The sequence below is a fragment of the Pseudomonas sp. LH1G9 genome (genome assembly GCF_002949975.1).
In the GTDB taxonomy this organism is placed as follows: Bacteria; Pseudomonadota; Gammaproteobacteria; order Pseudomonadales; family Pseudomonadaceae; genus Aquipseudomonas; species Aquipseudomonas veronii.
Genome location: NZ_CP026880.1, coordinates 6,227,055 through 6,342,397, shown reverse-complemented (window position 1 = coordinate 6,342,397; position 115,343 = coordinate 6,227,055). Strand labels below are relative to the sequence as shown.

91 protein-coding genes, 4 tRNA genes, 3 rRNA genes, 1 other RNA gene and 1 pseudogene (2 of these 100 cut by a window edge) are annotated in these 115,343 nt (G+C 58.5%); 39 read left to right on the top strand and 61 right to left on the bottom strand.

All coding sequences use genetic code 11. From position 1 onward, the window contains the following. The 15 genes from recC to mrcB all read right to left on the bottom strand — a co-directional run. Positions 1 to 2,628 carry the 5' portion of an exodeoxyribonuclease V subunit gamma gene (gene recC / locus C5F70_RS29415; protein ID WP_104904451.1) on the bottom strand. 825 nt of this gene lie to the left of the window's left edge, so the window shows 2,628 of its 3,453 coding nt (coding positions 1–2,628); its start codon is at positions 2,626 to 2,628; the stop codon falls past the left edge of the window. 136 nt (positions 2,629 to 2,764) lie between these two features. Then, a 5S ribosomal RNA gene (gene rrf / locus C5F70_RS29410) occupies positions 2,765 to 2,880 on the bottom strand. Between the two features lie 156 nt (positions 2,881 to 3,036). Next, positions 3,037 to 5,927, bottom strand: a 23S ribosomal RNA gene (locus C5F70_RS29405). A gap of 247 nt (positions 5,928 to 6,174) precedes the next feature. Continuing rightward, a tRNA-Ala gene (locus C5F70_RS29400) sits at positions 6,175 to 6,250 on the bottom strand. Positions 6,251 to 6,277: 27 nt separating this feature from the next. After that, a tRNA-Ile gene (locus C5F70_RS29395) sits at positions 6,278 to 6,354 on the bottom strand. An 83-nt stretch (positions 6,355 to 6,437) separates the two neighbouring features. After that, positions 6,438 to 7,974 (bottom strand): 16S ribosomal RNA (locus C5F70_RS29390). Together the 16S, 23S and 5S rRNA genes with 2 tRNA genes alongside form the textbook arrangement of a ribosomal RNA operon. Before the next feature lie 544 nt (positions 7,975 to 8,518). Next, the gene (gene msrQ, locus C5F70_RS29380) at positions 8,519 to 9,139 is read right to left on the bottom strand and encodes a protein-methionine-sulfoxide reductase heme-binding subunit MsrQ (protein WP_017847456.1); all 621 of its coding nucleotides are present in this window, start codon (positions 9,137 to 9,139) and stop codon (positions 8,519 to 8,521) included. Further along, complete coding sequence (gene msrP, locus C5F70_RS29375; RefSeq protein ID WP_104904450.1) at positions 9,139 to 10,152, bottom strand: protein-methionine-sulfoxide reductase catalytic subunit MsrP; 1,014 nt, start codon at positions 10,150 to 10,152, stop codon at positions 9,139 to 9,141. Before msrP ends, msrQ begins: the two co-directional genes overlap by 1 nt. Before the next feature lie 63 nt (positions 10,153 to 10,215). Next, positions 10,216 to 11,073 (bottom strand): CDP-diacylglycerol--serine O-phosphatidyltransferase, encoded by an 858-nt coding sequence (pssA, locus tag C5F70_RS29370; protein ID WP_017847454.1) that lies wholly within the window; start codon positions 11,071 to 11,073, stop codon positions 10,216 to 10,218. Between the two features lie 144 nt (positions 11,074 to 11,217). Beyond that, on the bottom strand, positions 11,218 to 12,234 hold the full coding sequence (gene ilvC, locus C5F70_RS29365; protein WP_003212125.1) for a ketol-acid reductoisomerase: 1,017 nt from the start codon (positions 12,232 to 12,234) through the stop codon (positions 11,218 to 11,220). Positions 12,235 to 12,281: 47 nt separating this feature from the next. Further along, complete coding sequence (gene ilvN / locus C5F70_RS29360) at positions 12,282 to 12,773, bottom strand: acetolactate synthase small subunit (protein ID WP_003176102.1); 492 nt, start codon at positions 12,771 to 12,773, stop codon at positions 12,282 to 12,284. A 2-nt stretch (positions 12,774 to 12,775) separates the two neighbouring features. Continuing rightward, positions 12,776 to 14,500 (bottom strand): acetolactate synthase 3 large subunit, encoded by a 1,725-nt coding sequence (locus C5F70_RS29355; protein WP_026140092.1) that lies wholly within the window; start codon positions 14,498 to 14,500, stop codon positions 12,776 to 12,778. 431 nt (positions 14,501 to 14,931) lie between these two features. Next, a complete protein-coding gene (locus C5F70_RS29350) occupies positions 14,932 to 15,261 on the bottom strand; it encodes a YqcC family protein (RefSeq protein ID WP_017847451.1) in 330 nt (109 codons plus the stop codon). Then, positions 15,261 to 15,995, bottom strand: coding sequence for a M48 family metallopeptidase (locus C5F70_RS29345; protein ID WP_104904449.1), 735 nt, complete (start codon positions 15,993 to 15,995; stop codon positions 15,261 to 15,263). Before C5F70_RS29345 ends, C5F70_RS29350 begins: the two co-directional genes overlap by 1 nt. Positions 15,996 to 16,011: 16 nt before the next feature. Continuing rightward, a complete protein-coding gene (gene mrcB, locus C5F70_RS29340; protein ID WP_104904448.1) occupies positions 16,012 to 18,336 on the bottom strand; it encodes a penicillin-binding protein 1B in 2,325 nt (774 codons plus the stop codon). A gap of 117 nt (positions 18,337 to 18,453) precedes the next feature. Here mrcB and C5F70_RS29335 point away from each other — a divergent pair, with 117 nt between their 5' ends. From C5F70_RS29335 to C5F70_RS29325, 3 genes are all read left to right on the top strand, one after another. Then, positions 18,454 to 20,010 carry a bifunctional aminoglycoside phosphotransferase/ATP-binding protein gene (locus tag C5F70_RS29335; RefSeq protein ID WP_017847448.1) on the top strand — a complete coding sequence of 519 codons (1,557 nt, stop codon included), beginning with the start codon at positions 18,454 to 18,456 and terminating at the stop codon, positions 20,008 to 20,010. Between the two features lie 92 nt (positions 20,011 to 20,102). Continuing rightward, the gene (locus C5F70_RS29330; RefSeq protein ID WP_104904447.1) at positions 20,103 to 20,447 is read left to right on the top strand and encodes a pentapeptide repeat-containing protein; all 345 of its coding nucleotides are present in this window, start codon (positions 20,103 to 20,105) and stop codon (positions 20,445 to 20,447) included. 204 nt (positions 20,448 to 20,651) lie between these two features. Then, the gene (locus C5F70_RS29325; protein ID WP_017847446.1) at positions 20,652 to 20,924 is read left to right on the top strand and encodes a TfoX/Sxy family protein; all 273 of its coding nucleotides are present in this window, start codon (positions 20,652 to 20,654) and stop codon (positions 20,922 to 20,924) included. A 220-nt stretch (positions 20,925 to 21,144) separates the two neighbouring features. On the opposite strand, the gene C5F70_RS29320 is transcribed toward C5F70_RS29325, so the two are convergent. The 3 genes from C5F70_RS29320 to C5F70_RS29310 are packed head-to-tail and all read right to left on the bottom strand — an operon-like array spanning position 21,145 to position 23,824. Further along, positions 21,145 to 21,912, bottom strand: a complete 768-nt coding sequence (locus C5F70_RS29320) for a heme ABC transporter ATP-binding protein (RefSeq protein WP_104904446.1) — start codon at positions 21,910 to 21,912, stop codon at positions 21,145 to 21,147. Then, positions 21,912 to 22,895, bottom strand: coding sequence for an iron ABC transporter permease (locus C5F70_RS29315; protein WP_164887008.1), 984 nt, complete (start codon positions 22,893 to 22,895; stop codon positions 21,912 to 21,914). Before C5F70_RS29315 ends, C5F70_RS29320 begins: the two co-directional genes overlap by 1 nt. Positions 22,896 to 22,945: 50 nt before the next feature. Next, positions 22,946 to 23,824 carry a hemin ABC transporter substrate-binding protein gene (locus tag C5F70_RS29310; protein WP_104904445.1) on the bottom strand — a complete coding sequence of 293 codons (879 nt, stop codon included), beginning with the start codon at positions 23,822 to 23,824 and terminating at the stop codon, positions 22,946 to 22,948. Between the two features lie 156 nt (positions 23,825 to 23,980). On the opposite strand from C5F70_RS29310, the gene C5F70_RS29305 reads away from it, so the two are divergent. Further along, a complete protein-coding gene (locus C5F70_RS29305) occupies positions 23,981 to 24,298 on the top strand; it encodes a Rieske 2Fe-2S domain-containing protein (RefSeq protein WP_046382054.1) in 318 nt (105 codons plus the stop codon). Here the strand turns inward: C5F70_RS29305 and sfsA are convergent. Further along, complete coding sequence (gene sfsA, locus C5F70_RS29300; RefSeq protein ID WP_017847441.1) at positions 24,295 to 25,008, bottom strand: DNA/RNA nuclease SfsA; 714 nt, start codon at positions 25,006 to 25,008, stop codon at positions 24,295 to 24,297. The two genes, C5F70_RS29305 and sfsA, sit on opposite strands and share 4 nt — an antisense overlap. Beyond that, positions 25,008 to 26,180 carry a pyridoxal phosphate-dependent aminotransferase gene (locus C5F70_RS29295; RefSeq protein ID WP_046487535.1) on the bottom strand — a complete coding sequence of 391 codons (1,173 nt, stop codon included), beginning with the start codon at positions 26,178 to 26,180 and terminating at the stop codon, positions 25,008 to 25,010. The genes sfsA and C5F70_RS29295 overlap by 1 nt, the downstream gene beginning before the upstream one ends. A gap of 321 nt (positions 26,181 to 26,501) precedes the next feature. On the opposite strand from C5F70_RS29295, the gene dksA reads away from it, so the two are divergent. From dksA to C5F70_RS29225, 14 genes are all read left to right on the top strand, one after another. Continuing rightward, positions 26,502 to 26,945 carry an RNA polymerase-binding protein DksA gene (gene dksA / locus C5F70_RS29290; RefSeq protein WP_017847439.1) on the top strand — a complete coding sequence of 148 codons (444 nt, stop codon included), beginning with the start codon at positions 26,502 to 26,504 and terminating at the stop codon, positions 26,943 to 26,945. An 84-nt stretch (positions 26,946 to 27,029) separates the two neighbouring features. Next, positions 27,030 to 27,917: a tRNA glutamyl-Q(34) synthetase GluQRS gene (gene gluQRS, locus C5F70_RS29285; protein WP_017847438.1), complete on the top strand. Its 888-nt coding sequence runs from the start codon at positions 27,030 to 27,032 to the stop codon at positions 27,915 to 27,917. A gap of 62 nt (positions 27,918 to 27,979) precedes the next feature. Then, positions 27,980 to 28,156, top strand: a complete 177-nt coding sequence (locus tag C5F70_RS29280) for a hypothetical protein (protein ID WP_003176118.1) — start codon at positions 27,980 to 27,982, stop codon at positions 28,154 to 28,156. After that, entirely contained in the window at positions 28,140 to 31,094 is a 2,955-nt protein-coding gene (locus C5F70_RS29275) for a sensor histidine kinase (protein WP_164887002.1), read from the top strand. Before C5F70_RS29280 ends, C5F70_RS29275 begins: the two co-directional genes overlap by 17 nt. A gap of 22 nt (positions 31,095 to 31,116) precedes the next feature. Next, positions 31,117 to 32,556, top strand: coding sequence for a sigma-54 dependent transcriptional regulator (locus C5F70_RS29270; RefSeq protein ID WP_017847436.1), 1,440 nt, complete (start codon positions 31,117 to 31,119; stop codon positions 32,554 to 32,556). A gap of 697 nt (positions 32,557 to 33,253) precedes the next feature. Continuing rightward, positions 33,254 to 34,657, top strand: coding sequence for a polynucleotide adenylyltransferase PcnB (locus C5F70_RS29265; protein ID WP_017847435.1), 1,404 nt, complete (start codon positions 33,254 to 33,256; stop codon positions 34,655 to 34,657). Positions 34,658 to 34,659: 2 nt separating this feature from the next. Further along, complete coding sequence (gene folK, locus C5F70_RS29260) at positions 34,660 to 35,157, top strand: 2-amino-4-hydroxy-6-hydroxymethyldihydropteridine diphosphokinase (protein WP_017847434.1); 498 nt, start codon at positions 34,660 to 34,662, stop codon at positions 35,155 to 35,157. A gap of 240 nt (positions 35,158 to 35,397) precedes the next feature. Beyond that, on the top strand, positions 35,398 to 36,198 hold the full coding sequence (panB, locus tag C5F70_RS29255; protein ID WP_046487560.1) for a 3-methyl-2-oxobutanoate hydroxymethyltransferase: 801 nt from the start codon (positions 35,398 to 35,400) through the stop codon (positions 36,196 to 36,198). Further along, positions 36,195 to 37,070: a pantoate--beta-alanine ligase gene (panC, locus tag C5F70_RS29250; RefSeq protein ID WP_104904444.1), complete on the top strand. Its 876-nt coding sequence runs from the start codon at positions 36,195 to 36,197 to the stop codon at positions 37,068 to 37,070. Before panB ends, panC begins: the two co-directional genes overlap by 4 nt. Positions 37,071 to 37,259: 189 nt before the next feature. Beyond that, positions 37,260 to 38,924: a glucose-6-phosphate isomerase gene (gene pgi, locus C5F70_RS29245; protein WP_017847431.1), complete on the top strand. Its 1,665-nt coding sequence runs from the start codon at positions 37,260 to 37,262 to the stop codon at positions 38,922 to 38,924. A 105-nt stretch (positions 38,925 to 39,029) separates the two neighbouring features. Next, positions 39,030 to 40,967 (top strand): acetate--CoA ligase, encoded by a 1,938-nt coding sequence (acs, locus tag C5F70_RS29240; RefSeq protein ID WP_104904443.1) that lies wholly within the window; start codon positions 39,030 to 39,032, stop codon positions 40,965 to 40,967. A 16-nt stretch (positions 40,968 to 40,983) separates the two neighbouring features. Next, positions 40,984 to 41,853 (top strand): oxygenase MpaB family protein, encoded by an 870-nt coding sequence (locus C5F70_RS29235; RefSeq protein ID WP_046382047.1) that lies wholly within the window; start codon positions 40,984 to 40,986, stop codon positions 41,851 to 41,853. 57 nt (positions 41,854 to 41,910) lie between these two features. Beyond that, complete coding sequence (locus C5F70_RS29230; protein WP_046487567.1) at positions 41,911 to 42,927, top strand: class I SAM-dependent rRNA methyltransferase; 1,017 nt, start codon at positions 41,911 to 41,913, stop codon at positions 42,925 to 42,927. 88 nt (positions 42,928 to 43,015) lie between these two features. Continuing rightward, entirely contained in the window at positions 43,016 to 45,949 is a 2,934-nt protein-coding gene (locus tag C5F70_RS29225) for a DUF748 domain-containing protein (protein ID WP_104904442.1), read from the top strand. A 192-nt stretch (positions 45,950 to 46,141) separates the two neighbouring features. Here the strand turns inward: C5F70_RS29225 and C5F70_RS29220 are convergent, their stop codons facing one another. The 17 genes from C5F70_RS29220 to rlmE form a co-directional block, all read right to left on the bottom strand. Next, the gene (locus C5F70_RS29220; RefSeq protein WP_017847426.1) at positions 46,142 to 46,744 is read right to left on the bottom strand and encodes a BON domain-containing protein; all 603 of its coding nucleotides are present in this window, start codon (positions 46,742 to 46,744) and stop codon (positions 46,142 to 46,144) included. A 257-nt stretch (positions 46,745 to 47,001) separates the two neighbouring features. Next, the gene (locus C5F70_RS29215) at positions 47,002 to 48,207 is read right to left on the bottom strand and encodes an ISL3 family transposase (RefSeq protein WP_026139890.1); all 1,206 of its coding nucleotides are present in this window, start codon (positions 48,205 to 48,207) and stop codon (positions 47,002 to 47,004) included. Positions 48,208 to 48,354: 147 nt separating this feature from the next. Continuing rightward, positions 48,355 to 50,460, bottom strand: coding sequence for a polyribonucleotide nucleotidyltransferase (gene pnp, locus C5F70_RS29210; protein WP_017847425.1), 2,106 nt, complete (start codon positions 50,458 to 50,460; stop codon positions 48,355 to 48,357). Between the two features lie 195 nt (positions 50,461 to 50,655). Next, positions 50,656 to 50,925 (bottom strand): 30S ribosomal protein S15, encoded by a 270-nt coding sequence (gene rpsO / locus C5F70_RS29205; RefSeq protein WP_003176135.1) that lies wholly within the window; start codon positions 50,923 to 50,925, stop codon positions 50,656 to 50,658. Positions 50,926 to 51,084: 159 nt separating this feature from the next. Then, positions 51,085 to 52,002: a tRNA pseudouridine(55) synthase TruB gene (truB, locus tag C5F70_RS29200; RefSeq protein WP_014719950.1), complete on the bottom strand. Its 918-nt coding sequence runs from the start codon at positions 52,000 to 52,002 to the stop codon at positions 51,085 to 51,087. Positions 52,003 to 52,005: 3 nt separating this feature from the next. Beyond that, positions 52,006 to 52,401, bottom strand: coding sequence for a 30S ribosome-binding factor RbfA (rbfA, locus tag C5F70_RS29195; RefSeq protein ID WP_017847424.1), 396 nt, complete (start codon positions 52,399 to 52,401; stop codon positions 52,006 to 52,008). 159 nt (positions 52,402 to 52,560) lie between these two features. After that, positions 52,561 to 55,089: a translation initiation factor IF-2 gene (gene infB, locus C5F70_RS29190; protein WP_017847423.1), complete on the bottom strand. Its 2,529-nt coding sequence runs from the start codon at positions 55,087 to 55,089 to the stop codon at positions 52,561 to 52,563. A 27-nt stretch (positions 55,090 to 55,116) separates the two neighbouring features. After that, positions 55,117 to 56,598 (bottom strand): transcription termination factor NusA, encoded by a 1,482-nt coding sequence (gene nusA, locus C5F70_RS29185; RefSeq protein ID WP_008057419.1) that lies wholly within the window; start codon positions 56,596 to 56,598, stop codon positions 55,117 to 55,119. Positions 56,599 to 56,645: 47 nt separating this feature from the next. After that, a complete protein-coding gene (gene rimP / locus C5F70_RS29180; RefSeq protein WP_026140087.1) occupies positions 56,646 to 57,104 on the bottom strand; it encodes a ribosome maturation factor RimP in 459 nt (152 codons plus the stop codon). A 141-nt stretch (positions 57,105 to 57,245) separates the two neighbouring features. Beyond that, positions 57,246 to 57,322: transfer RNA gene (locus C5F70_RS29175), tRNA-Met, on the bottom strand. A 96-nt stretch (positions 57,323 to 57,418) separates the two neighbouring features. After that, positions 57,419 to 57,504 (bottom strand) — tRNA-Leu (locus tag C5F70_RS29170). 22 nt (positions 57,505 to 57,526) lie between these two features. Continuing rightward, a complete protein-coding gene (gene secG / locus C5F70_RS29165; protein ID WP_010206600.1) occupies positions 57,527 to 57,910 on the bottom strand; it encodes a preprotein translocase subunit SecG in 384 nt (127 codons plus the stop codon). A gap of 4 nt (positions 57,911 to 57,914) precedes the next feature. Continuing rightward, the gene (tpiA, locus tag C5F70_RS29160) at positions 57,915 to 58,670 is read right to left on the bottom strand and encodes a triose-phosphate isomerase (protein WP_104904441.1); all 756 of its coding nucleotides are present in this window, start codon (positions 58,668 to 58,670) and stop codon (positions 57,915 to 57,917) included. Positions 58,671 to 58,736: 66 nt separating this feature from the next. Further along, the gene (glmM, locus tag C5F70_RS29155; protein ID WP_017847420.1) at positions 58,737 to 60,074 is read right to left on the bottom strand and encodes a phosphoglucosamine mutase; all 1,338 of its coding nucleotides are present in this window, start codon (positions 60,072 to 60,074) and stop codon (positions 58,737 to 58,739) included. Positions 60,075 to 60,090: 16 nt separating this feature from the next. Then, positions 60,091 to 60,942 (bottom strand): dihydropteroate synthase, encoded by an 852-nt coding sequence (gene folP, locus C5F70_RS29150; protein WP_026140085.1) that lies wholly within the window; start codon positions 60,940 to 60,942, stop codon positions 60,091 to 60,093. 8 nt (positions 60,943 to 60,950) lie between these two features. Continuing rightward, positions 60,951 to 62,861 carry an ATP-dependent zinc metalloprotease FtsH gene (gene ftsH / locus C5F70_RS29145; protein ID WP_017847418.1) on the bottom strand — a complete coding sequence of 637 codons (1,911 nt, stop codon included), beginning with the start codon at positions 62,859 to 62,861 and terminating at the stop codon, positions 60,951 to 60,953. 200 nt (positions 62,862 to 63,061) lie between these two features. Then, the gene (rlmE, locus tag C5F70_RS29140) at positions 63,062 to 63,712 is read right to left on the bottom strand and encodes a 23S rRNA (uridine(2552)-2'-O)-methyltransferase RlmE (RefSeq protein WP_017847417.1); all 651 of its coding nucleotides are present in this window, start codon (positions 63,710 to 63,712) and stop codon (positions 63,062 to 63,064) included. 105 nt (positions 63,713 to 63,817) lie between these two features. Here rlmE and C5F70_RS29135 point away from each other — a divergent pair, with 105 nt between their 5' ends. After that, complete coding sequence (locus tag C5F70_RS29135; protein WP_017139256.1) at positions 63,818 to 64,126, top strand: YhbY family RNA-binding protein; 309 nt, start codon at positions 63,818 to 63,820, stop codon at positions 64,124 to 64,126. Between the two features lie 9 nt (positions 64,127 to 64,135). Here the strand turns inward: C5F70_RS29135 and C5F70_RS29130 are convergent, their stop codons facing one another. The 8 genes from C5F70_RS29130 to grpE all read right to left on the bottom strand — a co-directional run bounded on the left by C5F70_RS29130 (position 64,136) and on the right by grpE (position 74,602). Further along, on the bottom strand, positions 64,136 to 64,540 hold the full coding sequence (locus C5F70_RS29130) for a hypothetical protein (protein WP_017847416.1): 405 nt from the start codon (positions 64,538 to 64,540) through the stop codon (positions 64,136 to 64,138). A 28-nt stretch (positions 64,541 to 64,568) separates the two neighbouring features. Then, positions 64,569 to 65,045 (bottom strand): transcription elongation factor GreA, encoded by a 477-nt coding sequence (greA, locus tag C5F70_RS29125; protein WP_017847415.1) that lies wholly within the window; start codon positions 65,043 to 65,045, stop codon positions 64,569 to 64,571. Further along, positions 65,042 to 68,263: a carbamoyl-phosphate synthase large subunit gene (carB, locus tag C5F70_RS29120; protein ID WP_017847414.1), complete on the bottom strand. Its 3,222-nt coding sequence runs from the start codon at positions 68,261 to 68,263 to the stop codon at positions 65,042 to 65,044. The genes greA and carB overlap by 4 nt, the downstream gene beginning before the upstream one ends. Before the next feature lie 105 nt (positions 68,264 to 68,368). Continuing rightward, positions 68,369 to 69,505 carry a glutamine-hydrolyzing carbamoyl-phosphate synthase small subunit gene (gene carA, locus C5F70_RS29115; RefSeq protein ID WP_026140083.1) on the bottom strand — a complete coding sequence of 379 codons (1,137 nt, stop codon included), beginning with the start codon at positions 69,503 to 69,505 and terminating at the stop codon, positions 68,369 to 68,371. Positions 69,506 to 69,764: 259 nt separating this feature from the next. Continuing rightward, positions 69,765 to 70,571: a 4-hydroxy-tetrahydrodipicolinate reductase gene (dapB, locus tag C5F70_RS29110; RefSeq protein WP_026140082.1), complete on the bottom strand. Its 807-nt coding sequence runs from the start codon at positions 70,569 to 70,571 to the stop codon at positions 69,765 to 69,767. Positions 70,572 to 70,581: 10 nt separating this feature from the next. Continuing rightward, positions 70,582 to 71,706 carry a molecular chaperone DnaJ gene (gene dnaJ / locus C5F70_RS29105; RefSeq protein WP_057005459.1) on the bottom strand — a complete coding sequence of 375 codons (1,125 nt, stop codon included), beginning with the start codon at positions 71,704 to 71,706 and terminating at the stop codon, positions 70,582 to 70,584. Between the two features lie 316 nt (positions 71,707 to 72,022). Further along, complete coding sequence (gene dnaK, locus C5F70_RS29100; protein WP_017847410.1) at positions 72,023 to 73,939, bottom strand: molecular chaperone DnaK; 1,917 nt, start codon at positions 73,937 to 73,939, stop codon at positions 72,023 to 72,025. A gap of 102 nt (positions 73,940 to 74,041) precedes the next feature. Next, the gene (gene grpE / locus C5F70_RS29095; RefSeq protein ID WP_017847409.1) at positions 74,042 to 74,602 is read right to left on the bottom strand and encodes a nucleotide exchange factor GrpE; all 561 of its coding nucleotides are present in this window, start codon (positions 74,600 to 74,602) and stop codon (positions 74,042 to 74,044) included. A gap of 254 nt (positions 74,603 to 74,856) precedes the next feature. Here grpE and recN point away from each other — a divergent pair, with 254 nt between their 5' ends. After that, a complete protein-coding gene (gene recN, locus C5F70_RS29090; RefSeq protein WP_017847408.1) occupies positions 74,857 to 76,530 on the top strand; it encodes a DNA repair protein RecN in 1,674 nt (557 codons plus the stop codon). Between the two features lie 89 nt (positions 76,531 to 76,619). On the opposite strand, the gene fur is transcribed toward recN, so the two are convergent. Beyond that, positions 76,620 to 77,024 carry a ferric iron uptake transcriptional regulator gene (gene fur, locus C5F70_RS29085; protein ID WP_026140081.1) on the bottom strand — a complete coding sequence of 135 codons (405 nt, stop codon included), beginning with the start codon at positions 77,022 to 77,024 and terminating at the stop codon, positions 76,620 to 76,622. A 98-nt stretch (positions 77,025 to 77,122) separates the two neighbouring features. Between fur and C5F70_RS29080 the strand changes: the two genes are divergently transcribed. Then, positions 77,123 to 77,650: an outer membrane protein assembly factor BamE gene (locus tag C5F70_RS29080; protein ID WP_046382038.1), complete on the top strand. Its 528-nt coding sequence runs from the start codon at positions 77,123 to 77,125 to the stop codon at positions 77,648 to 77,650. 63 nt (positions 77,651 to 77,713) lie between these two features. On the opposite strand, the gene C5F70_RS29075 is transcribed toward C5F70_RS29080, so the two are convergent. After that, complete coding sequence (locus tag C5F70_RS29075) at positions 77,714 to 78,016, bottom strand: RnfH family protein (protein WP_104904440.1); 303 nt, start codon at positions 78,014 to 78,016, stop codon at positions 77,714 to 77,716. Further along, positions 78,009 to 78,443, bottom strand: a complete 435-nt coding sequence (locus C5F70_RS29070; RefSeq protein WP_017847404.1) for a type II toxin-antitoxin system RatA family toxin — start codon at positions 78,441 to 78,443, stop codon at positions 78,009 to 78,011. The genes C5F70_RS29075 and C5F70_RS29070 overlap by 8 nt, the downstream gene beginning before the upstream one ends. A gap of 168 nt (positions 78,444 to 78,611) precedes the next feature. Between C5F70_RS29070 and smpB the strand changes: the two genes are divergently transcribed. Continuing rightward, complete coding sequence (smpB, locus tag C5F70_RS29065) at positions 78,612 to 79,094, top strand: SsrA-binding protein SmpB (protein WP_017847403.1); 483 nt, start codon at positions 78,612 to 78,614, stop codon at positions 79,092 to 79,094. A 38-nt stretch (positions 79,095 to 79,132) separates the two neighbouring features. Here smpB and C5F70_RS29060 read toward each other — a convergent pair whose 3' ends face one another. After that, entirely contained in the window at positions 79,133 to 79,900 is a 768-nt protein-coding gene (locus C5F70_RS29060) for an FCD domain-containing protein (RefSeq protein ID WP_017847402.1), read from the bottom strand. A gap of 261 nt (positions 79,901 to 80,161) precedes the next feature. On the opposite strand from C5F70_RS29060, the gene C5F70_RS29055 reads away from it, so the two are divergent. The 13 genes from C5F70_RS29055 (at position 80,162) to C5F70_RS29000 (ending at position 95,745) form a co-directional block, all read left to right on the top strand. Next, on the top strand, positions 80,162 to 81,856 hold the full coding sequence (locus C5F70_RS29055) for a lactate permease LctP family transporter (RefSeq protein ID WP_017847401.1): 1,695 nt from the start codon (positions 80,162 to 80,164) through the stop codon (positions 81,854 to 81,856). A 136-nt stretch (positions 81,857 to 81,992) separates the two neighbouring features. Next, a complete protein-coding gene (locus C5F70_RS29050; RefSeq protein WP_017847400.1) occupies positions 81,993 to 82,817 on the top strand; it encodes a (Fe-S)-binding protein in 825 nt (274 codons plus the stop codon). Beyond that, positions 82,814 to 84,265 (top strand): LutB/LldF family L-lactate oxidation iron-sulfur protein, encoded by a 1,452-nt coding sequence (locus C5F70_RS29045; RefSeq protein ID WP_104904439.1) that lies wholly within the window; start codon positions 82,814 to 82,816, stop codon positions 84,263 to 84,265. The genes C5F70_RS29050 and C5F70_RS29045 overlap by 4 nt, the downstream gene beginning before the upstream one ends. Then, on the top strand, positions 84,265 to 84,936 hold the full coding sequence (locus C5F70_RS29040; protein WP_046487594.1) for a lactate utilization protein: 672 nt from the start codon (positions 84,265 to 84,267) through the stop codon (positions 84,934 to 84,936). Before C5F70_RS29045 ends, C5F70_RS29040 begins: the two co-directional genes overlap by 1 nt. Continuing rightward, positions 84,933 to 87,743, top strand: coding sequence for an FAD-binding and (Fe-S)-binding domain-containing protein (locus tag C5F70_RS29035; RefSeq protein WP_046382032.1), 2,811 nt, complete (start codon positions 84,933 to 84,935; stop codon positions 87,741 to 87,743). The genes C5F70_RS29040 and C5F70_RS29035 overlap by 4 nt, the downstream gene beginning before the upstream one ends. Before the next feature lie 137 nt (positions 87,744 to 87,880). After that, entirely contained in the window at positions 87,881 to 88,165 is a 285-nt protein-coding gene (locus C5F70_RS29030) for a hypothetical protein (protein ID WP_017847396.1), read from the top strand. Positions 88,166 to 88,267: 102 nt separating this feature from the next. Then, positions 88,268 to 88,661, top strand: a transfer-messenger RNA (tmRNA) gene (gene ssrA / locus C5F70_RS29025). Positions 88,662 to 88,847: 186 nt separating this feature from the next. Next, entirely contained in the window at positions 88,848 to 90,104 is a 1,257-nt protein-coding gene (locus C5F70_RS29020; RefSeq protein ID WP_104904438.1) for an integrase domain-containing protein, read from the top strand. Positions 90,105 to 91,011: 907 nt separating this feature from the next. After that, the gene (locus C5F70_RS29015; RefSeq protein WP_104904437.1) at positions 91,012 to 92,379 is read left to right on the top strand and encodes a YfjI family protein; all 1,368 of its coding nucleotides are present in this window, start codon (positions 91,012 to 91,014) and stop codon (positions 92,377 to 92,379) included. Then, the gene (locus C5F70_RS30725) at positions 92,363 to 92,725 is read left to right on the top strand and encodes a hypothetical protein (RefSeq protein ID WP_158683898.1); all 363 of its coding nucleotides are present in this window, start codon (positions 92,363 to 92,365) and stop codon (positions 92,723 to 92,725) included. Before C5F70_RS29015 ends, C5F70_RS30725 begins: the two co-directional genes overlap by 17 nt. Next, the gene (locus C5F70_RS29010; RefSeq protein ID WP_104904601.1) at positions 92,703 to 93,683 is read left to right on the top strand and encodes an integrase domain-containing protein; all 981 of its coding nucleotides are present in this window, start codon (positions 92,703 to 92,705) and stop codon (positions 93,681 to 93,683) included. The genes C5F70_RS30725 and C5F70_RS29010 overlap by 23 nt, the downstream gene beginning before the upstream one ends. Further along, complete coding sequence (locus C5F70_RS29005) at positions 93,680 to 93,985, top strand: hypothetical protein (RefSeq protein ID WP_096001723.1); 306 nt, start codon at positions 93,680 to 93,682, stop codon at positions 93,983 to 93,985. Before C5F70_RS29010 ends, C5F70_RS29005 begins: the two co-directional genes overlap by 4 nt. 197 nt (positions 93,986 to 94,182) lie before the next feature. Continuing rightward, the gene (locus tag C5F70_RS29000) at positions 94,183 to 95,745 is read left to right on the top strand and encodes an anti-phage dCTP deaminase (protein WP_104904436.1); all 1,563 of its coding nucleotides are present in this window, start codon (positions 94,183 to 94,185) and stop codon (positions 95,743 to 95,745) included. Between the two features lie 364 nt (positions 95,746 to 96,109). Here the strand turns inward: C5F70_RS29000 and C5F70_RS28995 are convergent, their stop codons facing one another. The 6 genes from C5F70_RS28995 to C5F70_RS28970 all read right to left on the bottom strand — a co-directional run bounded on the left by C5F70_RS28995 (position 96,110) and on the right by C5F70_RS28970 (position 105,536). Further along, positions 96,110 to 99,232, bottom strand: coding sequence for a type I restriction endonuclease subunit R (locus C5F70_RS28995; protein ID WP_104904435.1), 3,123 nt, complete (start codon positions 99,230 to 99,232; stop codon positions 96,110 to 96,112). Next, positions 99,229 to 100,281, bottom strand: a complete 1,053-nt coding sequence (locus C5F70_RS28990) for a YhcG family protein (RefSeq protein ID WP_104904434.1) — start codon at positions 100,279 to 100,281, stop codon at positions 99,229 to 99,231. The genes C5F70_RS28995 and C5F70_RS28990 overlap by 4 nt, the downstream gene beginning before the upstream one ends. Further along, a complete protein-coding gene (locus C5F70_RS28985; protein WP_057005084.1) occupies positions 100,278 to 101,216 on the bottom strand; it encodes a COG2958 family protein in 939 nt (312 codons plus the stop codon). Before C5F70_RS28985 ends, C5F70_RS28990 begins: the two co-directional genes overlap by 4 nt. A 1-nt stretch (position 101,217) precedes the next feature. Further along, a complete protein-coding gene (locus C5F70_RS28980) occupies positions 101,218 to 102,573 on the bottom strand; it encodes a restriction endonuclease subunit S (RefSeq protein WP_082643862.1) in 1,356 nt (451 codons plus the stop codon). Next, positions 102,563 to 104,296, bottom strand: a complete 1,734-nt coding sequence (locus tag C5F70_RS28975) for a class I SAM-dependent DNA methyltransferase (RefSeq protein WP_057005086.1) — start codon at positions 104,294 to 104,296, stop codon at positions 102,563 to 102,565. The genes C5F70_RS28980 and C5F70_RS28975 overlap by 11 nt, the downstream gene beginning before the upstream one ends. A gap of 481 nt (positions 104,297 to 104,777) precedes the next feature. Continuing rightward, positions 104,778 to 105,536, bottom strand: coding sequence for an SDR family NAD(P)-dependent oxidoreductase (locus C5F70_RS28970; RefSeq protein WP_104904433.1), 759 nt, complete (start codon positions 105,534 to 105,536; stop codon positions 104,778 to 104,780). Between the two features lie 168 nt (positions 105,537 to 105,704). Here C5F70_RS28970 and C5F70_RS28965 point away from each other — a divergent pair, with 168 nt between their 5' ends. Continuing rightward, positions 105,705 to 106,637 carry a helix-turn-helix domain-containing protein gene (locus C5F70_RS28965; RefSeq protein ID WP_256588312.1) on the top strand — a complete coding sequence of 311 codons (933 nt, stop codon included), beginning with the start codon at positions 105,705 to 105,707 and terminating at the stop codon, positions 106,635 to 106,637. A gap of 97 nt (positions 106,638 to 106,734) precedes the next feature. On the opposite strand, the pseudogene C5F70_RS28960 reads toward C5F70_RS28965, so the two are convergent. The 5 genes and pseudogenes from C5F70_RS28960 to C5F70_RS28940 form a co-directional block, all read right to left on the bottom strand. Continuing rightward, positions 106,735 to 107,331, bottom strand: a pseudogene (locus C5F70_RS28960) (transposase); the annotation flags it as partial. Between the two features lie 149 nt (positions 107,332 to 107,480). After that, positions 107,481 to 108,128 carry an amino acid ABC transporter permease gene (locus C5F70_RS28955; RefSeq protein ID WP_017847364.1) on the bottom strand — a complete coding sequence of 216 codons (648 nt, stop codon included), beginning with the start codon at positions 108,126 to 108,128 and terminating at the stop codon, positions 107,481 to 107,483. 1 nt (position 108,129) lies between these two features. After that, positions 108,130 to 108,810 (bottom strand): amino acid ABC transporter permease, encoded by a 681-nt coding sequence (locus tag C5F70_RS28950; RefSeq protein WP_104904431.1) that lies wholly within the window; start codon positions 108,808 to 108,810, stop codon positions 108,130 to 108,132. A 2-nt stretch (positions 108,811 to 108,812) separates the two neighbouring features. Further along, complete coding sequence (locus tag C5F70_RS28945; RefSeq protein WP_017847362.1) at positions 108,813 to 109,589, bottom strand: amino acid ABC transporter ATP-binding protein; 777 nt, start codon at positions 109,587 to 109,589, stop codon at positions 108,813 to 108,815. A 45-nt stretch (positions 109,590 to 109,634) separates the two neighbouring features. Then, positions 109,635 to 110,600, bottom strand: a complete 966-nt coding sequence (locus C5F70_RS28940) for an ABC transporter substrate-binding protein (RefSeq protein WP_104904430.1) — start codon at positions 110,598 to 110,600, stop codon at positions 109,635 to 109,637. A gap of 239 nt (positions 110,601 to 110,839) precedes the next feature. On the opposite strand from C5F70_RS28940, the gene C5F70_RS28935 reads away from it, so the two are divergent. The 3 genes from C5F70_RS28935 to C5F70_RS28925 are packed head-to-tail and all read left to right on the top strand — an operon-like array spanning position 110,840 to position 113,883. Continuing rightward, on the top strand, positions 110,840 to 112,258 hold the full coding sequence (locus C5F70_RS28935; protein ID WP_104904429.1) for a PLP-dependent aminotransferase family protein: 1,419 nt from the start codon (positions 110,840 to 110,842) through the stop codon (positions 112,256 to 112,258). A gap of 4 nt (positions 112,259 to 112,262) precedes the next feature. Continuing rightward, positions 112,263 to 113,507, top strand: a complete 1,245-nt coding sequence (locus C5F70_RS28930; RefSeq protein WP_104904428.1) for an FAD-binding oxidoreductase — start codon at positions 112,263 to 112,265, stop codon at positions 113,505 to 113,507. A gap of 25 nt (positions 113,508 to 113,532) precedes the next feature. Continuing rightward, positions 113,533 to 113,883, top strand: a complete 351-nt coding sequence (locus C5F70_RS28925; RefSeq protein ID WP_104904427.1) for a RidA family protein — start codon at positions 113,533 to 113,535, stop codon at positions 113,881 to 113,883. A 719-nt stretch (positions 113,884 to 114,602) separates the two neighbouring features. On the opposite strand, the gene C5F70_RS28915 is transcribed toward C5F70_RS28925, so the two are convergent. Continuing rightward, positions 114,603 to 115,343 carry the final stretch of a sigma-54-dependent Fis family transcriptional regulator gene (locus C5F70_RS28915; protein ID WP_017847356.1) on the bottom strand. The gene runs 1,227 nt beyond the window's last position, so 741 of the gene's 1,968 nt are visible here — the last part of the coding sequence; its start codon lies beyond the right edge, outside the window; the stop codon is at positions 114,603 to 114,605.

Here is a 115,343-nt window from a genome sequence, read left to right as displayed (position 1 = left end):
CTCATCGGCCAGCGGCACTTCGGCAGCCTCGAAGAATACTTTCAGACGCTGGCTGAAGAAGTGTTTGACCGGGTTGCGCAGGAAGTCCTGCAACTGGCCGAGGCTCAGGGGTTCTTCCTGTCGATGGGCCGCCAGTTCGGTGTTGTCTGGCGGCGCATCCGTGACTTCGTGCAGCAACTGCCATTCGCGGGCGTAGCTGAACAGTGGGTCGCCGGCGTGGAAATAGCGCGCGCTGAAGGGTTGGAGCGGGTGTTCCTGGGTCATCGCGTCAAGCAGCGGTGCGTCGCTTTGGCTTGACTGCCAGCCGCTGGCGAGATGATCGCGCAGTTGACCGATCAATACCGACGCCGGGCGCTCGCTGTTGTCGCGAATGCTGCGGCCGACCCAACTGATGTAGAGCTGGTCGCGGGCTGACAACAGGGCTTCGAGCAGCAGATAGCGGTCGTCTTCGCGGCGTGAGCGGTCGCCGGGGCGGTAGTCGCTGCCCATCAGGTCGAAATCCAGCGGTGGTTGGGCGCGTGGGTAGTCGCCGTCATTCATGCCGAGCAGGCAGACCAGCTTGAACGGGATCGCGCGCATCGGCATCAGGGTGCAGAAATTGACAGCTCCGGCGAGGAAGCGCTGGGACAGGCGCCCTTGGTCCAGACCGGCTAGCCACGCTTCGCGGACTACGGTGAGCGGTAACTCGTCCTGCAGGCCGACGGATTCGCAGGTTTCCAGCCAGGTTTCGCGGAGCTGTTCGAGCTGGCCCAACAGGTAGTCGTCGTGTTCGCTGCTGGGCAGGAAAAACAGCTGCATCAAGCGTTGCAGGCGCTCGCCCCATTCTTGCGGAGCCGCAGGTTGCGACAAGGCTTGGTGAGCGTCGCTGAGTGCGTCGAGCAACGCGACCAGCGGGCCGATCAAGGCCGCGTCGAGGCCGCCAATTTCGTCGTAGGGCTCGATGCCGTCACAGGCGACACCCGTGCCCACGGCATAACCGAGCAGCATACGGCGCAAACCAAATCGCCAGCTGTTTTGCTCCAGCTCGTGGGGCAGGCCAAGACCGGCGCGCTGTTCGGCATTGAGGCCCCAGCGGATGCCGGCGCCTTCGATCCAGCGATGCAGCGTCGGCAGGTCGCGCTCCTTGATGGCGAAGCGTTCGCGCAGGGCCGGGACGTCGAGCAGGTCGAGGATTTCACTGACCGGGAAGCGGCTGTCGGGGAGCTTGAGCAGGTGTTCGACGGCGATCAACAGCGGGTCGCGGCCGCGTTGGCCCTGGTCGGTGAGGGTGAAGGGGATGAAGCGCGGATCATTGCGGTCCAACTGGCCGAACACCGCGCGAATGTGCGGCGCGTAACTGTCGACGTCGGGGACCATGACGATGATGTCGCGAGGACGCAACGCAGGATCGGCGCTGAAGCGTTGGAGCAATTGGTCGTGGAGGATTTCCACTTCGCGTTGGGCGCTGTGGGCGATGTGAAAGCGGATTGAGGTATCGCGCTGCAGATCGACGGCGGGCCAGAGGTCGCGGGTTTCGTTAAGCGGGCGCAGTTCGAGGATATCGTCCTGGAGCTGGTTGAGCAGTGTGGTCGGTTCGCCGTCGCTGAACAGGTCGATGCGGCCGTCGCGGAAGGCAGCGCGGTAGCTGTTGGGATCGTCGTAGCTGTCGAGCAGGCTGATGTAGTCGCGACCTTGTTTGCCCCAGGCGGCGAGCAACGGGTGAGCATGCTGGTGCAGGGTTTGCGGGTCGATGGTGACCGGCATGCCGGCTTTGCGTGCCTGGCGTTTGTATTCGTTACGCAGCAAGTCCTTGTCGGCCACGATGTCGGACCAATGGTGGCGACAGGGGTTGTGGACGCAGAGCAGGACCTGACTGAAGCGCGCCAGGCCGGCGAGCGCTTCGAGTGCTTGGGCGGGCAATGAGGAAATGCCGAAAACAATCACTCGGGAAGGCAGCCCTGGCGGTGCTTGCTCAAGGCTATTGATCCGTTCGATAAAGCGCTGATGCACACCGGCACGGCTTTGCGCCATGCCGGCTTCGCCCACATCCAGCAGCAGGGCGCGCCATAACTCGGCTTGCCAGCAGTTGGCGGGGTCGAGGGGTTTGGATTCGCCGCGGCCGTTACGCAACTGATGGCGGCCGGCGGCCCAATCTTCCAGCCAGTCGGCGCGGTAGACCTGGTATTGGTCGAACAGGTCGGCCAATCGCTCGGCGAGTTGGTAGCGTTTGCGCAGGTCGGAGTCGTCCGTGAGGAAGCGCTGCAGCGGCTCGAAGTGCGGTTGATTGATCAGCTCGGGGAGCAGGCGCATCAGGCGCCAGGTCAGCGGGGCTTTATCGAGCAGGGATTTGGGCGGGATCTCGTCGCGCCCCAGGACCATGCGATAGAGCTGCCACATGAAGCTGCCGGGCAGTTGCACGTCGATCGCCGCAGCAATGCCGCAGCCGCCCATGTCGTCATCTTCCGGATCTTCGGCCAGGGCCAGCTTGAGCCATTGGGCGATGCCGTTGCTCTGGACTAGGGCGATTTCATTTTCCAGAGGGGCCAGGGGATAACGGCGCATCCAACTGACCACCAGGCTGCGCAGTTCGTCCAGGCGGTTACCGTGAACCACCATGAATCCTGCGCTGAGAGGCATCGCATCCGGCATAACGGCTTCCTTGGCAAAAGCAAAATCGAGGCATGGACTTTAGCACTGAAGGCCGTCCGATGAGCCACTTGACCCTTTCCGACCGCCCAAAACAAAACCCCTGTCTGCATAAGCAAACAGGGGTTCTGGAATTTAATCTTGACGATGACCTACTCTCACATGGGGAAACCCCACACTACCATCGGCGATGCATCGTTTCACTGCTGAGTTCGGGATGGGATCAGGTGGTTCCAATGCTCTATGGTCGTCAAGAAATTCGGGTACTGAGTCGTGACCTGTTGGCCTCGCTTCAGCAAATTGGGTATGTGATAGTTTTCGGTGTTTTGTAAGAGTCGAACTTTCGGTTCGTTTCGTCTTCACACACCGCAATCTGGTCTCTTTCGAGTTCGCAAATTGCTTGGGTGTTATATGGTCAAGCCTCACGGGCAATTAGTATTGGTTAGCTCAACGCCTCACAGCGCTTACACACCCAACCTATCAACGTCGTAGTCTTCGACGGCCCTTCAGGGGACTCAAGGTCCCAGTGAGATCTCATCTTGAGGCTAGTTTCCCGCTTAGATGCTTTCAGCGGTTATCTATTCCGAACATAGCTACCCGGCAATGCCACTGGCGTGACAACCGGAACACCAGAGGTTCGTCCACTCCGGTCCTCTCGTACTAGGAGCAGCCCCTCTCAAATCTCAAACGTCCACGGCAGATAGGGACCGAACTGTCTCACGACGTTCTAAACCCAGCTCGCGTACCACTTTAAATGGCGAACAGCCATACCCTTGGGACCGGCTTCAGCCCCAGGATGTGATGAGCCGACATCGAGGTGCCAAACACCGCCGTCGATATGAACTCTTGGGCGGTATCAGCCTGTTATCCCCGGAGTACCTTTTATCCGTTGAGCGATGGCCCTTCCATACAGAACCACCGGATCACTAAGACCTACTTTCGTACCTGCTCGACGTGTCTGTCTCGCAGTCAAGCGCGCTTTTGCCTTTATACTCTACGACCGATTTCCGACCGGTCTGAGCGCACCTTCGTACTCCTCCGTTACTCTTTAGGAGGAGACCGCCCCAGTCAAACTACCCACCATACACTGTCCTCGATCCGGATAACGGACCTGAGTTAGAACCTCAAAGTTGCCAGGGTGGTATTTCAAGGTTGGCTCCACGCGAACTGGCGTCCACGCTTCAAAGCCTCCCACCTATCCTACACAAGCAAATTCAAAGTCCAGTGCAAAGCTATAGTAAAGGTTCACGGGGTCTTTCCGTCTAGCCGCGGATACACTGCATCTTCACAGCGATTTCAATTTCACTGAGTCTCGGGTGGAGACAGCGCCGCCATCGTTACGCCATTCGTGCAGGTCGGAACTTACCCGACAAGGAATTTCGCTACCTTAGGACCGTTATAGTTACGGCCGCCGTTTACCGGGGCTTCGATCAAGAGCTTCGCGTTAGCTAACCCCATCAATTAACCTTCCGGCACCGGGCAGGCGTCACACCCTATACGTCCACTTTCGTGTTTGCAGAGTGCTGTGTTTTTAATAAACAGTCGCAGCGGCCTGGTATCTTCGACCGGCATGAGCTTACGGAGCAAGTCCTTCACCCTCACCGGCGCACCTTCTCCCGAAGTTACGGTGCCATTTTGCCTAGTTCCTTCACCCGAGTTCTCTCAAGCGCCTTGGTATTCTCTACCCAACCACCTGTGTCGGTTTGGGGTACGGTTCCTGGTTACCTGAAGCTTAGAAGCTTTTCTTGGAAGCATGGCATCAACCACTTCGTCATCTAAAAGATGACTCGTCATCAGCTCTCGGCCTTAGAATCCCGGATTTACCTAAGATTCCAGCCTACCACCTTAAACTTGGACAACCAACGCCAAGCTGGCCTAGCCTTCTCCGTCCCTCCATCGCAATAACCAGAAGTACAGGAATATTAACCTGTTTTCCATCGACTACGCTTTTCAGCCTCGCCTTAGGGACCGACTAACCCTGCGTCGATTAACGTTGCGCAGGAAACCTTGGTCTTTCGGCGTGGGTGTTTTTCACACCCATTATCGTTACTCATGTCAGCATTCGCACTTCTGATACCTCCAGCAAGCTTCTCAACTCACCTTCACAGGCTTACAGAACGCTCCTCTACCGCATCACTTACGTGATACCCGTAGCTTCGGTGTATGGTTTGAGCCCCGTTACATCTTCCGCGCAGGCCGACTCGACTAGTGAGCTATTACGCTTTCTTTAAAGGGTGGCTGCTTCTAAGCCAACCTCCTAGCTGTCTAAGCCTTCCCACATCGTTTCCCACTTAACCATAACTTTGGGACCTTAGCTGACGGTCTGGGTTGTTTCCCTTTTCACGACGGACGTTAGCACCCGCCGTGTGTCTCCCATGCTCGGCACTTGTAGGTATTCGGAGTTTGCATCGGTTTGGTAAGTCGGGATGACCCCCTAGCCGAAACAGTGCTCTACCCCCTACAGTGATACATGAGGCGCTACCTAAATAGCTTTCGAGGAGAACCAGCTATCTCCGAGCTTGATTAGCCTTTCACTCCGATCCACAGGTCATCCGCTAACTTTTCAACGGTAGTCGGTTCGGTCCTCCAGTTAGTGTTACCCAACCTTCAACCTGCCCATGGATAGATCGCCCGGTTTCGGGTCTATTCCCAGCGACTAGACGCCCTATTAAGACTCGCTTTCGCTACGCCTCCCCTATTCGGTTAAGCTCGCCACTGAAAATAAGTCGCTGACCCATTATACAAAAGGTACGCAGTCACCTAACAAGTAGGCTCCCACTGCTTGTACGCATACGGTTTCAGGATCTATTTCACTCCCCTCTCCGGGGTTCTTTTCGCCTTTCCCTCACGGTACTAGTTCACTATCGGTCAGTCAGTAGTATTTAGCCTTGGAGGATGGTCCCCCCATATTCAGACAAAGTTTCTCGTGCTCCGTCCTACTCGATTTCATGACTAAGAGATTTTCGCGTACAGGGCTATCACCCACTATGGCCGCACTTTCCAGAGCGTTCCGCTAATCTCAAAGCCACTTAAGGGCTAGTCCCCGTTCGCTCGCCACTACTAAGGGAATCTCGGTTGATTTCTTTTCCTCAGGGTACTTAGATGTTTCAGTTCCCCTGGTTCGCCCCTTACACCTATGTATTCAGTGTAAGGTAACCATCTTATGATGGCTGGGTTCCCCCATTCAGACATCTCCGGATCAAAGTCTGTTTGCCGACTCCCCGAAGCTTTTCGCAGGCTACCACGTCTTTCATCGCCTCTGACTGCCAAGGCATCCACCGTATGCGCTTCTTCACTTGACCATATAACCCCAAGCAATCTGGTTATACTGTGAAGACGACATTCGCCGAAAATTCGAATTTCTCAATTAAGAGAACTCACAAATTTTACCTTAGCCTGATCCGTTACCAGTGAAAGTAACGTTCAGTCTATCTTTCTATCACATACCCAAATTTTTAAAGAACGATCTAATCAAAGACTAGAAATCAACATTCACCATCATCACGATGGAATGCTCATTTCTAAGCTTTCAAACTTCAGAAGCAGTAGTGGTGGAGCCAAACGGGATCGAACCGTTGACCTCCTGCGTGCAAGGCAGGCGCTCTCCCAGCTGAGCTATGGCCCCGTATTTCTACAGGTTCCCACACAAAATTGGTGGGTCTGGGCAGATTCGAACTGCCGACCTCACCCTTATCAGGGGTGCGCTCTAACCAACTGAGCTACAGACCCAATTTCGGGCTGCTTCTTTATCGTCTTCTTCAATGAATCAAGCAATTCGTGTGGGAACTTATGGAGCAGCTGATGTCGTCGATTAAGGAGGTGATCCAGCCGCAGGTTCCCCTACGGCTACCTTGTTACGACTTCACCCCAGTCATGAATCACACCGTGGTAACCGTCCCCCCGAAGGTTAGACTAGCTACTTCTGGTGCAACCCACTCCCATGGTGTGACGGGCGGTGTGTACAAGGCCCGGGAACGTATTCACCGCGACATTCTGATTCGCGATTACTAGCGATTCCGACTTCACGCAGTCGAGTTGCAGACTGCGATCCGGACTACGATCGGTTTTCTGGGATTAGCTCCACCTCGCGGCTTGGCAACCCTCTGTACCGACCATTGTAGCACGTGTGTAGCCCAGGCCGTAAGGGCCATGATGACTTGACGTCATCCCCACCTTCCTCCGGTTTGTCACCGGCAGTCTCCTTAGAGTGCCCACCATAACGTGCTGGTAACTAAGGACAAGGGTTGCGCTCGTTACGGGACTTAACCCAACATCTCACGACACGAGCTGACGACAGCCATGCAGCACCTGTCTCAATGTTCCCGAAGGCACCAATCTATCTCTAGAAAGTTCATTGGATGTCAAGGCCTGGTAAGGTTCTTCGCGTTGCTTCGAATTAAACCACATGCTCCACCGCTTGTGCGGGCCCCCGTCAATTCATTTGAGTTTTAACCTTGCGGCCGTACTCCCCAGGCGGTCAACTTAATGCGTTAGCTGCGCCACTAAGAGCTCAAGGCTCCCAACGGCTAGTTGACATCGTTTACGGCGTGGACTACCAGGGTATCTAATCCTGTTTGCTCCCCACGCTTTCGCACCTCAGTGTCAGTATCAGTCCAGGTGGTCGCCTTCGCCACTGGTGTTCCTTCCTATATCTACGCATTTCACCGCTACACAGGAAATTCCACCACCCTCTACCATACTCTAGTCAGTCAGTTTTGAATGCAGTTCCCAGGTTGAGCCCGGGGATTTCACATCCAACTTAACTAACCACCTACGCGCGCTTTACGCCCAGTAATTCCGATTAACGCTTGCACCCTCTGTATTACCGCGGCTGCTGGCACAGAGTTAGCCGGTGCTTATTCTGTCGGTAACGTCAAAACAATCACGTATTAGGTAACTGCCCTTCCTCCCAACTTAAAGTGCTTTACAATCCGAAGACCTTCTTCACACACGCGGCATGGCTGGATCAGGCTTTCGCCCATTGTCCAATATTCCCCACTGCTGCCTCCCGTAGGAGTCTGGACCGTGTCTCAGTTCCAGTGTGACTGATCATCCTCTCAGACCAGTTACGGATCGTCGCCTTGGTGAGCCATTACCTCACCAACTAGCTAATCCGACCTAGGCTCATCTGATAGCGCAAGGCCCGAAGGTCCCCTGCTTTCTCCCGTAGGACGTATGCGGTATTAGCGTCCGTTTCCGAACGTTATCCCCCACTACCAGGCAGATTCCTAGGCATTACTCACCCGTCCGCCGCTCTCAAGAGAAGCAAGCTTCTCTCTACCGCTCGACTTGCATGTGTTAGGCCTGCCGCCAGCGTTCAATCTGAGCCATGATCAAACTCTTCAGTTCAAACATCTTTGGGTTTTTAAGAAACCCTAAACTTGGCTCAGCAATCGTTGGTTACATCTTTGATTTCTCGCGGAGCAACTTGTGATGCTGATAATCTTGTTGACTATCAGTCTGACTCCACAAGCACCCACACGAATTGCTTGATTCAGTTGTTAAAGAGCGGTTGGTTAAGATCTTTCGTCTCAACCGAGGCGCGCATTCTACAGCAGCCTCATTTGCTGTCAAGTGATTATTTTCAGAAGTTTTCAAAGTTTCCTTTGTAACTTCAACCACTTGCGCTTCCGATCTCTCGTTAGCGGGAGGCGAATTCTACAGCGTTACACGCTGCTGTCAACACCTCTTTTTCTCCGCTTTCGACCGAGAAGATCGAAACGTTAATAGAGCCAAACAACACTGCTCTACCAACTCCTTCCAGGCTTCGATGAACTGAAGCAGGTCGCTGTCGAATCTTGCGTAACTCTTTGTTTACCAAGGAGTTTTCCGTTTCGACTGCGCCGGAAGTGGGGCGAATTATAGACGTCCAGGATTTGCCGTCAAGGGTTAATTACGCTTTTGTTGCAGAAGGTGCTTTTTTCGCAATAAGGCGGGGAATTCGCCGCATCACCGGCGGTATCCGCAGGACAAGAAGCAGCGCACCTATAGAAGCATAGATAGCCCACTCCTTCAGATCCGCCCGCACGATCCACAACATATGCAACAAGCCAAGCCCAAGCACGCCATACACCAGGCGATGCAACTTCTTCCAACGGCTGCCCAACCGACGCTGACTGTAGCGATTCGACGTCAGCGCCAGCACCAACAAAGACAGGAAACCCAGGGCCCCCACAATAATGTAGGGGCGCTTACTCAATTCCACCCCCAACTGCGACCAATCCAGCCCCAGGACAAACACACAATATGCCGCCAGGTGCAGCACCACATAAGCAAAGCACCACAACCCCAACTGACGCCGCACCGCGATCCACCCTGCCCAACCGCTCAACTTCTGCAACGGTGTCATCGCCAGGGTAATCAGCAGCAGGATCAACGTGCCCAAGCCCAGCCGGTCAACCAGCACCTTGCCTGGGTCCGGCCCCAAGGCAGAACGCCACGCTTCGTACAGCCAGAGCAACGGCCATACCGCGGTGGCGATAAACACGCTGATGCGCCAGATCGGGAAACGCATCAGTAGTTCTTCCGCAGGTCGAGGCCGGTATAAAGCGCCGCCACCTCATCCGAGTAACCGTTGAACATCTGCGTCTCGCGCACATTCGGGCTGAACAGGCCACTCGGCAAGCGCCGCTCACGCGCCTGGGTCCAACGAGGGTGGTCGACCGTCGGGTTCACGTTCGCATAAAACCCGTACTCATTCGCCGCAATACTTTGCCAGGTGGTTTTCGGCTGCTCGCTCACCAAGCTGATACGCACGATGGACTTCACGCTCTTGAAGCCATACTTCCATGGCACCACCAAACGCAACGGCGCGCCATTCTGGTTAGGCAACTCGCGCCCATACATCCCCACCGCCAGAATCGCCAGGGGATTCATCGCCTCATCCAGACGCAGCCCTTCTACATAGGGCCAATCGATCAAGCCGAAACTCGAGCGCTGGCCCGGCATGCTTTTGGGGTCCTGGAGGGTTTCGAAGCGGATGTACTTGGCTTTGGAAGTCGGCTCAACCTGCTTGAGCAACGCCGAAATGGGAAAACCCATCCACGGAATGACCATCGACCACGCCTCCACACAGCGCAGACGGTAGATTCGCTCTTCCAATTGATACGGCTTCATGAAGTCTTCCAGGGCGTAACGCCCCGGCTTTGCGACCTCGCCATCGATCACCACACTCCAGGGCTCGGTCTTGAGCGAACCTGCATTCGCCGCTGGATCGCCCTTGTCCGTGCCGAACTCATAGAAGTTGTTGTAGTGGGTCGCGTCCTTGAACGGGGTGATGGCTTCGTCCTTGACGGTTACCGCCTGCCATTTCGTACCTGGCAGTTTTTCGGCAAACCAGCCTGGCGCCTTGCCTGGTTCGACATCCGCATAGCGCGCGGCATCGTCAGCGCTGGCCCAGCGCGGCAAGCTGCTGGCGGCAACACCGGCCAGCGCACCACCGAGCAAGCTACGGCGAGACAGGCAGAAGGATTCAGGAGTGACGTCCGATTCATGACAATCGGACGCTTTGGGCAATTTGATTAACATGGCAACTCCGCAGCATTGGAGAACTGATGCACCAATAGACTGCGGAGTATGGGGGAAATTACATTAAGGCAATGTTTTGTCCCGACGCAGTTGCAGCAGATACTGAACCGGCCCGGAAGCGGCATACACCAGGAACACCAGCAGCAGAATACGCGGCGGATCGCTGAAGACCACGGCGAACACCAGCACCACCGCAAGGATGGCCACGAAAGGCACGCGCCCCTTGAGGTCGAGCTCCTTGAAGCTGTTGTACTTGATGTTACTGACCATCAGCATGCCGGCGGCCGCAACCATCAAGGCCACCAGGAACGACATCTTCGATCCCTGGATGCCGTAGTCACTGAACGCCCAGACGATCCCCGCCACCACGCCCGCAGCAGCCGGACTGGCCAGGCCGATGAAGTAACGCTTGTCGGCGGTCCCCACCTGGGTGTTGAAGCGCGCCAGGCGCAACGCGGCGCCCGCGACATAGATGAAGGCCACCATCCAGCCGACCTTGCCCATGTCACCCAGGGCCCAGGCAAACGCCAGCAACGCAGGCGCGACACCAAAGGCAACCATGTCCGACAGCGAGTCATACTCGGCACCGAAGGCGCTTTGGGTATTGGTCATGCGCGCCACGCGCCCATCGAGACCGTCGAGCACCATGGCGACGAAGATGGCGATCGCCGCAAAACCGAAGTACTTGCTGGCACTCACCGCATCACCCGCCGCCAGCGCGCTCTGGGCGCTCATGGAGTTGATGATGGAGTAGAACCCGGCAAACAGGTTCGCCGTAGTGAACAGATTGGGCAGGAGATAGATGCCACGATGCCGGACCTTGCGGCCTTCCGCGTCATGCCCTTCTTCAACATGTTCATCGATCGGTAGCAGGCTATCGGCGTCAGAAGCCTGGTTTGGCTCTTCGGGACGTTCGCTCATGGACTTTACCTTGCAACGGTGTGAAAAAATTCGACAGATACTTGCGGCGAGTGTTCGCCCGCAAACGATGCAGCTTTATACCAGAACCAGCCACCCAAACGAAAAAACGCGGCCTAAGCCGCGTTTTTTCTAGATGCATCCGACTTAGTTTTTGGCTTTGTCGACGATCTTGTTGGCACCGATCCACGGCATCATGGAGCGCAGTTGCTCGCCGATGATTTCGATACCGTGAGCGGCGTTGTTACGACGCTTGGCGGTCATCGAAGGGTAGCCGGTAGCGCCTTCGCTGATGAACATTTTGGCGTATTCACCGTCCTGAATGCGTTTCAGGGCGTTGCGCATGGCCTGACGGGACTCGGCGTTGATCACTTCCGGGCCAGTCACGTACTCGCCGTATTCGGCGTTGTTGGAGATCGAGTAGTTCATGTTGGCGATACCGCCTTCGTACATGAGGTCCACGATCAACTTCAGTTCGTGCAGGCATTCGAAGTAGGCCATTTCCGGCGCGTAGCCGGCTTCAACCAGGGTTTCGAAACCGGCTTTGACCAGTTCAACGGTACCACCGCACAGAACAGCTTGTTCGCCGAACAGGTCGGTTTCAGTCTCGTCCTTGAAAGTGGTTTCGATGATGCCGGTACGACCGCCACCAACGCCGGCAGCGTAGGACAGCGCAACGTTCTTGGCGTTGCCCGACGCGTCCTGGTAGATCGCGATCAGGTCAGGGATACCGCCGCCTTTGACGAACTCGGAACGCACGGTGTGGCCCGGGGCTTTCGGCGCGATCATGATCACGTCGAGGTCAGCGCGTGGCACGACTTGGTTGTAGTGAATCGCGAAGCCGTGGGAGAAGGCCAGGGTGGCGCCCTTCTTGATGTTCGGCTCGATTTCGTTCTTGTACAGCGCGGACTGGAACTCATCCGGGGTCAGGATCATGACCAGGTCGGCAGCGGCAACGGCGGAAGCAACGTCAGTCACTTTCAGGCCGTGGGCTTCAGCCTTGGCAACAGTGGCCGAGCCTTTGCGCAGGCCAACAGTCACGTCAACGCCGGAATCTTTCAGGTTGCAAGCTTGCGCGTGGCCCTGGGAACCGTAGCCGATGATGGCGACTTTCTTGCCCTGGATGATCGACAGGTCACAATCTTTATCGTAATAAACTTTCATGAGGTTCCTCTATATATCCAGGCCTTAAGGCCATTCACTAATTTGGGTTAGATGCTGAGTACTTTGTCGCCACGGGCAATCCCGGTGACACCACTGCGTACAGTTTCCAGAATCGAGGCCGTCCCGATCGACTGGATGAAGCTGTCCAGCTTGTCGCTTGTACCGGTCAATTGCACGGTATAAACGCTGGCGCTCACATCGACGATCTGCCCGCGATAAATGTCGGTAGTACGCTTGATCTCGGCACGTTGGGCGCCCGTGGCCTTGACTTTAACCAGCATCAGCTCGCGCTCGATGTGGGCACTTTCCGACAGGTCGACCAGCTTGACCACTTCGATCAGCTTGTTGAGGTTTTTGGTGATCTGCTCGATCACCTCATCGTGGCCCACGGTGGTCAACGTCAGGCGCGACAGGGTCGGGTCTTCGGTCGGTGCCACGGTCAGGCTTTCGATGTTGTAGTTGCGTTGCGAAAACAAGCCGACAACACGAGACAGAGCGCCGGGTTCGTTCTCCAGAAGCAGGGAGATTATGTGCCGCATGATTAGGTACGCTCCGTCTTGTTCAGCCACATGTCACGCATAGAGCCGTCTTTGATCTGCATCGGGTAGACGTGCTCGCTGGTATCCACCTGAATATCGATGAACACCAGGCGGTCCTTCATGGCGAACGCTTCTTCCATCTTCGGCTTCAGATCTTTCAGATCGTTGATGCGAATACCGACGTGGCCGTAAGCCTCGACCAATTTGACGAAGTCGGGCAGCGATTCCATGTAGGAATGGGAGTGACGACTACCGTAGCTCATGTCCTGCCATTGACGAACCATGCCCAACACGCCGTTGTTCAGGCACACGATCTTCACCGGAAGGCCGTACTGCAGGCACGTCGACAGTTCCTGGATGTTCATCTGGATGCTGCCTTCGCCGGTGACGCATGCAACGTCGCTGTCCGGGAAGCTCAGTTTGACACCCATGGCCGCAGGGAAACCAAAGCCCATCGTGCCCAGGCCACCGGAGTTGATCCAGCGGTTAGGCTTGTCGAACTTGTAGTACTGCGCAGCGAACATCTGGTGCTGGCCCACGTCGGAGGTCACAAAGGCATCGCCCTTGGTCACTTCGCACAGAGTCTCGATCACGGTTTGTGGCTTGATGATGCTGCCGTCGCCCTTGTCATAAGGGAACAGACCGCGGTCACCGCGCCATTCGTCGATCTGCTTCCACCAGCTGGCGACAGCTTCTTTGTTCGGCGTCTCGCCGATTTCCTTCAGCGCAGCGACCATTTCGGTCAACACGCTTTCCACCGGACCTACGATCGGCACGTCGGCCTTGATGGTCTTGGAGATGGACGCCGGGTCGATGTCGATATGGATGATCTTGGCATTCGGGCAGAACTTGCTCGCGCCGTTGATCACCCGATCATCGAACCGCGCGCCCACGGCCAGGATCACGTCGGCGTGGTGCATGGTCAGGTTGGCGGTGTAGCTGCCGTGCATGCCGAGCATGCCGACGAACTGACGGTCCGTACCCGGGAATGCGCCGAGGCCCATCAGGGTGTTGGTCACCGGCAGGTTGAGCAGCTTGGCCAGTTCGGTCAACGGTGCGGAACCGCCGCCCAGAATCACGCCGCCGCCCGAGTACAGCACCGGGCGCTTGGCCGCCAGGAGCATTTCTGCCGCCTTGCGGATCTGCCCCGAGTGCCCACGAACGGCCGGGCTGTAGGAACGCAGCTTGGCTTTCTTCGGGAAGACGTATTCGAATTTCTCGGCCGGGTTGGTCATGTCTTTCGGGATATCGACCACTACAGGGCCCGGGCGACCGGACTGTGCGAGGTAGAACGCCTTTTTCATGATTTCCGGGATTTCCGAGGCATGCTTGATCATGAAACTGTGTTTCACGATCGGCCGGGAGATACCGATCATGTCGGTTTCCTGGAATGCATCGGTACCGACCATGGTGCTAGCGACCTGGCCGGAAATGATCACCATCGGGATGGAGTCCATATAAGCAGTCGCGATGCCGGTAATGGCATTGGTTGCGCCTGGACCGGACGTTACCAGTACCACGCCGGCTTTACCGGTGGCACGGGCATAACCGTCAGCCATATGGGTTGCAGCCTGTTCGTGGCGAACCAGGATGTGGGTAACAGCCGGTTCCTTGAACAGTGCGTCATAGACGTGCAGCAGAGCACCACCAGGGTACCCGTAGATATAGTCAACGCCTTCGTCACGCAAAAAGCGGACGAGCATCTCACCGCCAGATAAAAGCTCCACGTTGTTCACCTCTAAAACGCCAGAATACCGTCCGTTAAAAACCGACGGGTCTTAATAGGTTTACTTCTCAACAGAGCATGAGCGACGGTGGTCGCCGACTACGTCAGCACTGACTGAGCAAGTATTGGGATCGTCCCAAGTGTTGCGGGCTCTTCCCACCCAGCGCGAGGTAACGCGTTGCGGGTGTAACAGGTCGGCGCGGATGTGCGCCTCATGATCTGCTGAGCGGGCCTGCTTCTGGCAGTCCCGATACAGCGGACTTTGGATTCTTCTGTTTCAGGCCCTTCAAGTCAAGCAATAATTGCGCTTTTTTCCAACTAAGCGCATGAGAACGTAGAAGAAAGGGCTTTGAGGAGGGATAAAACTCGCCTGAATGTCGTCAAGCGGTAGAAATGTGCGCAAGACTGCCGGAAAAACCGGCAGCCAGGCAATTAACGAGCGTCGACGATCAATTGGTCGAACTTTTTCAGCGCATTGCGCAAACCCTGGCTTTCCAGCGGCCGGTCGGTGTAGACCATCTCGGCCATCTCCATGATCCCGGAGGCATTTGGCAACGGCAGGTTCTGTTCGAGGATCTGCTTCATTCGCACCAGGAAGATCCACTGCAGCCACTGGTGGAAGTCCAGGGTGTCGACCGAAAAGGGCTCGACGCTGCTGAGCGCCTCGGCGCTGGGGGACACCTCGTCCCACCAGCCCTGCAGGCGCAATTCGCGCTCAATCAGCAACAGCTGTTCGGCAATCGCTGGAAAACGCACATCCATCAGAGGCTGACCTTGGCTTTCTGCCGAGCCTGGGCGGCACCAGCAGCGTCGCCTTGTGCAGCACGCGCATCACCGATCAAGGCCCACAGGCTGGCCTGCAGGTCAGGACGGCCGCTGGCCAGGGTCAGGCCACGACGGGCAAACTGTTCGGCTTGCGGCGCATCGCCCTGGGCCATCCGCACCTGGGCCAGGCGATACAGCACCTGCGGTTCACGCGGCGCAACGCGCTGGGCGCGCTCGAGGCTCGACGATGCACCGTTCAAGTCGCCACCGGCCTGCTGTTGCTGGGCAGTGGTGAGCAAGGCCAGTACCGGGCCGTCCAGTTGCTCATCAGCCGACAGGCCGCCCGCGCTGGAGGACGACGGAATGCCGCTTGGCGTCGACGGCATGGTGTAGGTGTTCTGGTTGATCGGCGCGGCCTGGACCGGCGCGGAGTCAATCGGCCCCGACGTGCTAGGCCCTGGCGTCCACGGCTCGGCGCTGATCGGCGCCGATGTCGCGGCACCGGCGCCCGGCACCATCACCACCACACCCGAATCCTGCGGTACGGCGCGGGTCGCGGCCTGGGCAGGACGCTTGGTCACGGTCTGACGGAAACCGCCATTGGCCGAGATCCGATCGTTATTGGAGACGGTTGTGCTCGAGTCCACCACGGGAATGGAGCCGCGCTGAACGCTGGAGCAACCGCCGAGCAAAGCCAGAGCTGTAATAGCTGGAATCCACCACTTGTTCACTTGAAACCCTCTTTGCTTAATTCATCCAGCCCTTGACCCAATCCATCACCGATTCCGCGCTTGCAGGGGCACTGCCACCGCACGCGGCACCGGGAGGTGGTTCGCTGCCGCGAATATACGGCATCTGCACCGCGCCCGGACAGTTGGCATCGGAGCCCTGGCCGGTGTGCGGATCAATCCAGGCCTGCACGATGTTGTCCGGCTGCGGCATGCTCAGCGGCAACGGATCGGCCTTGCGCATGAAACTGGTCCAGACCTGCAACGCACCGGTCGCGCCGGTGAACGGCGTCTTGCCGTTGTCATCACGCCCCAGCCAGACCACGGCCAGCACATCCTGACCGAAGCCGGCGAACCAACTGTCACGCGAATCGTTACTGGTACCGGTCTTGCCCGCCAGTGTCAGGTTGGAAGGCAGGACCTTGTACACCGAGCTACCGGTACCTTCGCGCATCACACGCTGCATGGCGTTCTGGATCAGGTAGATGGAGCCCGCGTCGAAACGCTGCTGAATCTGGAACGGATAGCGCTTGAGCGGCTCGCCTTCGGCCGTCAGCACGCTGCGAATGCCGCGCATCGGCGTGTTGAAACCACCGTTGGCGAGGGTCTGGTACATGGTCGCCACTTCCATCGGCGTCATGGCACCGGCGCCCAGAAGCATCGATGGGAAGGCCGGGAATTCGCGGGTGATGCCCAGGCGCGCGAGGGTCTTGAGGACGTTCGGCACGCCCACTTCGAGCCCCAGGCGCGAGGTCGAGATGTTGTAGGAATGCGCCAGCCCCTGGTACAGGAACACCGTACCGTGAGAACGACGATCGAAGTTCTGCGGGGTCCAGACCTGGCCGTCAGCACCTTTGACCGACAGCGGGTCGTCCGACAGCCAGCTGGTCAGGGTGTATTTGCTCGGTTTTTCCAACGCCGTCAGGTACACCGCCGGCTTGACCAGCGAGCCGATCGGCCGCACCGCGTCCAGCGCACGGTTGAAGCCGGCGAAACTGGCCTGGCGGCTGCCGATCATGGCCTGGACTTCACCGGTTTCCGGGTTGGTCACCACCATGGCTGCTTCGACTTCGTCGGAGCCTTTACGCCCCGCCAGACGCTTGAAGGTGTCGTTGACCGACGCTTCGGCTTTCATCTGCAGGATCGGGTCGAAACTGGTGAAGATGCGCAGGCCTTCCTCGGTCAAGTCTTCGTCGCGGTAGTCTTCACGCAACTGGCGTTTGACCAGGTCGATAAAGCCCGGGAAGGAGCTGTCCGCCAGCTTGCCGCGGGTGGTCACGCCCAGTGGCATTTTCTTCGCCGCGGCAACCTGTTCCGCCGTGGCCACGCCCTGCTGCTCCAGCACGTCGAGCACCAGGTTACGCCGCTCAAGCGCGCGCTCAGGATTGCGCCGCGGGTTGTAGTAGGACGGCCCCTTGACCATGCCCACCAGCAACGCGACCTGATGCAACTTCAGCTCGGACAGCGGCTGGCCGAAGAAGAACTGGCTGGCCAGCCCGAAACCGTGGACCGCGCGCTGGCCGTCCTGGCCGACGAACACCTCGTTGAGGTAGGCCTCAAGGATTTCCTGCTTGCTGTAATGCAGCTCCAGCAGCATCGCCATCATGGCTTCGGTGAGTTTACGGGTCAGGCTGCGCTCGTTGGTGAGGTAGAAGTTCTTCACCAATTGCTGGGTCAGCGTACTGCCGCCCTGGGTCATTTTGCCGCCGGAGGTGTTGACCCAGATCGCACGGGCAATGGACTTCGGCGACACGCCCCAGTGGCTGTAGAAATCGCGGTCTTCCACGGCAACCAGGGTTTCAAGCAAGTACGGCGGCACCTGATCGAGCTTGATCAGGATGCGATCTTCCAGGTTCTTCGGGTAAATCCCGCCGATCATCAACGGTTCCAGGCGCACCACGGGCAGCTTCGAGCCATTCAGCGACGACAGCTCGGCCACATAGTCGCCGGAGAAGCGCACGCGCACCGGCTGGGGTTTTTCCAGGCCTTCATAGAACTGGAAGCCGCGGGTGTTCAAGTCCACGGTATTGCCGCTGACGGCCGCAGCGCCGGGGCCGTTGCTCACAGGTTCGCGGCGGTAGCCCAAGGCGTCGAGTTCGGTGAGGAAGTCATCCTTGCTCAGCTTCTGGCCGGTGAACAGCTCCAGCGGACGGGCGTACACCTTGGCCGGAATGGTCCAGCGCTTGCCGGAGAATTTTTCCTGGACCACGGCATCGAGGTACACCGCAAAGCCGGCGAGCACCACAAGACCCACCAGGCTGAGCTTGAGCGCCCAGCCCAGCCACGGGCGCAGGCCGCGGGAAGGAGATTTTTTACGGGAACGGGGAGATCGGGTTCGAGTCATGGCGGCGGATTATACGCACTTTATCGATGATCAACATGAGCCGAACAGCGGTTTGCACAGCAGGCGTCAGCAGCCATAATGCCCGCCATGATTTCCCCTGACTTTGAAGGATCGCCCGTGAGCCAGCCCCTGATTGCCGCCCTGCAGAACCCGGCTTTATACCCCCATCCGGTTGAAGCGTTCCAAGTCATCGAGACCCATATTTCCTGGGTCATACTGACCGGCCCTTACGCTTATAAACTGAAGAAGCCGGTGAACTTCGGCTTCCTGGACTTCACCAAACTGGAAGATCGCGGGCATTTCTGCAACGAAGAGCTGCGCCTGAACCAGCGCCTGACCAAAGATTTGTATCTTGAAGTGTTGCCGATCACCGGCACGGCCGAAGCGCCGCAATTGGGCGGTGACGGCCCGGTCATCGAATACGCGCTGAAAATGCGTCAATTCCCGCAAAGCCAGTTGCTCAGCACCTTGCAAGCCAACGGTGAGCTGACCAGCGCGCACATCGACGAGATGGCCAAACAGATCGCGCACTTCCACCTCACCGCACCGAAAGTGCCGCAAGAGCACCCGGCCGGCACCCCCGACGAGGTGATGGCACCGGTACGCCAGAACTTCGATCAGATCCGCCCGTTCCTCAGCGACAAAGCCGACCTGCTGCAACTCGAAGCCCTGCAAGCCTGGGCCGAAAGCAGCTTCGAACGCCTCAAGCCGCTGCTGGCACAGCGCAAGCACGATGGTTTCACCCGCGAGTGCCACGGCGATATCCACCTGGGCAATGCCACCTTGATTGATGGCCACGTGGTGATCTTCGACTGCATCGAGTTCAACGAACCGTTTCGCTTCACCGACGTGTACGCCGACACCGGCTTCCTGGCCATGGACCTGGAAGACCGCGGCCTCAAATCCCTGGCACGCCGGTTCATCAGCCAGTACCTCGAACTGACCGGCGACTACCAGGGCCTGGAAGTGCTGAACTTCTATAAAGCCTACCGCGCACTGGTCAGGGCCAAAGTCGCGCTGTTCAGCATGCCCAGCGAAGCGAGCCCGGTGCAGCGCGCCACCACCCTGCGCCAGTACCGCAACTACGCCAACCTGGCGGAGAGCTACAGCATTATTCCGTCGCGCTTCCTGGCGATTACCCACGGCGTTTCCGCTGTAGGCAAAAGCCACGTGGCCATGCGTCTGGTGGAAGCCTTGGGCGCCGTTCGCCTGCGTTCGGACGTGGAGCGCAAGCGCCTGTTTGGTGAACAACAAGTGGAAAACACGCCCCAGGCCGGCATCTATGCTGCCGACGCCAGCGCGAAAACCTACGCCCGCCTGAACGAGATCGCCGAGACCGTGCTGCGCGCCGGGTTCCCGGTGGTACTGGATGCGACCTTCCTGAAACGCGCACAACGCGATGCCGCCGCCAAAGTCGCCGAAGCGACGGGCGCGCCGTTCCTGATCCTGGACTGCAATGCGCCGCAGGCCGTTATCGCCAGTTGGCTGGCACAACGTCAGGCAGACAAGAACGATCCGTCTGACGCTACATTGACGATCATTGAAGAGCAGCAAGCCCAACGCGAACCGCTGACAGCCGAAGAGCTGTTGCTGAGCAAGCGCGTCGAGACCAATCAAAGCGGAACCCTCGATGCACTGGTCGAGCAAATTCGCCAGCGCATGCCTGGTCTGTAAGAAAAACTTCTTGGTCGCGTCGTCACCTTAGACGAGCGGCCAAGCAATAGTGGCACTATAATGGCGCCATAAATCCAACAGGTGTCGCTATCATGAGTCAGCCCAAGCTTCTTGATACCCCGCTCTATTCGCTTCTGCATAAAGACGATATCCGCGGTTTCAACCAGGAACGCCCCAAAGACGGCGCCATCGACATGCGCGGTGGCGACTTCCGCGGGCTGGATCTGCGCGATCTGAACGCCAGCGGCGTGGATTTCACCGATGCGTATTTCCGCTCCGCCGATTTGCGCGGGCTGGACTTGCGCGACTGCTCACTGGAAGGCGCGAGCCTGGCCCATGCGCAGATATCGGGCACCTACTTCCCGCCGGAACTGACGGCCGACGAGATCCTCATGTCGGTCAATTTCGGCACGCGCCTGCGCTACCGCACCAAGTAACACGCCCTCCCAAGCCCCCGGTCTCGTGCAATACGGACCGGGGACTTCGCGCCTGCCCGCAATAAAACGTCGACGCCATCCTTATAAGCTTTTGCGCCATTCCTGACCAAAGAACTACGCTTTTCCTACTGAGCGCTACACTCCTTTTCAGGCTTGCCTGGTCACGACACCCACCGCACCATTCGGCCGTCGCAAGGAGGCTCGATGAACGATGAGCTGCAACACCTGAGAAACCTTGGCAAGACCTCGGCGCAATGGCTGCATGCGGCGGGCATCCACAGTGCGTCAGACCTGCGGCGCCTGGGCGCGGTCGATGCTTATCGAGCCGTTCGCACGCGTGGCTTCCGTGCCTCGAAAGTCTTGCTGTATGCAATCGAAGGGGCATTGATGGATGTGCATTGGAACGACATCCCAGCCGAACGCAAGGAGGCGCTGAACCGCCAATTGGATGCTATCTCGGCGCGCCAGAAGAATTAGATCGACGACCCCACCCGCCGCTGACAAAGATTCCGGACAAGGGCCTGTGAAAACAAATCTTGACTCTCAAATGAGAATCGTTATGATTATCACAACTGGTCGCGAGATCAGCCGATAACTGAAAGACCATTGGTTCGGACTCTCAGATTATCTCCTCATCAGGCTAATCACGGTTATTTGACCCGGCTCTTGCCGGGTCTTTTTTTGCCGGTAAAAAGCCTCAGCGCGCAATGATCAACGGATGCCCGCGCTCCGGATGCGGCTGCACCAGCACATCCAGCCCGAAGACTGCTTTGAGCGGCTCAGGCCGCAGAACCTGTGCCGGGGTATCCAGCGCATGGGGGCGGCCCGCGTCGAGCAACAGAATCCGGTCGCAGTAACGCGCCGCCAGGTTCAGGTCATGCAGAATCACCAGTACTGCTGCGCCACGGTCAGCAAAGTGGCGTATCGCCTGCAAGGTCGTGTGTTGATGCAAAGGGTCAAGCATCGAGGTCGGCTCATCCAGCAGCAACGTCTGCCCCGCCTGCCCGGGCCATAACTGCGCCAGCACCCGCGCCAGGTGAACGCGCTGCCGCTCGCCGCCCGACAAGGCCAGGTAACTGCGACCGCTCAAGTGCCCAACATCTGCGGCCTGCAACGCGGCATCGATAATCTCGTCATCCCGCACGCGCCCGGTCTGATGGGGCAAGCGGCCCATGCCAACCACCTCTTCGACACGAAAGGCGAAATCCAGGGTTGAAGCCTGCGGCAACACGGCCAGGCGTTGCGCGCGTTGCGACCCGCTCCAGTCTTTCAGTTCGTGCTGATCCAGCCACACCTGGCCTTGATCCGGGTGCAGTTCCCCGCACAACGCGCCCAGCAACGTGCTCTTGCCCGCGCCATTCGGGCCCAGCACGCCAAGCACCTGGCCGGGCAACAGGTCCAACGTGACATCCGCCAGTACGGTTTTGCGACCGCGACGAATCCTCAGCCCTTCCACTCGCAGCATCAGGCGCGCCCTCGCAACAACAGGTAAAGAAAAAATGGCGCACCAATCAACGCGGTGACGATACCGATCGGCAACTCCGCCGGCGCCAAGGCCAGGCGCGCGACCAGATCCGCCAACAGCAGCAAGCTCGCCCCCGCCAGCACCGAGGCGGGTAACAGCACGCGATGATCCGGCCCGGCCAACAATCGCACCAGGTGCGGCACCACCAGGCCGACGAAGCCGATCATCCCCGCTGCCGCCACCGCCGCGCCCACGCCCAATGCGGTGCAGAACACCAATTCGCGCTTGAGCCGCTCGACATCGACCCCGAGATGAGCGGCCTCGGATTCGCCGAGCAACAGTGCATTCAATGCCTTCGCCCGCCGCGGCAGCCACAGCGCCACGCCAGCGCTCACCAGCAGCAACGGCCACAGGCGCGAATAGCTGGCGCCATTGAGGCTGCCCAGGTTCCAGAAAGTCAGTGTGCGCAGGGTGGCGTCATCGGCCAGGTAGGTAAACAAGCCCACCGCCGAACTGGCGAGCGCCGTGAGGGCGATGCCGGCGAGCAGCATGGTCGCGACATGGGTCTGGCCGTTGCGCCGCCCCAGCCGGTAGACCAGCGCCGTCACCCCCAACCCACCGAGAAACGCGCACAACGACAACAGATACGGGCCGAACACCTCCGGCAACCCACCCAGAAACGAGCCACCGACAATGGCGAAGGCCGCACCGAGTGCCGCGCCGCTGGATACCCCGACCAACCCCGGATCCGCCAGCGGGTTGCGAAACAACCCCTGCATCGCTACGCCCGACAAGGCCAATACACCGCCCACCGCCAGCCCCAGCAAGGTCCGCGGCAAACGGATCTGCCCGAGAATCAGCTCCGCCTGCTCCAGGCCACTGGCCTCGATTGGCACGCCCATCAGGCGCAAGGCCGCCCTGAGCGTATCCAGCAATGGCAGGCTGACCGGCCCCAGCGCCAATGAAAGCCAGATTGCCAGCACACACAACAGCGTCAGGCCGATAAACAGCGTTCGGGGTTTCACCAGCGTACTCATGGGGCAGACGTGGCCTGGGACGGATAGAAGCCGGCCGACAACTGCACCAGGCTTTGCGGCAGACGCGGCCCGAGCCCGCCGACCAGCAGCGTCGGGTCCACCTCAAACACCCGTGCCTGTTTAGCCGCCGGCGTGGACGCCAGGATCGGGTTCTCCTTGAACAAGGCCGCACGCGCCGCCTCGCCGGTCAGCGCACGGTCGGCAAACACCAGCACCTCGGGGCTCAACCCGGCCAACGCCTCCATGGAAAACGGCTTATAACCGCTGTGGGTCGCCAGGTTGCGCCCGCCCGCCTGCTGTAGCATCCAGTCAGCCGCCGTGTCTTTGCCAGCGATCAGCGGTTTGCCGCCGGCATTGCCGAGCAGCATCAACACCCCCGGAGCCTTGTGTGCGGACTGGGCTGTGGCAACCCAACGTTTCTGCCGGTCAAGCGCCTGTTCATACGCGGTAAACAATGCATGGGCCTTGGCCTCACTGCCCAACAACCTCCCCAGGTGTTCGAGGTTGCCTTTCAACGTCGGCAAATCCGGCTGCGCCGAGAACATTTCCACCTGCACCCCGGCGTTGCGAATCTGCGCCAGCACCGGCGGCGGCCCCATTTCCTCGGTGCCCACCAGGACCTGCGGGCGCAGACTGAGAATGCCCTCGGCCGACAACTGCCGCTGATAACCGACGCTCGGCAATGCCTTGAGCGAAGCCGGATGCTGGCTGGTGGTGTCGACGCCCACCAACTTCGACTCACCGCCCAGGGCCGTCACCCACTCCGATAACGCGCCGCCAGCACTCACCCAGCGTTGCGGCAGTTCCGAGGCGTGCGCCCCAGGGTTGAGCATCAGTCCGACAACAAGCGCGATAGCGCTGGCACTCAAGCGCATAACAGGGTTTCCTTCCAGGGGCGGGGCTGCTGAAACACTCATGGATGTGACAGATGCCCCTTGCCGGGCATCGTACTGAGCGCCCAGTCAGCTAACGGGCGAAGCCTGCATTTGATAATTGTTTGCATTTGAACGTCAAGGCACTTAAGGATTGGAATGAAGTTTCTCTGCCCCTCCGACACCCTCGCCCCCAACAGCAGCCGTGGTTTTGATATCGACGGGCACAAACTGCTGGCCGTGCGCCGGGATGGCATCGCCTACTTCTATCGCAATCGCTGCCCCCATCGCGGCGTCCCCCTGGAATGGCAACCCGATCACTTCCTCGACGCCAGCGCCAGCCTGATCCAATGCGCCACCCACGGCGCGTTGTTCCTGATCGAGAGCGGCGAATGCATCGCCGGCCCCTGCGCGGGTCAAAGCCTCACTGCCCTGCCCGGCCGCGAAGACGAACAGGGCCTGTGGGTAGAACTCTAGTCGCCGAGCAGCACGTCCAAGCGGCGTTCGACGTATATTTCCTCGGCCGTGACGCGCACACCATACGCCAGCACTTCCACGCCCGCGGCCTTGGCCTCGCGCAGGGCGGCAGCATAGGCCGCGTCGATTTCCACGGCCGGGCGCACGGCCTCGATCCCGGACAGGTTGACGCAATACAGCTGCACCGCCCGCACACCATCCCGGGCCAGGTGCGCCAGCTCGCGTAGATGCTTGGCACCGCGCTGGGTCACGGCGTCCGGAAACGCCGCAATCGAGGTGCCATCGAACCCCAGCGTCACACTTTTGACTTCGACATAGGCCGCCCCCTCGGGGTAATCCAGGCGAAAATCAATGCGGCTGTTCTCCTGACCGTAAGGCACTTCACGCTTCAACGCGCTAAAGCCGTTGAGTTCGGTGATGACCCCGGCATGCAACGCCTCCTCAACCAGTTGATTGGCACGCGCCGTATTGACGCACGCGAGGCGGCCTTGAGGCGTCTCGGCAATTTCCCAGGTGCCGGGCAACTTGCGCTTGGGGTCAGTGGAGCGACTGAACCAGACCTGCCCGCCCTCGACCATGCAATTGAGCATCGAGCCGGTATTGGGGCAGTGAATGGTCAACAACTCGCCGGTAACGGTTTCGATATCGGTGAGAAAACGCTTGTAGCGGCGAATCAGCCGCGCCTCTTCGAGGGGAGGATGAAAGCGCATCAGCCCTGCCAGCTCCGCAGCCCACGGGCGATGCGCTCTACCGCCTCTTGTAGCCGATCAAGGTTTTGCGTGTAGGCAAAGCGCACATGGTGGCCGGCTTGATAACGACCGAAATCCAGCCCGGGGGTGAACGCCACATGTTCGGTCTCAAGGAAATGACGGCAAAACGCGAAGGCATCACCGCCGAACGCGCTGATATCGGCGTACAAATAGAACGCCCCTTCCGGTTCGACGGCAATACCGAAGCCCAACTCGCGCAGGGCCGGCAGCAGGAAGTCGCGACGGCGCCCGAACTCGGCACGACGCGCTTCCAGGATGCTCAGGGTTTGCGGGGTGAAGCAGGCCAACGCCGCGTACTGCGCCATGCTCGGAGCGCTGATGTAGAGGTTTTGCGCGAGCTTCTCCAACTCACCGACCGCATCGGGCGGTGCCACCAGCCAACCCAGGCGCCAGCCGGTCATGCCGAAATACTTTGAAAAACTATTCAGGACAAACGCATCATCGTCGACTTCCAGCACGCTGGCCGCCTCGGTGCCGTAAGTGAGGCCGTGGTAGATCTCGTCCACCACCAAATGGCCGTTACGCGCCTTGATGGCGCTCGACAACCCGGCCAGTTCGTCCCGCGTCAGGATGGTGCCGGTGGGGTTGGCCGGCGATGCGACCAGCGCGCCCACGCTGTCCTGGTTCCAGTGCTTGGCCACCAGGTCGGCGGTCAATTGATAACGCACGTCCGGACCCACGGGCACCAACTGCGCCGCGCCTTCCACCAGGCGCAGGAAGTGGCGGTTACATGGGTAACCCGGGTCGGCCAACAGCCAGTGTTTACCGGGGTCCACCAGCAGGCTGCTGGCCAACAGCAACGCGCCGGAGCCGCCCGGGGTGATCAGGATGCGCTCGGGGTCCACGCTCAGGCCGTAGCGTTGCTGGTAGAAACCGCTGATGGCATGGCGCAGTTCCGGCAGGCCGCGGGCTGCGGTATAGCGGGTCTTGCCATTGGCCAGCGCGGCCTGGCCGGCCTGGATGATCGGCTCGGCGGTGGTGAAATCCGGTTCGCCGATTTCCAGATGGATGACATCATGGCCTGCCGCTTGCAGCTCATTGGCTCGCGCCAGCAACGCCATGACATGAAAAGGTTCGATGGCGCGACTGCGCGCACTGTAGGGCTGAGCCATTAGCCTTCCTTAACGGTGAGGACAAAAACAGCGATTCTACCGAACCCTCGCGGTAAAACATGCTCTATTGCCTGCCAGGCCGTCCACGATGAACCCGGCAAGCGCTTGCAAAACGACTAAAATCAACCTTCGAGACGATTCATACCCAGCCACAGCGGGTTGCTGCTGTTTGCAACCCCTGCGTGATGGGCCTCGACAACCGGGAGTGGCGCACCCTGAATCTATCTGGTAAGTTCGCCCGCTTGCAGCCGCAGGGCCGGCAGGTGTCGGTGACGTTGCAATCCTGCGCAATGGATTAGAAGAGTGAGAGGCGGTCTATTCATGTCCACCCAAGCAAAGCAACAGCAATCCCCAGGCCTCAGCGGCTTCGAACCTTACGTCACGAAGGAAGGTGAGGAGTACATGGGCGAGCCCATGCGCGAGCACTTCACCAAGATCCTTAACAAGTGGAAACAAGACTTGATGCAGGAGGTCGACCGCACCGTTGACCATATGAAGGACGAAGCAGCCAACTTCCCTGATCCGGCCGACCGTGCGAGCCAGGAAGAAGAGTTCGCCCTTGAACTGCGTGCCCGTGATCGCGAACGCAAGCTGATCAAGAAGATCGACAAGACACTGCAGTTGATCAAGGACGAAGAATACGGCTGGTGCGAATGCTGCGGCATCGAAATCGGTATTCGCCGCCTGGAAGCACGTCCTACCGCCGACATGTGCGTGGACTGCAAGAACCTGGCAGAAATCAAGGAAAAACAGGTCGGCAAGTAACCCCTGCCGAGCTGAACGAATGGGGCGTACAAACGCCCCATTTTTGTTTCTGGCGTTTAGCGATTTTCCAGTAGTATCCGGCCCATGACAGCCTCTCCCTATATCGGGCGTTTCGCCCCCACGCCCAGCGGCCACCTGCACTTCGGCTCGCTGGTCGCCGCCCTCGCCTCTTACCTTGACGCCCGCGCCAACCATGGCCGCTGGCTGATGCGTATGGAAGACCTCGACCCTCCCCGCGAAGAACCCGGCGCCCAGGCGGCAATCCTGCATGCCCTGGAAAGCTATGGCTTCGAGTGGGACGGTGAACTGGTCCGACAAAGCGACCGGCACGATGCCTACGCCAAGGTGCTGAACGACCTGTTCAACCACGGCCTGGCCTATGCCTGTACCTGCTCGCGCAAACAGCTGGAGCCCTACCACGGGATCTACCCGGGCTTGTGCCGTAATGCCGGTCATGAGCAGCACGATGCGGCCATCCGCCTGCGCGTCCCGGAGCTGGAGTACCACTTTACCGACCGCGTACAGGGCGAATTCCGACAACACCTGGGCCGCGAAGTGGGTGACTTCATCATCCGTCGCCGTGACGGCCTCTACGCCTACCAACTGGCCGTGGTGCTCGATGACGCCTGGCAAGGTGTTACCGACATCGTGCGCGGCGCCGACCTGCTCGACTCCACGCCGCGCCAGCTGTATCTGCAAGAATTATTGGGGCTGCGCCAACCGCGTTACCTGCACGTGCCGCTGATCGTCCAGCCGGACGGTAACAAGTTGGGCAAATCCTATCGTTCCCCGCCCTTGACCACAGACCAGGCCACGCCTTTGCTGTTGAGAGCCCTGCGCGCCCTCGGCCAGCAACCCGGCGACGAACTGCTGCACGCCAGCCCACGGGAACTGCTGGATTGGGGCATTGCCCACTGGGATGCGCAGCTGATCCCGCGCACACTCACGCTGGCCGAAGCGCAGTTGCGCTGAAGGCGCTTGCAGCCGGCCAGGCATCCGTTACCATCGCCGCAGTTATTCAATCAGAGGCCAACATGTACATCTATCGCTTGGTCCTGCTGCTGGTCGTCGGGATCTACCTGTTTTCCCCCGCCATCATGGATTGGTGGATCGACGCCACGGGCGCCTGGTATCGCCCCTATCTGCTGTGGCTGATCCTGATCGTCGTGACTTTCATCCTGCAGAGCCAAAAAGATGCCGATGAGCTTTAGCCTCACCCAGATGCTGCTGATCAGCGCCGCCTACCTGGCCGCGCTGTTCGGTGTCGCCTGGATCAGTGAGCGCGGAATGATTCCGCGGGCGATCATTCGCCATCCGTTGACCTACACCTTGTCCTTGGGCGTCTACGCCAGCGCCTGGGCGTTCTATGGCACGGTGGGCCTGGCCTATCAGTATGGGTATGGCTTTCTGTCCAGTTACCTCGGGGTGTCCGGGGCCTTCTTGCTGGCGCCGGTGCTGCTGTACCCGATCCTGAAGATCACCCGCACCTATCAGTTGTCGTCCCTGGCCGACCTGTTCGCCTTCCGCTTTCGCAGCACCTGGGCGGGCGCGCTGACCACGATTTTCATGCTGATCGGCGTGCTGCCCTTGCTGGCCCTGCAGATCCAGGCAGTGGCCGACTCCATCAGCATCCTGACCCGTGAGCCGGTGCAGTATCGCGTGGCCCTGGCCTTCTGCGCGCTGATCAGCCTGTTCACGATTTTCTTCGGTTCACGCCACATCGCCACCCGTGAGAAACACGAAGGCCTGGTCTTTGCGATTGCTTTCGAGTCGGTGATCAAGCTGATCGCCATCGGTGGCGTCGGCCTGTATGCGCTCTACGGCGTATTCGACGGCCCGCAACAGCTGGAGTTGTGGCTGCTGCAAAACCAGACCGCCCTCGCCGCGCTGCACACCCCGCTGCAGGAAGGCCCGTGGCGCACGCTGCTGCTGGTGTTCTTCGCCTCGGCCATCGTGATGCCGCACATGTACCACATGACGTTCACCGAGAACCTCAACCCGCGCTCGCTGGTCAGCGCCAGTTGGGGCCTGCCGCTGTTCCTGCTGTTGATGAGCCTGGCGGTGCCGCTGATCCTCTGGGCCGGCCTGAAGTTGGGCGCCACCACCAACCCCGAATATTTCACCCTCGGCGTCGGCATCGCCGCCAACAGCCCGGCCCTGGCGCTGCTGGCCTATGTCGGCGGGTTGTCGGCGGCCAGTGGCCTGATCATCGTCACCACGCTGGCGCTCTCGGGCATGGCGCTCAATCACCTGGTGCTGCCGCTGTACCAGCCGCCGGCCGAAGGCAATATCTACCGCTGGCTGAAATGGACCCGCCGCGCGCTGATCGTCGCGATCATCATGGCCGGCTACGGTTTCTACCTGCTGCTGGGCGCCGGGCAAGACCTGGCCAACCTGGGGATCGTCGCGTTTGTCGCCACCTTGCAGTTCCTGCCGGGGGTGTTGTCGGTGCTGTACTGGCCGACGGCCAATCGGCGCGGCTTTATCGCCGGGTTGCTCGCCGGGATTCTGGTGTGGCTGGTGACCATGTTGCTGCCGTTGGTCGGCAACCTGCAGGGTTTCTACATCCCGCTGCTGAACATGATCTACGTGCTCGACGACACCAGTTGGCACATGGCGGCGATCGCCTCGCTGGCCGCCAACGTGCTGATGTTCACCCTGATCTCGCTGTTCACCAACGCCAGCCCGGAAGAAACCAGCGCCGCCGAAGCCTGCGCGGTGGACAACGTGCGCCGCCCGCAACGCCGCGAGCTGCATGCCGCCTCGCCCCAGGAGTTCGCCACGCAACTGGCCAAGCCCCTGGGCGCCAAGGCCGCGCAAAAGGAAGTCGAACAAGCGCTGCGCGACCTCTATCTGCCGTTCGACGAGCGCCGCCCCTACGCCCTGCGCCGCCTGCGCGACCGAATCGAAGCCAACCTGTCCGGGCTGATGGGCCCCAGCGTGTCGCAGGACATGGTGGAAACGTTCCTGCCCTACAAGGCGAGCGGCGAAAACTACGTCACTGAAGACATCCACTTCATCGAAAGCCGGCTTGAGGATTACCACTCACGCCTCACTGGCCTGGCCGCCGAACTCGATGCCCTGCGCCGCTACCACCGCCAGACCTTGCAGGAACTGCCGATGGGGGTCTGCTCCCTGGCCAAGGACCAGGAGATTCTGATGTGGAACAAGGCCATGGAAGAACTCACCGGCATTGCCGCGCAACGGGTCGTGGGCTCACGCCTCAATACCCTGGGCGACCCGTGGAAGGAACTGCTGCAAGGCTTTATCAACCTGCCCGACGAACACTTGCACAAGCAGCACCTGGCCCTCGACGGCCAGACCCGCTGGCTCAACCTGCACAAGGCGGCGATCGACGAGCCCCTGGCCCCCGGTAACAGCGGCCTGGTGTTGCTCGTCGAAGACCTGACCGAAACCCAGATGCTCGAAGACAAGCTGGTGCATTCCGAGCGCCTGGCCAGTATCGGTCGCCTGGCGGCGGGCGTGGCCCATGAAATCGGCAACCCGATCACCGGTATCGCCTGCCTGGCGCAGAACCTGCGCGAAGAGCGCGAGGAAGACGGCGAAATCACCGAGATCAGCGGGCAGATCCTCGAACAGACCAAGCGCGTGTCGCGCATCGTGCAGTCGCTGATGAGCTTCGCCCACGCCGGTGCCCATCAGAACCACGACGAAGCGGTGTGCCTGGCCGAAGTGGCACAGGATGCCATTGGGCTGCTGGCCTTGAATCGGCGCAATTTCGAAGTACAGTTCTTCAACCTGTGCGATCCGGACCACTGGGTCGACGGTGACTCCCAGCGCTTGGCGCAGGTGTTGATCAACCTGTTGTCGAACGCCCGCGACGCGTCCCCCGCCGGCAGTGCGGTACGCGTCAAGAGCGAGGCTTTCGAGCACACGGTCGACCTGATCGTGGAGGACGAAGGCAGCGGCATTCCACAGAACATCAAGGACCGCTTGTTCGAACCCTTCTTCACCACCAAGGACCCCGGTGAAGGCACCGGTCTGGGCCTTGCACTGGTCTATTCCATCGTTGAAGAGCATTATGGACAAATCACCATCGACAGCCCGGCTGACACAGAAAGCCAACGCGGCACCCGTATTCGGGTGACCTTGCCGCGTCATGTCGAAGCGACGTCCGCTGTGAACTGAGACCGTCGAGAGAATTGAATCAATGCCGCACATTTTGATCGTCGAAGACGAAACCATTATCCGCTCTGCCTTGCGTCGCCTGCTTGAACGTAATCAGTACCAGGTCAGCGAAGCCGGCTCGGTGCAGGAAGCCCAAGAGCGGTTCAGTATTCCCACGTTCGACCTGATTGTCAGCGACCTGCGCCTGCCCGGCGCGCCGGGCACCGAGTTGATCAAGCTCGGCCAGGGCACCCCGGTGCTGATCATGACCAGCTACGCCAGCCTGCGCTCGGCGGTGGACTCCATGAAGATGGGCGCGGTGGACTACATCGCCAAGCCGTTCGACCACGATGAGATGCTCCAGGCCGTGGCCCGCATCCTGCGTGACCGCCAGTCGGCCAGCAGCGCTACGGCCGAACAGCGTCCCGCTGGCAAGGCGGCCAACGGCGCCGACAAGCCGGGCGTCGACAACAGCAATGGCGAGATCGGCATCATCGGCTCCTGCCCACCGATGCAGGACCTGTACAGCAAGATCCGCAAAGTGGCGCCGACGGACTCGAATGTGCTGATCCAGGGCGAGTCGGGGACCGGTAAGGAACTGGTGGCCCGCGCCCTGCACAACCTGTCCAAGCGCGCCAAGGCACCGATGATCTCGGTGAACTGCGCGGCGATCCCCGAATCCCTGATCGAGTCCGAACTGTTCGGCCACGAGAAAGGCGCGTTTACCGGCGCCAGCGCCGGGCGCGCGGGCCTGGTGGAAGCGGCGGACGGCGGCACGCTGTTCCTCGACGAAATCGGCGAGTTGCCCCTGGAAGCCCAGGCGCGCCTGCTGCGTGTACTGCAAGAAGGCGAAATCCGCCGGGTGGGTTCGGTGCAATCGCAGAAGGTCGATGTGCGCCTGATCGCGGCCACTCACCGCGACCTCAAGAGCCTGGCCAAGATCGGCCAGTTCCGTGAAGACTTGTATTACCGCCTGCATGTGATCGCACTCAAGCTGCCGGCCCTGCGGGAACGGGGTGCCGACGTCAACGAGATCGCCAATGCGTTCCTGTTGCGCCAGAGCGCGCGCATCAACCGTACCGACCTGCGGTTCGCCGCAGACGCCGAGCAGGCGATTCGGCACTACTCGTGGCCGGGTAACGTGCGGGAATTGGAGAATGCGGTCGAGCGTGCGGTGATTCTGTCGGAGAGCCCGGAAATTTCCGCCGAACTGCTGGGTATCGATATAGAGCTCAGTGACCTGGAAGACGACGACTTCATCGGCCTGGCCCCGCAACAGGGCGCCGCCGGCAATACCAGCCATGAACCGACGGAAGATTTGTCACTGGAAGACTACTTCCAGCATTTCGTCCTCGAGCACCAGGACCACATGACCGAGACCGAACTGGCGCGCAAGCTGGGCGTAAGCCGCAAGTGCCTGTGGGAACGGCGCCAACGCCTGGGTATTCCACGACGCAAGACCGGAGTGGCCAGCGAAAGCTGAGGGCGCGCGCCCACAGGTAACACCCGCCAATGTGAAAAAACTGTTACCGCGGATATTTCGCGTAACAAAAGCCGGGGCTTACGGTAACGAAGCCCCGGCTTTTTTTTCGCCGCCAAACAGCCAAAAACCCCTCAACCCCCTGATTTTGCTGGTCGGCGCAAAAGTTGGCACGCACCCTGCTATATGCTTAGTACAAAAACAATAACAAGCTTTGTACAAGACAATAAAAATAAGACGAATCGACTCACGCACAATAAAAACAACACGGCGGAGGCGCAGCTAACTGATTCTTTTGGAGAGGCGTTGCATTTGGGGCTTGCCCCGCAACCAGGCCGAGAACAACAAAAACTGCCCTAAGGCAGAGCCTGAACTGGTTGGATCGTAGATCAGCAACACAGCGACCAAAGCAATCCGTTTGCTCTTGACTCCCGATTGGGAGTGTCATGAAGGTCACACTTCATGGCGAGGGCGATCAACAAAAACAAAAAGCCCGAAACCAATAATAAAAATAGAGCACGCAACTACTTCTGGGGGAGCTTCGGCTCCCCTTGTAGTTTCCGGTATTTGACGTTTTTAGGCTTATGGCGCAAGGCCTGTAGCTTGTTCCTACACCATCCCCCGACTAAATGCTAGAATCCCGGCCCATCATGCGGTCATTCTTCGTTATGGCCGAACATTCCTTCAAACAGTGCATCCCATGCTGAAGAAGTTGTTCCAGTCATTCCGTTCTCCCTTGCGTCGAACGCAACACAAACGCAGCACGCCTGAAGTGCTCAACAGCAGCCAACATTCGCTGCAACGCGCTCAGTTCAGCCGTTATGCAGTGAACATCGTCGAACGTTTGCAGAACGCCGGTTACCAGGCTTATCTGGTGGGCGGCTGTGTACGCGACATGTTGCTCAATATCACGCCCAAGGACTTCGACGTCGCCACCAGCGCCACGCCCGAGCAAGTGCGCGCCGAGTTTCGCAATGCGCGCATCATCGGCCGCCGCTTCAAGCTGGTGCATATTCACTTTGGCCGCGAAATCATCGAGGTCGCGACCTTCCGTGCCGGTCATCCGCAAAACGATGAGGAAGAAGACACCAATCAGTCTTCCCGCAACGAAAGCGGACGCATCCTGCGCGACAACGTCTACGGCACCCTGGAAGAAGACGCGCAGCGCCGCGACTTCACCATCAACGCCTTGTATTACGACCCGGTCAGCGAGCGCATCCTCGATTACGCCAACGGCGTACACGATATTCGCAACAACCTGATCCGCCTGATCGGCGACCCGACGCAGCGTTACCAGGAAGACCCGGTACGCATGCTGCGGGCGGTGCGTTTCGCCGCGAAGCTGAACTTCGGTATCGAGCGCCACACGGCTGCACCGATTCGCGAACTGGCGCCGATGCTGCGGGAAATCCCCTCGGCGCGCCTGTTCGAAGAAGTGCTCAAGCTGTTCCTCTCGGGCTACGCCGCCGATACCTTCGAAATGCTCGTCGACCTGCAGTTGTTCGATCCCTTGTTCCCGGCGAGCGCCGAAGCACTGGAATACAACCCGACGTATACCCACACCCTGATCAGCGAAGCGTTGATCAACACCGACCTGCGCATCAAACAGAACAAACCGGTCACCCCGGCGTTCCTGTTTGCCGCCCTGTTGTGGCCGGCCTTGCCCAAACGCGTACTGCGTCTGCAGGACCGCGGCATGCCGCCGATCCCGGCCATGCAGGAAGCCGCCCACGAGTTGATCGCCGAGCAGTGCCAGCGCATCGCCATCCCGAAACGCTTCACCCTGCCGATCCGCGAGATCTGGGACATGCAGGAACGCCTGCCGCGTCGCAGCGGCAAGCGCGCCGACCTGTTGCTGGAGAACCCGCGCTTCCGTGCCGGCTACGACTTCCTGCTGCTGCGTGAAAGCGCCGGCGAGCAGACCGACGGCCTGGGCGAATGGTGGACCGACTACCAGGACGCCAATGACAGCGAGCGCCGCGAGATGATTCGTGAGCTCGGCAGCAAAGGCGATGGCGTCGGCGAAGGGCCCAAGAAGCGTCGTCGCAGCGGGAGCAAACGCAAGCGCAGTGCCGCCGATGCCTCGGGCGCCGCAGGCGAATAAACGTGGAACGCATCTACATCGGCATGGGCAGCAACCTGGCGGCCCCGGAGCAACAATTGCGCAATGCTATCGAGGCGTTGGCGCAATTGCCGGGCACTACCGTCGCCGGGGTGTCGGCCTTCTATCAAAGCGACTCCCTGCTCCCCGGCCAACCGCGCTACACCAATGCGGTCGCGGCCCTGGACAGCTGCCTGGCGCCACTGGAACTGCTCGATGCGCTGCAAGCCATCGAGAACGACCAGGGCCGCGAACGCCTTGAACGTTGGGGCCCACGCACGCTCGACCTGGATATCCTGCTGTTCGGCGACCGCCTGATCGACGAACCACGCCTGCAAGTGCCGCACTATCAGATGCACCTGCGCGCCTTCGTGCTGTACCCACTGGCCGAACTGGCCCCAGCCACCCTGCAATTGCCCGATGGCCGGCGCCTCAGCGACCTGCTCGCAGCCTGCCCGTTTGTCGGCCTGGAACGCATGCCTGCGCTCAGCACCCAGCGTTGATCCGCCACTGCTGAATCGCATCAGTAACAGCGGTAACACCACCGTCGTAACAATGCGGTAACACATGCAATTGACTTCCCGTGTCCTCCTCACGACTATAGGCGTCCCGCTGCCGCCAACCGGCGCTAAAGGGCGCAATCCAGGCCTTATAAGCACTGCTCTCAAGAAAGTGCGCCTGTATAAACGAAGACTCATGCGCGTTACTCGCTGTTTCCAAGCGCCTGAACGAGGACCCTTTTCATGCCAGACGTTACCCTGACCACCTTGCAGAGCCTCAAGCTCAAAGGTGAAAAAATCGCTATGCTGACCTGCTATGACGCCACCTTCGCCCATGCCTGCTGCCAAGCCGGTGTCGAGGTGTTACTGGTGGGCGACTCCCTCGGCATGGTGCTTCAAGGGCATGACAGCACCCTGCCCGTCACCACGGATGAACTTGCGTACCACACCGCCAGCGTCAAGCGCGGTAACGACGGTGCCTTTATCATCGCCGACCTGCCGTTCATGGGTTACGCCACCGTCGAACAGACCTTCCACAACGCCGGCAAATTGATGCAAGCCGGCGCGCACATGGTCAAGGTCGAAGGGGCCGCCTGGCTCGCCGAGTCGATCCGCATGCTGGCTGAACGCGGTGTACCGGTGTGCGCGCACATGGGCCTGACGCCGCAGTCCGTGAACATCCTCGGCGGCTATAAAGTCCAGGGTCGCAACGAAGCCCAGGCGCGCCAGATGCGTGCCGATGCCATCGCCCTGGAACAAGCCGGCGCCGCGATGATCCTGCTCGAATGCGTGCCCAGCGAACTGGCCGCGGAAATCACCCATGCGGTCAAAGTGCCGGTGATCGGCATTGGCGCCGGGTCGGCCACCGACGGCCAGGTCCTGGTGCTGCACGACATGCTCGGCCTGTCGATAACCGGCCGGGTACCGAAGTTCGTGAAGAACTTCATGACCGGCCAGGACAGCATCCACGCCGCGTTGAGCGCATACGTCGCCGAAGTCAAAGGCGTGACCTTCCCAGGCGCCGAACACGGATTCTCTGCATGAACACCGTAAAAACCCTACGTGAACTGCGGGCCGCCGTTACCCATGCCCGCAGCGCCGGCAAACGCATCGGCTTTGTGCCCACCATGGGCAACCTGCACAGCGGCCACGCGGCCCTCGTGGCCAAGGCGGCCCAACAGGCGGATTTCGTGGTCGCGAGCATCTTCGTCAACCCGCTGCAATTTGGCGCCGGCGAAGACCTGGACAAGTACCCGCGCACCCTCGCCGCCGACCAGGAAAAACTCCTGCAAGCCGGCTGCAACCTGTTGTTCGCGCCAAGCGTCGAGGAAATGTACCCCAGCGGCATGACCGGCCAGACCCGCGTCAGCGTGCCGCAATTGTCCGAAGGTCTGTGCGGCGCCAGCCGTCCTGGGCACTTTGAAGGTGTGGCCACGGTGGTCAACAAGCTGTTCAACATGGTCCAGCCGGATATGGCCGTGTTTGGCCAGAAGGACTACCAGCAACTGGCCGTGATTCGCGCCATGGTCCATGACCTGAACATGCCGATCCAGATCATCGGTGAACCGACCGTGCGCGCCGAGGATGGCCTTGCGCTGTCATCGCGCAACGGTTACCTCACCGCCGAGCAGCGGGCCGTCGCGCCGGCGTTGTACCGCAGCCTGAGTCAGATTGCCGCCGCCATCAAAGGCGGCGACCGCGACTTCGCCAAACTGCGTGCCGAACAGATCCAGCAGATCGAAGCCGCCGGCATGCGCGTGGACTACCTCGAAGTGCGCCAAGGTGTCCACCTGCGCCCGGCCACGGCCGAGGATCGCGATGTAGTGATTCTGGTCGCGGCCTACCTGGGCGCGACGCGCCTGATCGACAACCTGCATCTGCCCCTCGACTGCCCCCCCGCCCGCTGCCCAGCCTGATGCGCCGGTATAAAAAAGTACCGGCCACAGCGCAGACAAAGCCAAGACATATCGACACGCTAGGTTTAATGTATTCGCCCTGCGCTATGGTTAGCGCTGTCCGGAACCCAACGCTTGATGAAAGACTGGATGTTTCGGGCTTTGAAGTGTCCTAAAGGCAGTCCCCGTAATAAAAGGAAACCCGCAGCGATGGCGTACTACCGCACCCCTCATGACGTTACCGCTCTGCCCGCCTGGCGAGCGCTCAATCAACATCGCCAAGCCATGCAGGATTTCAGCATGCGCGACGCGTTCAACGCCGATCCTCAGCGTTTTTCCCAATTCACCTTGAGCAGCTGCGGGCTTTTCCTCGATTACTCGAAAAACCTGATCACCAGCGAAACCCGCAACCTGCTCGTGGACCTGGCCAAGGAAGTCGATCTTAAAGCCGCGATCGACGCGCTGTATGCCGGCGAGCCGGTGAACTCGTCCGAGGGTCGCCCTGCCCTGCACACCGCCCTGCGCCGCCCAGTGGGCGACAAGTTGTCGGTCAACGGCGTGAACATCATGCCGGACGTACACAAGGTGTTGAACCAGATCACCGACCTCGTGGGCCGCATCCACGACGGCCTGTGGCGCGGCTACACCGAGAAGCCGATCACCGACGTGGTGAACATCGGCATCGGTGGCTCGTTCCTCGGCCCGGAGCTGGTCTCCGAAGCGTTGCTGTCCTACGCCCACAAAGGCGTGCGCTGCCACTACCTGGCGAACATCGACGGCAGCGAGTTCCACGAGCTGACCATGAAGCTGCGCGCCGAGACCACGCTGTTCATCGTCTCGTCGAAATCCTTCAACACCCTCGAAACCCTGAAAAACGCCCAGGCCGCCCGCGCCTGGTACCTGGCCCAGGGCGGCTCGGAAGCCGAGCTGTATCGCCACTTCATCGCCGTATCGAGCAACAACGCGGCCGCCGTGGCCTTCGGTATCCGCGAAGAAAACATCTTCCCGATGTGGGACTGGGTCGGCGGCCGTTACTCGCTGTGGTCGGCCATCGGCCTGCCCATCGCCCTGGCCATCGGTATGTCGAACTTCAAGGAACTGCTGTCCGGTGCCTACACCATGGACCAGCATTTCCAGAACGCGCCGTTCGAACAGAACATGCCGGTGCTGCTCGGCCTGCTGGGTGTATGGTACGGCAACTTCTGGGGCGCGCAGAGCCATGCGATCCTGCCCTACGACCACTACCTGCGTAACATCACCAAACACTTGCAACAGCTGGACATGGAATCCAACGGCAAGAGCGTGCGCCAGGACGGTACACCCGTGTCCACCGATACCGGCCCGGTGATCTGGGGCGGCGTGGGCTGCAACGGTCAGCACGCGTACCACCAGTTGCTGCACCAGGGCACCCAACTGATCCCGGCCGACTTTATCGTGCCGATCGTCAGCTTCAACCCGGTCTCCGACCACCATCAGTGGCTGTACGCCAACTGCCTGTCCCAGAGCCAGGCGCTGATGCTCGGCAAGACCCGCAGCGAAGCCGAAGCCGAGCTGCGCGACAAGGGCCTGCCGGAAGCCGACGTGCAGAAGCTGGCCCCGCACAAGGTGATCCCGGGCAACCGTCCGAGCAACACCCTGGTGGTCGAGCGCATCAGCCCGCGGCGCCTGGGCGCACTGGTCGCGATGTATGAACACAAAGTGTTCGTGCAAAGCGTGATCTGGGGCATCAACGCCTTCGACCAATGGGGCGTGGAGCTGGGCAAGGAACTGGGCAAGGGCGTCTACAACCGCCTGACCGGCGCCGAAGAAAGCCTGGCCGACGATGCGTCGACCCAGGGCCTGATCAACTACTTCCGCGGTCGTCACCGCGGCTGAAGTCGGTCACACAGGGCCGGCGTCCATTCGGACGTCGGCCTTGAACCCGCCCCCGACTGGGTGCATCTTTATGACTTGTCGCAAAAACAAGAATAAGGATCGCTCATGTTCGATATCAGCATGTTTCCCATCGCCGATGCCGTCCGCCGGGCTGCGCAACTGAGTCAAGAGGACTATCAGCGCCTCTATCGCCAATCCATCGAACAGCCGGACACGTTCTGGGCCGAACAGGCCAGGCGCTTTCTCGACTGGACCACGCCCTGGCACACCGTCAATACCTCGGACATCCAGACCGGCGCCACCCAATGGTTTGCCGGCGGCCAATTGAACGTCAGCTACAACTGCATCGACCGCCACCTGGCGCAACGCGCCGAGCAACCGGCCTTCATCTGGGAGGGCGATGATCCGACAGCGTCTTCCACCATCACCTACCGCCAACTGCATCAAAACGTCAGCCGCCTGGCCAATGTGCTGAAAAGCCGTGGCGTGAAAAAAGGCGACCGGGTGTGCATCTACATGCCGATGATTCCGCAAGCGGCCTACGCCATGCTCGCCTGTACGCGGATTGGGGCGGTGCATTCGGTGGTGTTTGGCGGTTTTTCACCCGACGCCCTGCGCGACCGCATTCTCGACGCCGACTGCCGCACGGTGATCACCGCCGATGAAGGCGTGCGCGGCGGCAAGCCGGTGGCGTTGAAACAAAATGTCGACAAGGCTCTGGCCAGTTGCCCGAACGTCAGCACCGTGCTGGTGGTAGCGCGCACCGGGGCCGCCGTGAACTGGAGCGAAGGCCGCGACCTCAACTATCAACAGGTCGTGGATGCCGCCAGCGATGACTGCCCACCCGAGCCGATGGGCGCCGAAGACCCGCTGTTTATCCTCTACACCTCCGGCAGCACCGGCAAACCCAAGGGCGTGCTGCACACCACCGGCGGCTACCTGCTGCAAGCCGCGATGACCTTCAAGTACGTGCTCGACTACCGCGACGGCGAAGTGTTCTGGTGTACCGCCGATGTGGGCTGGGTCACCGGCCACAGCTACATCGTGTACGGCCCGCTGGCCAACGGCGCCACCTCGCTGATGTTCGAAGGCGTGCCCAGCTACCCAAGTAGCTCGCGCTTCTGGCAGGTCATCGACAAGCACCAGGTCAATATCTTCTATACCGCGCCGACGGCCCTGCGCGCATTGATGCGCGAGGGCCACACTCCGTTGGAGAACACCTCCCGCGCCAGCCTGCGCCTGCTCGGCAGCGTCGGCGAGCCGATCAATCCGGAAGCCTGGGACTGGTACTTCAACGCCGTCGGCGAACAACGCTGCCCGATTGTCGATACCTGGTGGCAGACCGAAACCGGCGGCATCATGCTCAGCCCGCTGGTCAGCGCCCAGCGCATCAAGCCCGGCTGCGCGACCCAACCGATGTTCGGCGTGCTGCCGGTGCTGCTCGATGAGCACGGCAAGGAAATCAACGGCCCGGGCAGCGGCGTGCTGGCGATCAAATCCAGCTGGCCGGGGCAGATCCGCAGTGTCTATGGCGACCCGCAGCGCATGATCGACACCTATTTCAAACCCTACCCCGGTTATTACTTCACCGGCGATGGCGCGCGGCGTGACGAAGACGGCGACTACTGGATCACCGGGCGCATCGACGATGTGATCAACGTGTCCGGCCACCGTATCGGCACCGCCGAGGTGGAAAGTGCCCTGGTGTTGCATGACTGGGTCGCCGAGGCTGCGGTGGTGGGCTATCCCCATGACGTCAAAGGCCAGGGCATCTATGCGTTCGTCACCCCGATGAATGGCGTGGAGCCCAGCGAGACACTGAAGAAACATCTGCTCGAACTGGTCAGCAAGGAAATCGGCAGCTTTGCCAAACCGGAACTGATCCAATGGGCCCCGGCCTTGCCGAAAACCCGCTCGGGTAAGATCATGCGACGCATTTTGCGCAAAATAGCCTGCAACGAGTTGGACAGCCTCGGAGATACCTCCACCCTGGCCGACCCCAGCGTGGTCGCCGGCCTGATCGACAAACGCCTGAACCGATAGGAACCCGCGCGTCGCCATGGAATTTATCCGCAGCCGTATCGAAACCCAGTTGATGAGCCTCACCGGCTTGTCGCTGGGCCAGTTGGACCTGGAAAACCCCAAGGGCGACCCCGGCCTGTTCGGCCCGGACTCGGTCAGTTGGCAAGTGCATGGCGATTTCAGCAGCATGCTCATCGGCGGCATCAGCGCCTTGATGCTGCAAGCCTTGCACCCATTGGCGCTGGCTGGCGTGTGGGACCATTCGAACTTTCGCCAGGACATGCTCGGGCGCCTGCGCCGCACATCGCAGTTCATTTCCGGCACCACCTTCGGCTCGCGCAAAGACGCCGATTGGCTGATCGAGAAAGTACGCACCATTCACCTGCAGGTTGTCGGCCATGCACCCGACGGCCGCGCCTACGCGGCCAGCGACCCGCAGTTGCTGACCTGGGTGCATGTGGCGGAGGTCAGCAGCTTCCTCGCCGCGCACGTGCGTTATCGCAACCCGCAGCTCTCGGGGCGCGATCAGGATCGTTACTACAACGAAATCGCCCTGGTCGCCGAACGCCTGGGCGCACGGAATGTGCCGCGCTCACGCGAGGAAATTGCGGATTATCTGGCGCGTATCCGTCCACAATTGTTGTGCGACGCGCGCAGCCGCGAAGTGCTGCGTTTGCTGCTCGAAGCCCCGGCGCCCAGCACCCTGGCCAAACCCTTTGGCGCCCTGATGATGCAGGCCGGGATCGACCTGCTGCCGGCCTGGGCCGCCGACATGCTGGGGCAACACCCGAGCCCGCTGCAACGCCAGCTGGTGCGTGCCGGGGTCAAGCGCAGCGCGCCGGTGCTGCGTTGGGCAATGCGCAATGGCTCGGTGCAGCGCGCGCATCGGCGGATGGGGTTGATGTAGGCGACGCTCCATAACTGCTAAACTCCGCGCCCACATTTACCCAGCAAGGCGCGCTCCATGTCTCCCCTGAACCAGGCGCTGCGCGCCGCCCTCGATCATCGTCAAGGCCTGATCAGCGAGTTGCATGCCCAAGGCACCGACTGTTACCGGCTGTTCCACGGCAGCCAGGAAGGCGCCGGAGGCCTGACCATCGACCGCTATGGCCCGCAATTGCTGGTGCAGAGCTTCCACCAACCGCTGGAAAGCGCAGACCTGCTGGACCTGCATCAACTGATCAGCCAGTACATGGGCCTGGAATTGCTGCTGGTGTACAACGACCGTTCCCGTGGCAACTCGCGGATCGACCGCGAAGACACGGTCTACCGCGCCACACCGCAAGCGCTGCAGGACCTGGTCGGCCACGAATGGGGCCTCAATTACCGCGTGCGCGGGCGCCATGCCGGGCAAGACCCGTTGCTGTTCCTCGACCTGCGCAACACCCGCGGCTGGGTCAAGACACACAGTGCCGGCAAGAGCGTACTGAACCTGTTCGCCTACACCTGTGGCGTGGGCCTGAGCGCCGCGGCCGGCGGTGCGCGTGACGTGTGCAACCTGGATTTTGCCGAAGGCAACCTGGCGGTCGGCCGCGAAAACGGCCTGCTCAACCCGCAACTGGCACCCATGACGTTCGTGCAATCCGATTATTTCCCGGCGATTCGCCAGCTGGCCGGCCTGCCGATCACCCAGCGGCGCGGGCAGAAACTGCCGGGCTATCCGCGCCTGGAACCGCGTCAATATGACCTGGTGTTGCTTGACCCGCCGGCCTGGGCCAAGAGCGCCTTCGGCACCGTCGACCTGTTGCGCGACTATCAAAGCCTGCTCAAGCCGGCGCTGTTGGCAACCGCCGATGACGGCGTGCTGATCTGCTGCAACAACCTGGCAAAAGTGAGCATGGACGATTGGCGTGAGCAGGTGCTACGTTGCGCCGAGAAAGCCGGGCGTCCGGTGCGCGACTGGCAAATCATGCCTCCTGGCGCCGACTTTCCGTCACAAGACCAGCAACCTCCGTTGAAGACTCTGATCCTGCAGTTATAGGAATTTTCTGAAAGAGGGTGGCTCTTCGGAACCGAAAACCCGTGCCATACTCCAAGGCACTCCTGTTCGACATAGATGGCGCTGCCCCATGCCCAAAGGATTGATTCGCGCCACTGGCGCCTTGTTGACTGCCGTTGCCCTGTACAGCTTGCTGGGCTTTTTGATTTTGCCCGGCATTGCCCTTCGCATAGCCAACCAACAGCTGGCCAACTACGCCACGGTGCCGGCCCGCATCGAGCGTATCGAGCTCAACCCATTCAGCCTGGAAGTGACGCTGTGGGGCCTCAAGATCGGCGACCCCGGCAAGGAACAAGTGGGTTTCGAGCGGCTCTACGCCAACCTGCAGCTCGACAGCCTGTGGACCCGCGCCCTGCACCTGGCCGATGTGCAACTCGACAAACCCAAGACCGAGTTGCTGTTCGACAAGTCCGGCCAGTTGAACCTGGCGCAGTTGTTCAAACTGCCACCCAGCGAACCGACACCGGCAGACCCCAACGCCAAGCCGTTCCCGTTGCGGATCGAGCGGATCAAGCTGGCGGGCGGTTATCTGCACTTTGAAGACCTGCGCCCCAGCGAGCCAATCGAGTTCCTCTACGACAAACTCGACTTCGAGCTGAAAAACCTCAGCACCCTGCCGGAAGACAATGCCGACATGACCCTGGTCGCCGCCGGCCCGGAAGGCGGGCAGATCGACTGGAAGGGTAACGTCAGCCTGGTGCCGATCACATCCAAAGGCACCCTGAAAATCACCGATGGCAAGATGAAAGCCTGGTGGCCCTATGTGCGCGACGCCCTGCCCCTGGTCCTCGAAAACGGCGTGCTCAACTTCAGCACGGACTACACGTTCAGCCTGGCCAAAGAAACCGAACTGAACCTGACCAACACCGCCGCCAGCATCGCGCCGTTCGCCATCAAGGCGCCGGATGGCCGGCCATTGGTGCGCCTGGAGCGCCTGGACGTCAGCGAAACCACGATCGACCTGGCCAAGCAGCAGGTGGTGGTCGGCAAGATCCGCAGCAACAAGCTGGAAACCTGGGCCGCCCGCGAAGCCGATGGCCAACTGGACTGGCAGAAACTGTTCGCCAGCCAGCCGAGCAAGCCGGCCAAGGCGCCGGAAGCGGCCAGCGCGCCAGCAGTTGCCGACTCGCCCAAAGCCGCGCCCGCAGCGCCGAGCAAGCCTTGGCAAGTGCTGCTCAAGGATGTGCAACTGCGCAACTATCAGGTCCACCTGGCCGACCGCCAGGCCAAACCTGCGGTCGCACTGGAACTCGGCCCGCTGAACGTCGATGTGCAGAACTTCGACAGCCTCAACGGCAGCCCCTTCACCCTCAAGGTCGACACCGGCCTGGGCAAGCAAGGCAAGATCCAGGCAACCGGCGAGGTCAACCTCAACCCGGTCAGCGCCAAGTTGAAAGTGAACACCCAGGACATCGACCTGCGGGTCGCGCAGTCCTATATCAGCCCGTTCATCCGCCTGGAACTGCGTAGCGGCATGCTCGGCAGCAACCTCGATGTGAACCTCAAAAGCACCGAGCCGCTGGCCCTACAGATCACCGGCCGGGCGCAGGTCGATCAGTTGCACACCCTCGACACCCTCAAGACCCGTGACTTCCTCAAATGGCAGCGCCTGGTGCTGGAAGGGCTGAACTACCAGCATGGCGACAGCCTGTCGATCGACAAGATCAACCTGCAACAGCCCTATGTGCGCTTCATGATCAACGATGATCGCACCACCAACGTCGACGACCTGCTGATTCCACAGCCGGCCGACAGCGGCGCCAAGTCGGCGGCCAAGCCGGCGGCAAGCAAAGAAAAACCGCTGGGTATTCATATCGGGCAGATCGCGATCAACGACGGTTCGGCCAACTTCGCCGACTTCAGCCTCACGCCCAACTTCGCCACCGCGATCCAACAGCTCAACGGGCAGATTGGCACCATTGACAGCCGCCAGGCCAAACCGGCAGCTGTCGACATCAAGGGCAAGGTGGATCGCTATGCACCGGTGACCATCAAAGGCAGCGTGAACCCGTTTGATCCGATGGCGGCACTGGATATCGCCACCAGCTTCAAACGTGTCGAGCTGACGACCCTGACGCCCTACTCGGGTAAGTTCGCCGGTTTCCGGATTCGCAAGGGTCGCCTCAACCTCGACCTGCATTACGTGATCACCAAAGGCCAACTGAAGGCCGAGAACAAAGTGGTGGTCGAGCAACTGCAACTGGGTGAGAAAGTCGACAGTGCCGATGCGGTAGACCTGCCGATTCGCCTGGCGATCGCCCTGCTCAAGGACTCTGACGGCAAGATCTCGATTGAACTGCCCATCAGCGGCGACTTGAACAACCCGCAATTCAGCGTGATGCCGATCATCTGGCAGACCCTGCGCAACCTGGTGGTGCGCGCGGCAACGGCGCCGTTCAAGTTTATCGGTGGGCTGGTGAGCGGCGGCGGTTCGGAAGACCTCGGCAACGTCTCGTTCGCCGCAGGCTCCAGCGAACTGAACAAAGACGCCGAGGGCGCCCTGAACACCTTGGCCAAGGCCCTCAAAGAACGCCCTACCCTGCGCCTGGAAATCGAAGGCACGGCGGCGGCCGACAGTGACGGCAAATTCCTCGCCGAGCAGCGCCTGGAGCGCGAATACCAATATAACTACTACAAGATCCTGCAGCGCCGTGGCGACAAGGTTCCGGCCCAGGCGTCCTTGCTGCAAGTACCGGAAAAGGAAAAAGCCCCCTTGCTCGAAGGTATCTACCGCACCCGCCTGAAACAACAACCACCGGCGGAGTGGAAAAACCTGAGCGACGATGAACGCACGGCCAAACTCAAGGACGGCGTGATCACGTTCTGGAGCAGCAGCGACGTGCTGTTGCGCCAGCTCGGTCAGGACCGCGCAAGCACCATCAAGGACTACCTGGTCGACAAAGGGCAGCTGGAAGATGACCGGGTGTACTTCGTCGACGCCAAACTGGGCCAGGCCGAGAAGGATGGCCGGGTGGTAACGCAGATGCATCTGGACGCCGAATGACCCCACGCGCCAGCGCAAGCTGGCGCGCACTTCGATAGCATTCCTGGCCGGAATAGAACAGGCCCCGACACATGTGCCGGGGCCTGTAATGACCACATCCCTATGGTCGGTCGCATGAACCCGTGAGGTGCATTGAGTGGATATCTAACTCACTCGTTGCCGCCGCCGCCTAGTTCAGCGATTGGTTAAGCGTTACTCTGCTTTCAGGCCATCGGCCGATACAGCTTTCACGCCTTTGATTTTCTTGGTGATGTTCACCGCGGTAGTTTTCTGCGCTTCGGTCACTGCGACGGAAGAAGACAGGGAAACTACACCCTTGTTGGTTTCGACTTTGATGTCGGTACCCGGAATGCCTTTCTCGGTAACCAGGTCAGCCTTCACCTTGGTAGTGATCCAAGTGTCCGAAGCGGCTTCTTTGGATGTGTCGATGTTGTCGGCTTTTACCGCACCGCCAGCTAGCAGGCCGTCAGCGGATACAGCGGTCACACCCTTGATACGCTTGGTGATGGCGACAGCGGTAGCTTTCTGCGAGTCAGAGATGGCAACGGTCGAAGACAGGGAAACCACACCTTTGTTGGTCTCAACCTTGATGTCCGAACCTGGGATGCCCTTTTCGGTCAGCAGGTCAGCTTTGACTTTGGTGGTGATCCAAGTGTCCGAGGTGGACTCTTTGGCTTTGGTCATTTCGCCAGCTGCCAGCGTCATCGGCGCCTGCGCGGTTTGAGCGAAGGCAACGTTGGCCATGGCCAGGGTCAGGGCGGTAGCAGTTGCGGTAGCGAGAGCGAACTTCTTCATACGAGTAACTCCTGTTTTATTAAAAGTCTGCAGTGTGTGAACCTTGATGCTGCAGCATTAACAGGACTGTTGCAGGCACTGTGCCAAGTCGAAGCCTGCAAATAAACCCTTTAAAAACAAAGAGTTATAGATTGAGCGAATTTTCGGATTCGTGCAATTTGCATGAAGCAGCGCGTGCCTGCATGCAAGTTGCGGCTTTTGGCTGTGATTAAGCGTCTGATTTTTCGGCATTTTCCTGCACGCATAAAAAAGGTTCTTCACGGATTGCCGGGAAAGACGCTCTTGATCTTCATGAAAAAGAATTCGCTGTCCCGGTAACCGTACGCCATTCGTTTGATGACCTTTATTCGATTGTTTATTCCTTCCAACTGACCGGTGTGCATTGGCCAGCGTACCCGGCTCACGATGCCCCGCCAGTAGCCTTTTAGTCGCTTTGCGAACTGGATCAGTGCGGGTATTTCGCTTTCTTGAGCATGACGCAGCCACTGCTTCCAGGCTGATCTCCAGTCCCAGGCATCGCTCGGCGCCCAGAGCATTTTGAGCTCGGCCTTCATCAAGTAGACCGTCATTAACGATTGGTTAGCGGCCAGCAGATCCTGTAAATGAACCTGCTGTTCCGGCTTTTTCAGGTTCTCCGGGTTACGCAATAGCAACCATCGCGCTTGCTTTATGATCTTTCGAGCGGGCTTGTCATGGCGCAATCGGTTCGCCTCGTCAACGCGAACACGATCAATCACTTCTCGGCCATATTTGGCGACCACATGGAAAAGGTCATAAATCACCCGTGCTTTTGGGCAGTGTTGGCGAACCTCCAGGTCATAAGCCGTGTTCATGTCCATCGCTACCGCTTCAATTCGGGCGCACCCTTCTGGCCCCAGCTCTTCGAAAAACGGTCTGACTGCCGCTCGGCTACGGCCTTCGCCGATCCAAAGCACTCGCCGAGTATCAGCGTCCAACACCACGCTGGCGTAGCGATGACCTTTGAATAACGCGAACTCGTCCATTATCAAGCGCCGTGGTTGGGCCTTGGGTAAGGCACTCAACGCCGCTTGCAGAGCGCGCCGCTCCAGCAACCGAACGGTGTCCCAGTGCAGCCCGAACATTTGCGCAACATGCAGTGTAGGAAGGCGTTCGCAGGCTTGAATAACGGCCTCTGCCAGCCGGCGCGTCATGCGGGCATAGCGATCCAGCCAACTGACGACCTCCATGCGCTTGCCACAATCACGGCAACTAACACGCCTGAGCTGCACGTTGAGGCGGACTGCACGACCGAGAATCGGCAAGTCACGCACGACTCGATCGCAGTACTCATGAGTTGTTGAACAGAGCTTTTGGCAGCCACCACAGGTGGGAAATCGCGTGGCCTGGGGGATCAGATCGATTTGAAGGGCATCGCCGTCAGGTTTGATCGCAACGACAGAAAAGCCCTCCCAAAAAGGAAGGAAAGTATTAATATTGCGCATAAGAACGCCGGTTTTTTAGATGTGTTTGCTCGCACGAACATCATCCATCAAATCGGCGTTCTTGTTTCTGTGTTTCCCGGGATTCCGTGAAGAACCATAAAAAAGGACTCCGAAGAGTCCTTTTTTCAGCGTGAAGCCTGCGGGTATTTAAGCGCCCGAAGCCTTGGCTGCTGCCACGTCTTTGATGGACAGCTTGATACGGCCGCGGTTGTCCACGTCCAGTACCAGCACTTCCACTTCCTGGCCTTCTTTCAGAATGTCGGTCACTTTCTCAACACGAGCGTCGCTCAGCATGGAGATGTGAACCAGACCGTCTTTGCCCGGCAGGATGTTGACGAATGCGCCGAAGTCGACGATGCGCTCAACTTTACCGACGTAGATCTTGCCGATCTCGGCTTCGGCAGTGATGCCCAGAACGCGCTGACGCGCCGCTTCTGCAGCTTCCTTGGTTTCGCCGAAGATCTTGATCGAGCCGTCGTCTTCGATATCGATCGAAGCCTTGGTCTCTTCACAGATCGCACGAATGGTCGCGCCGCCTTTACCGATGACATCACGGATTTTGTCGGTGTCGATTTTCATCGCGATCATGGTCGGAGCATTTTCCGACAGTTCGGTGCGGGACTGACCAATGATCTGGTTCATCTGACCGAGGATGTTCAGGCGCGCTTCCAGGGCTTGGCCCAGAGCGATTTCCATGATCTCTTCGGTGATGCCCTTGATCTTGATGTCCATCTGCAGCGCGGTAACACCTTTAGCGGTACCGGCTACTTTGAAGTCCATGTCGCCCAGGTGGTCTTCGTCACCCAGGATGTCGGTCAGGACGGCGAACTTCTCGCCTTCTTTGACCAGGCCCATGGCGATACCGGCAACCGGCGCCTTCATCGGCACACCAGCGTCCATCAGTGCCAGGGAAGCACCGCAGACCGAAGCCATGGAGCTGGAACCGTTGGACTCGGTGATTTCCGACACGACACGGATGGTGTACGGGAACACGTCGGCGGCTGGCAGCATGGCCTGAACCGAACGACGGGCCAGACGGCCGTGACCGATTTCGCGGCGACCGGCGCCACCCATGCGACCACATTCGCCCACCGAGAACGGCGGGAAGTTGTAGTGCAGCATGAACGGGTCTTTTTTCTCGCCTTCCAGGGTGTCCAGCAGCTGTGCGTCGCGGGCAGTACCCAGGGTCGCAACGACCAGGGCCTGGGTTTCGCCACGGGTGAACAGCGCGGAACCGTGAGTCTTCGGCAGAACACCGACTTCGATGTTCAGCGGACGCACGGTGCGGGTGTCGCGACCGTCGATACGTGGCTTGCCGTTAACGATGTTTTCGCGAACGGTGCGGTATTCGATTTCGCCGAATGCTGCTTTGACGTCGCTGGCAGAAGGCTGGCCTTCTTCACCGGACAGCTTGGCAACGACCTGATCCTTCAGCTCGCCCAGGCGAGCGTAACGGTCGGCCTTGACGGTGATGGTGTAGGCCTGGGAGATCGCTTCGCCGAACTCGGCACGGATCGCGCCCAGCAGTTCGGTGGCTTCGGCTTGCGGAGCCCAGGCCCAAGTTGGCTTGGCGGCTTCGGCAGCGAGTTCTTTAACGGCGTTGATCACAACCTGGAACTCGTCGTGAGCGAACAGTACCGCGCCCAGCATCTGGTCTTCGGTCAGCTCTTTGGCTTCCGATTCAACCATCAGTACGGCTTCCGAGGTACCGGCAACGACCATGTCCAGGCTCGAGGCTTTCAGTTGCTCGTAAGTCGGGTTCAGCAGGTAGCCGGTGCTTTCGTGGAAAGCCACGCGCGCAGCGCCAATCGGGCCATCGAAAGGAATGCCGGAGATAGCCAGGGCAGCCGAGGTACCGATCATCGCAGCGATGTCCGGATCGGTCTTTTTGCTGGTGGAGACGACGGTGCAGACAACCTGCACTTCGTTCATGAAGCCTTCTGGGAACAGCGGACGGATCGGACGGTCGATCAGTCGGGAAGTCAGGGTTTCTTTCTCGGAAGGACGGCCTTCGCGCTTGAAGAAACCGCCAGGGATCTTACCGGCAGCGTAAGTCTTTTCCTGGTAGTGAACAGACAGAGGGAAGAAGCCCTTGCTCGGGTCTGCGGTCTTGGCGCCTACAACGGTCACCAGTACGGTAACGTCGTCGTCAACGGTAACCAGCACTGCGCCGGAGGCTTGACGGGCGATACGGCCTGTCTCGAGGGTAACGGTCGACTGACCGAACTGAAATTTTTTGATAACCGGGTTCACGGTGTCCTACCTTCTTTGTGGCTCTTGGGGAACTTGTCTTCTTGCGAAATTCTTGGGCAATGTCGGGAATCGGCCCAACCCTTGTCCAGGGGTAAAACGTGTATCCAGATAAAACTTGAGGCTGGAAGCCTGCCATGGGCCAGCGGGAATCCCACTGACACACGGCAAACAACCAACCTCTAGCGCAATCGCTTATTAGCGACGCAGACCCAGGCGACCGATCAGAGCCTGATAACGACCCAGATCCTTGCCTTTCAGGTAGTCCAGCAGCTTACGGCGCTGGTTTACCATGCGGATCAGACCACGACGGGAGTGGTGATCTTTACCGTTGGCCTTGAAGTGACCTTGCAGTTTGTTGATGTTGTGGGTCAGCAGTGCAACTTGCACTTCTGGCGAACCAGTGTCACCAACAGCTTGCTGATAGTCAGCTACGATTTGTGCTTTTTCTTGAACGTCGAGAGCCATGAGGCAATCCTTTTTTCAGGAAACCACCCAAAGGGCAGTTTCAACAGGCCAGGGACAAATCCCTGTATCTAAAAATGAGTAGTGACCGTGCCTGTTAACAGCCACCCTCGTTCCAGCTTGCGTAAAGGCTGATACGCTTTTACCACAAACTGGTTTCGGTCATTCTGACCGAATCAGTCGACGCGGCGCGATGCGCCCGTCTTCGCTCACTTCACCGATACCGATAAAGCGACCGTTATGATCCTGTACCCGCACCATGCCGAATTTCGGCGCGTCCGGGGCACGTACCGGCTGGCCGTTGAGCCAGTAGAACGCGCTGTGCTCCGAGAAGTGCAGCAATGGCCAATCGAGCAAACCGCTGTCCGATGGCATCAAGAAGCGATCGACCGCTTCATTGCCGCCTTCGGCGTGTACCGCTTCCAACTCTTCCAGCGTCACCGTCTGGGCCAGGCTGAAAGGGCCGGCCTGGGTGCGTCGCAGTTCTGCGACATACGCGCCGCAACCGAGCTTTTCACCGATATCTTCCACCAGGGTACGAATATAGGTGCCTTTGCTGCAGTCCACGGCCAGGCGTGCGGTGTCGCCTTCACAGGCGAGCAATTCCAAGCGCGCAATAGTAACAGAACGCGGTTCGCGCTCCACTACTTCACCCGCACGAGCCAGCTTGTAAAGTGGTTGCCCATCGCGCTTGAGCGCCGAGTACATCGGCGGTATCTGACTGATTTGCCCACGAAAAGCGGGTAAAGCAGCCTCGATATCAGCACGACCAACGGTCACGTCGCGAACCTGCAAAACATCACCCTCGGCATCGGCCGTGGTGGTGGTCTTGCCCAGTTGCATCAGGGTTTCGTAACCCTTGTCGGAATCGAGCAGGTATTGCGAGAACTTGGTGGCCTCGCCAAAGCACAACGGCAACACGCCGGTGGCCAGGGGGTCGAGGCTGCCGGTGTGCCCGGCTTTCTCGGCATTGAGCAGCCAGCGGACCTTCTGCAAGGCGGCATTGGAGGTAAAGCCAATGGGCTTGTCGAGCAGAATGATGCCGCTGACGTTGCGACGGATACGTTTGACCTGAGCCACCGCTTACTCCTTGGCGTCTTCAGGTGTGGACGGATGCTGATTATCCTCAGCCACGGCGCGCTCGATCAGTGCCGACAGGTGCGCGCCACGCACGACGCTTTCGTCGTAGTGGAAGTGCAACTGAGGCACGCTGCGCAGCTTCATTTCGCGGGCCAACTGCATGCGCAGGAAACCTGCGGCCGAGTTGAGCACCTTGATGCTTTGCGCGATTTCTTCGCTGCTGTCCTCACCCATCACGGTGATGAAGATTTTTGCGTGACCCACGTCACGGCTCACTTCAACGGCGGTGATGGTGACCAGGCCAACACGAGGATCTTTGACTTCGCGACGGATCAGTTGGGCCAGCTCGCGCTGCATCTGATCGCCGATACGTTGGGTACGGCTGTATTCTTTTGCCATGTCTTGTTACCTGTTACTGCCACACGGTGAAACCCGTGGGGTCTGAAAGCGGCAAACGCCCGGCCTGACAAAAGCCAGACCGGGCGTTGCGTTTAGAGTCCGGACGTTGCGCGGGGCATTTGCATGCCCACACGCGGCGTGGCTCCTGAAGTGCGCGAGTTAGAGGCTGCGAGCAACCTGAACCTTCTCGAAGACTTCGATCTTGTCGCCAACCTTGACGTCGTTGTAGCTCTTGACGCCGATACCGCATTCCATGCCGGCACGTACTTCGGAAGCGTCATCCTTGAAGCGGCGCAGGGATTCCAGCTCGCCTTCGAAGATAACGATGTCTTCACGCAGTACACGGATCGGACGGTTACGGTGAACGGTGCCTTCGATAACCATGCAGCCGGCGATCGCGCCGAATTTCGGCGAGCGGAACACGTCACGCACCTCGGCGATACCCAGGATGTTCTCCCGGACGTCGCTGCCAAGCATGCCGGTGAGGGCTTTCTTGACGTCTTCGATGATGTCGTAGATGACGTTGTAGTAACGCATGTCCAGGCCTTCCTGCTCGACGATCTTGCGAGCGCCAGCATCGGCACGCACGTTGAAGCCGAACAGTACAGCGTTGGAAGCCAGTGCCAGGTTGGCGTCGGACTCGGTGATACCACCGACACCGCCACCGACGACACGCACTTGCACTTCGTCGTTACCCAGGCCATTCAAGGCGCCGTTCAACGCTTCGAGGGAACCACGGACGTCAGATTTGAGGACGATGTTAAGCGTCTTCTTCTCTTCCTGGCCCATGTTCTCGAAGATGTTTTCCAGCTTGCCGGCGTGAGCACGGGCCAACTTGACTTCGCGGAACTTGCCTTGACGGAACAGAGCCACTTCACGGGCTTTCTTCTCGTCGGCAACCACGCTCATCTCGTCGCCAGCGTCCGGGGTACCGTCCAGGCCGAGAATCTCGACAGGGATGGACGGACCGGCTTCCTTGATGGACTTACCGTTCTCGTCGAGCATGGCACGTACACGGCCATAGTTCGAACCGACCAGTACCATGTCGCCTTGGCGCAGGGTACCGTCTTGAACGAGAACGGTCGCCACCGGGCCACGGCCCTTGTCGAGGCGGGACTCAACCACAACACCACGGCCAGGAGCCGATGGCGTAGCGGTCAGTTCCAGGACTTCGGCTTGCAACAGAACAGCTTCGAGCAGTTCGTCAACGCCAGTACCGACTTTCGCCGAGACCGGTACGAATGGAGTGTCGCCACCCCACTCTTCGGAAGTCACGCCGTGAACCGACAGTTCGCTACGGATGCGATCGAGATCGGCGCCCGGCTTGTCGATTTTGTTCACCGCAACCACCAACGGTACGCCAGCTGCCTTGGCATGCTGAACGGCTTCGATGGTTTGTGGCATCACGCCGTCGTCTGCTGCAACGACCAGGATCACGATGTCGGTCGCCTTGGCACCACGGGCACGCATCGCGGTAAACGCGGCGTGACCAGGGGTGTCGAGGAACGTCACCATGCCGCGATCGGTTTCAACGTGGTAGGCGCCGATGTGCTGGGTAATACCGCCAGCCTCGCCTGCCGCAACCTTGGCACGACGGATGTAGTCGAGCAGGGAAGTCTTACCGTGGTCAACGTGGCCCATTACGGTCACGACCGGCGCACGGGAAACAGCTTCACCTTCGAACTTCAGGGACTCGGCCAGGGAATCTTCCAGGGCGGTGTCGCTGACCAGGGTCACTTTGTGGCCCAGCTCTTCAGCAACCAGTTGGGCAGTTTCCTGATCCAGTACCTGGTTGATGGTGGCCGGAGTGCCCAGCTTGAACATGAACTTGATGATTTCAGCTGCCTTGACCGACATCTGCTGGGCGAGATCGCCCACAGTGATGGTCTCGCCGATCTTCACTTCACGCACGACAGGGCCGGTTGGGCTCTGGAAACCGTGGGCGTTGCGTTTTTTCAGCTTGGCCTTGCCGCGACCACCACGACGGAAGCTGTCGCTTTCTTCGTCGGTGGTACGTGGGGCAACGCGTGGCGCAGGCGCTTTCTCTTTGACCGAAGCACGATGCGGAGCGTTTTTGCGCTCACCATCACCGCCGCCACCGCGACGACTGTTATCGTCGGCACGTGGTTTGTCCGGACGACGAGGTTCGTCGCGTTTACGCGCATCAGCAGCAGGTGCTGGTGCAGCGGCCACCGGAGCGGCCTCACGCGCAGCTTCTACAGGCGCGGCAGCAGGAGCAGCGACCGCATCAGTGGCAGCAGGTTGCGCAGCAGCAGGCTGGCGACGCGCTTCTTCTTCGGCGCGACGCTTGGCTTCTTCTTCAGCCTTCTGACGAGCAGCATTTTCTACTGCGCGACGTTCTTCCAGTTCGCGTTTGCGCTCGGCTTCGATTTCTTCCGGGCTGCGCTGTACGAAGACTTTCTTCTTGCGTACTTCAACGCTGATGCTCTTGCTACCAGCAACACGCAGGGTGCTGGTGGTTTTGCGCTGCAATGTAATCTTGCGCGGTTCTTCCACTTTCGCCTTGTGGCTGCTCTTCAAGTGAGTCAGCAAAGACTGCTTCTCACTATCGCTCACACCTTCATCGGCGGCGGTGTGCGGCAGACCTGCCTCACGCATCTGCTGCAACAGGCGCTCTACCGGTGTTTTGACCTCATCGGCCAGTTGTTTCACCGTGACTTGCGTCATGCACTTCTCTCCTCAGGCCGCGCCTAATTACTCGAACCAATGGGCTCGGGCGGCCATGATCAACTTGCCGGCACGATCATCGTCAATGCCGTCGATGTCGAGCAGATCGTCAATAGACTGCTCGGCCAGGTCTTCGCGGGTAATTACGCCGCGCACCGCCAGTTCCATCGCCAAATCCTTGTCCATACCCTCAAGCGAGAGCAGGTCTTCGGCCGGATGGGCGTCTGCCAGCTTTTCCTCAGTAGCGATGGCTTTAGTCAACAAACGATCCTTGGCCCGAGCGCGAAGCTCGTTGACGGTGTCTTCGTCAAAGCCATCGATGTTGAGCATTTCTTCCAACGGTACGTAGGCAATCTCTTCCAGGCTGGTGAAGCCTTCATCTACCAGCACCTGCGCCAGGTCTTCGTCGACTTCCAGCTCGTCGATGAAGTTGCGCAGGATGTCACCGGTTTCAGCTTGCTGCTTAGCCTGGATGTCCGATTCGGTCATCACGTTCAGGGTCCAGCCGGTCAGTTGGCTGGCCAGACGCACGTTCTGACCACCACGACCAATGGCCTGAGCCAGATTGTCTGCGCCAACGGCGATGTCCATGGCATGGGCATCTTCGTCAACGATAATTGCCGCCACTTCAGCCGGCGACATGGCGTTGATCACGAACTGCGCCGGGTTATCGTCCCACAGGACGATATCCACACGCTCACCGCCCAACTCGCCCGACACTGCCTGGACGCGCGAACCGCGCATACCAATGCAAGCGCCCTGCGGGTCGATGCGTTTGTCCTTGGAACGGACCGCGATCTTGGCGCGCGAACCCGGGTCGCGGGACGCAGCCATGACTTCGATCAGGCCTTCGGCGATTTCCGGCACTTCGATGCGGAACAGTTCGATCAGCATTTCCGGCGCGGTACGCGACAGGATCAGCTGAGGACCGCGGTTCTCGGTGCGGATTTCCTTGAGCAGCGCACGCAGACGCACGCCGACACGGAAGGTTTCGCGAGAAATGATGTCTTCGCGGGCCAGCAACGCTTCGGCGTTGTTGCCCAGGTCGACGATCACGTTGTCGCGGGTAACTTTTTTCACAGTGCCGGAGATGATTTCACCCAGGCGCTCGCGATAGGCGTCAACGACTTGAGCGCGCTCGGCCTCGCGAACCTTCTGCACAATGACCTGCTTGGCAGTTTGTGCAGCAATACGGCCGAACTCGATCGATTCGATCTTTTCTTCGACAACATCACCGACCTTGGCGCCAGGGTGCGTTTCAGCGACCTTGCTCGGCCAGGTTTCGATGGCCGGATCATCAAGATCGGCTTCTTCAACGACCGTCCAGCGACGGAAAGTTTCATAGGCACCGGTGTGGCGGTTGATTTCCACACGCAGATCAACTTCGTCTTCAAAACGCTTTTTGGTCGCAGTGGCCAGGGCCAGCTCCAGCGCTTCAAAAATCACGTTTGCCGGTACGCCCTTTTCATTGGATACCGACTCAACAACCAGCAGTACTTCTTTGCTCATCGTACGCCTCGCCTTTCGCAAGCCATTGGATCCGCGGGATCCGCGTCTCAGTCAAAACTGGGAATAATGTTGGCCTTGTCGATCATATCGATCGGCAACAGGAACTCATGGTCTTCTACTTGCACCACGACATCCTGCTCTTCTACACCGCGCAGAAGGCCCTGAAAATTGCGTCGCCCTTCAAAGGGAGATCGCAGCTTGATTTTCACTTGTCCACCGGCAAATTTTGCAAACTGCTCGAGAGTGAACAGTGGGCGTTCCATGCCAGGCGAGGAAACTTCGAGGGTGTACTCAACGGCGATTGGATCTTCAACATCCAGGACGCCACTGATCTGACGGCTGACAATGGCACAATCGTCCACCAGCACGCCGCCCTCTTTATCAATATAAACGCGCAACATTGAGTGGCGACCTTGAGCCGAAAACTCAATACCCCAGCATTCATAGCCCAGGGCCACGACCACCGGGGCCAGCAAGGCCTGCAACTCTTCTAGCTTGCTCGACACCTGAACCCCCTCGTGCATGTATGTGCATGCTGTGCAAAATAAAAAAATGGGCGAAACGCCCATCCTTGAAACGCCGTCGAATAGCGGCGTTGAAAGTGTCCAGCTAACAAAAAGCCCCTTAATAAGGGGCTCCGCTAAAACTGGTTGCGGGGGCCGGATTTGAACCGACGACCTTCGGGTTATGAGCCCGACGAGCTACCAGACTGCTCCACCCCGCGACAAAGCTGGGGCGGAAGTATACGACCGATCCCTTACAGGGTCAATGTAACCTTCCACCTACAAGAAAGCCCGCAACAGCGGGCTCTCCTGATAATTGGTACCGAGAAGGGGACTCGAACCCCTACACCCTATGGGCACAACCACCTCAAGGTTGCGTGTCTACCAATTCCACCACCTCGGCAATACAGCGTTTACAACCCTTCTTACTTCTGCTCTTGAGCTGGAGGCACGTCAGTCGCTGGAGTAGCCGACTTTTGCTCTTGAAGCACCGGGACATCATCAGAAGCCGGTTTTGCTTTTGGTACTTCCAACACTGCTGGGTTTGGCAAACCTACTTGAGTCAGCACATGAGCTTTCTCTTTAGCAAAGTAACCTAACCCTAAGCTGGTTATGAAGAAACCTGCGGCAAGTATAGCAGTAAACTTACTAAGAAAGGTAGAGGAACCTTGGCTTCCGAACACAGTATTTGAAGCACCTGCACCGAAAGACGCACCAGCATCCGCACCTTTACCCTGTTGCAACAAAACCAGGGCAACTACGCCCAGGGCAGCCAACAGATGAAAAACGACTACGACTGTTTCCAGCATTTTTTCAGTTTCCCGCGGCGCGACAAATCGCACCGAACTCATCTGCATTCAGGGAAGCTCCACCAATGAGCCCCCCATCGATATCCGGCATGCCGAACAGTTCGACCGCATTGGCCGCCTTCACGCTGCCGCCGTATAGAAGCCGCACACCTTGTGCGACCTCAGAATTCTCTGCCGCCAACTGCGCGCGGATAGCTGCATGCACATCCTGCGCCTGTTGCGGTGTTGCAGTCAGCCCGCTGCCAATGGCCCAGACCGGCTCGTAAGCGATGACTGCCTTCGCAAACGCACCAACACCCAGCTCCTCGATGATGCTGCCCAGCTGACGCGAGACAACTTCAAGAGTCTTGCCCGATTCGCGCTGTTCAAGGGTCTCCCCTATGCACAACACCGGAATCAAGCCACAAGCCTGTGCCGCTGCGAACTTGCGATTGAGCGTCCCATCCCGTTCGCCCATCAACTGACGGCGCTCGGAGTGCCCGACAAGCACGTAGGAACAACCCGCATCAACCAACTGACCTGGCGAAATCTCGCCTGTCAGCGCACCTTGCATGGGTTCCATTGCGCAATTCTGCGCGCCGACCTGAATCGACTTACCTTTCAAGCCATCAACCACTTGGTTGATATGCAAGCAAGATGGAAAAACCGCGATATCAACACCGCTCGGCAAGGCCAAGTGACGAAGGCCATTGATCAGCTCAGCGACACTGGCGCGGGTACCGTGCATCTTCCAGTTACCAGCTACCATAGTGCGACGCATGCTGTACCTCGTCGGTCAAAGTGGGCGCAGATGTTACCCAACCACACCATCACTGGCAAGCCGAATTCAGGAGCAAACTTCAGTTACTAGTTTTGCCAGGTCTTCGGCATGCCCGCGAACCAGGGTTTCGTCCTCACCTTCGACCATGACGCGCACCAGCGGCTCTGTGCCGGACTTGCGCAGCAACACGCGCCCACGCCCCGCCATTGCCAGGGTCACGCGCTCGCAGGCCGCTTTGACAGCCGGGTGTTCGATCGGGTTGTCGCCACCGGCAAAGCGCACATTGAGCAGCACTTGCGGGCACTTGCGCAGGGCTTGACGCGCCTGGGCCAGGCTTTCCTGGCGACGGCGCAACGCCAACAGCACCTGCAGCGCGGCGATGATCGCGTCGCCCGTGGTGGTGTGCTGGAAGCACACGACATGCCCGGAGTTCTCGCCACCGATCTGCCAATTGCGCTCCAGCAGTTCGGCAATCACATAACGATCCCCGACATTGGCACGCACAAAAGGAATGCCCAGCTCGCCCAGTGCTAACTCCAGCCCGAGATTGCTCATCAGCGTACCGACGACACCGCCCTGCAAGCGGTTACGCTCATGCAGGTCGCGGGCAATGATGAACATCAAGTCATCGCCATCAACCACGGCGCCGGTGTGATCCACCATCAGCACGCGGTCACCGTCGCCATCAAAGGCAATACCCAGGTCGGCATGCTCAGCCAGGACGGCAGCCTGCAATTGCTCCATATGCGTGGAGCCGCAGTTTTCGTTGATGTTCAACCCGTTAGGCTGGGCCGACAGCACCGTCACTTCCGCACCCAGCTCCTTGAATACGCTCGGCGCCACTTTATAGGTCGCACCATGGGCACAGTCGACGACGATCTTCAGCCCGGCGAAATTGGTGCTGCTTGGCACACTGCTCTTACAGAATTCGATATAACGGCCAGAGGCGTCGTTGATCCGCGACACCTTGCCCAGCTTGCTGGACTCGACCACCGTCATCGGCGCATCCAGCAGCTCTTCGATCATCAGCTCGATCTCATCCGGCAGCTTGGTGCCCTGCCCCGAGAAGAACTTGATGCCGTTGTCATCATGAGGATTGTGCGAAGCACTGATCACAATGCCGGCTTCGGCATGGAAGGTACGCGTCAGGTAAGCGATCGCCGGGGTCGGCATCGGGCCCAGCAGCATTACATCGGCACCGGCGGCGGACAAACCGGCCTCCAGCGCAGACTCAAACATATAGCCTGAGATACGCGTGTCCTTGCCCACCAGGATGCGACACGCGCCCATGCTGCGGAACGCCATGCCTGCCGCCCAACCCAGCTTGAGCATGAAATCGGGGGTAATCGGAAACTCGCCGACCCGACCACGGATACCGTCGGTGCCAAAGTATTTCTTTGTCATAAGTGCTCCATCATTCTTATTCGGCCGATTCTACTGCGGCAATCATGCGGACGACATCCACGGTCTCAGCGACATCATGCACACGCAAGATACGCGCACCCTTGGTCACAGCAAGTGCCGCCAGCGCCAACCCACCATAAAGCCGCTCGCCCACCGGGCGATTCAGCGCCAGACCTATCATGCTCTTGCGCGAAACGCCGACCAACAAAGGTCGACCCAGGGCATGCAAGGCTTCCATATGCTTGAACAGACTTAGATTGTGCTGCAGGGTCTTGGCGAAACCAAACCCCGGATCGAGGATGATCTTGTCGGCAGCGATCCCTACGGCGGCGCATTGAGCAATGCGATCAGCCAGGAACCCGCTCACTTCGCCAACCAGATCATCGTAGTGCGGATTGTCCTGCATGGTGCCGGGCTCGCCCAGCATATGCATCAGGCACACCGGCAGGCCGGTCGCCGCGGCGGCGTCCAGCGCGCCATCACGCTGCAACGAACGCACATCGTTGATCAGCCCCGCACCCAGGCGCGCCGTTTCGCGCATCACCGCCGGGGTCGATGTATCCACGGAAATGATCACATCCAGCTCGCGAGCGATGCGCTCGACGATCGGCGCCACCCGCTCCAGTTCCTCCACGGGAGAAACCACGCGAGCACCGGGCCGGGTCGACTCGCCGCCGACATCGATCAAGGTCGCACCCGCCGCCACCATCGCCTCGGCGTGACGCAACGCAGCATCGAGCTGATTGAAGCGACCACCATCGGAAAAGGAATCGGGGGTTACATTAAGAATGCCCATGACATGCGTATGGGCCAAATCAAGAACCCGGCTGCCGCAAGGCAACCGGGTGGAGGACGACGCAAAAGTCATTTCAAACCTTAGTGGTCAGCTGCAGGACCGCCGATCGGGTTTTCAGGGCGTTCGTTCTGAACCACTGGCGGCGTGCCAGAGGTGCCCGAACCACCTTCCCAATCGCGAGGTTCACGCGGTGTACGGCCCGCCATGATGTCGTCGATCTGATCGGCATCAATGGTTTCGTACTTCATCAGCGCATCCGCCATGGCATCCAGCTTGTCGCGGTTGTCGGTGAGGATCTGCTTGGCCGTGCCGTAACACTGGTCAATGATGCTGCGCACTTCGGAGTCGATCAGCTTGGCTGTCTCACCGGAGAAGCTGGCACTTTGACCGCCACCGCCACGCCCCAGGAACACTTCGCCTTCTTCCTCGGCGTACATCAAAGGACCGAGTTTTTCCGACAGACCCCACTTGGTCACCATGTTCCGCGCAATCTGGCTGGCACGCATGATGTCGTTGGAAGCACCGGTGGTGACACCGTCAAAGCCCAGGGTCATCTCTTCAGCAATCCGGCCGCCGTACAGCGAGCAGATCTGACTGATCAACGCACGCTTGGAGAGGCTGTAGCGATCCTCTTCCGGCAGGAACATGGTCACACCCAGCGCCCGACCACGAGGAATGATCGACACTTTGTAGACCGGGTCATGCTCAGGCACGACGCGCCCCACGATAGCGTGACCGGCTTCGTGATAAGCGGTGTTCTGCTTCTCTTTCTCGGACATGACCATGGATTTGCGCTCGGCGCCCATCATGATCTTGTCTTTGGCCAGTTCGAACTCTTTCATTTCCACGATGCGCTTGCCGGTGCGGGCCGCAAACAGCGAAGCCTCGTTCACCAGGTTGGCCAGGTCGGCACCGGAGAAGCCAGGCGTACCGCGGGCAATCACGGCCGGAGCGACGTCGTCGCCCATGGGCACTTTACGCATGTGGACTTTCAGGATCTGTTCACGACCACGGATATCCGGCAAGCCCACCACGACCTGACGGTCGAAACGGCCTGGACGCAGCAATGCAGGGTCCAACACATCCGGACGGTTGGTTGCGGCAATGACGATGATGCCGTCATTCATTTCAAAGCCGTCCATCTCCACCAGCAACTGGTTGAGGGTCTGCTCACGTTCATCATGACCACCGCCCATGCCAGCACCACGATGGCGACCAACGGCGTCGATTTCATCGATGAAGATGATGCATGGCGCGTGTTTCTTGGCCTGCTCGAACATGTCGCGAACACGGCTGGCACCGACGCCGACAAACATTTCGACGAAGTCCGAACCGGAAATGGTGAAGAACGGCACCTTGGCTTCACCGGCAATCGCCTTGGCCAACAAGGTTTTACCGGTACCCGGCGGGCCGACCATCAGCACACCGCGTGGAATGCGGCCACCCAGGCGCTGGAACTTGCCCGGATCACGCAGGAACTCGACCAGCTCACCCACTTCTTCCTTGGCTTCGTCGCAACCGGCGACGTCAGCCAGGGTGGTCTTCACCTGATCTTCAGAGAGAAGGCGCGCCTTGCTCTTGCCGAAACTCATCGGCCCGCCCTTGCCTCCTGCACCGCCTTGCATCTGGCGCATGAAGAACATGAACACGGCGATGATCACCAGGATCGGGAAGCTCGCCACCAGGAGTTGAGTCCAGATGCTCTGCTGCTCAGGCAGCTTGCCTTCGACAATCACGTGGTTATCCACCAGGTCGCCGATCAGACCGTTGTCCTGGATTGCCGGACGAATGGTCTTGAAGCCGTCGCCATCGTTGCGCTTGCCGGTAATCACGTAGCCATCAACCGCTACGCGCTCGACCTTGCCATCCTTAACTTGCTGGATGAAGTCGGAATAGTTGAGGGTCTGCGGCTCGTTAGGGCTGGAGAAGTTGTTCATCACCGTCACCAGGACAGCCGCGATGATCAACCACAGGATCAGATTCTTTGCCATATCGTTCAATTAACTACCCTCTGAAGCAAGCTCCGCTACTGGCGCGCGCTTCGCATGATATTCACCGGCCTAACTTACTACATTACCTACAACTCTGGCAGGCGCCGTCTGTAACCCTTTGTGAAACTTTGACTACACAATATTCGTAAAGCTTCGTGACGAAAGCGATATAAAAAAACCTATCGACTCCCCTCAAACCTTCAAAGGCGCTCATCACTCGCTGCACCTTCGATACCGCGGAACCCCCGCGCCAGCAGATATTGCTCGCGAGACCGATCCCGTGAGGAGTCCGGCTTGCGCATCTGCACCTTATCGAACAGCTTGCGGATGTTCTTGTGGTACTCGTCGAAACCCTCGCCCTGGAAGACCTTGACCAGGAAATCACCACCCGGACGCAATACCCGCCCCGCCAGATCCAGCGCCAACTCGCACAGGAACATGGCTCGCGGCATATCAACAGCCGGTAATCCACTCATATTGGGGGCCATGTCGGAAATCACAAGGTCCACCTGCGAATTTCCCACAGCCTGCAGGATCTCAGCTAACACCGCGTCCTGGGTAAAGTCACCATGGACGAAGGTCACATCCGGGATGCTGTCCATCTCCAGGATGTCGGAAGCGATCAACCGGCCTTGCCCGCCAATCAGACGACTGGCCACCTGGGACCAGCCACCCGGGGCGGCGCCCAGGTCGATCACGCTCATGCCGGGACGGAACAGTTTGTCCTTGTCCTGAAGCTCCAGCAGCTTGTAGCTGGCCCGGGAACGGTAGCCGTCCTTTTGCGCCTTTTTGACGTAAGGGTCGTTGAAATGCTCTTGCAGCCACTTAAGGCTAGTTTTGGAACGGGCCACGGGCCACCTCGAAAATAAAACGGGTCGTGATTAACTGGGCGGTCCCGGACTCGCTCGGGTAAACTGGCCGCCGCTTTTTACAAGATCAGACGCAGGGGTCAGATTATGCCGCTCACTCAAGAGCAGAAGAAACAGTACAAATCCATTGGCCACCATCTGAAACCAGTTTTGATCGTGGCCGACAACGGTTTGACTGAAGGTGTGTTAGCCGAACTTGAACGCGCATTGGGCGATCACGAACTGATCAAGATCAAGGTCAACATCCTTGACCGCGAAGCGCGCCTGGCCGCCATTGCAGAACTGTGCAAGGTTGGCAAGGCAGACCTGGTTCAGGTCATCGGCAAGATGGCACTGCTGTATCGCAAGAACTTCAGCGTCAACAAGCAACTGTCGAACGTTCATCGCTTCAAATGACAACAAGGGTCACGGGCGTGCTTCGCGCGCCCCGCCACTCCACCCAGGCGCCGGCTGCATCACCAGCACCAGGCCGGAAAACCCTAGCACAAGATAGCTGAATAGCTGCCAGCGCAACGCTTCCGGCAGCCACACATGCACGATGCAATACATTGCACATGCATACAGCGCCATCAACAGCAGTTGGCCGCGAATATCCCGCCACAAACTCCCCAAGCCTTCGGCCTTGATCAGCACCAGCGCCTGAAGCGTCACGCACGCCGCCGCAAAACCCACCAGCAGCGCACTCAGTAATCCATCGATCTCATCGATCAACAACGGCGCCAGGCCAATCAGGCCCAACGCCGGTAACACGCCAATATGCAACAACCACAGGCCGCCCACCCACAGCATCTGGGCAAACTGCCAAAGCATGGCGCCCGCACGAAGCGGGCGCCGCCTTTCAGACATGGCGAACTTCAACAATCTCGTACTCGATCACGCCACCGGGCGTTTTCACAACCACCACATCACCCTCTTCCTTGGCAATCAAGGCACGGGCGAGTGGCGAACCGACGGAGATCTTGCCGAGTTTGAAGTCAGCTTCGTCTTCACCGACGATGTGGTACACCACGCTTTCGTCGGTTTCGACATTGGCGATTTCCACTGTGGTGCCGAAAATCACTTTGCCGGTGTGCGGGATGGTCGTGACGTCGATGATGACCGCATTCTGCATACGGCCTTCGATGTCACGGATCCGCGCCTCGACCATACCCTGCTGCTCGCGGGCAGCGTGGTATTCGGCGTTTTCCTTCAAGTCACCCAGCTCGCGGGCCGTACCGATGTCCTGGCTCAGCTTTGGACGTACGACCTTGGTCAGATGGGCGTGCTCCTCTTCCAGGGCCTTGGCGCCCCGAACGGTCATTGGGTATTTGATCATGCCTTCAATCCTGCGTGTAGATCCTGCAAGCGACGCACGGTCTTTTCCGGACCGAACTTGAGCGCTTCGCAGATAGCTTCGCCAGCAGCAATGGTCGTGGTGCAGTAGATCTTGTGCTGCAAGGCATTACGACGAATGGAGTAAGAATCCGCAATCGACTGACGACCCTCAGTGGTGTTGATGATCAGAGTGACTTCGTCATTCTTGATCATATCGACCACATGCGGACGGCCTTCCGTCACCTTGTTCACGCGACGCACTTTCAGACCCGCCGCTTCAATCAGCCTGGCGGTCCCGGCGGTGGCCACGATCTCGAAGCCCAAGTTGATCAGATCACGGGCCACGCCTGCAACCAGTGGCTTGTCATCGTCGCGCACGCTGATGAAAGCAGTACCGCCGGTCGGCAGCACTTCGCTGGCGCCCATCTGGGCCTTGGCGAACGCTTCACCGAAGGTATCGCCCACGCCCATCACTTCACCGGTGGACTTCATCTCTGGGCCCAGGATCGGGTCCACGCCAGGGAATTTGGCGAATGGGAACACCGCCTCTTTCACGCTGTAGAAGTTCGGAATGATTTCCTTGGTGAAGCCGATTTCCTTCAGGGTCTTACCGGCCATCACGCGGGCAGCGATCATGGCCAGGGACACACCGATGCACTTGGACACGAACGGCACGGTACGCGAGGCGCGCGGGTTGACTTCGATGACGTAGATGTCTTCGCCTTGCAGCGCCAACTGTACGTTCATCAGGCCGACCACACCCAGTTCCAGGGCCATTTTCTTGACCTGTTCGCGCATCTCGTCCTGGATGTGCAGCGGCAGCGAGTAAGGCGGCAGCGAGCACGCGGAGTCACCGGAGTGAACGCCCGCCTGTTCGATGTGCTGCATGATTGCGCCGATGACCACGTCAGTACCGTCGCAAACCGCATCCACGTCCATCTCGATGGCGCAGTTGAGGAAGTGGTCCAGCAGCACCGGGCTGTCGTTGGACACTTTCACCGCATCACGCAGGTAACGCTTGAGTTCTTCTTCTTCGTAGACGATTTCCATCGCCCGACCGCCCAGTACGTAGGACGGACGCACCACCAGCGGGTAGCCGATCTTGCTGGCCGCACGCAGGGCTTCGTCTTCGCTGCGCACGGTAGCGTTTGGCGGCTGACGCAGGTTCAGGCGCTCGACCATTTGCTGGAAGCGCTCACGGTCTTCGGCACGGTCGATGGCGTCTGGGCTGGTGCCGATGATCGGCACGCCAGCGGCTTCGAGGGCGCGAGCCAGTTTCAGCGGGGTTTGGCCGCCGTACTGGACGATCACGCCTTTAGGCTTCTCGACGCGCACGATTTCCAGCACGTCTTCCAGGGTGACCGGCTCGAAGTACAGGCGGTCGGAAGTGTCGTAGTCGGTGGAAACGGTTTCCGGGTTGCAGTTGACCATGATGGTCTCGTACCCGTCTTCGCGCAGGGCGAGGGCGGCGTGTACGCAGCAGTAGTCGAACTCGATGCCCTGGCCGATACGGTTCGGACCGCCACCCAGGATCATGATCTTGTCGCGGCCCGACGGCGCGGCTTCGCACTCTTCCTCGTAGGTGGAGTACAGGTAGGCGGTGTCGGTGGAAAACTCGGCGGCGCAGGTGTCAACGCGCTTGTAGACCGGGAAGATGTCCAACTTGTGGCGATGAGTGCGCAGGTTTTTCTCAGTCACACCCAGCAACTTGGCCAGGCGCTGGTCGGAGAAACCTTTGCGCTTGAGGCGGAACATGGTGTCGCGGTCGATGCTGGCCAGACCCAGGGTCTTGACCTTCTCTTCTTCCTTGATCAGATCTTCGATCTGCACCAGGAACCACGGATCGATCATGTTCATGCCGAAGATGTCTTCGACGGTCATGCCGGCGCGGAACGCGTCAGCAACGTACCAGATACGCTCGGCGCCCGGCACGGTCAGCTCGCGCTTGAGCACGCTCATGCTTTCCGGATTGCTCAGGTCGAGCTTCTCGTCCAGGCCGCAAACGCCGACTTCGAGGCCGCGCAGGGCTTTCTGCAGGGATTCCTGGAAGGTCCGGCCAATGGCCATGACTTCGCCGACCGACTTCATCTGGGTGGTCAGGCGCGCGTCAGCCTTGGGGAACTTCTCGAAGGCGAAACGTGGCAGCTTGGTCACGACGTAGTCGATGGACGGCTCGAAGGACGCCGGGGTCTTGCCGCCGGTGATGTCGTTCGACAGTTCGTCCAGGGTGTAACCCACAGCCAGCTTGGCCGCGACCTTGGCGATCGGGAAACCGGTGGCTTTCGAGGCCAGGGCCGACGAACGGGACACACGCGGGTTCATCTCGATCACGACCATGCGGCCGGTGTTCGGGCAGATACCGAACTGCACGTTGGAACCGCCAGTCTCCACGCCGATCTCGCGCAGTACCGCCAGAGAGGCGTCACGCAGGATCTGGTATTCCTTGTCGGTCAGGGTCTGTGCCGGAGCAACAGTGATCGAGTCACCGGTGTGTACGCCCATCGGGTCGAAGTTTTCGATGGAGCAGACGATGATGCAGTTGTCCTTCTTATCGCGGACAACCTCCATCTCATATTCTTTCCAGCCGATCAGGGATTCGTCGATCAGCAGCTCTTTGGTCGGCGACAGGTCCAGGCCCCGGGCGCAGATTTCTTCGAACTCTTCACGGTTGTACGCAATACCGCCACCGGTACCGCCCATGGTGAAGGACGGACGGATGATGCACGGGAAGCCCAGGGTCTCGAGGACCGCATTGGCTTCTTCCATGCTGTGGGCGATACCGGAACGCGGGCACGCCAGGCCGATGGATTTCATCGCCTTGTCGAAGCGCGAACGGTCTTCGGCCTTGTCGATGGTGTCGGCGTTGGCACCGATCATCTCAACGCCGAATTTTTCCAGGATGCCTTCGCGTTCCAGGTCGAGGGCGCAGTTCAGGGCGGTCTGGCCGCCCATGGTCGGCAGCAGTGCGTCCGGACGCTCTTTCTCGATGATCTTGGCAACGGTCTGCCACTTGATCGGCTCGATGTAGGTGGCGTCGGCCATGGCCGGGTCGGTCATGATGGTGGCCGGGTTGGAGTTCACCAGGATGACGCGGTAACCCTCCTCGCGCAGGGCTTTACAGGCCTGGGCGCCGGAGTAGTCGAATTCGCAGGCCTGGCCGATCACGATCGGGCCAGCGCCGAGAATCAGGATGCTTTTTATGTCTGTACGTTTTGGCATGGGTTTGTCACTCAAATCCGCAGGTCAGTCGGCAAGCCGTCTTGAACAATCTTTGAAGAGCCTGCGGGGGCCACCGACAGTCGGGGCCGCCCGCAGGCCGCTCAGTCAGCGTCGCTTGGCCATCTCATTGATGAAACGGTCGAACAGCGGCGCTACGTCGTTCGGGCCCGGGCTGGCTTCAGGGTGGCCCTGGAAGCTGAACGCGCTCTTGTCGGTGCGCTCGATGCCTTGCAGGGAACCGTCGAACAGCGACTTATGGGTCGCACGGACGTTGGCCGGCAAGGTCGTTTCATCCACCGCAAAACCGTGGTTCTGGCTGGTGATCATCACTACGCCGGTGTCCAGGTCCTGTACAGGGTGGTTCGCGCCGTGGTGGCCGTGCCCCATTTTCAGGGTCTTGGCGCCGGAGGCCAGAGCGAGCAGCTGGTGGCCCAGGCAGATACCGAACACCGGGATCTCGGTCTCCAGCACGTCCTTGATCGCCTTGATGGCGTAGTCGCATGGCTCAGGGTCACCCGGGCCGTTGGACAGGAACACGCCGTCCGGCTGCAACGCCAGGACGTCGCTGGCAGGGGTTTGCGCCGGCACCACGGTCACGCGGCAACCGCGCTCGACCAGCATGCGCAGGATGTTGTACTTGATGCCGTAGTCGTAGGCCACTACGTGGTAGGGCAGATCAGCGGCGTCGATGGTCGCGTGGCTGTCGGTCTTCAAGTCCCAGACAGTGGAGCGCCAATCGTACTGTTCCTGGGTGCTGACGACTTTCGCCAGGTCCATGCCCTTCAGGCCAGGGAAGCCTTGCGCCGCAGCAATTGCCGCAGCCTCGGAGATATTCTCACCGACCATGATGCAGCCGTTCTGCGAGCCTTTTTCACGCAGGATGCGTGTCAGGCGGCGCGTATCGATACCGGCGATCGCCACAACGTTGTTGGCTTTCAGGTAATCGGACAGCGACATCGTGCTACGCCAGTTGCTCGCAACCAGTGGCAGGTCACGAATCACCAGGCCCGCGGACCAGACGCGATTGGACTCGACGTCTTGCGGCGTAGTACCGGTGTTGCCGATGTGCGGATAAGTCAGGGTAACGATCTGTTGGGCGTAGGAAGGATCGGTAAGGATTTCCTGATAGCCGGTCATGGCAGTGTTAAACACCACCTCTCCAACGGTTTGACCGTCGGCTCCAATGGCTTCGCCGCGAAAAATGCTGCCATCAGCAAGGGCGAGTATGGCTGGCTTAGTCAAGAAGACCTCCCGTAAATAAAGCCTGAAAGGGCGATCGCAGGTTGTAAAAAAGCGGAGTGACGTATGGACACGTCACCCCGCTTCTTCACTGAATTATTCTGCGCGCTTTTAGTGGACACACTAAAGCTGTAGCTTACAGAAAAAGGCTGTTTTGGTCCACCGCTAATGAGCCTTAAAGGCAGGAGAATGCGACAGGACGTCGCTTAGCGGGTAAAAACGGGGCCTTAGGATAATCCCGAGGCCCCATTTTAGCTACTGATTAGTGCAGATCCAGCACATCGCGCATGTCATACAGACCCGGCGCACGCCCATCCAGCCACAGCGCGGCACGCACCGCCCCCTTGGCGAATGTCATGCGGCTGGAGGCTTTGTGCGTGATTTCCAGGCGCTCGCCTTCAGTGGCGAACAGCACGGTGTGATCACCGACGACATCGCCACCACGAACGGTGGCAAAACCAATGGTGTCACGCGCACGCGCGCCGGTATGACCTTCACGCCCGTACACCGCCACCTTCGACAAGTCGCGACCCAGGGCATCGGCGATAGCCTCACCCATGCGCAACGCGGTTCCCGACGGCGCATCGATCTTGTGGCGATGATGGGTCTCGATGATTTCGATATCCGCCTCATCGCCCAGCACGCGCGCCGCCAGATCCAGCAGCTTGAGCGACAGGTTCACGCCCACGCTGAAGTTGGCGGCAAACACGATGGGAATATCCTTGCCCGCCTCGACCAGCAACTGCTTCTGCTCAGCGCTCAAGCCGGTGGTGCCGATCACCATGGCCTTGCCCGCCTTGCGGCAGAACGCCAGGTTTTTCAGCATCACGTCCGGCAGCGTAAAGTCGATCAGCACGTCGAACTCGTCCGCCACCTGCTCCAGGTTGCCGGACAACGACACGCCGATACGCCCCAGCGAAGCCAGCTCACCGGCATCGGCGCCGATCAGCGTACTGCCTGGGCGAACGATCGCCGCGGTCAGACCGGAGGCCGGCGAGCGCTGCTGTACCGCTTCGATCAGGGTTTTACCCATGCGCCCGGCAGCGCCCATTACGGCTATACGTCGCATACTCAATTCCTTACAAGTCGCCGAAGAAGCGCTTCACGCCATCGAAGAAGCCCGTGGTTTTCGGCGAGTGGGAGTCGTCACCCTCCAGCGAACTGCGGAACTCTTCGAGCAACTCGCGTTGGCGACGACCCAGGTTGACCGGCGTTTCCACCGTGACACGGCACATCAGGTCGCCCGCACCGCCACCACGCACCGGCGCCACGCCTTTGCCACGGATACGGAACTGCTTGCCGGTCTGCGTCCCCTCAGGGATCTTGAGCTTGACCCGACCATCCAGAGTCGGAATCTCCAGCTCGCCGCCCAGGGCCGCGTCGACGAAGCTGATCGGCACTTCGCAGAACAGGTGTTTGCCGTCGCGCTGGAAGATCGAGTGCTCGCGCACATTGATCACCACATACAGGTCACCCGTCGGGCCACCCTGAGTCCCCGCCTCGCCTTCGCCCGACAGGCGAATGCGGTCACCGGTATCCACGCCCGCCGGCACTTTGACCGACAGGGTTTTGTACTCTTCGACACGCCCTTCACCGTGGCAGGAATCGCACGGGTCAGAAATGATCTTGCCTTGGCCTTGGCACCGCGGGCAGGTTTGCTGCACCGAGAAGAAGCCCTGCTGCATGCGGACCTGACCGATACCACCGCAGGTCGGGCAAGTGATCGGCGAGGAGCCTTTCTTGGCCCCCGAACCATCGCACGGCTTGCAGTTGACCAGCGTCGGCACGCGGATATTGACGCTGGTGCCGCGCACGGCTTCTTCCAGGTTCAGTTCCAGGGTGTAGCGCAGGTCGCTGCCGCGCTGGGCACCGCCACGCTGACCACCGCGGCCACCGCCGAAGAAGTCGCTGAACACATCGCCGAAAATATCGGAGAAGTTCTGGCCGCCGAAGCCGGCACCGCCGCCACCCATGCTCGGGTCGACGCCGGCGTGACCGTACTGGTCGTAGGCCGCACGCTTGTTGGGATCACACAGGCATTCGTAGGCCTCGTTGGCCTCTTTGAACATTTCTTCGGATTCTTTGTTATCCGGATTACGGTCCGGGTGGTGCTTCATCGCCAGGCGACGGTAAGCCTTCTTCAGGTCCGCCTCGCTGGAACCGCGCTCCACACCCAATACTTCGTAATAGTCACGCTTTGCCATAAGTCTTTGCACTCTTAAGGACGTTCAGCCAGACCCTCCTGAGCCTTGCCGAACTCGTTGAGCCCCAATACAGGCCCGGACCCAACTCACGTCAATTCAACGATCCTGGTCATAACAGCTTTCAGCCAGGGACCCGGCCAAAAACGCGGTGACTGTCGCCGGAAAGCAGGAGCATTCCCGATCACACCGCCAGCATCCGAGCCTTGTCGCATGCTGTAAAAATTCGCATACCCCAGACACGCCAACGCGGGAGCAAGCTCCCGCGCGGCGACATCCTACCAGTCACCGCTTGATAGCGGTCAACCGGCCAAGCAGATTACTTCTGCTCTTTGACTTCTTCGAACTCGGCATCGACAACATCATCGTGCTTGGCTTCAGGCTCTGCCTGATGCGCAGCACCGTCAGCTGGCTGACCTTGCTCGGCGTACATTTTCTGAGCAACCGGCGCGGAGACCTTCGACAGTTCCTCAACCTTGGCTTCGATGGCAGCCTTGTCGTCGCCTTTAACTGCGGCTTCCAGGGCAACCAAGGCCGCTTCGATTGCGGTCTTCTCTTCGGCAGTCACTTTGTCGCCAGCTTCAGCGATCATTTTGCGCGTCGAGTGAACCAGTGCGTCGCCCTGGTTACGGGCAGCCGCCAACTCTTCGAACTTCTTGTCAGCCTCGGCATTGGTTTCCGCATCACGAATCATCTGCTGAATTTCTTCATCAGACAGACCGGAGTTGGCCTTGATGGTGATCTTCTGCTCTTTGCCGGTAGCCTTGTCTTTGGCGCCTACGTGCAAGATGCCGTTGGCGTCGATGTCGAAGGTCACTTCGATTTGTGGCACGCCACGTGGTGCTGGTGGAATCTCGGCCAGGTCGAACTTGCCCAGGGACTTGTTCTGCGCCGCTTGCTTACGCTCACCTTGCAGCACGTGAATGGTCACGGCGCCCTGGTTGTCATCGGCCGTCGAGAACACTTGCGATTTCTTGGTAGGAATCGTGGTGTTTTTCTCGATCAGCGCAGTCATCACGCCACCCATGGTTTCGATACCCAGGGTCAGCGGGCTGACGTCCAGCAGCAATACGTCTTTCACGTCGCCGGCCAGTACCGCACCCTGGATGGCAGCACCCATGGCAACAGCTTCGTCCGGGTTCACGTCTTTACGTGCTTCTTTGCCGAAGAACTCGGTCACCAACTTCTGAACCAGTGGCATGCGGGTCTGACCGCCGACCAGGATCACGTCGTTGATCGCACTCACTTCGATGCCGGAGTCTTTCAGCGCGATGCGGCAAGGTTCGATGGTGCGCTGAACCAGGTCTTCAACCAGCGCTTCCAGCTTGGCGCGCGAGATCTTCACGTTCAAGTGCTTAGGACCGGTAGCGTCTGCAGTGATGTACGGCAGGTTAACGTCGGTCGACTGAGCCGAAGACAGCTCGATCTTGGCTTTCTCGGCAGCTTCTTTCAGACGCTGCATGGCCAGCGGGTCACCCTTGAGGTTCATGCCGCTTTCTTTCTTGAACTCGTCAACGAGGTAGTCGATCAGACGGATGTCGAAGTCTTCACCACCCAGGAAGGTGTCGCCGTTGGTGGCCAACACTTCGAACTGGTGCTCGCCGTCAACTTCCGCGATTTCGATCACGGACACGTCGAAGGTACCGCCACCCAGGTCATAAACGATGACAGTGTGGTCGCCCTTGGCTTTGTCCATGCCGTAGGCCAGAGCGGCTGCGGTTGGTTCGTTGATGATACGTTTTACGTCCAGGCCCGCGATGCGGCCGGCGTCTTTGGTCGCCTGGCGCTGGCTGTCGTTGAAGTAGGCCGGAACGGTGATCACCGCTTCAGTCACGGCTTCACCGAGGTAGTCTTCGGCGGTTTTCTTCATCTTTTTCAAGATTTCAGCCGAGATCTGTGGCGGCGACATTTTCTGGCCGTTCACTTCAACCCAGGCATCACCGTTGTCAGCCTTGGCGATTTTGTAAGGGACCATCTTGATGTCTTTCTGTACGACTTCTTCCTCGAACTTACGCCCGATCAGACGCTTCACCGCGTACAGGGTGTTGTGCGGGTTGGTCACCGCCTGACGCTTGGCCGACTGACCGACGAGGATTTCGCCGTCGTTGGCGTAAGCAATGATCGACGGCGTAGTACGCGCGCCTTCGGCGTTTTCGATGACTTTTGCAACGCCGTTTTCCAGCACGGAGACGCAGGAGTTGGTGGTCCCCAGGTCGATACCGATAATTTTGCCCATGATTTACTCTCCCGAAACTTGAATTTGGATGCCGCAGCAGTGGTGGCTAACTGCGGTAGCACTTAAACGCTTGACTTATAAATGGGGGCCTTGCGGCGTATTTCAAGCCTGCTCATCAATCGAAGGTGAAACCGGTGCAGGCGCCTTGCTGACCACGACCATTGCCGGACGCAGCAGGCGACCGTTGAGCTGGTATCCCTTCTGGAATACTTTCAACACGCTGTTTGGCTCAAGGTCATGACTTTCCTGCATCGCCATGGCCTGGTGATGCTCGGCATTGAACGGCTCGCCGCCTTGCGGATCGACAGCCTCCAACTGATAACGCTTCAGGGTGTCCTGGAACATTTTCAGGGTCAGCTCGATACCTTCACGCATCGGGCGGATGTTTTCGTCATCCGGGTTGGACAACTCAAGGCCGCGCTCCAGGCTGTCGATGATCGGCAACAGATCACCGGCGAATTTTTCCAGCGCGAACTTGTGGGCCTTTTCTACATCCTGCTCGGCACGGCGGCGGACGTTCTGCAGATCGGCGGCAACACGCAAAGATTGATCCTGCGCAGCGGCCAATTGCTCTTCGAGCACTTGCACACGAGTCGCCAGCTCATCACCGGCAGCCGAATTGGCGTCTGGAGTTTGCGTATCCTGCGTCTGTTCGTCAGCCATAGATTTCTCCTTTCAAAATCATGCGCGAACTCAACTCGCGCTTCTGTTCCGGTATATGGGGCCACAATTTCCAGGTTCAAGGGTGCGGGCGTCACCAAAAGTCTTTCATCTGATCCAGATCAATTCCGACCCATTCATTCCTCTTCGCACTAAAAAAAACATCGAAGCAAGCAAATCGAGCTAAGCGCCAGGATTGTCAGCCCGGAACAAAACACTGTATAAATAACCAGACCTAAAGCCTGGGAGCGGCCGTCATGCTCGTGCACCTGTCCGTACATAACTACGCCATCGTTGAACATCTGGATCTCGAACTGGATCGCGGGATGAGCGTAATCACAGGCGAAACCGGCGCCGGCAAGTCGATCATGCTCGACGCCCTCGGCCTGACCCTGGGCGACCGCGCCGACAGTGGCGTGGTACGCCCCGGCGCAGACAAAGCCGACATCCTGGCGACCTTCGACCTGGCGGACATCCCCGAAGCCGAAGCCTGGCTTGCCGAGCGCGACCTTAATAATGAAGGGCCGTGCATCCTGCGCCGGGTCATCACCGCCGAAGGCCGCTCCCGTGGCTACATCAACGGCACGCCCTGCCCGCTGGGTGACTTGAAGGCCCTGGGCGAGCTGCTGATCGATATCCACAGCCAGCACGAACACCAATCCCTGCTCAAAACCGACACCCATCGCCGCCTGCTCGATGAATACGCCGGCGCCACCGACCTCGCCCGCCAGGTCCAGCTCGCCGCCCAACGTTGGCGCCAGACCCGCCTGGAACTGGAGCGTCTCTCCAATTCCGGCGACGAGCAACGCGCACGCCACCAATTGCTCAGCTATCAACTCGAAGAGCTCGAAAGCCTTGGCCTCGGCGAAAGCGAGCTGGAACAGCTTGAGCAGGAACACAAGAACCTCACCAACGCCGAAACCCTGCTGGGTATTTGCCGCCAGGTGGTGGAGCAATGCAGCGAGAGCGACTCGGGCAATGTGCTCAATGCACTGACCGTCAGCCTCAATCGGCTGTCCAGCGTGAACAATGCGTCCGGCTCGCTGAATGAAGCCACGACCTTGCTGACCAGCGCGCAAATTCAGGTAGAAGAAGCCGTAGGCGAACTGAACCGCTTCCTCGATCACTTCGACGCCGACCCGGCACGCCTGCAGGAAATAGAAGAACGCCTGGACACCATCTACACCCTGGCGCGCAAACATCGGATCCAGCCGACTGAAGTGGCAACGATGCAGCAGAAGCTGCTGGATGAAATCGAAACCCTGAACGCGAATGACGAGTCCATTGAGCGCCTGGGCGACGAGCTGGCTTCTTTCGCCCGCCATTACCAAGAGAAGGCCCGCGAACTGAGCGATCTGCGCCATCAAGCCGCCACGAGCCTGGCCGGCGCGGTCGAGCAGGAAATCCAGCGCCTCGGCATGCCCGGCGGCCGCTTCACCATCGAACTGCACAGCAATACCAGCGCCGAACTGCAGCCCCACGGCCTGGAACAGGTAGAACTGCTGGTCAGCGCCAACCCAGGGCAGCCGCTCAAAGCGCTGGCAAAAGTCGCCTCCGGGGGCGAACTATCGCGGATCAGCCTGGCGATTCAGGTGATCACCGCCCAAACCTCACGGGTTCCGACGCTGGTCTTTGACGAGGTAGACGTTGGCATTGGTGGCCCGACCGCAGAAATTGTCGGCCAACTGCTGCGTCGCCTGGGGGATCGCGGCCAGGTGCTGACGGTTACCCACTTACCGCAAGTAGCCGCCCAAGGGCATCAGCATTTGTTTGTACACAAAGTACGCGGCAGCGATGCGACACACACGGCGGTGTCCAAGCTGAACAAGTCGGAACGCGTGGAGGAAGTCGCGCGCATGCTCGGCGGCATCGACCTGACCAAGGAGTCCCTGGCCCACGCGAAGAAAATGGTGGTGGCGGCGAAGGCCTGACCAAACCGGCAATTTTCTCTCTGTAGAAAGCACGAAGGCGACCCGGGGGTCGCCTTCAATCGTTCCGCAGAGCGAATCTGCGTCGATTTTTACTTTTTCTTACGTACGTAAAGAACCAAATTGTGGTCCGACAGATCGTAGCCATGCTCCTCGGCAATTGCCTTCTGCAGCCGCTCGATTTCCGGGTTGGTGAATTCGATAACCTCACCAGTGTCCACGTCGACCATGTGGTCGTGATGACCACCATCAGCCAATTCGAACACTGCGTGACCGCCGTCGAAATTATGACGAACCACCAGCCCCGCGGCTTCAAACTGGGTCAGCACGCGGTAAACCGTGGCCAGGCCAACGTCCTCATTGGACTCCATCAGCGCCTTGTAAACATCCTCGGCACTCATGTGGCGCTGCTCAGCAGAATCGAGCATTTGTAGAATCTTGACGCGTGGCAGAGTCACTTTAAGACCGGCTTTGCGTAGTTCGCTATTTTCAACCATGGTTAGCTTTCTCGCGGATGCTGCTTCGCAGCTTCTCTTAATACGGGTATGATCGGCGTTTACGTTGTCCCAGCCAAGATAGTGGAAGTCGCCCACCGATGCAAAACACCAAGCTCTTGCTAACCAGTTTCACCTTTGTGGGACTGCTCGCACTCGCCGGTTGTTCATTCCCCGGGGTTTACAAAATCGACATCCAGCAGGGCAATGTCGTCACGCAGGACATGATAGACCAGTTACGCCCGGGAATGACCCGACGGCAAGTACGGTTTATTATGGGTAACCCCCTGCTGACTGACACTTTCCATGCCGATCGCTGGGATTATCTCTACAGCATCCAGCCTGGGGGCGGTGAACGCCAACAGGAACGCGTCAGCGTCATCTTTAATGGCAATGATCAACTGGTCAGTCTGTCCGGCGATTTCATGCCCGGCGTAAGCCGCGATGAAGCCTTGCTGGGCAAGGATAACGGCACCAACGTGACTGCGCCTGCGCAGGAAGCCGAGAAGCCGAAATCCGAAGTACCGGCCAAGCCTGGCTCATTGCTCGACAAGATCCAGAAAGACGTCGACCGCGTACAAACAGTTCCAGTCCCGACGCCACAGCCTCTGGACACCAGCCCGCAGTAAGTTTGCGACGCTCGATAAAAAGCCCGGCATGCCGGGCTTTTTGTTGCCTACAGATTCGCCGGCCTATGAACGCTGTTGCTTGGCCAACGCCGCCTTGGCCGCACGCAGCCGCCGCACTTCTTTGGGGTCGGCCAGCAGCGGGCGGTAGATCTCGATACGATCACCTGACTGCACGGTGCAGGTATCGGGGTCGACCACTGCCTTACCGAATACCCCCAACGGGCAATCAGCAAGGTTCACCTCAGGAAAGTGCGCAGCAATCCCCGACGCCTGCACCGCAACCCGCAGGCTCGTACCCGCTGGCACCGCAACCGCTACCAACACCTGGCGATCCACGCCGGCATACACCACTTCAATCTCAACCATGCAGTTGCTTGGCTCGCTGACAGAATGCGTCGACCAGGGTATTGGCCGCCTGATTGAACAAAGGCCCCAGCGTCGCCCGCACAATGGGCCCCGCATAATCGAAAGACAGATCCAGGCTGATCTTGCAGGCTTTCTCGGTCAACGCCTTGAACACCCAGACACCATGCAATTGGGTAAACGGCCCTTCCTGCAGATTCATTTCAATGGACTTGCCCGGCACCAGGACATTGCGTGTCACAAAGTGCTGGCTGAGCCCCCCCTTGGCCACCCCGACACTGGCAACCATGTGCTCATCACCGCCTTCCAGCACCTCGGCGGTCGAGCACCAAGGCAGGAATTCCGGGTAACGCGCCACGTCGTTGACCAGGTCATAAAGCACCTGGGCCGGATAGGGCAGCAGGGCCGAACGTTGAATATGCGTCGTCATGTGAGCGTTATTTCCACAGCTGAGCGGCAAACATCGCGAAAGAACAACCCGATCCGCGAGAGAGAAAAACCAAAGAACTGCCGGTATTGTCCGGGATTCGTCCAACACGCTCAAGCACGCAGGTTGACCGTAGCCGACACGCTCGCAACGCCCTATAATGCCGCCCCTATGGCTAAACAAAAGAAACACCCCACAGGGACCATCGCGCAGAATAAAAAAGCGCGACACGATTACTTCATCGAACATCGGTTCGAGGCTGGTCTGGTCCTGGCCGGCTGGGAAGTAAAAAGTCTGCGTGCCAGCAAGCTGCAACTGGTCGACAGCTATGTGCTGCTCAAGGATGGCGAGGCATGGCTGCTCGGCAGTCATATCACCCCGCTGACCACCGCGAGCACGCATGTGATTGCCGACCCGGTACGCACACGCAAGCTGCTGCTCAATGCCCGCGAACTGGACAAGCTCGCCGCCGCCGTACAGCAGAAAGGCTATGCCTGCGTCTGCCTGTCCTGGTATTGGAGCAAGCATCTGGTCAAGTGCGAGATCGCACTGGGCAAAGGCAAGAAGGAATACGACAAGCGTGACACCGAGCGCGAGCGCGATTCCGATCGCGAACTGCATCGCGCCGTGCGCAACAAGGGCAAGGAAGAATAATCCTTGTGCCGCTGTAGCCTAGGGCGCTTGGCCCCTGGCTACATGCCCTTGCGCCGCGCCGCCCGGGCCACGCGCTGAACTTCCTGACGTACTTCCTCCAACACCTCCTGCACATACAACAGGTGACGTGTTGAGACTTCCCGCGCTTGCTCGGCCCGCCCCTCGATGATCGCCAGGTACAAATCCCGGTGCTGACTGATCAGCATATCTCGGGTTTCCGTGCGCTGCTGGTACATGCCGCCAATGTTGGTCACCACGTTCCGCTTGAGCAGGTCGAACAACCCGCGGATGGTGTGCAACAGCACAGCATTGTGGCTGGCCTCGGCAATGGCCAAGTGAAACCGCGCATCCGCGGCCCCCTCCTCTGCGCGACTGACCTTATCGTCGCGCGCGTAACAATCCTGTAGCGCTTCAAAGGCCGCCGTCAGCCGCTCACGGTCGACTTCGGTAGCGCGCAATGCCGCGTAATAGGCACAGGACGCTTCGAGGGTTTGACGAAACTCCAGCAAATCACGCTGAGCCTCGGGATTGTTTTCCAGCAGGTGCAACAACGGATCGCTGAACGTCGAGCCCAACGAATCAGACACATAATTTCCACCGCCCTGGCGACTGACCAGCAACCCCTTGGCCGCCAGTTTCTGAATCGCCTCACGCAGCGAGGGGCGCGAAACGCCGAACTTTTCAGCCAACGCGCGCTCGGCCGGCAAGCGCTCGCCCGATTTCAGCGTGCCCTCAAGGATCATGCCCTCAAGCTGCTCGACAATATCGTCAGACAAACGGCGCTGACGCACCTGATCAAACCCCATAACTCTCTCTCCACGATCCCGACCACTCGCCGGGGCCTCTATTCTGGCCTATCGCAACGCTTGCAGCACCCATCAGAACATCTTCGATTGATGCGATCAGAGCGCCCGCCCTCCCGCTTAAGACCAAAGTTTCGCAGGCGGCAAATTGACACATCCCTGCCTAGGCTTTTACTCTAGCCAACAGCGGCTGTAAATTGGTATTACCAATTATCCAAGCCGACTAAAATGTGCCTGACCAACAACAATTAGGGGCCACCCCATATGCAAACCTGGCAACAGCTCTACAGCCCGCTCGGCAGCCTCGGCCTGTCCGCACTGGCCGCCGTTATTCCAATCGTATTTTTCTTCCTGGCTCTGGCCGTGTTTCGCCTTAAAGGCCACGTCGCCGGCAGCATCACGCTGGCGCTGTCGATCCTGGTGGCGATCTTTGCCTTCCAGATGCCGGTGGACATGGCACTGGCCGCTGCCGGCTATGGCTTTGCCTACGGCCTGTGGCCCATCGCCTGGATCATCGTCGCTGCGGTATTTCTCTACAAACTGACGGTCAAGAGCGGCCAGTTCGAGATCATCCGCAGCTCGGTACTGTCGATCACCGACGACCAACGCCTGCAGGTCTTGCTGATCGGCTTCTGCTTCGGCGCCTTCCTGGAAGGTGCCGCCGGCTTTGGTGCTCCCGTGGCGATTACCGCCGCGCTGCTGGTCGGCCTGGGCTTCAACCCGCTGTACGCCGCCGGCCTGTGCCTGATCGCCAACACCGCGCCCGTCGCCTTCGGTGCCCTCGGGATTCCGATCATCGTCGCCGGGCAAGTGACCGGCATCGACGCGTTCAAGATCGGCGCCATGACTGGTCGCCAATTGCCACTGCTGTCGCTGTTCGTTCCGTTCTGGCTGGTGTTCATGATGGACGGCCTGCGCGGCGTGCGCGAAACCTGGCCGGCCGCCTTGGTGGCAGGCTTGAGCTTTGCCATCACCCAATACTTCACCTCCAACTTCATCGGCCCGGAACTGCCGGACATCACCTCGGCCCTGGCCAGCCTGGTTTCCTTGACTCTGTTCCTGAAAATCTGGCAACCCAAGCGCACCGCCGGCGCGCAGATTGCCGGTGCGACCTCCAGCGCAACGATCACCGCCAGCGCCGGCGGCTTCGGCCTGCCACGCAGCACTGTCGCTTCGCCCTACAGCCTGGGGCGAATCTTCAAAGCCTGGTCGCCGTTCCTGATCCTGACCGTGCTGGTGACCATCTGGACCCTCAAGCCCTTCAAGGCGATGTTCGCCGCAGGCGGCTCGATGTACAGCTGGGTGTTCAACTTTGCGATCCCGCACCTGGACCAACTGGTGGTCAAGGTTGCGCCTATCGTGACCAACCCGACGGCCATCCCCGCGGTATTCAAACTGGACCCGATTTCAGCGACCGGCACTGCGATTTTCTTTTCCGCGCTGATCTCGATGCTGGTATTGAAGATCGACATCAAAACTGGTCTTACCACTTTAAAAGAGACCTTCTACGAACTGCGCTGGCCGATCCTGTCCATCGGCATGGTGCTGGCGTTCGCGTTCGTCACCAACTACTCGGGCATGTCCTCGACCATGGCATTAGTCCTGGCCGGCACCGGCGCAGCCTTCCCGTTCTTCTCGCCGTTCCTCGGCTGGCTGGGGGTTTTCCTGACAGGCTCCGACACCTCGTCCAACGCCCTGTTCAGCTCGTTGCAAGCCACCACCGCCCACCAGATCGGTGTCAACGACGTCCTGCTGGTCGCGGCAAACACCAGCGGCGGCGTGACCGGCAAGATGATTTCGCCGCAATCGATCGCTGTGGCCTGCGCCGCTACCGGGCTAGTCGGCAAGGAATCCGACCTGTTCCGCTTCACCCTCAAGCACAGCCTGTTTTTCGCCACCATCGTCGGGCTGATCACACTGGCCCAGGCCTACTGGTTCACCGGCATGCTGGTGCATTGAGACCACAGGTAATCACGCAATAACCGACGCCGAACCGCGATTTCGGCGTCAGCTCTCCACAACCCCTCTGCCGGGCCGCTGAACACGCTGCGGCCCTGACGGACGGACAACCGGGACCACCCGGAGAACGCGCCTGATGAGCGAGCTTTTTTACAACGCCGTGCCGAATGCCACCCGTGTCGCGCCGCCTCTGGCCGAGCCTCGCGAATACCCCCACGAAAAACCGCAGAAGGTCTACCTGTTCGGCACCTGCGTGGTCGATCTGTTTTATCCCGAAGCCGGCATGGACGCGATCCACCTGCTGGAACGCGAAGGGATCTGCGTGGATTATCCCCAAGGGCAAAGCTGCTGCGGGCAACCGGCCTACACCTCGGGCTATACCGACCAGGCCCGACAAGTGGCACGCGCGCAACTGGCGCTGTTCGCCGGCGACTACCCGGTGGTGGTGCCATCCGGCTCCTGTGCCGGCATGTTACGTGAGCACTACGCCGACCTCTTCAAGGACGAACCCGACACCCTCAAACAGGTGCAGGCCCTCGCGGCCCGGACTTATGAGTTGGCGGAGTTCCTGTTGTTCGTGTGCAAGGTGCAACTCAACGACAGCGGGGCGCCGATCAAGGTCGCCCTGCACACGTCGTGCTCCGCGCGTCGGGAAATGAACACCCACCTTCACGGCCGCGAACTGCTGGCCCAATTGCGCAATGTCGAACGCGTCGACCACAGCCACGAAAGCGAATGCTGTGGCTTTGGTGGGACGTTCAGCGTGCGTATGCCAGACATTTCCGGCGCAATGGTGGCCGACAAGACCCGAGCCTTGCAGGACTCCGGCGCCCATCAAGTACTGAGTGCTGATTGCGGTTGCCTGATGAACATCAATGGCGCCCTGGAGAAACAACAGGCGGCCTTACGCGGGCAACACCTGGCCAGCTTTCTCTGGCAACGCACCGGGGGTGAACGATGAACGCCGCGCTGATTCCCACCGTCGAGGTGTCGGAAGACTTCCGCACCCGCGCCCACCAGGCACTGGGCGACGCGCAACTGCGAAACAACTTTCGCAATGCGATGGATTCCCTGATGAGCAAACGGGCGGCGTCTTTCAGCGACGCCCACGAACGCGAACACCTGCGCGCCCTCGGTAACGCGGTGCGCGCCCGCGCCCTGTCGAAGCTGCCCGACCTGCTCGAACAACTGGAAGCCAACCTGACCCGAAACGGCGTGACCGTGCATTGGGCAGAAACGGTTGAAGAGGCCAATGCGATCGTGCTGTCGATCATCCGCCGGCGCGAAGCCAAGCAGGTGATCAAAGGCAAATCCATGGTCAGCGAAGAGATGGAGATGAACCACGTACTCGCCGCCCAAGGCATCGAATGCCTTGAGTCCGACATGGGTGAGTTTATTGTTCAACTCGACCACGAGAAGCCGTCCCACATCATCATGCCGGCGATCCACAAGAACGCCAGCCAGGTCGCGTCGCTGTTCCACGAAAAACTCGGCGTGGAGTACACCAAGGATGTCGACCAGTTGATTCAGATTGGTCGCCGCGTGCTGCGGGAAAAGTTCTTCGAAGCGGATATCGGCGTGTCCGGCGTCAACTTCGCCGTGGCCGAAACCGGCACGCTGCTGCTGGTGGAAAACGAAGGCAACGGGCGTATGTCGACCACAGTGCCACCCGTGCATATCGCCGTGACCGGCATCGAGAAGGTCGTGGAAAACCTACGCGACGTGGTGCCGTTGCTGTCGCTGCTGACCCGCTCCGCGCTCGGTCAGCCGATCACCACCTACGTCAATATGATCTCCGGCCCGCGCAAGGCCGATGAGCTCGACGGCCCCGAAGAAGTCCACCTGGTGCTGCTGGACAACGGACGCAGCCAGGCGTTTGCCGACAGCGAATTGCGTCAGACACTCAACTGCATTCGCTGCGGCGCCTGTATGAATCATTGCCCGGTGTATACCCGAATCGGTGGCCATACCTACGGCGAGGTCTACCCCGGCCCTATCGGAAAAATCATCACACCGCATATGGTCGGCCTGGCAAAAGTACCGGACCATCCCAGTGCGTCTTCGTTGTGCGGTGCTTGTGGAGAAGTGTGTCCGGTAAAAATTCCGATCCCGGCCTTGCTGCGCCGTCTGCGGGAAGAGAACGTAAAAGCGCCGGATAGCCCACACCCCGTGATGCGCGGCCAAGGCAGCAAGTATTCGCGCCAGGAACGGTTCATCTGGAACGCCTGGGCCAATCTCCACAGCTCACCGACGCTGTACCGCCTGTTCACATTCGCCGCCACGCGCCTGCGCGCCCTCGTACCGAACAACGTCGGGCCATGGACGCAAAACCATAGCGCGCCTAAACCCGCCGCCCGTTCGCTGCATGACCTGGCACGCGAGCATTTGGCCAAACAGGGAGCGCGTTGATGAGCGCCAAGCAAAATATCCTCGGCAAATTGCGCCACAGCCTGACGGGCACAACACCAGTGCCCGACAACTTCGATGAGACCCTGGTCACACAGATCTACACCTACCCGCCAGAACAGCGCATCGCACAATTGCGCAAGCTGATGGAGGCGGTGCATACCGAGATCCACCTGACCCGCGGCGCCGAATGGCCAGCTTTACTCGCGCAGCTGCTGCAAAAACGCGAGCTGCCCAGCCTGCTCATCGCGCCGACAACCGAGCATGGGCGGCGCATCACCGAGCACTGGTCGAACCATCCGCAATTGCCGCAGCTCAAAGCCTACGACCGCCCTGTGGAAGAATGGAAAGCCGAGCTGTTTAATGACACACCGGCCAGCCTGACCACGACCCTCGGCGCCATCGCCGCCACCGGTAGCCTGATTCTGTGGCCCACGCGGGAAGAACCGCGACTGATGAGCCTGGTGCCGCCGGTACACTTTGCACTGCTCAAGGCCAGCGAGATTTACGACAACTTTTATCAGGTCCAGCAGCAATTCGCCTGGGCCCAAGGCATGCCCACCAATGCCCTGCTGGTGTCCGGCCCGTCGAAGACCGCTGACATCGAACAAGTTCTGGCTTATGGCGCCCACGGTCCGAAGGACCTGGTGGTGCTGATCCTGGAGGACCAATGAGTCTGCCTGCCGCTTTCCTTGCTGACGTCGCACAGCTGATCCCGAAAATTCGTCGCTTCGACGACCCACTTTCCACCTTGGCATTTGGCACAGACGCCAGTTTTTACCGACTGATCCCACAGCTGGTGATTCGCGTCGAGTCGGAAGACGAAGTCGTGGCGCTGCTGAAACTGGCCCAGCGCGATCATGTTCCGGTGACCTTCCGCGCAGCGGGCACCAGCTTGTCCGGGCAGGCCATCAGCGATTCGGTGCTGATCGTACTGGGGGACAACTGGAACGGCCGCGAAATTCGTGGGCAAGGCACGCAGATCCGCCTGCAACCCGGCGTGATCGGTGCCCAGGCCAACGCCTGGCTGGCGCCATTCGGGCGCAAGATCGGGCCGGATCCGGCGTCGATCAACGCCTGCAAAATCGGCGGCATCGTCGCCAACAATGCCAGCGGCATGTGCTGCGGTACGGCGCAAAACACCTACCACACCCTGGCCGGGATTCGCCTGGTGCTGGCCGACGGCAGCCGCCTGGACACCGAAGATGCCGCCAGCGTCGCGGCATTTCGTCAGCAGCACGGCGCGCTGCTTGAACGCCTGGCCACACTCGGGCGGGAGACGCGGGCAAACGCTGAACTGGCCGCCAAAATCCGCCACAAATACCGTCTGAAAAATACCACCGGCCTGTCACTCAACGCCCTGGTGGATTTCGATGAGCCGCTGGATATCCTCAGCCACCTGCTGGTGGGCTCCGAAGGCACCCTGGGCTTTATCAGCGCAGTGACTTACGACACCGTCATCGACCACCCGAACAAAGCCTCGGCGCTGATCGTATTCCCCGATGTCGAGACCTGCTGCAATGCGGTGACCGTCCTGAAAACCCAACCGGTCTCAGCGGTTGAGCTGCTCGACCGACGCAGCATGCGTTCGGTGCAGGACAAACCCGGCATGCCCGCCTTCGTACAACATCTATCGGAAAATGCCTGCGCACTGTTGATCGAATCCCGTGCGGCATCGCCCTCTTTGCTCCAGGAGCAACTGGCGCTGATCATGGCGTCCCTGGCGGCGTTCCCGGTGGAAAAACAGGTCGACTTCACCGAAGACCCGGTGGAAAACGCCCGCCTGTGGGCGATCCGCAAAGACACCTTCCCCGCCGTCGGCGCCGTGCGCAAAACCGGCACCACGGTGATCATCGAAGACGTGACGTTCCCGGTCGAGCAGTTGGCCATCGGCGTTAACCGTTTGATCGAGCTGTTCGACAAACACCACTACGACGAAGCCATCCTTTTCGGACACGCTCTGGAAGGCAATCTGCACTTTGTGTTCACCCAAGGCTTCAACAGCAGCGAAGAAGTCGCACGCTACCAAGCGTTCATGGACGACGTCGCCCAACTGGTGGCCGTAGAGTTTGGCGGCTCACTGAAAGCCGAGCATGGCACCGGCCGCAACATGGCGCCGTTCGTCGAGCTGGAATGGGGCAGCGACGCCTATCAACTGATGTGGCAACTCAAACGCCTGCTCGACCCCAACGGTATTCTCAACCCGGACGTGGTGCTCAGCGAAGATCCGCAGATCCACCTTAAACACCTCAAGCCGCTGCCTGCCGCCGACGAGCTTGTGGATAAGTGTATCGAGTGCGGTTTCTGCGAGCCGGTATGCCCGTCGAAAGGCCTGACCTTGAGCCCGCGCCAGCGCATCGTGATCTGGCGCGATATCCAGGCGAAGAAACGCGCCGGCATCGACACCACTGAACTGGAAACGGCCTACCACTACCAGGGCATCGACACCTGCGCCGCCACCGGGTTATGCGCCCAGCGCTGCCCTGTGGGAATCAACACCGGCGACTTGGTGAAAAAACTCCGGGCCCGCGACGCCGACCATACAAAAACCGCCGAATGGTTGGCCACCCACTTCGCCACTGCGCTACAAGGCGCGCGCTTTACCCTGCACGTCGCCAACGGCGCACGCATGCTGTTGGGCGCACCGCGCCTGGCCAAGTTGTCGGCCACAGTGAGCAAGTTGTCCAAGGGACAAATCCCACAATGGACCAACGCCATGCCGCAACCGGAAAAAGCCATTCGCTTCAGCCCGGCAGTGACCGATGAGCGGCCACGCGTGGTCTACCTCGCGGCATGCGTCTCACGCGCCATGGGCCCGGCGGCTGGCGATAAAGAGCAAACGTCGCTGTACGACAAAACCCGCGGTCTGCTGGAAAAAGCCGGCTACCAAGTCGTCTTCCCCGACAACCAGGACAACCTGTGCTGCGGCCAGCCTTTCGCCTCCAAGGGCTATGCCGAACAGGCCGAACACAAGCGCCAGGAACTGATCGGCGCCTTGCTCCACGCCAGCCGCGGCGGCCTCGACCCGATCTACTGCGACACCAGCCCCTGCACCCTGCGCCTGGTGCAAGACCTGGGCGAAACACGCCTGGACCTGTACGACCCGGTACGATTTATCCGCACACACCTGATGGACCGCCTCGACTTCATACCGCAGGAAGCACCGATCGCCGTACACGTCACTTGCAGCACCCAGCACCTCGGGGAAAGCCAGGCCCTGATCGACCTGGCCCGCCGCTGCGCGAAAACCGTGGTGATCCCGGAAGGCATCCACTGCTGTGGTTTTGCCGGCGACAAAGGCTTCACCACCCCGGAACTCAACGCCCACTCCCTGCGCTCGCTGAAAGACGCCGTGCAATATTGCAGCGAAGGCATCTCCACCAGCCGCACCTGCGAGATCGGCCTGAGCCAGCATGGCGGCATCGATTACCACGGGCTGGTCTACCTCGTGGACCGCGTAACCCGACCGAGGGCGCACTAATCCTGCACAAAAACAGAACCCCTGCGCGGCGACGTAGTCATCTGCATAGGCCTCGGCGATCGAGGCTCATCAGTGATGTCGCTGGCAGCCCTTGAACGCCAGCAGCGTCGAGCCCTTTTTCGCAAGGAGATACCCTTATGAAGCATTCCGCTCTTGCTGGCGTGTTCATTGCCGCTGCGATGCTGGCCTCACCGGCGTTTGCCGCCGGAAAAACCGACCAGCTTTGTCAGATTAATCTCGACAAAATCAACAACGGCAAAGCCCTGCTCGCCACCGACACCACTGGCAAAAGCGGCGAAATCGACACCGCCGTGTCTCAAGCCAAAGCCGCCCAAGCAGCAGGTGATGACAAGAGGTGCATAGAGATCACGTCCAAAGCCCTGCAAGACCTACAGAACAGCGACAAAGGCGCCAATCAGTAACACCCCGACGCTCATGGCCAACCTTCGGGTTGGCCTTCTGTGACCGTTTGGCGTACACTGCACAGGCTTGTCACTCACTAAGAAACAACGAGTTGCAAGCACGGGGCCGTTTAGGATTCGACGCCGGTCGCGAAACTTTAGGTGCATGCCGAGTTGGTAACAGAACTCGTAAATCCACTGTTGCAACTTTCTATAGTTGCCAATGACGAAACCTACGGGGAATACGCTCTCGCTGCGTAAGCAGCCTTAGCCCTTCCCTCCTGGTACCTTCGGGTCCAGCAATCATCAGGGGATGTCTGTAAACCCAAAATGATTGTCATATAGAACAGAATCGCCGTGCAGTACGTTGTGGACGAAGCGGCTAAAACTTACACAACTCGCCCAAAGCACCCTGCCCGTCGGGTCGCTGAGGGTTAACTTAATAGACACGGCTACGCATGTAGTACCGACAGCGGAGTACTGGCGGACGGGGGTTCAAATCCCCCCGGCTCCACCACTTCATCATCTAAAGACGTCCACGGACGTCTTTTTTTGTGCCTGAAACTCAATGAAATCAAGGGCTTCAGGGCCATTGGCTTCCGTAGAAGAATTTAGAGTTCCAGGCGTTTTGGTATCCCATTTGGTATCCCGGACCCGCCGGTGCTATTTTTGGGATACCAAAACGGTGTCGGAGGTAGCTCTCATGCCTACTAACGCAACCCGCCTCTCAGACCGCCAACTCAAGGCAGTCAAGGCAACAGGGAAAGACTTCGTTCTCACTGACGGCGACGGCCTTCAACTCAGGGTCAGAGCCAGTGGCTCGATGATATGGAATTTCAACTATCGCGAGCCGGTAACCAAAAACCGCCTCAATATGGCGCTGGGCCCTTACCCGGCTCTCTCGTTGGCGAACGCCAGAAAGAAAGCTCAAGAAGCACGTGAACTACTGGCGCTAGGCATTGACCCCAAGGCTCACCGCGATGAGCTCAGGCAAGCCAAGTTGGCGAAGACCGAACACACACTCGAGAAGGTGGCCACCGCCTGGTTCGAACTGAAAAAGCACTCCGTCACAACGGCATACGCCGAAGACATCTGGCGCTCACTCACGCTGCATGTTTTCCCCAGCCTCAAAGCCACACCCCTCGCAGACATCACCGCACCCATGATCATCAAGCTCCTACGCCCGATCGAGGCCAAAGGCAGCCTGGAGACGGTCAAGCGACTTTCCCAACGTCTCAACGAAATCATGGCCTACGGCGTCAACTGCGGGCTGATCTTTGCGAACCCGCTCAGTGGCATTCGGGCAGCCTTCAAGAAACCGCAAAAACAAAACATGGCGGCACTTCCTCCCGAAGAACTACCCGACCTGATGCTGGCGATTGCCAACGCCAGCATCAAACGCATCACACGCTGCCTGATCGAATGGCAACTGCACACAATGACCCGCCCTGCCGAGGCTGCTGGGACGACCTGGGCAGAAATAGATTTCGAGAAACGCATCTGGACCATTCCAAAGGAGCGCATGAAAAAACGCCGTGCGCACCCCATCCCCCTAAGCGACCAGACGCTCGCGCTGCTAGAGACACTCAAGCCCTACAGCGGCCACCGGGAACATGTATTTCCGGCCGACCGAAATCCGCGTACACACGCAAACAGCCAGACCGCGAACATGGCATTAAAGCGTATGGGCTTCCAGGATCGGTTGGTCAGCCACGGCCTGCGATCAATGGCCAGCACCATCCTCAACGAACATGGATGGGACCCGGAGTTGATCGAAGTCGCCCTCGCCCACGTCGACAAAGACGAAGTCAGAAGCGCGTACAACCGAGCGGACTACATCGAGCGCCGGCGTCCGATGATGGTTTGGTGGAGCGAGTACATCCAAAAAGCCGCCACCGGCAATTTGTCGGTGACGGCCATTCATGAAAACAAAAACGGGAACGTCATCCCGTTTCGTTAATCAGCTCCTACTGGCGACAGCGGCGACACTGGCGACAACCCACTTATTTAGCGGTCCTGCGCATGGCGACAAAGCGGCGACCGTCGCCACCATCTGCATCGCCCACAAGCTTTTAAGGCCCAGCCCCTGAGGGCAGGAAGGCTTTGCCTTCCCGTCCTCAGGGGCTCACTTTAAAAACCGACGAACGGCCCACTGTCCATTCAAAGCCACCGTCTTCCATACACATCCATCGCCTAAAAACCCCACCCCATACACGGTTGACCACCCTCCGAGCACGCGCTACACCAGAGCCGTAGAGCGCTGTCATCGACAGCATAGCCCAGGTAGCCAGGGATCTTTAAGGCTACGCCCTACAGTGGTGGTCCCAGCCATGCGCGCTCGCTTCCAATTAGGCGCGCAGTCACGCCCAACGTGATCGAAGCCAACTTATCCACAGTGCAAATGCGGCAGCCCACGCCCGTCTCTTTCTCCAGGAAAGAGACGGGCGCCGAAACTACTGCCGCAGCCCTTGCCGGGCAACACATTGCAGCGTTTGTCACTGTGACAATCGGCGTGACAAACCCCGATGTCACCCGCAGCAGCAATGCAGATGATGGTGCCGCAGCCCACGGAATGGACTGCACCTGACTGACAGTCAGGCACGCCCCGGTAATCGCATCACTGCCTGCAACAGACTCAGGATCTCGCGGCGCTGGTCTCGTCAGCCAACGCAGCCTCCACCCGCCCACTTCAGTCGAAGTGTTCAGGAGGCCAGATCATGAGATGCCCAAGCTCCCGGTCGTAAAGAGCCGCCCGTCCCGCGTAAGTGGACAACCCTCACAGGCTGCAGGGGCCTTGATCCCTGATAACACTCAACAACCGTGGCGGGGAGAGTGAGGGGGAAATTCGAAGCACCAGGAGAATGACGATGCAATTGTGCGAAGTGTTCGACCTGCCACAGCCGCTTCTGGAATACCGGCCCGAGCCGCTGGTGTATCCAGTCGAAGCGTTGGGACAGATCTTAGGACCAGCCGTCGAACGCATGGCCGAGGTCATCGGCGTGCCCTGTGCCATGGCAGCGCAATCGGTGTTGGCCACTGCCGCCCTGGTGGCCCAGTCGCACGCCAATGCGCATCTCGATGGCCGTGTTTATCCGTTGTCCCTGTACATGCTGACGGTGGCATCGTCGGGTGATCGGAAAAGCGCGGTGGATCATCTGGCGCTGGCGGCTGCGCGTGAGTGGGAGCGACGGCAGTGGATGCTGTACTTGGAGCAACTGAAAGCCAATCGCGCCGCCATTCGAGGAAAGCACGAAGCTCGTGAGTTATCCGACCCCATCCCGCCCAGGCTGATCATCGCCGAGCCCACCATTGAGGCGCTGATCAAAAACCTATGCCAAGGCTTGCCCAGCATGGGGTTATTCAACGATGAGGGCGGACAGTTTTTAGGCAGCAGCACGATGAGCAAAGAGAACCAACTCAAGGCCATCACCACCCTGTCAGCGCTCTGGGATGGCAGCCCCATCGACCGGGCGCGCTCCATGCCTGGCGAAAGCCTGCGAGCTTATGATCGTCGCCTCAGTCTGCATCTGATGCTGCAACCTTACCTGGCCAACCAGCTACTCACAGATCGAATGATCAACGGCCAAGGCATTCTTGGCCGCTGCCTGGTCAGTTGGCCCGAACGCCTGGTGGGGCGGCGCTTGTACAAGGCAGTCAACCTTACGCGAGATGCCAGGATCCAGCGCTACCAAGCGCGCATTACCGCTCTGCTGGATAAGCCGCTGTCGCTGCACAACGATGGTTCACTTAACCCTGAGAGTCTGGAACTGACACCCAACGCGCGCATTGCTTGGATCGATATTCACGACACCATCGAATGCCAATCTGGTGAGTTTGGCGAGCTGGCCGGTGTGCAGTCCGTCGCGGGGAAAGCAGCCGCCAACGTACTGCGTATCGCCGGGGTATTGGCGGTGATTGAAGACGCGCATGCAGTGGACGAACCCCATATCCAGCGCGCCTCGACGCTGATGGATTACTACCTGGCCGAAATCCAGCGCCTCACGGAGCAAGAGCCCATCAACACGTTACGCGAGGAGGCGGATCGACTGCTGCGCTGGCTGACGCAAAAAGGCTGGACCCAATTTACCGTCCGCGACCTCAATCGCAATGGCCCCCGCTTTGCCCGCAAAAGCAGTCATCACGCAATTACGCTGCTGGTCGAATTGATCTCACATAGCTGGCTGGACTCTCCTGACGGAAAGACCTTCGAGGTGCGCCATGTTCCGCCTCAATGACGCGGTGCGCCGTTACCAGGCACAGCATCAGACACGACCTGCATTGCGGAGTGTCGCCACTTCCGTCGCCGCCTTGTCGCCATGCTTCAGACCGGCAACTACAACGGTTGTCGCCACTGTCGCCGTTGTCGCCCCCCCCCCCGCCTTAGGGCCTGTCGACATCGGCCAACTGATCCACCAACTGCGCGAAGAGGGAGCAATGTTGCGGCATAAGCAAAACGCCCTGATTATTCGTCCCACACATTGGCAACAAGTGAACAAGATCAGCGCCCACTGGAAAGCGGTGCTGCGCTTTCTGCAAGACACGGAAAACGGTGAAGCCGGTGGCATTGGTCGGCCGGCGTGATGGCCGCAACTTTGGCTACGGCCGTCAGCTCAGCTATGCCGGCCCACAAGCGCTGAAAGATATGTTTGCCGGCGGCCACTTCGCTACGGTCAAAGCACACAGTGATCGCTGGCAGGCTTTCGTGAAGTGGTGTCGGTCAGCGGACGGCCCCGGTTACAACGACGCCCGCCAGATAGATCGCAGTACCTTGCACAGCTACGCCACACACCTGCGTCAGCAAATCCAACAAGGTGAAATCTGCATCGCCACCGCGCAGAACCGCCTGAGTAGCGTAAACCGTACCCTCGCAGCACTATGCGGCGACCAGTACGTGAAAATCGCCAGCCCGAGCAAGGCACTCGGCATGCAGCGATCAAGCGTGCGCACCCGCGCACCGGATGGCCAAGATCACCAACAACTGAGTCGAGTGATTGAAGCGCTTCGCGAACAGCAACACTACCGCGTCGCTGCGATTGTCTGCTTGGCCCGCGCAACCGGTATGCGCTTGCGCGAAACGATCCTGGCTGACTTGCCACGGTTGCAACGCGAGGCTGCACACTTAGGTCGCATCAACATTCAGGATGGCACCAAAGGCGGCCGGGTTGGCGCTTCGGCACCGCGCTGGATCATCGCAAATAACGAGGTTAAGGCAGCCTTGCAGACGGCTTGTCACGCTTCACCGCCCCACAGCCGTAATTTGCTGGCCCAAGGTGAAAGCTACGCCAAGTTCCAGCAACAGACGGTGAGGCCAGCTCGTGAATTGCTTCAGAAGCTGGGACTGAAGGGGGTTCATGAATTGCGAGCAGCTTATGCGTGCGAGCGTTACGCACAACTCACTGGCCACGCGGCCCCCGTCAACGGTGGCCGATGCTATCGCATCGACCACGCTCTGGACCAAAAGGCGCGACGGCAAATCAGTCTTGAGCTTGGGCACAATCGAATCGATGTGGTTTCGGCCTACATTGGGGGTACAGCGTGAACGAGCCTTTCGATATGGCACTTTTTCTGAGCGGCGTATTGACCGGTTCTGCGGCCACTCAGCAACGCCATCTACGCCAAGCTCAAATCATGCAGGCGGCCATTCAACAGCGATGGCAGCGAGGCAACCCCTGGCGCTGGCAGATCAAACATGTCCAGTGGTTTCTAGGTCATTATTTAAAGCATCACTCCAGTGCCACCCGTAATTACTACCGCCTCACAGCCCTGTTGATTTGGAAGCGGCTAAGCATTGGGAGAGCTGCGTTTAATTCTGTGGCTGTAAAGCATCCGAGCAATCGATAGCGTCACGTTTCACACATGAATCAATTCATGCGATGTACTTGATCAATCTGTATGAGGTTAAAGCCGTCATCATCAATTTCCTCCCTGATGAATGCTGAGATGGACAACCAAAAATACTTGTTTCCACCAAACGGAAAAATTGTGATATCACTATGAAATTACTGCGCTGATGGCGCCTTTACCTAACAGGGATCGTTATGGCCGCTCCAGATTTTCGACTCATTGCCTCAGCCAACAGTGATAAAGGTGGGCATTTCGATGACATAGGCGCGATAGGAAAGACAATTACGCCTGAGATGGTAATTGCGCTTTGTGGGCCAATGGGAACACCACTACACGACGTTGCAAAAACTTTTCAAGACCTATTGCTTGGACCGGATTACGGCTATGAGCGAGTCAACATCATCAGGTTGAGTGATGAGATTCGTGAGCAAAAAAATCTCACAAAAGAAAAGTCGATCCTCAAGCTAATCGAGGCCGGAAATGAGCTTCGTGCCGAGTACGGCAATGAGATTCTTGCTCGCTTGGCTATCCGGAGGATAACGCTCGAACGGGAGGGTGCTCAGCAGGCATCTGAGGAGAATCGAGAGGATGATTTATTCAACGACACCAGCTTAGCCCCCGCCCCAAAAGTAGCTGTTCGATACTGCCATATTATCGACTCAGTAAAGCATGTCGACGAACTCAAGCTGCTACGCTCCGTCTATGGCGATATGCTTCACGTTGTAGGGGTTTATTCACCAATAGAGTTACGAATTACCAGGCTTGAGCGATCCAAAGGACCCGGCGACCATATCCATGACCTGATTGATAGGGATTCCGGTGAGGAAATCGACCACGGTCAGCGAGTAGAGGATACTTTCCCACAAGCTGATTTTTTTCTACGCGTAGAAAAAACTACCGATACGCATCGGAAGGGAAGAGTTAAACGCTTCCTTGACCTCATGCTAGGGACAATAATTGCAACGCCTACGCTCAATGAGCGTGCAATGTATGCCGCATTTTCTGCTGCACGAAACTCAGCTTGCCTCTCACGTCAAGTCGGAGCGGCTATTACAAGCGCTGAAGGCGAAATTTTAGCTACCGGGTGGAATGACGTACCCAAGGCTTTCGGTGGGCTCTATCAGACCGAATCGTATGGTAGCTCTCCAGATGAGGATCGGCGTTGTTGGAACCTAGGGGGAGGCCGCTGCTCCAATGACCAAGAAAAAGAGCTCATTTCCAATGCGATTGTTGATCTCCTCGCTAGAGAAGGGCTCATTGAAGAAACAAAACGCGACCTTGTCTATAAGGCCATCCGAAAGAGGTCACAGCTGAAAAGCCTGATCGAATTCTCGCGCGCAGTGCATGCCGAAATGCATGCTTTATTGAGTGCTGGTGGCACAGACGGAGGCAAGATTCGTGGAGGAAAGCTATTTGTCACGACCTACCCCTGCCATTCATGCGCTAGGCACATTGTTGCTGCAGGGGTTCGAGAGGTTTATTTCCTTGAACCATATAGAAAGAGCCTTGCGACGAAACTCCACGAGGATGCTATAACTGAGAATGAGAACGAAATGGATAAGGTCAGGGTGATGCCGTTTGACGGCGTAGCTCCATCACGTTTTCTTCGATTTTTTTCTGCGCATCCTAAAGGGCGGAAAAATTCAGAAGGTGTTATGGAGACCAGAGAGGCTCACCCTGTCGCTTTCGTAACAATGGAAGCTATCCCGACACTTGAATCTATCATCGTGAAGGGTCTATCCTCCCGCGGCATTTGAGTTCACCCCGTTGGTACACAGCAGCATTGGAGCAATTTTCATGAAAATCGTTGACGAATCTGGTAACTCGGAGCTCGGGACGCAGTTCGCGTTTTCTTTTGAGGCTTCTGATACCGGTGATCAATCGCACCTACCAATGCCAACGGTCATAACCTCAACTCAAGCGCATCAATTGTCTGCTTGCAACATCGTTGCTTTTCCTCGGACACGAGTGTCATCAGCCGAAGCTAGGCTGCTGGCGAGGATCCTGGAAAGGACCAAACACTTCATTTGAATTTCTATCAGCTTTTCGTCGGCGTTTCGCCGCCTTCAGAGGGGCGCCCGTTTGGCTGCGTATCAACGCCCCTATTTATTGATGCTTGCGCTACAGCCAGCCTTCACAAAGCCTTGATGCCTGGTCGAGAATCATCTGCGCTGCATCCTCAGCCTTATCCGGTGGATACTTGTATTTACGCAAAATCCGCCGCACCAGGATCCGCAGCTTAGCCCTAACGCTTTCACGACTACTCCAGTCGACACTCACATTGGCCCGCAGACTGGCAGTCAGCTCATGGGCGATTTTCGCCAGGATTTCATCGCCCAACTCCCGCACAGAAGCCTCGTTAGTCGCCAAAGCATCGTAAAACGCCAACTCATCATCGTTCAGCCCAAGCACGTCACCGCGCTTGCTGGCCTGGGCGAACTTTTTGGCCATTTCAATCAGTTCTTCAATGACCTGCGCCGTTTCAATGGAGCGGTTCTGGTAGCGTTTGATGACGTTGCCCAACAACTCAGAGAATTTCTTCTCTTGAGTCAGGTTAGAGCTGTAACGGCTTTTGATTTCGCCTTCGAGCAATCGCTCCAGAAGCTCCACTGCCAGGTTTCTTTCTGGAAGGTTGCGCACCTCTGCGAGAAACGCGTCATCGAGCAAGCCGATGTTAGGTTTTTCAAGGCCCACCGCCTCGAAAATATCCACAACATCACCAGAGACCACTGCATTACCGATGATCTGTCGAATAGCTAGCTCGCGCTCTTCGTCGGTTTTTTTCTGCTGACTGACTTCGCGCTTGATCAGAATGACTTTAATAGCCTGAAAGAACGCCACCTCTTCGCGAACAGCTTTGGCCTCATCCAGCGTGCAGCACAAAGTAAATGCCTTACCCATGGCCAACGCGTTATCGGCAAACCGCTTTTTGCCATCCTCCATTCCCAGAATATGGTTAGCTGCGCCGGCCAGTAGTTTGTGTCCACCCGTGAGGAAGTCACCGTAATCGAAGCCATGTAGTAGGCTGCGTAGAACGTCGAGTTTCTCCTCTAATACTGAATAGGCCTCGTAAGCATCCACCGTCGGCCGGCCTTTACCTTTGCTGCCGGTGTACTCCTTCAGCGCGGCCTTCAGTTCGTTGGCAATGCCGATGTAGTCCACCACCAGACCACCCTGCTTGTCCTTGAAGACACGGTTAACCCGGGCAATGGCTTGCATCAGGTTGTGCCCCTTCATGGGTTTGTCCACGTACAAGGTATGGACGCAAGGTGCGTCAAACCCGGTCAGCCACATATCGCGGACAATCACAAGTTTGAGGGGATCCAGTGGATCTTTGAAACGTTTCTCTAAGCGCTTTTTGACCTGCCCAGAATAGATATGCGGTCGCAGCAAGGCCTTATCCGATGCGCTGCCCGTCATCACGATCTTGATTGCACCTTTCTCCGGATCCTCGTCGTGCCACTCCGGACGCCGAGCGATGATCTCGTTGTATAGGTGCACACAGATCTCGCGACTCATGGCTACCACCATGGCTTTGCCGGGCATCTGCTCCATACTGGCCAGACCCAGATTACGCGCCTCAAAGTGCGTGATCAGATCCGACGCAATGCTCCGAATCCGTGGTTCTGCCCCGACGACCTTTTCCAACGCGGCCCAACGACTTTTCAGTCGCGACTGCTGGTCGTCTTCTTCATCTTCTGCCAGCTCATCGACCTGATCGTCGATCGTAGGTAGCTCGCTCTCTTTCAGCGAAAGTTTGGCCAAGCGCGATTCATAGTAGATGGCGACGGTCGCCCCATCTTCAGTCGCCTGCTGCATGTCATAGACGTGAATGTACTCACCAAAAACCGAGCGCGTGTCGCGGTCCTCACCGGATACTGGAGTACCAGTGAAAGCGACAAAAGTGGCGTTCGGCAGTGCATTGCGCAGGTGATGAGCAAAACCAACCTGATAACGCGCTTTGCTCTCAGCAACCTGAAGCCCCGTAGGTACTTTCAGCTCAGCGTTAAAACCATATTGAGTGCGATGAGCTTCATCAGCGATAACAACAATATTTGGCCGCAAGGACAATACCGGGAAGCTGTCTTCATCGACTCCAGGCATAAACTTCTGGATGGTCGCGAACACAATACCGCCACTAGGACGGTTGGCCAGTTTCGCACGCAAGTCCCCACGTGACTCCACCTGGACGGGTTGCTCACGCAGCAAATCCTGGGACAACGAGAACACCCCGAATAACTGACCATCCAAATCGTTGCGGTCAGTGATCACCACAATGGTTGGGTTTTCCATCGCCGCTTCCTGCATCACCCGAGCCGCAAAACACGTCATGGTGATGCTTTTGCCCGAACCTTGCGTATGCCAGACCACCCCGCCCTTATGACTACCGCCGGGGCGCGATGCCGTCACTACCTGCTGAATGGCAGCGCGAACAGCGTGGAATTGGTGATAACCGGCAATTTTCTTTACCAGACGGCCGTCGTCTTCGAACAACACGAAGTAACGCAAGTAGTCGAGCAACATCTCTGGTACCAGAGCACCGCGTACCAATGTCTCCAGCTCGTTGAATTGCCCCAATGGGTCGAGGTCCTGGCCGTCGATGGTCCGCCAGTTCATGAAGCGCTCAAGATCAGCCGACAACGACCCCATACGGGCCTCACTACCGTCGGAAATCACCAGGACTTCGTTGTATTGGAACAGGTCCGGAATCTGCTCTTTATAGGTCTGGATTTGATCAAAGGCTTTACCCAGATCAGCCTTCACATCTGCAGGATTTTTTAGTTCCAGCAATACCAACGGCAGCCCATTAACAAACAAGATGATGTCCGGACGCCGAGTGTGTTTCGGCCCCTGGATACTGAACTGATTGACCGCCACCCAGTCATTGGCCTTCACATCCGCCCAATCGATCAGGCGAACGAAGTCGCCTCGGGTTTCACCGTCTTTTTGATACTGCACGGGTACACCGCCGACCAGCAGGCGATGAAACAAGCGGTTAGCCGACAACTGCACCGGCAGTCCCAACTCTAGCACCTGCTTTAACGCATCTTCGCGCGCAGCTACTGGAACCTTTGGATTAAGCCTCGCCATGACATTGCGCAGGCGCTCAGTCAGCACCACCTGGCGATAGTTTTCACGCTCGGGTTGCTCACCATCATGAGCGATATTCGGCCCATACAAATGGGCATACCCCACCTCTGCCAGCCAGCCGAGGGTCTCCTGCTCCAATTGGTCTTCGGTCATTCCAACGCACTTCCTGTGTTCAGATCACCGGCCAATTCGGCCTCAATCTCGGCAATGCTCGGCAGATTTCGGCCCAGGGTTTCGGGCAAATCACGCAGCAATTGATATTCAGCAACACCGATGGGTTTGTCGATGCCCGACAAAGCGTACTCGGCCACCAAGCGGTTTTGCTGTTTGCACAGCAGCAGGCCGATGGTGGGTTTGTCATCCTCAGCTTTAATCTGCGCATCCACGGCCGCCAGATAGAAATTCAACTGGCCAGCGTGTTCGGGTTTGAAAGCCGTTGCTTTGAGCTCTACCACCACATAACACTTGAGGCGGGTGTGGTAGAACAGCAAATCAATGAAGAACTCATCACCGCCCACATCCAGGCGAAACTGGCGGCCGACGAAAGCAAAGCCTGCGCCTAGCTCCAGCAAGAAACGAGTGATATGACGGATCAGTCCATCTTCAATATCACGCTCGTGAGCATCGTCGCCCAAGCCAAGAAAGTCGAACAGGTAGGGATCTTTCAGGGTTTCGTGAGCCAACGCCGACTCTGCAGCCGGTAAACGTGCAACAAAGTTGGTGACTGCCGCGCCCTGACGTTGCTGCAAGCGGTTCTTGATATTCTGCTCCAGCGTGCTGCGTGACCACCCGAGCAAGACGGTTTGCTGCGCATACCACTCACGCTCGGCAGGGCTGGCCAGCTTGGTCAACAGCGTCACCACATGGAACCAGGGCAATTGGGCAGCAGGCTGCTGCCCAAATAGACCATTGGGGCAATGCTGAGCAAAAAACGCCATGTACTTGAGGTTACGGCTGGAAAAACCACGGATATCGGGAAAGGCGTCGGAAAGATCGCGTGCCAGTCGCTCAATGACTTTTGCGCCCCAAGCGTTAACCTGCTGACGTTGCCTTATTTCCGCTCCGATCCGGTGATACAACTGCACCAACTCAGCATTGACGGCCAGTGCGGCACGTTGCCGGGCTTGAGCAATATCGACTTTAAGCTGAGTCAGCCAGTCGGCGTAGCCCTCGGGCAATGCGGAAATCGTTTCTTTAGTCACTCACTGGCCTCCCACTCCTTGGTCGACACTTCACCGGTCTGGTGAAAACGACGTATACGGCCGATGAACTCGGCGAAGTCGGCGTTCTCTTCAGTCAGTCGATTGCACATATCCCAGTCGATTTCGCTGCGTTCACGAGCGGGGATGAGAATTTGGCTTTCCGCCGGGTTCTCTACGTCGAGCTGTATCACACCAATGCCATGGGCTGAGGCGAGCATTCGTAACTCTTTAAGCGTGCCGTCGCCCTCTACCGTCGCCGCCACCAAGTAGCCAAAATTTGCCCATGACGAATTGGATACAGCCTGAAAAAAGCATTTGCGGGCGTTGGAGCGATTGAGCAGCAACTTGACCTCAAAGGACCACATGCGGGCACGGCGCTCGCCCTGTACACCGACACATTCGCGTAACTCGCGAGTCCAACCAGCGGTCAGATCTTCCAGCCCCACCAAATCGGGATGCAACCATTCATTACCACCGCTGCCAGCACGATTGGAGGAACGTTTTTCGTTAATCCGCATGGCGAACACCCGCTGATCGTCCGTCAGCAGGTATTCGGCCAGTAATGGGTAAAGTGCGTGCTCACGCAACAGCGAGGGCCCAGGGAGGTCTGACGTGGCGAGGGCTATCCCTTCAGCCGCCGCCACCTCAGCGTTGGCGTCCATTTCCGACCAGTAATAATGACGAGGCCGGCCTTCGGTTGTTTTTAGTTGAGGATGCATCTGCTGCCAGCGCGGGCGTGACCCGGAAATCTCCGCCACCAGTTGCTGTACTAAGTCACTGTCTGTCTGGATGTAGCTAGCACTGCCTGCTTTTTTGACTGCGCATTCGGCGGGGAACTGTTCGAAGATCCATTGAGCAAGTTCGCGGGCGGTTTGCTGGGTATCGGGTAGGCTTTGCAGGCGATCGATGACGCGTTGTCGGAGGTTCAGAGCCATGTCAGAAAGCCTCCGACAACATATTTTCGTGGGGGGCTTCTGTTTCTGGCAGGCGCAGTTGGCCGGAGATCAGGCGCGGTAGTAGGGTATCGCGGAGTTGGGTGAGGGTGTTGAGATGCGCTTGGTTACTATGAATAGTTGCCCAAAGCGGCTCTACCAAGTCATTGAACGCCAATTTCAAAGCCTCAGGCGGGTTTAGCACCGAGTAACTGGGGAATGCCTTTAACGCTATGCGATTGACTGTTGCCCCGTGGATCGTGTGCTTATCGAGCATCTGTTGAAATGGTATCGAAATGAACTGGTGAAACCAGAACAGTCCGGCACCGTCTTCAGTATGCGGACGGATCAGAGCTAGCCTGCGGCCTAGGCAACAACGTATCTCTGGCGGGATCACAGCAAAAAAACCAAGCGTCGCCTCGTAGCTGAAGACAATGTCGCCATGAGTTGGCTCAATACGCCGAGTCCACTTACTCCAATCGTTTTCGCTGATACGCCGAATATTAGCCAGTTCAAGACGTGTTCCAGTCAGATTTTTAATACCCAGGAAGATAGGGCCACTTTCCGACTCCGCCGGCGTGGCATGAGGGCCGTCGTAAATCCCCTCAACAAGCTTACCAATTGGTCTAACCTCCCATCCCGCGGGCAATAACCCAAGCTCGGATTCCTCGAAGCTATCGGGAAACAGCTCTGCGGTGGCCGCATCCATGCCTTCTGGCTCAAGCCTTTCCGCCTTAGCACGCACAGGGTCGAAATCGACGAACCAGGATTTGAATAGCGCCTGGGCGATGTCTTCTAAGGTGGCATTGGTTTCGCGCAGCAAAGTAATTCTATTGTCGAGGGCCGAAAGAGCCTCAGCTATAGCCCTCTGAGTGTTCAACGGGGGTAGCGGAAACTGGTAGGTACAAATTCGATCAGGTGACGTATGTTTAACCGTGGATCCTGTAGCACCCGATACAACCCATTGACGATAGTCATTAGTCCGCATGAGGTAATGCAGAAAATCTTTGTGTACCTGTGTCACTGACTTTATTAATACACGACCAACTCGTTGATTGTGTAGCCAAGTCGTGCCTCTGGTCTCAGGAACTATAGCGGAAAATCCCAGCGTATCGGCCGCTTTGCTCAAATCAGTCATCGTGACGATTAAATCGCCTTGCCTAAGGACGTAATCAGAGAAAATAGGGCCACTGTAGTACTTCCCTTTCCCAAGTTGGAAGCCACCACCAACTGCAAAGTTTCCTGGAGTTGTTAGCTGAAACGGTGATGGCTCATCAGAAAAAAATTCACCTTTGAAGGCAAAGCCATGCTTCACAGTGATCAAATCACTGAGCGGAGTGATCGGCCACTCAGAGCTCATATCCCAGCCCCCCCAGCTTCTGCCGGATCAACTGGTCAAGTTCCGCGCCCTTGGCTATCTGCTCGCCCAACAAGGCGGTAAGGTTCTGCATCTTGTCGGCAAAGGCCTCATCGTCGTCCTCTACCGCTTCCGCACCGACATAGCGGCCCGGTGTCAGCACATAGCCGTGCTCGGCGATCTCCGCCAGGGGGGCGCTGCGGCAGAAGCCAGCCACATCGGCGTATTCACCAATTTCACCGCCAACATCTAGGGGAACTCCGCGCCAGTTAGCTACGGTTTGTGCAATAAGTTCAATGTCGGCGTCGAGCAGTTCGATCTGCACCCGGCTGAGATTCGTACCCAGTTTACGGGCGTCGATAAATAAAACTTCGCCAGGACGAGCGACCTTCAGCTTGGCGAGGAACCACAGGCAGGCCGGGATTTGAGTATTGAAGAATAACTGGCCGGGCAGCGCTACCATCACTTCCACCACGTCGGCCTCGACCATGGCTTTTCGAATGTCACCTTCGCCGTTCTGGCTGGAGCTCATCGAGCCGTTAGCCAAGACGATGCCAGCACGGCCGCTGGACTTGAGATGAAACAACATATGCTGCAGCCAGGCGTAGTTAGCATTGCCTTGCGGTGGTGTACCGTACGCCCAGCGCGGATCGCCTTCTAGGCTGCCATGCCACCAGTCACTGATATTGAACGGCGGGTTAGCCAGAACAAAGTCGGCACGCAGGTCTGAATGTTGATTACGAATAAAGGTATCAGCAGGCTCACGACCGAGGTTGAAGTCGATGCCACGGATAGCCAGGTTCATGGCAGCCAGACGCCAAGTAGTGGGGTTGGACTCCTGACCATAAATAGACACGTCGCCGAGTTTACCGCCGTGGGCTTCAATGAATTTTTCCGACTGCACAAACATACCGCCAGAACCGCAGCATGGGTCGTAAACCTTGCCATGATTCGGGTTGAGCACCGCCACTAGGGTTTTGACGATGCTAGCCGGGGTGTAAAACTGCCCGCCTTTCTTGCCTTCGGCACTGGCAAACTGGCCGAGAAAGTATTCATAGACCTGGCCAAGCAGATCTCGTGCCTGGTTGGCATCACCACCGAAACCAATTGTCGAAATCAAGTCAACCAACTCACCGAGTTTACCGTCAGGTAGCTGGGCACGAGCGTAGCGCTTGTCGAGTATGTTTTTCAGGCTGGTATTTTCTACCTCAATAGCAGACAAAGCTTCATCGATACGCTTGCCAATATCCACCTGCTTCGCAGCAGCACGTATTGACTCCCAACGCGCCACTTCTGGTACCCAGAACACATTCACTTCTTTGTAGTAGTCGCGCTCCTCCAGCTCTTGAGCTAGTAGTTCAGCATCGTCACTGTCCAGATAGTAGTCGTCGCCGACATCGGCAAAACGTCGCACCAGTTCCGCGCGGCGGCCAGCAAAACTATCAGAGATGTATTTGAGGAAGATCAGGCCGAGGACGATGTGCTTGTACTCAGCAGCATCCATGTTGGCGCGCATCTTATCTGCAGTGGCCCACAGCGTTTTTTGCAGATCCTGCAGGGTATTACTGGTTTGTGGAGCTGTGGCCTTGCGCCCAGGCTTCCTCTTTACCGACTCGGGCTCTGGGGTGATAGGACTTTCGCTCGACGAAAAACGAGCACGTGCCTGATTGAGCGCTTCTTCAGCAAGACTGCTGGCGGTCTGGTCGGCACCCTTTTGAACCGTCATGGACTACTTCCTACATTCGACGCAGATGAATTGCGTGGTAAAAATTGAAAAAACCGACCATAGAGGTTCAGGCGAAGATTGCCCGCATGATAACGGGTCACCACACCTTTCGTCTGAGTTGTAACGACCAAGAGAACGCGTACAACCTGAGTGCCCTGAATCGAGGTCAATCCAGCGGGCTTGCGAAGCATCAAGAAAGCTCGTCGCGGTTTAAACGGTATTCCAATTGGTATTCCAACCAAAAAAATCAAGCTGAAATTCACTTAACAAATCAACAGCCTACCTAACCAATTCAACTCACCCCGGCTCTAAAGACGTCCACGGACGTCTTTTTTTGTGCCTGAAACCCAGTAAATACGCCGGATAATAACCGTCTGGGCAAGGCCCCTTTTGTCGTTGATGCGACCAGATCAACCAATCACATGAACAGGATCGCAGGCCCAGTCGGTCAACACGGTGTAAGTGACAGAAATAGGCCCTATCAGGCTCCGGCGGGGACGCTCATCCCTCCATCCGCCATGACGACGGCGCCCAAAATATAAGATGCCCGCTCTGAGGCTAGAAACGCGACGACTTCAGCGATTTCCTCGGGCTGAGCGGCACGTTTGATCGGCGTCTTTTCACCATGCTGGGCAAGGAACCCAGGGCCGTCTTCAACAACATCGTTGAGGATATTGGTCACAACATCTCCGGAGCCGACTGCATTGACGCGTATACCGTAGTCAATGACCTCCAGGGCCAACGTGCGAGTCAGTTGGGCCAGCGCACCTTTTGAAGCGGTATAAGCCGCAATCGTAGGGAACGCCTGGTAAGCCGCATAGGACGCGATGTTGACAATGGCACCCGTTCGATTCGGGATCATCGCCTTTATGGCTTCCCGAGCATGTAAAAATGCCGCCGTGACATTGACGGCCTGGATACGCTCCCAATCATCGCGAGTCATGTCCACGACCAATTTGTTTATGATGATTCCGGCGTTATTGACCAATATATCCAGACGGCCAAAGTGTGTTATCGCTGTCGCCACTGCTGTTTCGGCAGCGCCATCTTCAGTGATATCCGCAATCAGTGGAACTAGGCCGGGCCGGGCGAGTTGCTCGACTGTCGGACTTTTGTCTTCAGCTACCACTTTAGCCCCGCGCTCATGCAGCATCAGGGCGGCAGCCCGGCCAATCCCACTCGCTGCACCGGTCACCAGAACCACCCGACCTTCGAATTCACCACGTGTATCAACCGTCATCTTTCTCTCCAGAGAAGGCATCCAGCCGCAACAACTGCTGCTGTAGACGACGACACCTTCTCCCATTCTTTCGCGCGGATCTGCCGCACTTTTGCCGGGCTGTCGGGATTTTGCTTTTCGTCGCCTGGACTCGCTACTCTGTCGACCCATCACTCGCGAAAACATGCCATGGCAACGCTTGGCCAACCATCCCGTTCAGATCATCATGAGCGGATTCCCGCCCATAAAATGCCGGACTACCTACCCGCTACGGCCCATCAGCCTTTTGGCCAAAGTTTGAACTCGCAGGTGCAGGTACAGATATTCAGGCATCGAACCACCCAGCAGAGTCTGATGATTCCTGCTGTCGCAGAACCTCTGCTTGTTCTGATCGTTTCAGGTGCTGCCGTCATAGAAGAGCGCATTGGGAACGAAGAGTGGACGGCCACCCCTGTCGCTGCTGGCGACTTTTTTCTGACAACGTCGCCCCTCCCCTATGAAATGCGATGGCAAACACAAAGCGATGGGGGCTTTGAAGTGATGCATGTCTATCTCAGCCAGCATCTGCTGGATCTTGCCGCGCGGGATATTGTTTCGTGTCCCGACGGAGTCCAGCGGCTACGAGAGGTTTCCGGCGAACGAGATCCGGAAGTTACGGGGCTGATGAGATCCCTCTATCACGAAGTGACTTCAAGCCCGCAAGCCAGCTCTCTGTACCTACAAGGCGTAGGCCAAGCGCTTGCTGTGCATTTGGCCCGACGCTATGGCGACGGCAGCGAACCGTCCAAACGTATGAACGCCTTACCGGCCTACAAACTCCATAAGGCCATTGCGACCCTGCAAACAGGGATGGGCAGTGCATTCAGCCTGGACAGACTGGCATCCGAAGCAGGCATGAGCGTTTCGCACTTTAGTCGCCTGTTCAAGAAAGCAACAGGACGGAGCCCATCCCAGTACTTTATTCATCTGCGGATGGAAACGGCGCGGGAGCTGCTTCTGGAATCCGACCTCAGCATCCTGAACGTCGCCCTTGAGGTTGGCTATGCCAGCCCAAGTTATTTCGCTCAATTGTTCAGACGTCATACCGGCATAACGCCGCGTGAATACCGTCATCGGAGTTAAGTTCAGGTGCGCTGGTATGGACGGCCTACACCAAGCATCCGTTGTTGGCCTTGCGCGATTAAGCCTGATGCCACTTATGCGGAAGCAGTTGCTCGATTTAACTCGCTCGCTGCGTCGGCAGGCGCGTGAGAACATCTTTCAGATAGGCTTACGGATCATGACCATTCAGCCGCGCAGACTGGATCAAGCTCATGATCGCCGCAGCCCGTTTTCCGCTGCGTAGCGACCCGGCGAAGAGCGAGTTCTTGCGCCCAAGCGCCCATGGTCGGATCTGGCTCTCGGCCCAGTTATTGTCAATGGGGACGGCACCGTCATCAAGGTAGCGCGACAGCGCTGCCCAGCGTTTCAGGCTGTAATCCAGTGCCCTGCTGATAGCCGAACCTTCGGGCACGAGGTCGCGCACTTCGCTTTCGATTTCGTACAACAACTGGATGTAGCGCAGCGCCTGCTCGGCAATTTGGCTCTTATTAGTTGCGTGCAATTCGAAGAACTTGCGCCGGACATGGGCCATGCAGCCGATTTCGGTCACGCCGAGTTCGAAACTCGCCTTGTAACCGCCAAAGTCGTCGCAGACCAGTTTGCCTTTCCAGTTGTGCAGGAAGTTACGAGCATGCTCACCCGCGCGGCTGGGGCTGAAGTCGTAGACAACAGCAACTCTCGCAGGCTGTCGAATCGCCAGACTTGACCACCAATAGTGTGGACAAATTGAGCCATGTCTCAAATCCTCTTTGTTTCATGCCAGTCACGCAAAATGAGGTCCGTTGATAACCCGAACCCATTGAATCGACATGCATTTCAATTCGCCCAACTGCGGCTAAGCGAATATACAGGGAGGGATCGCTGTCAGCGCTTGCCCTTACGTTCCAGCAATCGAACGCCGAGAGACAGCGGGAAGCACAGGGCGAAATACATCGCGCCCACCAGGATGTAGGTTTCCAACGGCATGAAGTACACCGCGCTGAGATCTTGTGCCCTCAGCATCAGATCTGGAGCCGCGATCAGCGATGCGACAGAGGTGTCCTTCAAGAGCGAAATAGCGACGTTGCCAATGGGTGCGAGAACGATCCTGATCGCTTGAGGAAGTACGACCCACCTCATTACCTGCACCCGCGGCATCCCGATGGCCTTGGCTGCCTCCATCTGCCCCTTCGGCACCGCTTCCAGACCTGCACGGTAGATCTCTGCGAGGTATGCAGCAGCGTTCAATCCCAAGCCAATGATTGCTGCGACGAACGAGCTGAACTCGATCCCCACAGCCGTGAGGCTGAAGTAAATGATGAAAAGCTGTACCAGCGCGGGCGTTCCTCTGAAGACCTCGATATAGATTGAGGCAGCACGCCTCAGTGGAGCGCTTGATGAACGTCTGGCCAGGGCCAGGACCAGCCCTACAATCAACCCGATTACTAGCGCACCGATTGCCATTTGCAAGGTAGCGAGTGCGGCAGCCAGGAGCTCTACGTGGGTTGCATCCCACAGTTCGCCGTATCCCATCTCAATTCTCCTTGACGACTTTCAAGCGGCGCTCGGTGCGAGAGGCCCAATAGGCAATAAACAGGCTCAGCGCGAGGTAGATGATCGCCAGCAGAAAATAGATAAGGTTGGTTTGATAGGTTTCACTCACCAGCATTTTTGCCTTGAAGGTCATCTCTGGAACCGCCGCAGCGGATGCCAATGAGGTGTCCTTGAGCAGACCGATGGCAAAGTTCGCCATACCTGGAATGGAAATCTTGAAAGCCTGCGGCAGCACGATGATGCGCATCGCCATGCTGCGAGTCATTCCAATGGAATACGCCGCTTCGGCCTGCCCCTTGTCGATAGTCTTGATGCTGGACCTGAAAACCTCGGACAGAATCGCGGCTCCGTTCAGCCCGAACCCGATGATGGCGGCTCCGACGGCAGGTAATGTGATGCCTATGTAGGTAAGGCCGAAATACAGGATGAACAGCTGTGTCAGGATCGGGATATTCCGAAATATCTCCAAGTAGCAGCTTGCGAGAAATCCCAACGTGCGGTGGCGTGAAAGCCGCATCAACGCCAGGCAAAAACCTAGCACTGCGGCGACGACGAAAGCAGCCAGGGTCAGCCCGACGGTGGTCAATGCGCCTACGCCGAGCACGTTCAGAAAATACGGCAACATCTCGAGGGCTTTGCCGAAGGCACTGCTATCAACCATGATCAGTGCTCCTGAACCGCTCGAATGAACGAGCGAGTTCGCTCGATTTCGCAGTCATGGAAAATCTGCCGAGGCGGCCCCTGCTCGATGATGTTCCCATCGGCCATGAACACCACCTGATCAGAAACGCTTTCAGCAAAACGCATTTCATGAGTGACGATAATCATCGTCATCCCCTCATCCGCAAGACTTCGCATCACGTTCAGCACTTCACCGACCAACTCTGGGTCGAGCGCAGAAGTCGCCTCATCAAACAGCATCAGCTTGGGTCGCATTGCCAACGAGCGTGCGATTGCGATCCGTTGCTGCTGCCCACCAGAAAGCTGCTCTGGGTAGGCATCACGCTTGGCCAGCATGCCGACTTTCTTCAAAAGCTCTTCAGCATGAGCGACTGCGTCTCTCCTCTCGCGCTTCTGTACCTTCATGGGTCCGAGGATGATGTTCTCCAGGACTGTGAGGTGAGGAAACAAATTGAAGCGCTGGAAGACCATGCCCATCTCAGCACGCATCCGGGCCAGATCTTTGTCTCCCATGGGCACCTTGCGGTTACCCACGAGCCGCTGGCCGATCAGTTCGTTATCCAGGTAGATACTGCCCTGAGTGGGCTCCTCCAGATAATTGATGCAGCGAAGTAGCGTGGTCTTGCCAGACCCACTGGGGCCAATGAGCGAAATCTTCTGGCCCTGTTGCACGGTAAGGTCGATGCCTTTGAGTACGTTCAAACTGCCGAAGGATTTGTGTAATCCCTCGACGCGCACCAGTGGGTTCATTACAGCCATGAGCGTTATCCGTAAGTGATGAGGCCGGTGTTAAAGCAGCGCTGTTCAGGCAAAGGCTTGGCTAAAGTCGCGAGGTTCGTGCTTGAACGGTCCTATAACATTGCCTTTCTCATCTCGGTCTACACCGAGTCGACCATCTTTGGCCATCGGCACAAGGTAGTCGTCATTCTTGATGCCGTATTTGGCAAGAATAGGCTTGATCTGATTAGTAGACTTCACCCAGCGAAGACCTTGGTTTACGGCATCGAACAGGTCCTGGTTTTGCGGATGAATGCCCCAGATCGCCTCGAACTTGCCGGTCAAGGCTGGGTATTTTTCATCGAAAACGATAGGTACTTGCTTGAGCTTCAGGCTTGGGTCCTGAAGGATCATGTAGTCGATGGTTGGGGCGTCCAGCACAGCAAAGTCAAGGCGCCCGGCCCGGACATCACGAAGACAAGCATCAGTGCCGTCATACAACTTGACCTCTTTCACACCCGGTACTTTTTTCATGTCCGGGATCGAGAAGTAACCGGTATAGCTACCGATGGTACGGCCCTTCAGATCAGCCACGGCCATTGACGTAGTGAAAGGCTCCTCATCACGCATCAGCAGGTAGGCGCTCGTGTAGAAAACCGAGTCAGTCAGCAGCAAAATTTTCGACCGCATGGGGTTCCAGGCAAAGTTACCGCCGAACCAATCTGCACGACCAGAACGAACGGCCTCAACAACCGCAGGGAAGCCCATAGTCTGAACATCCAGCTTCAGCTCTAGTCGGTCAGCAATAACCTTAAGCAATTCAAGGTCAGTACCAATAGGAACCCCATCACGCACAGCGCCCAGGGGCATTTCCCCGAGACACGCGGCGGTCAGATAACCAGGGCGAATGGTCTTGATTGGCTCACCGGCAGCGAACACTTTGGACATGGGGCCCAAGGCGCCCAATGCGACGGCGGCCATAGAGCCATAGCCGGTGGCCTTAAGAAAACCGCGCCTGGAGAAGCCCTGCGTAACAAATTTTGAGTCAGACATAGATCACCTACTAAAAATGATGAGCTCGGCAGAGTGGGTTCGATTGTTACGGTGGTCTCGATCCAGGCTGGACGTAGCAGCCGATCTTTGTGTTCGCAACCATGACAAGCATTACAATATCCACCTTAAAGAGAGTTTTTTTGCTTGTCAACGGTCGTTTTATCGGATAAAAATCATTAAAACTTAGGTAATTGTCTCGCTTGTTGCATTACAAGCATGACAATCAGGGAAAACACACCGTGAATGCATCTAACCAATTGCTAGATGACCTGAAAGCCAGCGCCGCTTTGCAGCGCGGTAACAGTGAGACGCTATATATGCAGCTTGCAGACGCTTTGGCGGACGCTATCGAGAGCGGCAAGGTGCAGCCGGGAGACCGCTTACCGCCGCACAGGGACTTCGCAAGCGTGCTTGGATTGAACATCACCACCGTGACCCGAGCCATGGCGGTACTTCAGCAGAAAGGACTGGTGCAGAGCCGGCCTGGTCGCGGAACCCAGGTATCACTTCCTCGCCATCCCGCAGCTCAATTCCAATCCGCGCCGAGCAATGACCCGGACACCATCGATCTGAGTGTCAACCGCCCCGCGACAATAGGATTCAATCGAGTTTTGGCAGCGCTACTGCCTCGACTCCACGCAGACCCGCGCTTCATCGACATGAAGGATTACCATCCTTCAGAAGGCCCCCTGTGGGCCCGCGAGGCTGCTGCCCAGTGGTTATGTCATACCGGCGTACCCGCAGAAGCATCACGAATGCTGATCGTCGAAGGCGCCCAGCATGGGATCGCGAACACCCTTAGAAGCCTGACGAATGCAGGCGATGTGGTGCTGGCCGATAGCGTGACCTATCAGGGTATTAACGCCCTGTGTCGGTCACTTGGTCTGGTTCTAATTGGCGTCGACGCTGATGCCAGGGGCATGTCACCAGAGGCCCTGAAAATCGCATGCGACGAATATGATCCGCGCCTTGTTTTTTTGGTCCCTTCAATTCAAAACCCAACAGCCATTACGTTGGACCTGGAGCGCAGGGAAGCACTCGCAGCGGTGATTCGAGAGACCAACCTTCTGGTGATCGAGGACGACGTATATCGCCCTTTGCTGGATAGCTCTCCACCTCCATTTGTGAGCCTGCTGCCTGATAGGACAATCTATATTTCCGCTCTATCAAAATGCATCGCGCCAGGGCTGCGGATGGGGTTTGTTCTTGCACCGCCGCAGTTGGTTCAGGACATATCGACGATGCAACGAATCGATTGCTGGAGCACATCTCCGTTGACATCGCTCATCGCAGCAAAATTGATCGAAGAAGGTCACGCGGAACAACTGGTTACCGAGCAAAAAGAAGAGCTACGCGAACGGCAGTCATTGCTCGCAGAGCATCTGGATGGCCTGGAATTTCAGAACAGCCCCACAGGCACCCATGCATGGCTCATTTTGCCTGAACCGTGGATTGGCTCACGCTTTGCGCTCCTGTGCCAGGAACGAGGGGTGATCTTGCTTGCAGGAGGAGCATTCACCCTGAGGTCCGAGCTTTCACCTCAAGCGGTGCGGATCAATATCTCGGCAGCCCTTTCCCGAGAGCACCTCGTTAAAGCTTTGAAGGTGATCAGCCAGCTCGCCCGGCAGGGTCACCTCTACATGCACAACCGGATCTGAACAGATGACACTGTCTATCAAAGGTGATGTGGCCGTCATTGGGGCCGGAATCGTTGGTGTTTCAACCGCCTTGTGGCTTCGACGCCAGGGCTACAAGGTTTTACTGATCGAACGCGACTCCATCGCCTCGGGCGCTTCGTTTGGTAATGCGGGAACGTTGGCGCCTTATGGCGTGATGCCTATCGCTCAACCTTCGATACTGACATCACTGCCGTCACTATTGTTTTCATCCGAATCACCTTTCGTAATCAACTGGGCGCGGCTACCTAAGCTGATGCCATGGTTGCTTAGGTTTCTGAACGAATGCAGAAACTCTCGATTCGAGGCGAACTCAAAAGCTTTGCATCAGATTCTCCAGCACGTTTACACCGGTTATGCGCCACTCCTGGACAAATGCCCGGAAGCGAATCGTCGTCTGAGCCACAACGGATGCCTTTATAGCTACGGCACGGATGCTGGTTTTGCAGGAGCCCAGCAAGCCATTGAATGGCGCCGTGCCTTGGGAATTCCTCAGCAAGTACTCACTGCTTCAGAAGTCGATCAAATGGAGCCTGCACTGGGAGGCAAGTCTGTCGCAGGCCTAATGTTCCCAGACTCATCCCACATGAACGATCCCAAAGCGTTCATTGAGGCACTCGCAGCTCCTCTGGTCGCCGATGGCTCACTCATCAAAGCCACAATCACGGGAATAAAGTCGGGGGCAGACGGCGTGACGTTGTCCAGCGCCAGCGGTGAAACCTATAAGACAGACCGAATAGTTGTATGCAGTGGCGCGTGGTCTGCTTTGCTGGCCGCCCAACTGGGTGACCGTGTCCCACTGGATACAGAGCGTGGATATCACATCGAATTTGATATGGATCAGCCACTGCTCAGCAGACCCTGCTGCCCTGTCGAGAACGCATTTTATATGACACCGATGGAGGGCCGCCTGAGAGTCGCGGGTACTGTAGAACTAGGCTCAATCAACGACCCTGCGAACCCCAAAAGATTTGACTACCTGGAGCGCCACGCACGTCGGGTTATGGGCATCACAGCACCGGTGGCACGCCAATGGATTGGTTACCGCCCATCCCTTCCAGATTCCCTGCCGGTGATTGGGCCTTCGCCAAATGATCCCCGAGTGATTTATGCATTTGGCCATCAGCACCTTGGGTTAACTCTGGCAGGTGCAACTGGCGAGCTGGTTGCTCAATGCATTGCAGGAAAGGCTCCCGACTGGCTAGAGCATTTCTCGGTCAGCAGATTTTAACGATACATTCCATAGGAGAATTTTGATGAGCACCATCACGCGCCAACATACCAACAAGCGAATGAGCCAGATCGTGACGCATGGCGATACCGTGTATTTGGCAGGCCAGGTAGGCGATGAGCACGAATCAGTAGCGGACCAGACTCGTACAGCATTGTCTCGCGTCGATGCACTGTTAAAAGAAGCAGGCTCCTCGCGTGAGCACCTGCTGCAAGTGACCATTTGGTTGGCTGACATGGCTGACTTTGAAGCGATGAACGAAGTTTGGGACGCTTGGGTGCCCGACGGACATGCACCGGCACGAGCATGTGGCGAGGCAAAGCTGGCTAACTCGCGACTGCTGGTCGAACTGCTTGTCAGCGCCGCTAAAGCCTAAAACAAGGCAAAAACCGTAATCGTGCGAAAACGTCATTTTTTCACGCGGCTACGTGAAATCCGAATCCAGCACCCTCTGCTCAAAACAGGGATTTCAATCTCAGACGTGTACTTTTCTGTCATGAAAACCGAGACCGACTTTTTCAACAGAATCGGCCGGTTTCTGCCTGCTATCCCGAAAGCGGTAAATATGTCACTGCTTATCATGAACGCCAAGAAATGTTGCCAGATGGAACTTAACCGGCCGAGGGGAGGGTAAAGGGAGGTATTCCAATCAAAATTGAAAACAAACATTAACCATAATAATCAAGAGTATAAAAAACCGATTCAGATTACCCCAGCACTCATTTGCATCGCTCTTGACCAGGCGCTTGCATTCGACCTGACCAACGATTGCAACGGACTTGACCAGCACGCTTAGTAACCATGATCGGCAGAGAGCTGTTCATTGCTGCCGGTAACGACAGGCAGAAATTGGCCCATAGCGATCATTTTTTAACACCGGCCATGCCGCTACTCCGCAAACATCCGCGGAGCGGAAAGGCAGTGTCTTCGTGAGCCAACACATCGAGGGGAATCTGCGGAGTAGACGAAAATATGCACTTTCAAGCCTATCCGATTTTACTTTCGGCATAGCGGTGGGGCTCCTCACTTCCGGTAGCCGAGGGCCATTCGGGTCGGAGTGATTTATTTTTATTCACTCCGCCCTCCCCTAATGCGTCAGTCGGGGCGGGGCAGGTCATATTTTTTCAGTTTGCTATAGAGGGTGCTCTTGGCGATATTCAATGCCTTGGCCGCGCGGGTCAGGTTGCCGCCCTGCTCGAGAATGACTTCGGCGATCACCGCTTTCTCGGCCGACTCCAGGGGATGGTCACTGGCTTCCTCAACTCTAGCGGCCGAAGCGCAAAGGGTCACCGGCAAATCGGCGGGGGTCAGTTCGCCGCCATCGCAGAGGAAATAGGCGGCCGTCACCAGGTTGCTCAACTCCCGAATATTGCCGGGCCAGGAGTGGCCTTCGAGCGCGGTCTGTAAATCCAGGCTCAGCCGCTTGGGTACGCCGCCATGCTGTTCGACCAGCCGTGCCAGGATATGCTCGGCCAGCAGGGTCGTGTCCCCCCGTCGTTCTCGCAGGGCAGGCAGGGTCAGGGTCATGGACGAGATGCGGTAGTAGAGGTCCATCCGGAAGCGCCCTGCTGCGACCTCCTCGGTCAGGTCGCGATTGGTGGCGGCGATCAGGCGGAAGTTCACCTTGCGTGGACGGGTTTCACCGACCCGGCAGATTTCCAACTCCTGTAGCACCCGCAGGAACAGGGGTTGCAGGTCCAGGGGCATCTCGCCGATCTCGTCCAGAAACAGGGTTCCCCCATTGGCGGCCTCGATCTTGCCGGTCATCCCGCCACGCCGGGCGCCGGTAAAGGCCCCCTCCACATAGCCAAACAGCTCTCCCGCTAGCAGGTCACG

Bases quoted from the DNA above. Each gene is read 5' to 3' on its own strand.
- msrQ (WP_017847456.1), bottom strand. From the start codon at position 9,139: ATGCGTTTCCCGATCTGGCGCATCAGCGTGTTTATCGCCACCGCGGTA.
- msrP (WP_104904450.1), bottom strand. From the start codon at position 10,152: ATGTTAATCAAATTGCCCAAAGCGTCCGATTGTCATGAATCGGACGTC.
- pssA (WP_017847454.1), bottom strand. From the start codon at position 11,073: ATGAGCGAACGTCCCGAAGAGCCAAACCAGGCTTCTGACGCCGATAGC.
- ilvC (WP_003212125.1), bottom strand. From the start codon at position 12,234: ATGAAAGTTTATTACGATAAAGATTGTGACCTGTCGATCATCCAGGGC.
- ilvN (WP_003176102.1), bottom strand. From the start codon at position 12,773: ATGCGGCACATAATCTCCCTGCTTCTGGAGAACGAACCCGGCGCTCTG.
- C5F70_RS29350 (WP_017847451.1), bottom strand. From the start codon at position 15,261: ATGGATGTGCGTTTTCCAGCGATTGCCGAACAGCTGTTGCTGATTGAG.
- mrcB (WP_104904448.1), bottom strand. From the start codon at position 18,336: ATGACTCGAACCCGATCTCCCCGTTCCCGTAAAAAATCTCCTTCCCGC.
- C5F70_RS29330 (WP_104904447.1), top strand. From the start codon at position 20,103: ATGAGTCAGCCCAAGCTTCTTGATACCCCGCTCTATTCGCTTCTGCAT.
- C5F70_RS29325 (WP_017847446.1), top strand. From the start codon at position 20,652: ATGAACGATGAGCTGCAACACCTGAGAAACCTTGGCAAGACCTCGGCG.
- C5F70_RS29320 (WP_104904446.1), bottom strand. From the start codon at position 21,912: ATGCTGCGAGTGGAAGGGCTGAGGATTCGTCGCGGTCGCAAAACCGTA.
- C5F70_RS29310 (WP_104904445.1), bottom strand. From the start codon at position 23,824: ATGCGCTTGAGTGCCAGCGCTATCGCGCTTGTTGTCGGACTGATGCTC.
- C5F70_RS29305 (WP_046382054.1), top strand. From the start codon at position 23,981: ATGAAGTTTCTCTGCCCCTCCGACACCCTCGCCCCCAACAGCAGCCGT.
- sfsA (WP_017847441.1), bottom strand. From the start codon at position 25,008: ATGCGCTTTCATCCTCCCCTCGAAGAGGCGCGGCTGATTCGCCGCTAC.
- C5F70_RS29295 (WP_046487535.1), bottom strand. From the start codon at position 26,180: ATGGCTCAGCCCTACAGTGCGCGCAGTCGCGCCATCGAACCTTTTCAT.
- dksA (WP_017847439.1), top strand. From the start codon at position 26,502: ATGTCCACCCAAGCAAAGCAACAGCAATCCCCAGGCCTCAGCGGCTTC.
- gluQRS (WP_017847438.1), top strand. From the start codon at position 27,030: ATGACAGCCTCTCCCTATATCGGGCGTTTCGCCCCCACGCCCAGCGGC.
- C5F70_RS29280 (WP_003176118.1), top strand. From the start codon at position 27,980: ATGTACATCTATCGCTTGGTCCTGCTGCTGGTCGTCGGGATCTACCTG.
- C5F70_RS29275 (WP_164887002.1), top strand. From the start codon at position 28,140: ATGCCGATGAGCTTTAGCCTCACCCAGATGCTGCTGATCAGCGCCGCC.
- C5F70_RS29270 (WP_017847436.1), top strand. From the start codon at position 31,117: ATGCCGCACATTTTGATCGTCGAAGACGAAACCATTATCCGCTCTGCC.
- C5F70_RS29265 (WP_017847435.1), top strand. From the start codon at position 33,254: ATGCTGAAGAAGTTGTTCCAGTCATTCCGTTCTCCCTTGCGTCGAACG.
- panB (WP_046487560.1), top strand. From the start codon at position 35,398: ATGCCAGACGTTACCCTGACCACCTTGCAGAGCCTCAAGCTCAAAGGT.
- panC (WP_104904444.1), top strand. From the start codon at position 36,195: ATGAACACCGTAAAAACCCTACGTGAACTGCGGGCCGCCGTTACCCAT.
- pgi (WP_017847431.1), top strand. From the start codon at position 37,260: ATGGCGTACTACCGCACCCCTCATGACGTTACCGCTCTGCCCGCCTGG.
- acs (WP_104904443.1), top strand. From the start codon at position 39,030: ATGTTCGATATCAGCATGTTTCCCATCGCCGATGCCGTCCGCCGGGCT.
- C5F70_RS29235 (WP_046382047.1), top strand. From the start codon at position 40,984: ATGGAATTTATCCGCAGCCGTATCGAAACCCAGTTGATGAGCCTCACC.
- C5F70_RS29230 (WP_046487567.1), top strand. From the start codon at position 41,911: ATGTCTCCCCTGAACCAGGCGCTGCGCGCCGCCCTCGATCATCGTCAA.
- C5F70_RS29225 (WP_104904442.1), top strand. From the start codon at position 43,016: ATGCCCAAAGGATTGATTCGCGCCACTGGCGCCTTGTTGACTGCCGTT.
- C5F70_RS29220 (WP_017847426.1), bottom strand. From the start codon at position 46,744: ATGAAGAAGTTCGCTCTCGCTACCGCAACTGCTACCGCCCTGACCCTG.
- C5F70_RS29215 (WP_026139890.1), bottom strand. From the start codon at position 48,207: ATGCGCAATATTAATACTTTCCTTCCTTTTTGGGAGGGCTTTTCTGTC.
- rpsO (WP_003176135.1), bottom strand. From the start codon at position 50,925: ATGGCTCTCGACGTTCAAGAAAAAGCACAAATCGTAGCTGACTATCAG.
- rbfA (WP_017847424.1), bottom strand. From the start codon at position 52,401: ATGGCAAAAGAATACAGCCGTACCCAACGTATCGGCGATCAGATGCAG.
- infB (WP_017847423.1), bottom strand. From the start codon at position 55,089: ATGACGCAAGTCACGGTGAAACAACTGGCCGATGAGGTCAAAACACCG.
- nusA (WP_008057419.1), bottom strand. From the start codon at position 56,598: ATGAGCAAAGAAGTACTGCTGGTTGTTGAGTCGGTATCCAATGAAAAG.
- secG (WP_010206600.1), bottom strand. From the start codon at position 57,910: ATGCTGGAAACAGTCGTAGTCGTTTTTCATCTGTTGGCTGCCCTGGGC.
- tpiA (WP_104904441.1), bottom strand. From the start codon at position 58,670: ATGCGTCGCACTATGGTAGCTGGTAACTGGAAGATGCACGGTACCCGC.
- glmM (WP_017847420.1), bottom strand. From the start codon at position 60,074: ATGACAAAGAAATACTTTGGCACCGACGGTATCCGTGGTCGGGTCGGC.
- folP (WP_026140085.1), bottom strand. From the start codon at position 60,942: ATGACTTTTGCGTCGTCCTCCACCCGGTTGCCTTGCGGCAGCCGGGTT.
- ftsH (WP_017847418.1), bottom strand. From the start codon at position 62,861: ATGGCAAAGAATCTGATCCTGTGGTTGATCATCGCGGCTGTCCTGGTG.
- C5F70_RS29135 (WP_017139256.1), top strand. From the start codon at position 63,818: ATGCCGCTCACTCAAGAGCAGAAGAAACAGTACAAATCCATTGGCCAC.
- C5F70_RS29130 (WP_017847416.1), bottom strand. From the start codon at position 64,540: ATGCTTTGGCAGTTTGCCCAGATGCTGTGGGTGGGCGGCCTGTGGTTG.
- greA (WP_017847415.1), bottom strand. From the start codon at position 65,045: ATGATCAAATACCCAATGACCGTTCGGGGCGCCAAGGCCCTGGAAGAG.
- carB (WP_017847414.1), bottom strand. From the start codon at position 68,263: ATGCCAAAACGTACAGACATAAAAAGCATCCTGATTCTCGGCGCTGGC.
- dapB (WP_026140082.1), bottom strand. From the start codon at position 70,571: ATGCGACGTATAGCCGTAATGGGCGCTGCCGGGCGCATGGGTAAAACC.
- dnaJ (WP_057005459.1), bottom strand. From the start codon at position 71,706: ATGGCAAAGCGTGACTATTACGAAGTATTGGGTGTGGAGCGCGGTTCC.
- dnaK (WP_017847410.1), bottom strand. From the start codon at position 73,939: ATGGGCAAAATTATCGGTATCGACCTGGGGACCACCAACTCCTGCGTC.
- grpE (WP_017847409.1), bottom strand. From the start codon at position 74,602: ATGGCTGACGAACAGACGCAGGATACGCAAACTCCAGACGCCAATTCG.
- recN (WP_017847408.1), top strand. From the start codon at position 74,857: ATGCTCGTGCACCTGTCCGTACATAACTACGCCATCGTTGAACATCTG.
- fur (WP_026140081.1), bottom strand. From the start codon at position 77,024: ATGGTTGAAAATAGCGAACTACGCAAAGCCGGTCTTAAAGTGACTCTG.
- C5F70_RS29080 (WP_046382038.1), top strand. From the start codon at position 77,123: ATGCAAAACACCAAGCTCTTGCTAACCAGTTTCACCTTTGTGGGACTG.
- C5F70_RS29075 (WP_104904440.1), bottom strand. From the start codon at position 78,016: ATGGTTGAGATTGAAGTGGTGTATGCCGGCGTGGATCGCCAGGTGTTG.
- C5F70_RS29070 (WP_017847404.1), bottom strand. From the start codon at position 78,443: ATGACGACGCATATTCAACGTTCGGCCCTGCTGCCCTATCCGGCCCAG.
- smpB (WP_017847403.1), top strand. From the start codon at position 78,612: ATGGCTAAACAAAAGAAACACCCCACAGGGACCATCGCGCAGAATAAA.
- C5F70_RS29060 (WP_017847402.1), bottom strand. From the start codon at position 79,900: ATGGGGTTTGATCAGGTGCGTCAGCGCCGTTTGTCTGACGATATTGTC.
- C5F70_RS29055 (WP_017847401.1), top strand. From the start codon at position 80,162: ATGCAAACCTGGCAACAGCTCTACAGCCCGCTCGGCAGCCTCGGCCTG.
- C5F70_RS29050 (WP_017847400.1), top strand. From the start codon at position 81,993: ATGAGCGAGCTTTTTTACAACGCCGTGCCGAATGCCACCCGTGTCGCG.
- C5F70_RS29045 (WP_104904439.1), top strand. From the start codon at position 82,814: ATGAACGCCGCGCTGATTCCCACCGTCGAGGTGTCGGAAGACTTCCGC.
- C5F70_RS29040 (WP_046487594.1), top strand. From the start codon at position 84,265: ATGAGCGCCAAGCAAAATATCCTCGGCAAATTGCGCCACAGCCTGACG.
- C5F70_RS29035 (WP_046382032.1), top strand. From the start codon at position 84,933: ATGAGTCTGCCTGCCGCTTTCCTTGCTGACGTCGCACAGCTGATCCCG.
- C5F70_RS29030 (WP_017847396.1), top strand. From the start codon at position 87,881: ATGAAGCATTCCGCTCTTGCTGGCGTGTTCATTGCCGCTGCGATGCTG.
- C5F70_RS29020 (WP_104904438.1), top strand. From the start codon at position 88,848: ATGCCTACTAACGCAACCCGCCTCTCAGACCGCCAACTCAAGGCAGTC.
- C5F70_RS29015 (WP_104904437.1), top strand. From the start codon at position 91,012: ATGCAATTGTGCGAAGTGTTCGACCTGCCACAGCCGCTTCTGGAATAC.
- C5F70_RS30725 (WP_158683898.1), top strand. From the start codon at position 92,363: ATGTTCCGCCTCAATGACGCGGTGCGCCGTTACCAGGCACAGCATCAG.
- C5F70_RS29000 (WP_104904436.1), top strand. From the start codon at position 94,183: ATGGCCGCTCCAGATTTTCGACTCATTGCCTCAGCCAACAGTGATAAA.
- C5F70_RS28995 (WP_104904435.1), bottom strand. From the start codon at position 99,232: ATGACCGAAGACCAATTGGAGCAGGAGACCCTCGGCTGGCTGGCAGAG.
- C5F70_RS28985 (WP_057005084.1), bottom strand. From the start codon at position 101,216: ATGGCTCTGAACCTCCGACAACGCGTCATCGATCGCCTGCAAAGCCTA.
- C5F70_RS28980 (WP_082643862.1), bottom strand. From the start codon at position 102,573: ATGAGCTCTGAGTGGCCGATCACTCCGCTCAGTGATTTGATCACTGTG.
- C5F70_RS28975 (WP_057005086.1), bottom strand. From the start codon at position 104,296: ATGACGGTTCAAAAGGGTGCCGACCAGACCGCCAGCAGTCTTGCTGAA.
- C5F70_RS28970 (WP_104904433.1), bottom strand. From the start codon at position 105,536: ATGACGGTTGATACACGTGGTGAATTCGAAGGTCGGGTGGTTCTGGTG.
- C5F70_RS28965 (WP_256588312.1), top strand. From the start codon at position 105,705: ATGGCAACGCTTGGCCAACCATCCCGTTCAGATCATCATGAGCGGATT.
- C5F70_RS28955 (WP_017847364.1), bottom strand. From the start codon at position 108,128: ATGGGATACGGCGAACTGTGGGATGCAACCCACGTAGAGCTCCTGGCT.
- C5F70_RS28950 (WP_104904431.1), bottom strand. From the start codon at position 108,810: ATGGTTGATAGCAGTGCCTTCGGCAAAGCCCTCGAGATGTTGCCGTAT.
- C5F70_RS28945 (WP_017847362.1), bottom strand. From the start codon at position 109,589: ATGGCTGTAATGAACCCACTGGTGCGCGTCGAGGGATTACACAAATCC.
- C5F70_RS28940 (WP_104904430.1), bottom strand. From the start codon at position 110,600: ATGTCTGACTCAAAATTTGTTACGCAGGGCTTCTCCAGGCGCGGTTTT.
- C5F70_RS28930 (WP_104904428.1), top strand. From the start codon at position 112,263: ATGACACTGTCTATCAAAGGTGATGTGGCCGTCATTGGGGCCGGAATC.
- C5F70_RS28925 (WP_104904427.1), top strand. From the start codon at position 113,533: ATGAGCACCATCACGCGCCAACATACCAACAAGCGAATGAGCCAGATC.